At 47.3% G+C, this 115,343-nt stretch carries 107 protein-coding genes, 2 pseudogenes and 1 other annotated feature (2 of these 110 running past the window's edge); of the genes and pseudogenes, 103 read left to right on the top strand and 6 right to left on the bottom strand.

Features of this window, described 5'->3' with window-relative positions; genetic code table 11:
* The 68 genes and pseudogenes from flhA to pduL form a co-directional block, all read left to right on the top strand.
* A protein-coding gene (gene flhA, locus AC1TPC_RS03780) for a flagellar biosynthesis protein FlhA (RefSeq protein WP_482065531.1) crosses the window boundary here: on the top strand, positions 1 to 203 show its final stretch. 1,828 nt of this gene lie to the left of the window's left edge; only the last 203 of its 2,031 coding nucleotides appear in the window; the start codon falls outside the window, past its left edge; its stop codon occupies positions 201 to 203.
* Entirely contained in the window at positions 200 to 1,402 is a 1,203-nt protein-coding gene (gene flhF / locus AC1TPC_RS03775) for a flagellar biosynthesis GTPase FlhF (protein WP_482065530.1), read from the top strand. The genes flhA and flhF overlap by 4 nt, the downstream gene beginning before the upstream one ends.
* Positions 1,399 to 2,268, top strand: coding sequence for a MinD/ParA family protein (locus tag AC1TPC_RS03770; protein WP_482065529.1), 870 nt, complete (start codon positions 1,399 to 1,401; stop codon positions 2,266 to 2,268). Before flhF ends, AC1TPC_RS03770 begins: the two co-directional genes overlap by 4 nt.
* A 26-nt stretch (positions 2,269 to 2,294) precedes the next feature.
* Positions 2,295 to 3,659 carry a protein-glutamate methylesterase/protein-glutamine glutaminase gene (locus AC1TPC_RS03765; protein WP_482065528.1) on the top strand — a complete coding sequence of 455 codons (1,365 nt, stop codon included), beginning with the start codon at positions 2,295 to 2,297 and terminating at the stop codon, positions 3,657 to 3,659.
* Between the two features lie 44 nt (positions 3,660 to 3,703).
* Positions 3,704 to 5,788 carry a chemotaxis protein CheA gene (locus tag AC1TPC_RS03760; protein WP_482065527.1) on the top strand — a complete coding sequence of 695 codons (2,085 nt, stop codon included), beginning with the start codon at positions 3,704 to 3,706 and terminating at the stop codon, positions 5,786 to 5,788.
* A gap of 13 nt (positions 5,789 to 5,801) precedes the next feature.
* The gene (locus AC1TPC_RS03755) at positions 5,802 to 6,263 is read left to right on the top strand and encodes a chemotaxis protein CheW (protein WP_482065526.1); all 462 of its coding nucleotides are present in this window, start codon (positions 5,802 to 5,804) and stop codon (positions 6,261 to 6,263) included.
* Positions 6,264 to 6,266: 3 nt separating this feature from the next.
* Entirely contained in the window at positions 6,267 to 6,887 is a 621-nt protein-coding gene (locus tag AC1TPC_RS03750) for a chemotaxis protein CheC (protein WP_482065525.1), read from the top strand.
* The gene (locus AC1TPC_RS03745; RefSeq protein ID WP_482065524.1) at positions 6,884 to 7,378 is read left to right on the top strand and encodes a chemotaxis protein CheD; all 495 of its coding nucleotides are present in this window, start codon (positions 6,884 to 6,886) and stop codon (positions 7,376 to 7,378) included. The genes AC1TPC_RS03750 and AC1TPC_RS03745 overlap by 4 nt, the downstream gene beginning before the upstream one ends.
* A gap of 1 nt (position 7,379) precedes the next feature.
* A complete protein-coding gene (locus tag AC1TPC_RS03740) occupies positions 7,380 to 7,817 on the top strand; it encodes a hypothetical protein (RefSeq protein ID WP_482065523.1) in 438 nt (145 codons plus the stop codon).
* A 4-nt stretch (positions 7,818 to 7,821) separates the two neighbouring features.
* Positions 7,822 to 8,607, top strand: a complete 786-nt coding sequence (locus AC1TPC_RS03735) for a FliA/WhiG family RNA polymerase sigma factor (protein ID WP_482065522.1) — start codon at positions 7,822 to 7,824, stop codon at positions 8,605 to 8,607.
* Positions 8,608 to 8,622: 15 nt separating this feature from the next.
* On the top strand, positions 8,623 to 10,029 hold the full coding sequence (locus AC1TPC_RS03730; protein WP_482065521.1) for a DUF342 domain-containing protein: 1,407 nt from the start codon (positions 8,623 to 8,625) through the stop codon (positions 10,027 to 10,029).
* A 43-nt stretch (positions 10,030 to 10,072) separates the two neighbouring features.
* A complete protein-coding gene (locus AC1TPC_RS03725) occupies positions 10,073 to 10,402 on the top strand; it encodes a hypothetical protein (RefSeq protein WP_482065520.1) in 330 nt (109 codons plus the stop codon).
* Positions 10,403 to 10,438: 36 nt separating this feature from the next.
* On the top strand, positions 10,439 to 11,002 hold the full coding sequence (locus AC1TPC_RS03720; RefSeq protein ID WP_482065519.1) for a DUF6115 domain-containing protein: 564 nt from the start codon (positions 10,439 to 10,441) through the stop codon (positions 11,000 to 11,002).
* Positions 10,995 to 11,591: a hypothetical protein gene (locus AC1TPC_RS03715; protein ID WP_482065518.1), complete on the top strand. Its 597-nt coding sequence runs from the start codon at positions 10,995 to 10,997 to the stop codon at positions 11,589 to 11,591. The genes AC1TPC_RS03720 and AC1TPC_RS03715 overlap by 8 nt, the downstream gene beginning before the upstream one ends.
* 179 nt (positions 11,592 to 11,770) lie before the next feature.
* A complete protein-coding gene (rpsB, locus tag AC1TPC_RS03710) occupies positions 11,771 to 12,469 on the top strand; it encodes a 30S ribosomal protein S2 (RefSeq protein WP_053375748.1) in 699 nt (232 codons plus the stop codon).
* Between the two features lie 144 nt (positions 12,470 to 12,613).
* Positions 12,614 to 13,264: a translation elongation factor Ts gene (gene tsf / locus AC1TPC_RS03705; protein ID WP_054028956.1), complete on the top strand. Its 651-nt coding sequence runs from the start codon at positions 12,614 to 12,616 to the stop codon at positions 13,262 to 13,264.
* Between the two features lie 103 nt (positions 13,265 to 13,367).
* The gene (pyrH, locus tag AC1TPC_RS03700) at positions 13,368 to 14,096 is read left to right on the top strand and encodes a UMP kinase (RefSeq protein WP_482065517.1); all 729 of its coding nucleotides are present in this window, start codon (positions 13,368 to 13,370) and stop codon (positions 14,094 to 14,096) included.
* A complete protein-coding gene (gene frr / locus AC1TPC_RS03695) occupies positions 14,096 to 14,650 on the top strand; it encodes a ribosome recycling factor (protein WP_482065516.1) in 555 nt (184 codons plus the stop codon). The genes pyrH and frr overlap by 1 nt, the downstream gene beginning before the upstream one ends.
* 61 nt (positions 14,651 to 14,711) lie before the next feature.
* Positions 14,712 to 15,476: an isoprenyl transferase gene (locus AC1TPC_RS03690; RefSeq protein WP_482065515.1), complete on the top strand. Its 765-nt coding sequence runs from the start codon at positions 14,712 to 14,714 to the stop codon at positions 15,474 to 15,476.
* A 27-nt stretch (positions 15,477 to 15,503) separates the two neighbouring features.
* Positions 15,504 to 16,298, top strand: coding sequence for a phosphatidate cytidylyltransferase (locus AC1TPC_RS03685; protein ID WP_482065514.1), 795 nt, complete (start codon positions 15,504 to 15,506; stop codon positions 16,296 to 16,298).
* A gap of 18 nt (positions 16,299 to 16,316) precedes the next feature.
* Positions 16,317 to 17,456, top strand: coding sequence for a 1-deoxy-D-xylulose-5-phosphate reductoisomerase (locus AC1TPC_RS03680; RefSeq protein ID WP_482065513.1), 1,140 nt, complete (start codon positions 16,317 to 16,319; stop codon positions 17,454 to 17,456).
* 88 nt (positions 17,457 to 17,544) lie between these two features.
* Complete coding sequence (gene rseP / locus AC1TPC_RS03675; RefSeq protein WP_482065512.1) at positions 17,545 to 18,819, top strand: RIP metalloprotease RseP; 1,275 nt, start codon at positions 17,545 to 17,547, stop codon at positions 18,817 to 18,819.
* A 4-nt stretch (positions 18,820 to 18,823) separates the two neighbouring features.
* The gene (gene proS, locus AC1TPC_RS03670; protein ID WP_482065511.1) at positions 18,824 to 20,272 is read left to right on the top strand and encodes a proline--tRNA ligase; all 1,449 of its coding nucleotides are present in this window, start codon (positions 18,824 to 18,826) and stop codon (positions 20,270 to 20,272) included.
* A gap of 42 nt (positions 20,273 to 20,314) precedes the next feature.
* Positions 20,315 to 24,622 carry a PolC-type DNA polymerase III gene (locus AC1TPC_RS03665; RefSeq protein WP_482065510.1) on the top strand — a complete coding sequence of 1,436 codons (4,308 nt, stop codon included), beginning with the start codon at positions 20,315 to 20,317 and terminating at the stop codon, positions 24,620 to 24,622.
* A 169-nt stretch (positions 24,623 to 24,791) separates the two neighbouring features.
* Positions 24,792 to 25,253 carry a ribosome maturation factor RimP gene (gene rimP / locus AC1TPC_RS03660; protein WP_482065509.1) on the top strand — a complete coding sequence of 154 codons (462 nt, stop codon included), beginning with the start codon at positions 24,792 to 24,794 and terminating at the stop codon, positions 25,251 to 25,253.
* 38 nt (positions 25,254 to 25,291) lie between these two features.
* A complete protein-coding gene (gene nusA / locus AC1TPC_RS03655) occupies positions 25,292 to 26,389 on the top strand; it encodes a transcription termination factor NusA (RefSeq protein WP_053375757.1) in 1,098 nt (365 codons plus the stop codon).
* 41 nt (positions 26,390 to 26,430) lie between these two features.
* Complete coding sequence (gene rnpM / locus AC1TPC_RS03650; RefSeq protein WP_482065508.1) at positions 26,431 to 26,745, top strand: RNase P modulator RnpM; 315 nt, start codon at positions 26,431 to 26,433, stop codon at positions 26,743 to 26,745.
* The gene (locus AC1TPC_RS03645; RefSeq protein ID WP_482065507.1) at positions 26,732 to 27,064 is read left to right on the top strand and encodes a L7Ae/L30e/S12e/Gadd45 family ribosomal protein; all 333 of its coding nucleotides are present in this window, start codon (positions 26,732 to 26,734) and stop codon (positions 27,062 to 27,064) included. Before rnpM ends, AC1TPC_RS03645 begins: the two co-directional genes overlap by 14 nt.
* 61 nt (positions 27,065 to 27,125) lie before the next feature.
* Complete coding sequence (gene infB / locus AC1TPC_RS03640) at positions 27,126 to 29,669, top strand: translation initiation factor IF-2 (protein WP_482065659.1); 2,544 nt, start codon at positions 27,126 to 27,128, stop codon at positions 29,667 to 29,669.
* Between the two features lie 7 nt (positions 29,670 to 29,676).
* Positions 29,677 to 30,033 (top strand): 30S ribosome-binding factor RbfA, encoded by a 357-nt coding sequence (gene rbfA, locus AC1TPC_RS03635; protein WP_482065506.1) that lies wholly within the window; start codon positions 29,677 to 29,679, stop codon positions 30,031 to 30,033.
* Complete coding sequence (locus AC1TPC_RS03630) at positions 30,030 to 31,019, top strand: DHH family phosphoesterase (RefSeq protein WP_482065505.1); 990 nt, start codon at positions 30,030 to 30,032, stop codon at positions 31,017 to 31,019. Before rbfA ends, AC1TPC_RS03630 begins: the two co-directional genes overlap by 4 nt.
* A 3-nt stretch (positions 31,020 to 31,022) precedes the next feature.
* The gene (truB, locus tag AC1TPC_RS03625) at positions 31,023 to 31,937 is read left to right on the top strand and encodes a tRNA pseudouridine(55) synthase TruB (protein ID WP_482065504.1); all 915 of its coding nucleotides are present in this window, start codon (positions 31,023 to 31,025) and stop codon (positions 31,935 to 31,937) included.
* Positions 31,938 to 31,981: 44 nt separating this feature from the next.
* A complete protein-coding gene (locus AC1TPC_RS03620; RefSeq protein WP_482065503.1) occupies positions 31,982 to 32,929 on the top strand; it encodes a bifunctional riboflavin kinase/FAD synthetase in 948 nt (315 codons plus the stop codon).
* A gap of 211 nt (positions 32,930 to 33,140) precedes the next feature.
* A complete protein-coding gene (gene rpsO, locus AC1TPC_RS03615; protein ID WP_053375765.1) occupies positions 33,141 to 33,410 on the top strand; it encodes a 30S ribosomal protein S15 in 270 nt (89 codons plus the stop codon).
* Between the two features lie 151 nt (positions 33,411 to 33,561).
* Entirely contained in the window at positions 33,562 to 35,661 is a 2,100-nt protein-coding gene (pnp, locus tag AC1TPC_RS03610) for a polyribonucleotide nucleotidyltransferase (protein ID WP_482065502.1), read from the top strand.
* 221 nt (positions 35,662 to 35,882) lie between these two features.
* Positions 35,883 to 36,881 (top strand): polysaccharide deacetylase family protein, encoded by a 999-nt coding sequence (locus tag AC1TPC_RS03605; RefSeq protein WP_482065501.1) that lies wholly within the window; start codon positions 35,883 to 35,885, stop codon positions 36,879 to 36,881.
* A 125-nt stretch (positions 36,882 to 37,006) separates the two neighbouring features.
* On the top strand, positions 37,007 to 38,275 hold the full coding sequence (locus AC1TPC_RS03600) for a M16 family metallopeptidase (RefSeq protein ID WP_482065500.1): 1,269 nt from the start codon (positions 37,007 to 37,009) through the stop codon (positions 38,273 to 38,275).
* Complete coding sequence (gene dut / locus AC1TPC_RS03595; protein WP_482065499.1) at positions 38,256 to 38,699, top strand: dUTP diphosphatase; 444 nt, start codon at positions 38,256 to 38,258, stop codon at positions 38,697 to 38,699. Before AC1TPC_RS03600 ends, dut begins: the two co-directional genes overlap by 20 nt.
* Before the next feature lie 130 nt (positions 38,700 to 38,829).
* Positions 38,830 to 39,729 carry a dipicolinate synthase subunit DpsA gene (gene dpsA / locus AC1TPC_RS03590; RefSeq protein ID WP_482065498.1) on the top strand — a complete coding sequence of 300 codons (900 nt, stop codon included), beginning with the start codon at positions 38,830 to 38,832 and terminating at the stop codon, positions 39,727 to 39,729.
* On the top strand, positions 39,726 to 40,313 hold the full coding sequence (locus AC1TPC_RS03585; protein WP_482065497.1) for a dipicolinate synthase subunit B: 588 nt from the start codon (positions 39,726 to 39,728) through the stop codon (positions 40,311 to 40,313). The genes dpsA and AC1TPC_RS03585 overlap by 4 nt, the downstream gene beginning before the upstream one ends.
* Positions 40,314 to 40,344: 31 nt before the next feature.
* On the top strand, positions 40,345 to 41,391 hold the full coding sequence (locus AC1TPC_RS03580) for an aspartate-semialdehyde dehydrogenase (RefSeq protein WP_482065496.1): 1,047 nt from the start codon (positions 40,345 to 40,347) through the stop codon (positions 41,389 to 41,391).
* A gap of 47 nt (positions 41,392 to 41,438) precedes the next feature.
* Positions 41,439 to 42,653, top strand: a complete 1,215-nt coding sequence (gene dapG / locus AC1TPC_RS03575) for an aspartate kinase (protein WP_482065495.1) — start codon at positions 41,439 to 41,441, stop codon at positions 42,651 to 42,653.
* Between the two features lie 27 nt (positions 42,654 to 42,680).
* Positions 42,681 to 43,556 (top strand): 4-hydroxy-tetrahydrodipicolinate synthase, encoded by an 876-nt coding sequence (gene dapA, locus AC1TPC_RS03570; RefSeq protein WP_482065494.1) that lies wholly within the window; start codon positions 42,681 to 42,683, stop codon positions 43,554 to 43,556.
* A 441-nt stretch (positions 43,557 to 43,997) separates the two neighbouring features.
* On the top strand, positions 43,998 to 45,677 hold the full coding sequence (locus tag AC1TPC_RS03565) for a ribonuclease J (protein WP_482065493.1): 1,680 nt from the start codon (positions 43,998 to 44,000) through the stop codon (positions 45,675 to 45,677).
* A gap of 190 nt (positions 45,678 to 45,867) precedes the next feature.
* The gene (locus AC1TPC_RS03560; RefSeq protein WP_482065492.1) at positions 45,868 to 46,617 is read left to right on the top strand and encodes a ClpP family protease; all 750 of its coding nucleotides are present in this window, start codon (positions 45,868 to 45,870) and stop codon (positions 46,615 to 46,617) included.
* Complete coding sequence (locus AC1TPC_RS03555) at positions 46,617 to 46,829, top strand: YlzJ-like family protein (protein ID WP_482065491.1); 213 nt, start codon at positions 46,617 to 46,619, stop codon at positions 46,827 to 46,829. The genes AC1TPC_RS03560 and AC1TPC_RS03555 overlap by 1 nt, the downstream gene beginning before the upstream one ends.
* A gap of 80 nt (positions 46,830 to 46,909) precedes the next feature.
* A complete protein-coding gene (locus AC1TPC_RS03550; RefSeq protein WP_482065490.1) occupies positions 46,910 to 49,573 on the top strand; it encodes an FtsK/SpoIIIE family DNA translocase in 2,664 nt (887 codons plus the stop codon).
* A 118-nt stretch (positions 49,574 to 49,691) separates the two neighbouring features.
* Positions 49,692 to 50,480 carry a spore cortex-lytic enzyme gene (gene sleB, locus AC1TPC_RS03545; protein WP_482065489.1) on the top strand — a complete coding sequence of 263 codons (789 nt, stop codon included), beginning with the start codon at positions 49,692 to 49,694 and terminating at the stop codon, positions 50,478 to 50,480.
* Between the two features lie 147 nt (positions 50,481 to 50,627).
* Positions 50,628 to 51,902, top strand: coding sequence for an EF-P 5-aminopentanol modification-associated protein YfmF (gene yfmF, locus AC1TPC_RS03540; RefSeq protein WP_482065488.1), 1,275 nt, complete (start codon positions 50,628 to 50,630; stop codon positions 51,900 to 51,902).
* A gap of 3 nt (positions 51,903 to 51,905) precedes the next feature.
* Positions 51,906 to 53,192 (top strand): EF-P 5-aminopentanol modification-associated protein YfmH, encoded by a 1,287-nt coding sequence (gene yfmH, locus AC1TPC_RS03535; protein WP_482065487.1) that lies wholly within the window; start codon positions 51,906 to 51,908, stop codon positions 53,190 to 53,192.
* On the top strand, positions 53,189 to 53,935 hold the full coding sequence (gene ymfI / locus AC1TPC_RS03530; RefSeq protein ID WP_482065486.1) for an elongation factor P 5-aminopentanone reductase: 747 nt from the start codon (positions 53,189 to 53,191) through the stop codon (positions 53,933 to 53,935). Before yfmH ends, ymfI begins: the two co-directional genes overlap by 4 nt.
* Positions 53,936 to 54,046: 111 nt before the next feature.
* Entirely contained in the window at positions 54,047 to 54,298 is a 252-nt protein-coding gene (locus AC1TPC_RS03525) for a DUF3243 domain-containing protein (protein ID WP_169083022.1), read from the top strand.
* A gap of 190 nt (positions 54,299 to 54,488) precedes the next feature.
* A complete protein-coding gene (locus tag AC1TPC_RS03520; protein ID WP_138751528.1) occupies positions 54,489 to 55,256 on the top strand; it encodes a DUF3388 domain-containing protein in 768 nt (255 codons plus the stop codon).
* Between the two features lie 18 nt (positions 55,257 to 55,274).
* A complete protein-coding gene (locus tag AC1TPC_RS03515) occupies positions 55,275 to 56,192 on the top strand; it encodes a helix-turn-helix domain-containing protein (protein ID WP_482065485.1) in 918 nt (305 codons plus the stop codon).
* Positions 56,193 to 56,222: 30 nt separating this feature from the next.
* Positions 56,223 to 56,717 carry a YajQ family cyclic di-GMP-binding protein gene (locus tag AC1TPC_RS03510; protein ID WP_053375785.1) on the top strand — a complete coding sequence of 165 codons (495 nt, stop codon included), beginning with the start codon at positions 56,223 to 56,225 and terminating at the stop codon, positions 56,715 to 56,717.
* A gap of 157 nt (positions 56,718 to 56,874) precedes the next feature.
* Positions 56,875 to 57,018: a hypothetical protein gene (locus AC1TPC_RS03505; protein WP_482065484.1), complete on the top strand. Its 144-nt coding sequence runs from the start codon at positions 56,875 to 56,877 to the stop codon at positions 57,016 to 57,018.
* The gene (gene pgsA / locus AC1TPC_RS03500; protein WP_482065483.1) at positions 57,015 to 57,590 is read left to right on the top strand and encodes a CDP-diacylglycerol--glycerol-3-phosphate 3-phosphatidyltransferase; all 576 of its coding nucleotides are present in this window, start codon (positions 57,015 to 57,017) and stop codon (positions 57,588 to 57,590) included. The genes AC1TPC_RS03505 and pgsA overlap by 4 nt, the downstream gene beginning before the upstream one ends.
* 98 nt (positions 57,591 to 57,688) lie before the next feature.
* Positions 57,689 to 58,939: a competence/damage-inducible protein A gene (locus AC1TPC_RS03495; protein WP_482065482.1), complete on the top strand. Its 1,251-nt coding sequence runs from the start codon at positions 57,689 to 57,691 to the stop codon at positions 58,937 to 58,939.
* A gap of 259 nt (positions 58,940 to 59,198) precedes the next feature.
* Complete coding sequence (recA, locus tag AC1TPC_RS03490; RefSeq protein ID WP_482065481.1) at positions 59,199 to 60,248, top strand: recombinase RecA; 1,050 nt, start codon at positions 59,199 to 59,201, stop codon at positions 60,246 to 60,248.
* Between the two features lie 143 nt (positions 60,249 to 60,391).
* Positions 60,392 to 60,640: a RecX family transcriptional regulator gene (locus AC1TPC_RS03485; protein WP_482065480.1), complete on the top strand. Its 249-nt coding sequence runs from the start codon at positions 60,392 to 60,394 to the stop codon at positions 60,638 to 60,640.
* Positions 60,612 to 60,743, top strand: a pseudogene (locus tag AC1TPC_RS03480) (regulatory protein RecX); the annotation flags it as partial. The gene AC1TPC_RS03485 and the pseudogene AC1TPC_RS03480, both read left to right, overlap by 29 nt.
* A 181-nt stretch (positions 60,744 to 60,924) precedes the next feature.
* Entirely contained in the window at positions 60,925 to 62,466 is a 1,542-nt protein-coding gene (gene rny, locus AC1TPC_RS03475; protein WP_482065479.1) for a ribonuclease Y, read from the top strand.
* A gap of 89 nt (positions 62,467 to 62,555) precedes the next feature.
* Complete coding sequence (locus AC1TPC_RS03470) at positions 62,556 to 63,350, top strand: TIGR00282 family metallophosphoesterase (RefSeq protein ID WP_482065478.1); 795 nt, start codon at positions 62,556 to 62,558, stop codon at positions 63,348 to 63,350.
* A 137-nt stretch (positions 63,351 to 63,487) separates the two neighbouring features.
* On the top strand, positions 63,488 to 63,748 hold the full coding sequence (locus tag AC1TPC_RS03465) for a stage V sporulation protein S (RefSeq protein WP_006036664.1): 261 nt from the start codon (positions 63,488 to 63,490) through the stop codon (positions 63,746 to 63,748).
* A gap of 115 nt (positions 63,749 to 63,863) precedes the next feature.
* Positions 63,864 to 64,805, top strand: coding sequence for a dipeptidase (locus AC1TPC_RS03460; RefSeq protein ID WP_482065477.1), 942 nt, complete (start codon positions 63,864 to 63,866; stop codon positions 64,803 to 64,805).
* A 182-nt stretch (positions 64,806 to 64,987) separates the two neighbouring features.
* Entirely contained in the window at positions 64,988 to 66,745 is a 1,758-nt protein-coding gene (locus AC1TPC_RS03455) for a 2-oxoacid:acceptor oxidoreductase subunit alpha (protein ID WP_482065476.1), read from the top strand.
* A complete protein-coding gene (locus tag AC1TPC_RS03450; protein WP_482065475.1) occupies positions 66,723 to 67,589 on the top strand; it encodes a 2-oxoacid:ferredoxin oxidoreductase subunit beta in 867 nt (288 codons plus the stop codon). Before AC1TPC_RS03455 ends, AC1TPC_RS03450 begins: the two co-directional genes overlap by 23 nt.
* Positions 67,590 to 67,682: 93 nt before the next feature.
* Entirely contained in the window at positions 67,683 to 68,255 is a 573-nt protein-coding gene (pduL, locus tag AC1TPC_RS03445; protein WP_482065658.1) for a phosphate propanoyltransferase, read from the top strand.
* An 84-nt stretch (positions 68,256 to 68,339) separates the two neighbouring features.
* Here pduL and AC1TPC_RS03440 read toward each other — a convergent pair whose 3' ends face one another.
* Complete coding sequence (locus AC1TPC_RS03440) at positions 68,340 to 69,833, bottom strand: DHA2 family efflux MFS transporter permease subunit (RefSeq protein WP_482065474.1); 1,494 nt, start codon at positions 69,831 to 69,833, stop codon at positions 68,340 to 68,342.
* Positions 69,834 to 70,020: 187 nt separating this feature from the next.
* Here AC1TPC_RS03440 and AC1TPC_RS03435 point away from each other — a divergent pair, with 187 nt between their 5' ends.
* From AC1TPC_RS03435 to AC1TPC_RS03415, 5 genes and pseudogenes are all read left to right on the top strand, one after another.
* Positions 70,021 to 70,623 (top strand): TetR/AcrR family transcriptional regulator, encoded by a 603-nt coding sequence (locus AC1TPC_RS03435; protein ID WP_482065473.1) that lies wholly within the window; start codon positions 70,021 to 70,023, stop codon positions 70,621 to 70,623.
* A gap of 492 nt (positions 70,624 to 71,115) precedes the next feature.
* Positions 71,116 to 71,262, top strand: a pseudogene (locus AC1TPC_RS03430) (transposase); the annotation flags it as partial.
* A gap of 200 nt (positions 71,263 to 71,462) precedes the next feature.
* Complete coding sequence (locus AC1TPC_RS03425) at positions 71,463 to 71,948, top strand: N-acetyltransferase family protein (protein WP_482065472.1); 486 nt, start codon at positions 71,463 to 71,465, stop codon at positions 71,946 to 71,948.
* A 218-nt stretch (positions 71,949 to 72,166) separates the two neighbouring features.
* Positions 72,167 to 73,756, top strand: a complete 1,590-nt coding sequence (gene miaB, locus AC1TPC_RS03420) for a tRNA (N6-isopentenyl adenosine(37)-C2)-methylthiotransferase MiaB (protein ID WP_482065471.1) — start codon at positions 72,167 to 72,169, stop codon at positions 73,754 to 73,756.
* Between the two features lie 23 nt (positions 73,757 to 73,779).
* Positions 73,780 to 74,274, top strand: coding sequence for a YlbF/YmcA family competence regulator (locus AC1TPC_RS03415; RefSeq protein WP_482065470.1), 495 nt, complete (start codon positions 73,780 to 73,782; stop codon positions 74,272 to 74,274).
* Positions 74,275 to 74,495: 221 nt separating this feature from the next.
* Here the strand turns inward: AC1TPC_RS03415 and AC1TPC_RS03410 are convergent, their stop codons facing one another.
* Entirely contained in the window at positions 74,496 to 75,107 is a 612-nt protein-coding gene (locus AC1TPC_RS03410; RefSeq protein ID WP_482065469.1) for a biotin transporter BioY, read from the bottom strand.
* 123 nt (positions 75,108 to 75,230) lie between these two features.
* Here AC1TPC_RS03410 and AC1TPC_RS03405 point away from each other — a divergent pair, with 123 nt between their 5' ends.
* Complete coding sequence (locus AC1TPC_RS03405; RefSeq protein ID WP_482065468.1) at positions 75,231 to 76,088, top strand: ABC transporter ATP-binding protein; 858 nt, start codon at positions 75,231 to 75,233, stop codon at positions 76,086 to 76,088.
* Positions 76,078 to 77,931, top strand: coding sequence for an ATP-binding cassette domain-containing protein (locus AC1TPC_RS03400; RefSeq protein WP_482065467.1), 1,854 nt, complete (start codon positions 76,078 to 76,080; stop codon positions 77,929 to 77,931). Before AC1TPC_RS03405 ends, AC1TPC_RS03400 begins: the two co-directional genes overlap by 11 nt.
* Here AC1TPC_RS03400 and AC1TPC_RS03395 read toward each other — a convergent pair.
* Both AC1TPC_RS03395 and AC1TPC_RS03390 read right to left on the bottom strand, forming a co-directional pair.
* A complete protein-coding gene (locus tag AC1TPC_RS03395) occupies positions 77,905 to 78,507 on the bottom strand; it encodes an HAD family hydrolase (protein ID WP_482065466.1) in 603 nt (200 codons plus the stop codon). The genes AC1TPC_RS03400 and AC1TPC_RS03395 overlap by 27 nt on opposite strands.
* On the bottom strand, positions 78,504 to 79,718 hold the full coding sequence (locus tag AC1TPC_RS03390) for an MFS transporter (protein ID WP_482065465.1): 1,215 nt from the start codon (positions 79,716 to 79,718) through the stop codon (positions 78,504 to 78,506). Before AC1TPC_RS03390 ends, AC1TPC_RS03395 begins: the two co-directional genes overlap by 4 nt.
* 389 nt (positions 79,719 to 80,107) lie before the next feature.
* On the opposite strand from AC1TPC_RS03390, the gene AC1TPC_RS03385 reads away from it, so the two are divergent.
* The 10 genes from AC1TPC_RS03385 to AC1TPC_RS03340 all read left to right on the top strand — a co-directional run bounded on the left by AC1TPC_RS03385 (position 80,108) and on the right by AC1TPC_RS03340 (position 94,195).
* The gene (locus AC1TPC_RS03385; RefSeq protein WP_482065657.1) at positions 80,108 to 80,953 is read left to right on the top strand and encodes a collagen-like protein; all 846 of its coding nucleotides are present in this window, start codon (positions 80,108 to 80,110) and stop codon (positions 80,951 to 80,953) included.
* 174 nt (positions 80,954 to 81,127) lie between these two features.
* The gene (gene lepB / locus AC1TPC_RS03380; RefSeq protein WP_482065464.1) at positions 81,128 to 81,670 is read left to right on the top strand and encodes a signal peptidase I; all 543 of its coding nucleotides are present in this window, start codon (positions 81,128 to 81,130) and stop codon (positions 81,668 to 81,670) included.
* 19 nt (positions 81,671 to 81,689) lie between these two features.
* Entirely contained in the window at positions 81,690 to 82,601 is a 912-nt protein-coding gene (locus tag AC1TPC_RS03375; protein ID WP_482065463.1) for a DUF4184 family protein, read from the top strand.
* Positions 82,602 to 82,781: 180 nt separating this feature from the next.
* Positions 82,782 to 84,260, top strand: a complete 1,479-nt coding sequence (locus AC1TPC_RS03370) for a sensor histidine kinase (protein ID WP_482065462.1) — start codon at positions 82,782 to 82,784, stop codon at positions 84,258 to 84,260.
* Positions 84,238 to 84,927: a response regulator transcription factor gene (locus AC1TPC_RS03365; protein WP_482065461.1), complete on the top strand. Its 690-nt coding sequence runs from the start codon at positions 84,238 to 84,240 to the stop codon at positions 84,925 to 84,927. The genes AC1TPC_RS03370 and AC1TPC_RS03365 overlap by 23 nt, the downstream gene beginning before the upstream one ends.
* Before the next feature lie 33 nt (positions 84,928 to 84,960).
* Positions 84,961 to 87,984, top strand: coding sequence for an efflux RND transporter permease subunit (locus tag AC1TPC_RS03360; RefSeq protein WP_482065460.1), 3,024 nt, complete (start codon positions 84,961 to 84,963; stop codon positions 87,982 to 87,984).
* Positions 87,985 to 88,311: 327 nt separating this feature from the next.
* Positions 88,312 to 88,503 (top strand): hypothetical protein, encoded by a 192-nt coding sequence (locus AC1TPC_RS03355; protein ID WP_482065459.1) that lies wholly within the window; start codon positions 88,312 to 88,314, stop codon positions 88,501 to 88,503.
* Positions 88,504 to 88,665: 162 nt separating this feature from the next.
* Positions 88,666 to 90,618, top strand: a complete 1,953-nt coding sequence (locus tag AC1TPC_RS03350) for a putative thiazole-containing bacteriocin maturation protein (RefSeq protein WP_482065458.1) — start codon at positions 88,666 to 88,668, stop codon at positions 90,616 to 90,618.
* Positions 90,615 to 92,558, top strand: coding sequence for a TOMM precursor leader peptide-binding protein (locus AC1TPC_RS03345; RefSeq protein WP_482065457.1), 1,944 nt, complete (start codon positions 90,615 to 90,617; stop codon positions 92,556 to 92,558). Before AC1TPC_RS03350 ends, AC1TPC_RS03345 begins: the two co-directional genes overlap by 4 nt.
* Before the next feature lie 56 nt (positions 92,559 to 92,614).
* Positions 92,615 to 94,195: a SagB family peptide dehydrogenase gene (locus tag AC1TPC_RS03340; RefSeq protein ID WP_482065456.1), complete on the top strand. Its 1,581-nt coding sequence runs from the start codon at positions 92,615 to 92,617 to the stop codon at positions 94,193 to 94,195.
* Positions 94,196 to 94,286: 91 nt separating this feature from the next.
* Here the strand turns inward: AC1TPC_RS03340 and AC1TPC_RS03335 are convergent, their stop codons facing one another.
* The gene (locus AC1TPC_RS03335) at positions 94,287 to 94,844 is read right to left on the bottom strand and encodes a hypothetical protein (protein WP_482065455.1); all 558 of its coding nucleotides are present in this window, start codon (positions 94,842 to 94,844) and stop codon (positions 94,287 to 94,289) included.
* Between the two features lie 159 nt (positions 94,845 to 95,003).
* On the opposite strand from AC1TPC_RS03335, the gene AC1TPC_RS03330 reads away from it, so the two are divergent.
* The 12 genes from AC1TPC_RS03330 to AC1TPC_RS03275 all read left to right on the top strand — a co-directional run bounded on the left by AC1TPC_RS03330 (position 95,004) and on the right by AC1TPC_RS03275 (position 107,681).
* On the top strand, positions 95,004 to 95,342 hold the full coding sequence (locus AC1TPC_RS03330) for a DUF3889 domain-containing protein (protein ID WP_482065454.1): 339 nt from the start codon (positions 95,004 to 95,006) through the stop codon (positions 95,340 to 95,342).
* 82 nt (positions 95,343 to 95,424) lie between these two features.
* Positions 95,425 to 95,736, top strand: a complete 312-nt coding sequence (locus tag AC1TPC_RS03325) for a YbjQ family protein (RefSeq protein ID WP_482065453.1) — start codon at positions 95,425 to 95,427, stop codon at positions 95,734 to 95,736.
* A 166-nt stretch (positions 95,737 to 95,902) separates the two neighbouring features.
* Positions 95,903 to 97,096 carry an AraC family transcriptional regulator gene (locus tag AC1TPC_RS03320; RefSeq protein ID WP_482065452.1) on the top strand — a complete coding sequence of 398 codons (1,194 nt, stop codon included), beginning with the start codon at positions 95,903 to 95,905 and terminating at the stop codon, positions 97,094 to 97,096.
* Positions 97,097 to 97,260: 164 nt separating this feature from the next.
* Entirely contained in the window at positions 97,261 to 97,881 is a 621-nt protein-coding gene (locus AC1TPC_RS03315) for an ABC transporter permease (RefSeq protein WP_482065451.1), read from the top strand.
* A gap of 17 nt (positions 97,882 to 97,898) precedes the next feature.
* Positions 97,899 to 98,543: an ABC transporter permease gene (locus AC1TPC_RS03310; RefSeq protein WP_482065450.1), complete on the top strand. Its 645-nt coding sequence runs from the start codon at positions 97,899 to 97,901 to the stop codon at positions 98,541 to 98,543.
* Between the two features lie 20 nt (positions 98,544 to 98,563).
* Positions 98,564 to 99,490 (top strand): ABC transporter substrate-binding protein, encoded by a 927-nt coding sequence (locus tag AC1TPC_RS03305; RefSeq protein ID WP_482065449.1) that lies wholly within the window; start codon positions 98,564 to 98,566, stop codon positions 99,488 to 99,490.
* Between the two features lie 30 nt (positions 99,491 to 99,520).
* A complete protein-coding gene (locus tag AC1TPC_RS03300) occupies positions 99,521 to 100,510 on the top strand; it encodes an ABC transporter ATP-binding protein (protein ID WP_482065448.1) in 990 nt (329 codons plus the stop codon).
* Between the two features lie 47 nt (positions 100,511 to 100,557).
* Positions 100,558 to 102,078, top strand: coding sequence for a histidine ammonia-lyase (gene hutH / locus AC1TPC_RS03295; protein WP_482065447.1), 1,521 nt, complete (start codon positions 100,558 to 100,560; stop codon positions 102,076 to 102,078).
* A 32-nt stretch (positions 102,079 to 102,110) separates the two neighbouring features.
* Positions 102,111 to 103,772 (top strand): urocanate hydratase, encoded by a 1,662-nt coding sequence (hutU, locus tag AC1TPC_RS03290; protein WP_482065446.1) that lies wholly within the window; start codon positions 102,111 to 102,113, stop codon positions 103,770 to 103,772.
* A gap of 13 nt (positions 103,773 to 103,785) precedes the next feature.
* Positions 103,786 to 105,045 carry an imidazolonepropionase gene (gene hutI / locus AC1TPC_RS03285; RefSeq protein WP_482065445.1) on the top strand — a complete coding sequence of 420 codons (1,260 nt, stop codon included), beginning with the start codon at positions 103,786 to 103,788 and terminating at the stop codon, positions 105,043 to 105,045.
* 49 nt (positions 105,046 to 105,094) lie between these two features.
* Positions 105,095 to 106,351 carry an allantoate amidohydrolase gene (locus AC1TPC_RS03280; RefSeq protein ID WP_482065444.1) on the top strand — a complete coding sequence of 419 codons (1,257 nt, stop codon included), beginning with the start codon at positions 105,095 to 105,097 and terminating at the stop codon, positions 106,349 to 106,351.
* A gap of 10 nt (positions 106,352 to 106,361) precedes the next feature.
* The gene (locus AC1TPC_RS03275) at positions 106,362 to 107,681 is read left to right on the top strand and encodes an amidohydrolase family protein (RefSeq protein WP_482065443.1); all 1,320 of its coding nucleotides are present in this window, start codon (positions 106,362 to 106,364) and stop codon (positions 107,679 to 107,681) included.
* A 49-nt stretch (positions 107,682 to 107,730) separates the two neighbouring features.
* On the opposite strand, the gene AC1TPC_RS03270 is transcribed toward AC1TPC_RS03275, so the two are convergent.
* Entirely contained in the window at positions 107,731 to 108,384 is a 654-nt protein-coding gene (locus AC1TPC_RS03270) for a HutD/Ves family protein (protein WP_482065442.1), read from the bottom strand.
* A gap of 217 nt (positions 108,385 to 108,601) precedes the next feature.
* Between AC1TPC_RS03270 and AC1TPC_RS03265 the strand changes: the two genes are divergently transcribed.
* The 6 genes from AC1TPC_RS03265 to AC1TPC_RS03240 form a co-directional block, all read left to right on the top strand.
* Positions 108,602 to 108,922 carry a rhodanese-like domain-containing protein gene (locus AC1TPC_RS03265; RefSeq protein ID WP_482065441.1) on the top strand — a complete coding sequence of 107 codons (321 nt, stop codon included), beginning with the start codon at positions 108,602 to 108,604 and terminating at the stop codon, positions 108,920 to 108,922.
* Positions 108,923 to 109,134: 212 nt separating this feature from the next.
* Positions 109,135 to 109,356 (top strand): hypothetical protein, encoded by a 222-nt coding sequence (locus AC1TPC_RS03260; protein ID WP_482065440.1) that lies wholly within the window; start codon positions 109,135 to 109,137, stop codon positions 109,354 to 109,356.
* Positions 109,357 to 109,539: 183 nt separating this feature from the next.
* Entirely contained in the window at positions 109,540 to 110,286 is a 747-nt protein-coding gene (map, locus tag AC1TPC_RS03255; protein ID WP_482065656.1) for a type I methionyl aminopeptidase, read from the top strand.
* A 174-nt stretch (positions 110,287 to 110,460) separates the two neighbouring features.
* Positions 110,461 to 110,865 carry a hypothetical protein gene (locus AC1TPC_RS03250; protein ID WP_482065439.1) on the top strand — a complete coding sequence of 135 codons (405 nt, stop codon included), beginning with the start codon at positions 110,461 to 110,463 and terminating at the stop codon, positions 110,863 to 110,865.
* 113 nt (positions 110,866 to 110,978) lie between these two features.
* Positions 110,979 to 111,212 (top strand) — a binding site (T-box leader).
* Between the two features lie 50 nt (positions 111,213 to 111,262).
* Complete coding sequence (locus AC1TPC_RS03245) at positions 111,263 to 113,137, top strand: arginine--tRNA ligase (RefSeq protein ID WP_482065438.1); 1,875 nt, start codon at positions 111,263 to 111,265, stop codon at positions 113,135 to 113,137.
* A 72-nt stretch (positions 113,138 to 113,209) separates the two neighbouring features.
* Positions 113,210 to 115,343, top strand: partial view of a heavy metal translocating P-type ATPase gene (locus tag AC1TPC_RS03240; protein ID WP_482065437.1) — the 5' portion only. The gene runs 161 nt beyond the window's last position; 2,134 of the gene's 2,295 nt are visible here — the first part of the coding sequence; it begins with the start codon at positions 113,210 to 113,212; the stop codon falls past the right edge of the window.

Raw genomic sequence — 115,343 nt, 5'->3', positions numbered from 1 at the left:
CGCAGCAGATCTACCAGAAGCTAAACGAGCATGTCAACCGACAAATTCAGTCAGGTCAACAGCCTGTCATTCTCGCATCGCCTACTATCCGTATGTATTTAAGACAAATTGTGGAGAGAACGATGCAAGATTTGCCGGTGCTTTCTTACAGTGAGCTTGAACCTAACATAGAAGTTCAAAGCGTCGGGGTGGTGAACCTATGAGAGTAAAACGTTATGTCGTCAATGCATTGCCCGAAGCTGTATCCATGATTCGCAGCGAGCTTGGGAAAGATGCCGTTATTTTGAATACGAAGGAAATTAAAGTTGGCGGGTTTATGGGAATGTTCCGCAAGAAGAAGATGGAGGTTATAGCCGCTATCGAGTCGAATCAAGCGAATATCCCTTCACCCCAGCAGCGAACAGCTAATCCTCAAGTAGATGCGGCGGTTGAACAGATCTTGCAAACGGTTCAGCGTACGGCTACTGCTGTCATGGAACCGCCTGCTGCGGTCACTGTGAAAGAATCAGATAATAGAAAAGAACGTGAACAGTACATTATTGACGAAATACGCGACCTACGAGAATACATGGTCAAGCTATCGAAGCAGCAAAGCAGCCATCGTGGGATGTCCGAGCATTTAATCCAGCTTAAGGAGCATTTGATCGATCAGGAAATGGACCCGTTATGGATCGAGCGGTTGCTGCAGTTAATGGTAGAGAAACAGCTTGAGGAAAATAGCGAATACAGCAAAGAGCTGGTTTGGGAGCATGCGGCAGCGCAGATTGAAGAGTGGCTGCAGCCTTACAGCGGAAGTGGAATCAGCAGTCAAGCACGAGTCGTACATTTTGTAGGACCGACCGGTGTTGGCAAGACGACCACGATTGCGAAGCTGGCTGCGGAGCAAACGATAAAAAAGGGCCGCAAGGTTGGATTTATTACTTCTGATACGTACCGGATTGCGGCTGTTGATCAGCTTAGAACGTATGCCACCATACTGAACATACCGCTTGAGGTTGTATTCTCGCAAATGGATCTCACTCGTGCTTTCAAGCAGCTTGCCGAGCAGGAACTGATCTATATGGATACAGCCGGACGGAATTTTCGCAGCGAGCTGCATGTCTCGGAAGTAAATAGCTTGCTTCAAACCTCTGAGCCTAGCGAAACGGTACTCGTGCTTAGTCTGACCGGCAAAACTCGCGATATGGCAGCTGTTGCGGATCATTTCAGCAAATATGGCGTTCGAAAAGTGTTGTTTACTAAATTAGATGAAACGTCGGTGTTTGGAGCGATCTTCAATCTGATTATGAACTTTGAATTGCTGCCTACATATATGGCAAGCGGACAGACCGTACCAGATGATATTGAGTTGTTTCAAATTGATGTTTACATTAAGAAGCTCCTCGGGAGCAATGGCCCATGATGGATCAAGCAGAAGCATTGCGTAATTTAGTTAAACAGCAGGAACTTCAAGACGAAGGCCGAACGACCCGTGTTGTGACAGTCACCAGCGGGAAGGGAGGCGTTGGGAAATCGAATTTCAGCTTAAACTTTGCCTTATCGCTTCAGCGGCTTGGCAAAAAAGTGCTCGTATTCGATGCTGATATCGGCATGGCTAACATCGATGTGCTTATGGGCATTACATCAACCTACAATTTATATCATTTGCTTAAGCAGGAGAAGACGATTTGGGAAATCGTCCAGGAAGGTCCCGAGGGGCTGAACTTTATCGCTGGCGGCTCAGGCTTTCGCGACCTGATGGATTTATCGGATGAGCAGCTCGATCGCTTCGAGGTGGAAATAAGCAAGCTTCATGGAAAGTATGACGTTATCTTATTTGATACGGGTGCCGGGCTTTCCAAGGAAACGGTAAAGTTTATAACCGCAGCTCAAGAAACTATCGTGGTCACAACGCCAGAGCCAACGTCAATTACTGATGCTTATGCTTTGATTAAGATGGTTAAAGCGATGAATGTGAACGTTCATTTCAAATTAATCGTCAATCGCGCCGTGGATCCCCGCGAAGGAAAGCAAACGGCTGATAAGATCACCATGGTAGCACAACGGTTTCTTCAATCAGATCTGCCGCATTTAGGCATTTTGCCGGATGACCCTAACGTCTCTAAAGCGGTAAAGCGCCAGGTACCATTTACGGTCGCTTACCCGGGAAGCGAAGCATCGGTAGCCATTGATCGGATAGCGAAGCATTTTCTCGAAATACCACAGAGCTCTACAGAAAGCGGCGGAGTCAAAGGATTTTTGCAAAAAATGTTCAGACTCTCAAGATAATCCTTTGGAAGTGAGGAGGAAATAGAATGGCTCCTTATCGCATACTTGTTGTTGACGATTCCGGTTTTATGCGAAAAATTATTAGTGATCTAATCATCCAGGACCCGCAATTTACGATCGTAGCTACTGCCCAAAATGGTCAAGAAGCAATTGAGGCGGTTCGTGAATGGAAGCCGGATGCTATTACCTTAGATTTGGAAATGCCTCTAATGAACGGAATTGAAGCGCTGCAAATCATCATGAGGGACAATCCAACACCAGTCATTATGCTCTCGGGAATTAGTGAAGACAATACGAGAGAAACGATCAAGGCTTTGCAATTTGGTGCTTTCGACTTTATTAGAAAGCCATCAAGCGCCATATCGAATGACATTCATCAGGTTGGTGATTTTTTACTTGAAAAATTGCGGATTGCCGTTCAAACGAAGCGCTATCAGCCGATTATTGCCATTAGTGAGAAGCAAGAAGTAATTGAGGATAATCTTGTTCTACGAGAGCAAGTAATAGAGTCAAAAAGGATTAAGCCTTCACAACAAGAGGAGCCGCAAGCATCACCGCCGCCTACTCCAATCAAGGATCGGAGCAAACCGATTTTTCCGAAAATGGAGCACAAGAAGCAGCAGTTGGAGCAAGCGGCACCCCCTTTACATACAAAACTAAAAAGCTCGAAGCCTGAGGTTGCGGCGCCTAGCAAAATCAAACCGACGATTGCAGCGCGCAAAACCGTACTTAAAGAAACACAGGTTGTTGCTAAGCCGCTTCAAATAGAGACACCCTCTATTAGAAAGGAAAGGGCTGGAAGCCCGGTCGCAGCAATCAAACATATAGTAGCTATCGGTACTTCAACAGGAGGCCCGAGAGCGCTCCATGAGGTTATAACATCATTGCCAAGAGATTTCCCAGCACCAGTGCTTATCGTCCAGCATATGCCTCCAAAATTTACGAAGTCGCTAGCTCAGCGACTGGATAGCTTTAGTGAACTGCAAGTGGTTGAAGCAGAGCAGGGTGAGAGAGTATCTGTAGGAGTCGTTTATATTGCGCCTGGCGGTTACCATATGGAGCTTGCCAAGGATGCTTCCGGTTATTCGATCTTACTGACAGAGCAGCCGCCTCGCAACGGCCATCGTCCATCCGTCGATGTATTGTTTGAATCGTTTGCTTCGTTTCGAGAGCTGAAGCGGCACGCTGTCATCATGACGGGCATGGGTAGCGATGGCGCGAAGGGCATGAAGCTGCTTCAAAGCAGCGGTATCGAAACAACGATCGCGGAAGCAGAAGAAACCTGCGTCGTGTACGGGATGCCGAGATCTGCTATTGAGGCTGGCTGTGTAAATAAAGTATTGCCGCTGCAGCTCATTGCCTCGCAACTTGTGCAGGCAGTACTGAAATAAATAGGCTAGAATCGCTTAAACATTCTAATAGGAGGTGCTAGTAAATGGATATGAATGCCTATTTATCGATGTTTATCGATGAATCTAATGATCACCTGCAGTCGCTGAATGAAAATTTGCTTCGGCTTGAAAGCGAGCCAGAGGAGCTTAGTATCGTTCAAAATATTTTTCGTTCAGCTCATACGCTGAAAGGGATGTCAGCGACTATGGGCTTTGAGGATTTGGCGGCGTTAACGCATGAAATGGAAAACGTGCTGGATCTTGTTCGCAATAACAAGCTGAAGATGGACAGCTTTATTTTTGACACCTTATTTAAAGGATTAGACGCTCTTGAAGCTATGGTTCAGGATATTGTAGGCGGAGGTACAGGTAAAGCTGACGTCACCTCAATCGTTGTATCCTTGCAAACGATTCTAAAGAGCGATTATAGCGCTAGCAGCTCATCTGCAGCACCAACAGTTGCTGCAAACGCAGCAGGTGCTTCATCTTCAAGCGTATCAGGGGCGATTCTGCTTGATGAGTTCCAATCCTCCATTTTGCTTCAATCGATCGAGTCCGGGCTTAGCGTTTATCACATTCAGATCGCGATCCGAGATAATTGTTTGTTGAAAGCAGTACGCGCCTATATGGTATTTGATTTGCTGGAACGCAGCGGTGAGGTTATTAAATCCGATCCTCCTGCCCAAGATATCGAGCAGGATAAATTCGATTTCTCCTTCACCGTGTTTACGATTTCTCAGTTGACGCAGGAAGACCTTCAATCGCAGCTTATAAACATATCCGAAATTGAAACGGCAACCGTAACGTTGCTCGATGCTGAGTCGTTAGCTGTACTCAGTCAATCAAACGCTGCTGCGGCAGTAGAAGTTGCCGATGCTGCTCTGGCTGCACCGATCGTCACGGAACAACCAGCACGAGAAGGAGCTGGAAAAAGCCAAGCGCCTGCAGCGAAGGCTGCGACTGCAGCACCTGCAAATGTAGCAAGAACGATACGGGTTGACATTGAGAGATTGGATACGCTAATGAACCTATTTAGCGAATTGCTCATTGACCGGGTAAGACTTGAACAGCTATCCAGTGAAATTAAGCGCAATGATTTGACGGAGACGGTCGAGCATATGGCACGTGTCAGCTCAGACTTGCAAAGTATCGTGCTGAAGCTGCGGATGGTTCCGGTAGATTCGGTATTCAACCGTTTCCCGCGTATGATTAGAGATTTAGCTAAATCGCTAGACAAAAAAATCGATCTAGTCATTACCGGAGCAGACACAGAGCTTGATCGTACCGTTATTGATGAGATTGGCGATCCGCTGGTACACTTGCTGCGCAACTCGGTTGACCATGGGATTGAGACCGTTGAAGAGCGAATTGCTGCCGGCAAGCCGGAAACGGGAACGATTTTCTTGCGTGCCTTCCATAGCGGAAATCATGTATTCATCGAGGTAGAAGAGGATGGCCGTGGCATCCACCACGAGCGAGTCCTAAAAACAGCCATTAAAAATGGCGTAGTTACAGAAGAGCAAGCAAAGCTGCTTTCACCTGACGAAATTAATATGCTCATATTTGCAGCCGGCTTTAGCACTGCTGACAAGATCTCGGATATTTCGGGAAGAGGCGTCGGCCTTGACGTCGTGCGATCCAAAATTACATCATTAGGCGGAAACGTAACGATTGACTCCGCATTTGGCAGAGGCACTAAGTTTTCCGTTCAACTGCCGCTTACTCTTTCTATTATTTCGGCGATGCTTATTAAGCTGGGCTCTGAGAAATATGCAATTCCATTAACGTCTATCGTAGAAACCGGCATCATCAGCAAGGAAAATATTTTACATGTTCACGGCAACAAAATGATTGAGTTTAGAAACACCATCATTCCGCTCGTATCGCTTAGCAATGTGCTTGATTCCCCGGATTTTGATGAGAATCAAGAGCAGGAAACTGAAATTGTTGTTGTACGCAAAGGCGAGAAATGGGCTGCTGTTATGGTTGACGAATTTATCGGCCAAAGCGAAATCGTCCTAAAATCGTTAGGCAAATATTTAACCAATATCGAAGCGATCTCTGGCGCAACGATACTGGGCGATGGCTATGTCGCATTGATTATTGATCCGAATGCACTAATCAAATAAGGGGGTTTTTACGATGGGAGAAGAATTAAAGGTTATCGTGTTCGCTCTTGGCAACGAAGAGTACGGAATTGAAGTGGATAAGGTACGCACGATCGAAAGATTATCTCCGATTACACGCGTCCCAAAAACAGCTGCGTTTATTAAAGGGGTTATTAATTTGCGGGGTGTGGTCGTTCCAGTGATCGACCTTCGAGGCCGCTTTAACCTTTCAGAGACGACAGCAAGCGAAAATTCCAGAATCATTGTTGTAGCTGTGGCTGACATTGAGGTTGGTTTTATCGTTGATTCTGCGAATGATGTGATTGATATTGATACCGATTCGATCGATTTGCCGCCGGAGATTGTTGGAGGCATTAAAGCTAAATACTTAAGAGGCATTGCAAAGCTTGGTGAAGGTCGACTTCTCATCATGCTGAATTTGTCTGAGGTGTTGAACAAGAGCGAGATCATTCAGCTAGAGCAGCTAGAGGTATAACGAGTGAGCCTATTCAACCGATTGGAAGCATTTGAGCTTGATGTATTAAAAGAAGTCGGCAATATAGGAGCAGGAAACGCTGCGACTGCACTATCACGCTTGTTGGACAAACCTGTAGATATGGCTGTGCCAAAAGTAAGCTTACTGCCCTTTGAAGAGATTGCGGAGCGTGTTGGCGGTTCCGAGCAAATCGTTATTGCCGTCTTTCTTAGGGTGGAAGGCGAAGCGCCTGGCAATATGTTTTTCATTATTGAGGAAGTAGCTGCTAAGCGAATTTTACGGCAGCTGCTGGCGATGAATATAGAAGAGCAAGAGAGCTATTCAGAGATGGAGCTGTCAGCGCTTTGCGAGATCGGCAACATTTTGGCAGGCTCATACTTGTCTTCGCTAGCTGACTTTACTCATTTATCGATGGCACCATCCGTCCCAGCTATAGCTGTAGATATGGCAGGAGCCGTTCTGAGCTATGGACTCATGCAATACGGAGAGATGGGAGACTCGGCCCTACTTATTGAAACGACATTTTTGGAAGATTGTCAATCGCTTGAAGGACATTTTTTCCTGATACCTGACCCAGAGTCGTTTGAAAAAATATTTAGGGCTTTGGGAGTCGTTATTGAATGATACAACAAAACTTGGTCAAAGTAGGCATGGCTGATTTAAATATTGCAACAGATGGAGCGATACTCAAAACGACCGGCTTAGGATCTTGTGTTGGGCTCACGCTGTACGACCCTATCCGAAAAATAGCCGGTATGGCACATGTCATGCTGCCGTCTTCAGAGATTGCCCGCGAGACCAAAATGAACCTGGCTAAATATGCAGATACAGCTATCCCCGAGCTGCTTGAGAGGATGATCGCAGCCGGTGCTTACGTTGAGAGAATGAAAGCAAAGATGGCAGGCGGAGCACAAATGTTTGCCATGTCCAGTCATACCGATTCATTAAGAATTGGTCCCCGAAACGTAGATTCCTGTACGGAAATGCTGCTAAAGTTTAAGATCCCGATTATTTCAAAGGATACTGGCGGCAGCTTTGGACGCACGATAGAGTTTGACAGTGGAAGTGGAATGTTATCGATAAGAAGCGTGCAGTTTGGTACAAAGGAGATTTGATATGCTAGGAACATGGCGATGGAATGTCGTATTTGGAATTTTCGGCACCGTGCTTACGGTAGCTTTCTCAATCGGAAATAATCCGATTTCAGTAATGCTGCTTAGAAGTATGTATGCTTTCATCGCTTTTTTTGTTCTTGCGTATGGAGTACGTGCAATATTAGCATACATTCTTCAGCCTCCTACTCTAGTAGGCGAGCAGATCGAAGACGATGAGAGCAAGGGCAGCCAACTAGACATGCATACGCCTGATGAGTCAGCAGATATTAACCAATTGTTAAAATCACAGCTGCAGGATGGTGCGGCGAAATCCTCTGCGAATGAACAATCTAATGAAGCAACTGGATTTCGGCCGTTAAATCCTCCTCAATTGTTATCTACAAAAAATACACAGCCTGAAGAATTGGTTAAAGCCATTCGTCACCTGACAGGAGAGTGAGTCGATGATTGAGCAGAAAACCCCTCATCTGACAAACTTGCAGATGTGGCAAGCCTGGAGAGAACAAGGCGATTTGGAAGCAAAGAAGAAGCTGATCGAGCAATATTTACCTCTTGTTGATTATGTCACGAACCGAATGGCAATTGGACTGCCAAAAAACGTTATCAAGGATGATCTTGCAAGCAATGGTGTTATGGGACTGATTGATGCCATTGAAAAATTCGATTATTGCCGCGGCTTGCAATTCGAAACCTATGCATCTTGGCGTATTCGCGGTGCTATTATAGATGGATTGCGGCAGGGAGATTGGGTTCCTCGTTCCGTAAGGGAGAAAGCGAAGCGAGTGGAAGAGGCCTATCAGCATTTGGAACAGCAATATTTGCGTACCGTCACAGATGCTGAGATTAGCCGCTACCTGGAAGTGTCGGAGAAAGAATTTACGAATATGCTTCAAGATATTGCCGTAACTACAATATGCTCGTTGGAAGATCCGATTCGGGAAGAGGAATCGGAGACGAGAATGTCATTGCTAGTCGATGATAAGGCTAAAAATCCGGATCATAAAGTACATGAGTTTTATTTGAAGGAATCGTTGGTTAAAGGGATTGAACGTCTTACCGAAAAGGAACGTACGGTCGTTTCATTGTTTTACTACGAGGAACTATCATTAAGTGAAATTGCTGAAGTAATGTCATTATCACCTTCGAGAATATCCCAGCTCCACTCAAAAGCCATTTTGCGCTTGAGGGGAGTGTTGGCTAAGCATAAAGATCAACTCATGCAGCATTAGGAAGGAGGGAAAAAGGTGGAAAATTTACAATTAGAATCATACCTAAGCATACAGACATCAACCGATCAGATGTCTGCCTTCTTGTCGTTTACAAGGATAACGGATGAGTTCGGATGCAGCGGTGAAGACCTGGAGCGTTTCGTTCGCAGCAAAGGGGTCGTTTATGGCTTGCGAGTTGAAATTCTAGATCAAATTGCAAAAAACCCACTCGCATTCTATAAGGATCAAACATTGATTGCACAAGGCGATTCGCCTTTACCGGGCAAGGATGGCTTCATTCAACTTGTTTATGATATGGAAAAAAGAAACAGCGTTCCAGCGGAGCTTAAGGATGGGAAGGTCGACTTCAAAGAAGTCGTTCAGCTAAAAAATGTTAAGCGTGGTCAATTGATTGCAGAGCGCTTTGATCCATATCCAGGTCCATCCGGCAAAACGGTCAAAGGGGAAGAAATTCCTTCAAAGCTTGGCAAGCATGTCAGATTTAAAGTCGGCAAAAATGTCGTCCTTAATGATGATCAAACAGCTATGTATTCAGCCATTGACGGTCTTATTTCGCTTACGGATAAAGATAAGATCAATGTGTTCCCTGTATATGAAGTGAATGGCGACGTTGATTACAGCATCGGAAATATTGATTTCGTAGGAACTGTCGTCATTAGAGGAAATGTGCTTAGCGGCTTTAGAGTGAAGGCATCTGGCGATATTCGAGTAATCGGCGGCGTCGAAGGGGCAGAAATCGAATCAGAGGGCTCCGTAGAAATAACAGGCGGAATTTTAGGAAGCAATAAAGGCTTCGTTAAGGCTGGACAAAATGTACGCCTCTCATTTATTCAAGAAGGCAATGTCATCGCCGGCGAAGAAGTGCTTGTCTCTCAGAGCATTATGCACTCGCAAGTAAAGGCAGGAAAGAATGTCATTTGCTCCGGTGCTAAAGGTTTAATCGTTGGAGGTCTCGTTCAGGCGGGCGAACTAGTTAGTGCGCGAACGATAGGCAATTCCATGTCAACCGCTACAACCATCGAGGTAGGCGTCAAGCCCGAGTATCGCGTAGAGATGCTTGAGCTTAGAAGCAGGCTTAAGCAAAATATGGAAAATCTAGACAAAACAGAAAAAGCGCTGACTATATTGGATCAACTGGCTGCAACAGGTCATCTGTCTCCGGAGAAGATGGCACTTCGCATTAAGTTGACATCAACGAAACGTCAAACACTTCTTGAGAATGATCAAACGAAGCTTCGGATTCTTGAGATTGAAAAATCGCTTGAGGATACTGACCGTTCGAGAATCGACGTCAGCAATATCGTTTTTGGCGGTACAAAAATTGTAATCGGCCGCTACACCAGATTCGTTAAGGATTCTTCGCAGCGCGTATCTTTCCGGTATTCGGAGGGGGATATCGTGTTAGTTCCTTTTACAAGGTAACTAAGTACAAAGTACAAATGTATGACGCAAGGGGTGAGCGATAATGACGTTCAAATCTCTAGATTTGCAAATGTCTGTTCCACGCACGCAAGAATTCAGCGGCATGCATGGACAAGCTATTCATAAACCTGTAGCGGATCAGAATATGCTGGCAGCTCAAACATCGAAAGAAACAGTGCTTGCAAGAGGCAAAAATACGGCAATAGAGCATACGAGCGGTCTAAACGTTCGCAGTGACAATGAGGGTCATCAGGATCAAGGCAATCAGCAAGCAAAGCGTAAGCGATCAGAAAAAACCGACGATGCGGAAAGCATGCAAGAGCAGTCTCCTGCTCATCCATATAAAGGGCATAAATTAGATATTAAGCTTTAAAATAAAGGCAAACATTAGAAAGGCAGGCTATGAACGATGCAGCCATACTTGCAATATATTGTATTACTCGGAGCGGTTGTCATTGTTGGCGCCTTTGTAATGCCTAGGAAGAAGCAGGAGCCTTCCCTTCCTTCACAAACGATGCAAAACATGGAAACCGCGTTGGAGCAGTTCATGGAGAACATGGAGAAGGATAATGAAGAGCTTGTTGATTTGGTTAGAAGAGCACAGCAGGAGTCTAAGGTTGATGCGGAGCGTAAGGAGCATAGGATTGAAGAACTAGAGAAAAAGTGCGAGCAGCTTGGAGCTCAGCTGCAAAACACGCCTTCTAGTTCTTCAGCAATAACGCTTCAGACTGCTCCTACCCAGCCTATTTCGAATGATGCAGCTATAAAGGAAGGTTTGATAAATAAGCGTCCAGAACCACCAGTAGAGACCGCTCCTCAAACGAATACTATTCATTCCAGATATTCGGAGCTGTTTGTTTTATATCAACAAGGAAAATCGATTGAAATGATCTCCAAAAAGCTTGGCATGAATAAAGGCGAGGTACAGCTCATTATTCAGCTCGCCAAGCAGGAGGAAGGCGCGCATGCTTAAAAACCGTGTATTTCTGATCGGTCTCGGAGCAGGAATCATTTTAGGCGCTTTATTATTCCAGTTGATGCTCTCTGGTGAACAAAGCAGGCAAAAGCTAGGCCAAATCGGTGCTGAATCAAGCGAGAAGGTCTACACACAAGTAGAGGTAGACGCTTTGTTAAAGGCTGAGCGTGACTCGTTCAACCTTGACCAAGAAGCGAAGACGGGAATCAAGGAGCAGGCGGAGCCGCCTGTGACTAATACGGAGCCAGCAAAGGAGAAGCCGCCAGCGGAGAAGCCTGCTGCGTCTGAAGCTGCTCCTACGTCTGCCGTAAAACCGGTGGAGAAGCAAGCCGCAGAAAATCATGTCATACGGATCGAAGTGGGATTTGGATTAACTAAAACAGCAGAGCTGCTTGCTGAGAATCGTATTATAGATGACAAAGCAGCATTTGTTAGTCAGATGAAAAAGTCAAAGAAACTGGTTCGCGCCGGTTATTTTTTGTTCCAAGAAAAGATGACGGTTGCTAATGCAATCGCCGTCGTTACGGGCGAACCGTTATCGAGAAAAGAAGCAGATGCGATCACATCCAGCAATAAAGCTGGCTAATCTATCTTTACTGAATCGATTGTTGCACGTGATATGTATTTATGGTATATTAATTCACGGTGTTAAAAACGCACGCAGGTCAATTTTGCCAAACGGTGCTTCCGCCCGGCGGAAGTTTTGGTGAAAGATGCGACTAGCGGAGGAGCACTAAAAAAACCATTACAGGAGGTGTTGAAGAAATGGCGGTTATTTCCATGAAACAGCTACTAGAAGCTGGGGTACACTTCGGTCATCAGACTCGTCGTTGGAACCCGAAGATGGATCGTTATATCTTCACAGAAAGAAACGGGATTTACATTATCGATTTGCAAAAAACGGTTAAGAAAGTTGACGAAGCATACAACTTTGTTAAATCGATTGCTGCAGACGGCGGCACTATGCTGTTCGTAGGTACAAAAAAACAAGCTCAAGATTCCGTGAAAGAAGAAGCAGAACGTTGCGGCAACTTCTACATCAACCAACGTTGGCTCGGCGGTACTCTTACTAACTTCCAAACGATTCAAAAGCGTATCGATCGCTTGAAACAGCTTGAGAAGTGGGAAGAGGACGGCACTTTCGAAGTTCTTCCGAAGAAAGAAGTTATCATTCTTCGCAAAGAGAAAGACCGTTTGGAAAAATTCCTTGGCGGTATCAAAGGAATGAAAGGTTTGCCAAGCGCGTTGTTCATCATTGACCCACGCAAAGAGCGTATTGCTGTTGCAGAAGCTCGCAAACTTGGTATCCCAATCGTTGGTATCGTTGATACGAACTGTGATCCAGACGAAATCGACTACGTAATTCCAGGTAACGATGATGCAATTCGTGCCGTTAAATTGTTGACGTCGAAAATGGCTGATGCAATCGTTGAAGCTAACCAAGGCGAACAAACAACGGCTTAATTTAGAGGCTTTAGTTAGTCAACAAAGGGTGGTCAGATGGTGATAAACCTCTCACTGCCCTTTTTTCGAATGTAAATCATTAAAACAAATATTAATTATTTGCGAAGCTACATAGACTTCGTGAAACCTATAGGAGGGCTTACAATGGCAGTTAGTGCTAGCGCGGTAAAAGAACTACGGGAAAGAACTGGAGCTGGAATGCTTGATTGCAAGAAAGCTTTGGACGAAACAAACAATGACGTTGAAAAAGCAATTGCAGTACTTCGTGAAAAAGGTTTGGCGGCTGCAGCTAATAAAGCAGGACGTATTGCAACTGAAGGAGTAGTTGAATCGTACATTCACGCAGGCGGCCGTATCGGCGTTATCGTTGAAGTTAACTGCGAAACAGACTTCGTTGCAAAAACAGATCAATTCCGTGAGTTTGCAAGAGACGTTGCTATGCAAATCGCAGCAGCTAACCCTAAATTTGTTAGCCGCGAAGAGGTTTCTTCCGAAGAGCTTGAAAAAGAGCGCGAAATTTTGAAAGCTCAAGCACTTAACGAAGGCAAACCGGAAAAAATCGTTGAGAAAATGGTTGAAGGCCGTATCTCGAAGTACTACGAAGAGTTCTGTCTTCTTGAGCAATCGTTCATTAAAGACCCTGACAAAACGATCTCTACTTTGCTTAACGAGAAAATTAGCAAAATCGGTGAAAACATTTCCATCCGTCGCTTCGTTCGTTATGAGCTTGGTGAAGGTCTAGAGAAAAAAGTTGACAACTTCGTTGAAGAAGTAATGGCACAAGTTAAACATTAATCCGAACGCACAGGCGGGGCGGGGCGTCCGCCCCGCCTGCTTGTATGATTAGAACATATTTGAGGGACCTCATCAAATGAGGTGCATGATGGAGGTATTAACGTTGAAGCAGCCTGTGTATAAACGTATCGTTCTGAAAGTTAGCGGTGAATCATTGTCTGGACAGGAAGGTTATGGCATTGAAGCAACAGTCATATCTTCGATAGCTGATCAGGTAAAAGAAGTTGTTGCACTTGGCATAGAGGTTGCAATTGTCGTCGGCGGCGGCAACATTTGGCGCGGTATTGCCGGTTCTGCAAAGGGGATCGACCGTGCAACAGCCGATTACATGGGTATGCTTGCTACATTGATGAATTCACTCGCACTTCAAGATGCATTGGAGCAAATCGATGTGCCAACTCGCGTTCAAACATCAATCGCGATGCAGCAAATCGCTGAGCCGTACATCAGACGTCGTGCCATTCGTCATTTGGAGAAAGGCCGTGTCGTCATTTTTGCAGCTGGAACTGGAAATCCGTTCTTCTCAACTGATACGACAGCAGCACTGCGTGCAGCTGAGATCGAAGCAGAAGTGATACTAATGGCGAAAAATAAAGTGGATGGCGTCTATTCCGCTGATCCATTTAAGGATAATACGGCAGAAAAATTTGAGGAGCTTACTTACCTCGATATGTTAAACCGCAATTTAGGTGTAATGGATTCAACAGCAGCCTCACTTTGCATGGACAATAATATTCCGCTTATCGTATTTGCAATTACGGAGAAAGGGAATATTAAACGCGTCGTCCTGGGTGAGAAAATCGGAACGATAGTGAGAGGAAGTGCAAAATAATGCCACAAGAGCTGAAGAAAAACGCAGAAGAACGTATGGAAAAAGCGATCTCCGCGCTTAAGCGCGATTTGTCGTCGCTGCGCGCCGGCAAAGCGAATACAGCTTTGCTGGATCGTATTCAAGTGGAATATTACGGAGCAATGACGCCAGTTAATCAACTAGCCAACATTAACACGCCTGACTCACGCACGCTGTTCATTCAGCCGTGGGACAAATCGTCTATGTCGGCCATTGAGAAAGCAATTATGAAATCCGACCTTGGTTTAACGCCTTCGAACGATGGCGTATCGATTCGCATTTCGATTCCGCCCCTTACGGAGGAGCGTCGTGCAGAGCTTGTAAAAACATCTAAAAAGTTAGGTGAAGAAGCGAAGGTAGCTATTCGCAATATTCGCCGTGATGCTAACGATGGTGTGAAGAAGCTTGAGAAAACGACGATTTCCGAAGACGAATCGCACGGACATCAAGAGGATATTCAGAAAGCGACTGACAAATTTATTGCTGAAGTAGATAAAGTGCTGGTTGCCAAAGAAAAAGAAATTATGGAAGTATAATAATCTCTGGGCCCCTCCGATAGGTGGGGTTTGGTTTTGATTTCGGTTGGGAGGAAGTAAGATGATCGAGCGACTTTGGGCCAAACTAGGCAAATCGTCCTTACAGCCGACTGATTCTGTGTCCTTAGAAAATGTGCCTGAGCATGTTGCGATTATAATGGATGGGAACGGTCGCTGGGCTAAAGATCGTGGATTGCCACGAATGGCAGGTCATCATTCCGGCATGAAAGCGGTCAAACGAATCACAATTGCAGCAGACCGGTTAGGCGTCAAATATTTGACGTTATACGCGTTTTCAACGGAAAACTGGAAGAGACCGAAAGCTGAAGTGGATTTTCTCATGAAGCTGCCCCAGCAATTTCTTGAAATTGAATTAGAAGAGCTGATTGCCAACAATGTTCAGGTTCGTATGATGGGCCATAAAGAGGATTTGCCATCATTTACAATAAGCGCAGTTGAAGAAGCCATTGTGAAGACTGCAAACAATACTGGACTTGTTTTAAATTTTGCTCTGAATTACGGAAGCCGCAAGGAGATGCTTGAAGCCATAAAAAGCATCGCGTCAGATGTTCAGCAAGGAGATTTGTCCTTAGATGACATTGATGAAACCGTGATGGCAGATCGATTGCTTACGAGCGGATTGCCCGATCCAGATTTACTCATACGCACTAGCGGAGAGCTGCGTCTAAGCAATTTTATGATGTGGCAGCTAGCTTACAGTGAGTTGTGGTTTACGGATGTGTACTGGCCGGAATTTACGGAAGCGCATTTTCAAGAGGCGATTTTGGAATACCAGCGCCGTGCACGTCGATATGGTGGATTGTAGCTTCAAGCGACGGAGTGTGACTTTTCATTGAGACAACGAATTATTACCGGAGTTGTAGCAGGTGCTGGCTTCATCGGTTTAGCAATAGTAGGCGGATGGTTATATACAAGTCTACTCGTATTACTTGCAATTATCGGCTTTACTGAATATGTGCGCATGAATGGTGTAGCATGGTCGCATCCGTCCTCCTTGCTTGGATATGCGGGTGTGCTACTGTTCGTGCTTCCTTGGTCTTATTGGGGGATAACGATCCCATCGCCGCTAGCCATCCTATGGGTGCTTGCCTTCCTTCTGCTGTCTATAACTGTAATTACAAAAAATAAAACAACAATTGACGGCGCCGCACTTATGTTGCTTGGCGCTTTATATGTAGGATATGGCTTTTCAGCTATGGTCCAGTCACGTCAAATTGAGCAGAATGGTTTAATATGGACGTTTTTGGCCTTTGGCTGCATTTGGGCATCGGATATTGGCGCATATTTTATGGGACGAGCTTTCGGGAAAACAAAGCTCTGGCCATCGATAAGTCCAAATAAAACGATTGAAGGCGCCCTTGGAGGCGTTTTATTTTCCTTAATTGTGTCTGCGGTATTCGCTCTAGCGTTTCCAGATTTTATTGAATTGCCAAAAGCGCTGCTCATCGGCGTAGTGGCTGCTGTAGCTGGTCAATTCGGAGATCTGATACAATCGGCGTATAAGCGTGTTAGAGACATTAAGGATACAGGCACATTATTGCCGGGACATGGCGGTGTGCTTGACCGATGCGACAGCTGGCTTATCGTATTTCCGCTGTTAGTGCTGACCGAGCTGCTGCCCGTATAAGTCAGGAGGATTTTTGGCATGAAAAAAATAAGTATATTAGGTTCGACAGGTTCAATCGGAACACAGACGCTAGACATTATAGCTCATGATCCTGATCGTTATAAGGTTGTCGGTTTATCGGCGGGTGCGAATGTCGATTTGATTATAGAACAGGCAAAGCAATTTAAGCCATCAATCGTAAGTTTAGCCTCAAAGGCTGATGCGGATGCCGCACGACCTCATTTACCGGCAGGTACGAAGGTTGTACATGGCGAGGAGGGTCTCGTGGAGGTTGCGGCTGGTGTGGACGCTGACATCGTTGTAACGGCAATTATGGGCAGCAGAGGCTTGCCTGCAACACTCGCGGCAATTGACGCGGGCAAAACGATTGGCTTGGCGAACAAAGAAACACTCGTTACAGCAGGACATATCGTTATGGAGCGCGCGAGACAGCGCGGTGTATCGATATTTCCGATTGATAGCGAGCATTCTGCCATATTCCAATGCTTGAACGGGGAAGATCGTAAATCGATCAAGCAAATTACGCTAACAGCCTCTGGAGGCTCATTCCGCGATCGTACCCGGGAGCAGCTTGAAGGCGTGACGGTTGCTGAGGCGCTTAATCATCCGAACTGGTCCATGGGCGCCAAAATTACGATCGATTCCGCAACGATGGTTAATAAAGGGCTTGAGGTTATTGAGGCAAAATGGCTCTTCGACGTTACATACGATCAAATAGATGTCATTATTCATCCGGAGAGCATCATTCATTCTTATGTGGAGTTTTCCGATCATAGTGTAATCGCGCAGCTCGGAATGCCGGATATGCGTGTACCGATTCAATATGCATTATCCTATCCAGAGCGGAACGCGACACCAACGAATAGACTTAATTTAGCTCAAATCGGCAAGCTGAACTTCCGAGAGATGGATTACGACAGGTACCCATGCCTCAGGCTGGCCTTTGAATGCGGCCGTCTCGGCCAATCTGCTCCTTCCGTGTTCAATGCAGCTAATGAGGTCGCAGTGGCACGTTTTCTGAAAGGTGAAATTACGTTTCTTGACATTGAACGGATATTGGAGACGGTAGTTGGACGTCATGAGGCATCGGATATCAATGACCTGCAAATGATCGCTGAAGTGGACGCTTGGGCGCGCCAGCTGGCAGAAACCGTATAATATCGGTCAAATTCCGGTTCTCTTGTATCGGACGGGAGAATAATGATAATCTATGTACAGGCCGTAACGAACAGGAGGCTTCAGCTATATGCACATGATTCAAGTCGTCTTTTTGACTATACTCGTCTTTTTCGTTATCGTAACGATCCACGAATGGGGTCATTACTATTTCGCTAAACGTGCGGGAATATTGGTTCGAGAATTTGCAATTGGCTTCGGGCCCAAGCTCTTTTCGGTAAAACGCGGCGAAACTAGATATACGCTTAGGCTAGTGCCGGCGGGTGGATTTGTTCGAATGGCAGGCGAGGATCCTGAAATTGTCGACGTTCAACCCGGCCAAACGATAGCGGTTCGTCTGAAGGACGATAAAATTACACGATTGTATTTGGATCGTCTTGACGAGAGAAGCGGCGTTATTCGCGGCGAAATCGTCAAAATCGATTTGGAGAGAAGCCTATCCGTAACATTGGATGTCGAAGGCGAGAACGAGACCTTCTCGGTGCATCCTCAAGCATTGATGGTTGCCAAAGGGAAGGACACCCAAATTGCGCCGCTTGACAGACAATTTAACAGCAAGACGGTAGGGCAGCGTGCGCTTGCTATATTTGCAGGGCCGCTAATGAATTTTGTGCTCGCATTCGTATTGTTTGCGACGTACATCCAGATGGTCGGCATTCCAGTTGAATCGCCGGATAAGCTGCTTGTCAGTGAAATTTCCGAAGGTATGCCGGCAGATAAGGTCGACCTTAGAAAAGGCGACGTTATCGATGCGGTTAACGGAATCAAAATCGGTGCTGATTTCGATAAGATGATTGCCATAATCGGCAAATCACCGAATGTGCCAGTCAAAATGGACATCATTCGGGAAGGCAAGGCGCAGCAGATTGTCATTACGCCTGAGCCTAATGATGCAGGAGTAGGCAAGGTAGGCATTAGCGCGGCACTGCCGACTCGTCCTGCTTCGTTCTCGGAGACGTTTACAGGTGCAGGCAATCTGATGAAAAAAATGACGATAAGCATTTTTGAAGGGTTCAAGAAGCTTATTTTCGGAGAGTTCAAGCTTGATGATCTTGGAGGGCCGGTGCGTACCGCTGAGGTAACAAGCCAAATTGCCAAGCAAGGCATCGCACAGCTAACTTCGTGGACAGCACTGCTCAGCTTGTATTTAGGTATTTTCAATTTGCTTCCAATTCCAGCGCTGGACGGCAGCCGACTCATTTTCCTTGGAATTGAAGCGATTCGAAGAAAGCCAATTGATCCAAACCGTGAGAGCATGGTGCATTTTGTAGGCTTCGCGTTCATTATGCTGCTGATGCTTGTTGTAACCTATAATGATATTTTACGATTGGTTAGAGGGGAATAGTCTCATGTCTAAGGATAAACAGTTTGTTACAGAAATTACACCGCAAAGCGAAGATTTCTCCAGATGGTATATAGATGTTATTAAGAAAGCTGAGCTTATGGATTACTCTCCGGTGCGTGGCTGTATCGTGTTCCGCCCGGAGGGCTATGAGCTTTGGGAAAATATTCAACGCGACCTCGATCGCCGCTTTAAGGAAACGGGCCACCGCAATGCTTATTTTCCGCTATTTATTCCGGAGAGCTTTTTCCAAAAGGAAAAAGAGCATGTCGAAGGCTTTAATCCGGAGCTGCCATGGGTAACAGAGGCCGCTGGCGAGAAGCTGGAAGAGCGGCTCGCTATCCGTCCAACATCGGAAACGATGTTCGGCCATATGTATTCAAAGTGGATTCAATCGTATCGTGATCTTCCTTTGCTCATTAACCAATGGGCTAACGTAGTTCGATGGGAGAAGCGGACGATGCCTTTCCTTCGCACAAGCGAATTTTTGTGGCAGGAAGGCCATACCGCTCATGAGACGGAAGAGGAAGCTCGTCAAGAGACGATGCAAATGCTCGATGTGTATACACAATTTGTCGAGGAGTTTCTCGCAATCCCGGTTATTAAAGGGGAGAAAACGCCGTCCGAGCGCTTTGCAGGTGCTGTAGATACTTACTCTATTGAAGCGATGATGAAGGACGGGAAGGCTGTTCAAGCCGGAACTTCCCATTACCTCGGCACAAAGTTTGCCGTTGCATTCGATATCAAATTTCTTGATCGTGAAAATACATTGCAATTCGCGCACACGACATCATGGGGTGTTAGCACAAGGCTGATTGGCGCACTAATTATGGTTCATGGCGATGATCGCGGTCTAGCTCTGCCGCCGAAGGTAGCGCCAACCCAAGTGATCATGATTCCGATCGGTCCAGCGAAAATGCGCGAGCAGGTTGTCGGCCGTGTAGACGAGCTGTATGATGAGCTTAAGAAAGCAGGCGTTCGTGTACGTGTAGACGACCGCTCAGACGTCAGCCCAGGCTGGAAATTCAATGAGTACGAAATGCGCGGCGTTCCGCTTCGTCTGGAGCTTGGACCGCGTGATATGGAAAACGGACAAGTTGTACTCGTTTCTCGCATTACAGGTGAGAAACGTGTCGTTCAACAAGCGAATCTCGTTGCGGAAGTGGAAGCGATGCTCGAGGAAACGCATCATGAAATGTTCAATCGCGCGAAGCAGTTCCGTATCGATAACTCGCGTTCGGTTGATACCTTGGATGAAATGAAGAGCTTCCTCGAAGAGCAGCGCGGCTTCGTAGAAGCTGGCTGGTGCGGATCTGCTGCTTGTGAGAAGCAGGTTAAGGAAGAAACAGGGGCAACAAGCCGCAACATCCCATTTGAACCATCTACGCAGAAGAGCACATGTCTCGTATGCGGCGATGAGTCTAAACATATTGTTGTATTTGCACGTGCTTATTAAGAACTGAAGAAGCTCGGTTCGGATCTTAAGGAGTGGAGTTTTATGAGCCAAACCGCTGACAAGCGGCAGCGCTTCGAAATGCTTTTACAGCAGACGGAGCTGCCGCAGGAACTTATACAAACTTATTTTCAAGATGGTTATATCGATCAAGTTATCGTCAGCAACAGCAATCGGGAATGGACGTTTTGCATCCGCAAAACGTCCATGGTGCCTTTACAGGCCTATAATGGACTTTGCCAAGCGGCTCGTATGAAATTCGAGCATATCGCTGCGGTATCCTTTATATTCGTTTATGACCCTGTGGTCGAGACAGAATCGATTGTTTTGCAGTACTGGGGTTTATTTATGGAGTGGGCTCAGCGCGAGATCGCATCCGTTAACGGTTGGCTTCAAAAAGCCAGCATTTCGGTTGAAGGTGATGTGCTTACGCTGTCATTGCTCGATAATACGGGGCTGGAGCTTGCTCGCAAGAAACGTTTGGACGAAGAAATTATCCGATTTTATAATCAATATTTTCAGCGTGCATGCAAAGTGAAGATGATCATGAGCGAATCAAGGCAAGAGATTTTGGACGAATACGCCCTTCGGATCGTACAGGAAGAGCGCGAGTACGTGCAGGAGCTGATGGCTAACTCGCAGTCTGAATCCGAGCTTGTGGATGATGCTGAGATTAGGCTCGCAGTTGGTTATGATATCCGTGAAGAGCCTGTGCCATTGATGAATATCATCGAGGAAGAAAAGAAAATTACGGTGCAAGGCGCCGTATTTGGCCTCGATGTGAAGGAGCTTCGCAACGGAAGCACGCTCTTTACCTTTAATGTGACGGATTTCTCGGATTCCATTGCGATGAAGATGTTCGCCAAGACGAAGGACGATGTCAAAATTTTAAGCCAGCTTGCCAACGGCAAATGGGTTAAAGCGCGCGGGCGGATCGAATATGACCGCTTTATGCAGGAGCCTGAGCTCGTGATGATGCCAAATGATTTGCATGAGGTTAAATCACCTCCGGATCGCATGGACAAAGCTGAAGAGAAGCGCGTTGAGTTCCATCTCCACACGACGATGAGCGCCATGGATGCGGTAACGCCGGTCGACGTATATATCAAAACGGCAGCCAAATGGGGACATAAGGCGATAGCGGTAACCGACCACAGCAATGTGCAATGTTACCCTGACGCGAACAAAGCAGCCAAGAAGCATGGCATCAAGGTGCTGTTCGGCTTAGAAGCCAATGTCGTTAACGATGCCGTTCCAATGGTGCTGCAGTCAAGGCCGGAGCCTCTTGCGACTGCAACTTATATTGTATTCGATATAGAGACGACAGGCTTGTCGGTTATCAACAACAAAATCATCGAGCTTGCAGGGGTTAAAATGCGTGACGGGAAAGAAATCGATCGTTTCTCGACGCTCATTGACCCGCATGAGAAGATTCCTTATCATATTCAGCAGTTGACTAATATCAATGATGATATGGTAAAAGGGCAGCCCGAAATTGAGCCGAAACTCCGTGAGTTTATTGAATTTATAGGCGATGATATTCTCGTTGCGCATAATGCGCGGTTCGATATCGGCTTCATTCAAGCCAACTGCAAAGCATTTGGCATGCCAGAGGTTAAAAATCCAGTGCTCGATACGCTTGAGTTGGCACGCTTTATTTTCCCGACGCTCAAAAATCATCGTTTAAATACTTTGGCGGATAAATACAAGGTCAGCCTAGAGAACCATCACCGTGCGGTAGATGACTCCCTTGCGCTTGGCGGCGTACTGTACGGCTTGATTGCGGATGCAACTGAACGAAATATAACGAATCTGCATCAGTTAAACGATTATGTAGGCATCGATTTATCCAATTCACGGCCTTTTCATAGCAATATCTACGCTTTAAATGCGGTAGGCAAGAAAAACTTGTTCAAGCTTATTTCATTATCGCATACCAAGCATTTTAAACGCGTAGCCACGATTCCAAAAAGCAAGCTCGTGGAGCTTTGCGAAGGATTGCTCGTTATATCCGGCTGCGAGAAGGGCGAGTTTTTCGAGACGGTATTGAACAAGTCGTACGAAGAAGCGCTGGAGGTTGCCCGTTTCTATGATGTCCTTGAAATTCAACCGATCGATTTTTACATGCACCTGGTTGAGAAGGGGCTAGTCGGCAGCCGGGCCGAAATTGAACAAGCGCATCGTCGCATCTGTCAAATCGGTGATGAGCTCGCCAAGCCGGTAATCGCAACAGGAAACGTTCATTATTTGAATCCGCGGGACAAAATGTACCGGGATATTACAATTAACGGCATTACGGGCTTTAGTCCCCTGAAGAGCATTCGCAAGCCTGACGCTCATTTCCGCACGACGGAAGAGATGCTGGAGGAATTTGCTTTTCTCGGAGAAGCAAGAGCGAAGGAAGTTGTCATAACGAATACGGCTGAGCTTGCTGATCGTTTTGAGCCTTATGACATGTTCCCGACAGGCTTGTTCGCGCCTAATATCGATGGAGCGGATGAAGAAATACGAAGCACCTGCTATGACACAGCAAAATCGATGTATGGCGAAGACTTGCCGCAGGTCGTTATCGACCGTTTGGAGAAAGAACTTATTCCGATTATTAAATTTAAATTTTCCGCCAACTATCTGATATCGGAGAAGCTCGTTAAAAAATCGAACGAAGACGGTTATTTGGTCGGTTCGAGGGGATCGGTTGGATCTTCGGTCGTAGCTACGTTCCTCGGCATCTCCGAGGTTAATCCGCTGCCAGCCCATTACTTGTGCAAAAATCCGGATTGCCGCCATAGCGAATGGTTTTTGGACGGAAGCATTCCGAGCGGCTTCGATTTGCCGGACAAGCAATGCCCGAAATGCGAGAAGCCGATGAAGGGCGAAGGACAGGACATCCCGTTTGAAACGTTCCTCGGCTTTAAAGGCGATAAAGTTCCCGATATCGATCTTAACTTTTCGGGTGATTATCAGCCTATCGCCCATAACTATACGAAGGTATTGTTTGGCGATAAGAGTGTGTTCCGTGCCGGAACAATCGGTACGGTAGCCGAAAAAACAGCCTATGGCTTTGCTAAGAAATTTGAAGAAGAGCATAGCAAGAAGTGGCGCGGCGCGGAGCTCGCAAGACTTGCCAGCGGGTGTACCGGCGTGAAGAGGAGTACGGGACAGCATCCCGGCGGTATTGTCGTCGTTCCCGATTATATTGAAGTAGAGGACATTACGCCTGTTCAATTCCCGGCTGATGATGTCAACGCGGAATGGATGACGACCCACTTCGACTATCATGCTTTTGATGAAAACCTGCTTAAGCTCGATATTCTAGGTCATGATGATCCGACCATGATGCGGATGCTGCAGGATTTGACTGGCGTTGATCCAACGAGCATTCCGATGAACGATCCCAAAGTGATGAGCATGTTCAACTCGACGAATGCGCTGGGCATTCCTGGTGAAAAGATACGCTCTTCGGTAGCGACATATGGCGTTCCCGAGATGGGAACCAAATTCGTACGGCAAATGCTTCAGGAAACGCAGCCTTCTTCCTTTGCGGATTTGCTGCAAATATCCGGCTTGTCACATGGTACGGGCGTTTGGCTCGGAAATGCGCAGGAGCTGATCAAGAACGGCACCTGCAACATCAAGACCGTTATTGGCTGCCGGGATGACATCATGCTTTTCTTGATTTACAAAGCGGGGATGGATGCGGGCTTAGCGTTCAAAATTACGGAGAGCGTGCGTAAAGGCAAAGGGCTCACGCCGGAGTGGATCGATGAGATGAAGCGGTGCAAGGTGCCTCAGTGGTATATTGATTCTTGCCTTCGCATCGAGTACATGTTCCCGAAAGCACATGCTGCTGCGTATGTCATTTCCGCTGTTCGAACAGCTTATTTCAAGCTTTATTATCCGATTGATTACTATGCGACTTACTTTACCGTCCGCGCGGATGACTTTGATTTAGAGCTGCTGTGCCAAGGATACGATGCGATTCTGCGGAAGCTGATCGAAATTGAAGCCAAAGGCTTCAACGCGCTGCCTAAAGAGAAAAACATGGTGTCTCAGCTGGAAATGTCGCTTGAAATGACGGCGCGCGGCTTCTCCTTTAAGCCAATTGATCTGTACCGCTCCGACGCGACGAAGTTTCTGGTTGACGGCGATTCGCTTATCCCGCCATTTGCTGCAATTGCAGGTATCGGCGATAATGCGGCTCGCAACATTGCAGCTTCGAGAGACGATGGCGAGTATCTGTCGATCGAGGATTTCCAGATGAAATCGAAGGCTACAAAGACGATTGTAGAGGTTCTCGGCAACATGGGATGCTTCCGTGGATTGCCTGAATCCAACCAGCTATCCCTCTTTTAGAATGAGGCCTGTTAGAAAAGATTTCTTGTCACTATAGTGCGGTTATGTTATAATTTTTCTGGCAATGATGATGATAAAGACTTTGATGCAGAAGAGTGGGGAAACCCACTCTTTACGTTTTGTAAATGGCAAAATGGCATAGTGCGTATAAACAGGAGGTCAACTGAATTTGAGTATTTCCAAAATCAAAGCTGCCGTCCAGGAAATGGTCATGCCATACCTCAGCAGTAATGGATTTGAACTGGTTGATATTGAGTATGTCAAAGAGGGAAGCAACTATTTCCTTCGTATATTCGTGGATAAAGAAGGCGGCATCGATATCGACGATTGCGGCCGTATCAGCGAATTTATGAGCGAGCAGCTGGATAAGAACGATCCGGTTACTGACGCTTATTTTCTAGAGGTATCTTCCCCGGGAGCAGAAAGACCGCTTAAGAAGGAAGAGGATGTACGTAAAGCAATCGGTAAACACGTTTACATAACGACATATGAACCGATTAGCGGCGCTAAAGAATTTGAAGGGCTGCTACTTTCATTTGACGGGGAAAACGCGGTTGTCCGTACAGGCAAGAAGGAGTATACCATTCCTTATGTCAAGGTAGCCGGCGCTAGACTCGCTATCGTGTTCTAATATTCGTTTTCTATATTGAAAGGGGGAAATCCAGTCCAATGAGCATGGATTTTATTGAAGCGTTACAGGAAATAGAAAGAGATAAGGGAATTACCAAAGATGTCCTATTGGAAGCCATTGAGGCAGCGCTTATCTCCAGCTACAAAAGAAATTTCAATACCGCGCAAAATGTGCGTGTCGATATTAATCGCCACACTGGCGTTATTAAAGTATATGCCCGCAAAACAGTTGTCGATGAGGTGCTGGATCCGCGTCTGGAAATTACAGTAGAGGCTTCCAGGGAAATCAATCCTCATTACCAGCTGGATGATATTGCGGATATTGAAGTAACGCCGCGTGACTTCGGCCGCATCGCCGCGCAAACAGCGAAGCAGGTTGTAACGCAGCGCATCCGCGAAGCTGAGCGCGGACTGATCTATAACGCTTTTATCGACAAAGAGGAAGATATCGTAAACGGTATCGTTCAGCGTCAAGATGTTCGCAACCTATTCGTAGACCTAGGCAAGGTAGAAGCTGTATTGCCGCTTACTGAGCTGATGCCTACCGATAAGTTCAAGCATGGCGACCGCGTGAAGTCTTATATTACGAAAGTCGAAAATACGACCAAGGGTCCGCAAATTATTTTGTCCCGTACCCATCCTGGTCTATTAAAACGACTGTTCGAGCTTGAAGTGCCTGAAATCTATGACGGAGTCGTGGAAATTCGTTCGGTTGCGCGCGAAGCCGGCTTCCGTTCGAAAATTGCTGTACATTCCCGCAATTCTGAGGTTGATCCGGTCGGATCATGTGTTGGACAAAAGGGACTGCGCGTTCAGACGATCGTAAACGAGCTTAAAGGTGAGAAAATCGATATCGTTCGTTGGTCTGAAAGCGTGGATGAATATGTTGCGAATGCGCTCAGCCCGTCTAAGGTGCTTGAGGTTATCGTATTCGAACAAGAGAAGATGGCTAGAGTTATCGTTCCAGACTACCAGTTGTCGCTAGCGATCGGCATCAAAGGCCAGAATGCTAGGCTTGCCGCTAAGCTTACTGGCTGGAAGATTGACATTAAGAGCGAGACTCAAGCGGAGCAGGAGTATGGCCGTCCGAAATCTTTGACGACGATCATGCACCAGGATTCGGTATCCATCGATTAATTCGTTAAGCGTCAATTCAGCTGGCAGAGGAGAGGTGTACAATGAGACCGAGAAAAGTACCGCTTCGCAAATGCGTCGCTTGTCAGGAGATGATGCCGAAGAAGGAACTCATTCGGATTGTGCGGACACCGGCCGAAGAGGTGCAAATTGACCTGACAGGCAAAAAAGCGGGCCGCGGCGCGTATTTATGCGGTAAAGTAAGCTGCTTTAAATTGGCAAAGAAATCCAAGGCACTTGATCGAGCGTTGAAGCAGCATGCTGGAGATCATATTTATGATCAGCTCGAGCAGGATTTTGTAGCGGTAGAGGAGCAGTTTATCGCCGGCAAGGAGCTGATAAGCGATGAAGCAGAATAAGAGCTTATCACAGCTGGGCATGGCTATGCGAGCTGGCAAGCTGATTACAGGCGATGAGATCGTACTCAAAGCTGTGAGAAATAATAAAGTGCATCTTGTTATCGTTGCTGGAGATGCTTCAGAGAATACGAAGAAAAAATTTCGTGACAAATGCAACACCTACGGAATACAACTCGCCGAAGCATTCGACCGTGAGCAACTAGGAAAGGCGATTGGTAAGCCAGAACGGGTTGTACTAGCGGTAACCGATGCGCAATTCGGAAAAATGATTGCGAGTCATCTGAGCCATAATACGGAGGTGGATCATATTGGACAATAAACAAGACAGCAAGGACAATAAAGATAAGCTGCGCGTTTACGAGTATGCCAAGTCACTTAATATGAGCAGCAAAGAAATCATTACGATTCTTAAACGACTTGATTTACCGGTCAATAACCATATGAGTGTCATGGAAAATGAAATGGTAAACAAGGTCGAAGGCTTTTTCCGAAATATTAAGCAAAATGCAGCTGCTAAGCGGGCACAGGAAACGACAAGCGTGTCTGTATCCTCCGCTCAATCGTCAGCAAACCGGCCGCAGTCGCAGCAGCCGCAAGAACGAAAGCTTGCCGTTCAAGAAAACAAAAATACGAATCAAGACAGACAGGGGCCTATGAATTCTATTAATACGAAAACACAAACCAACCAAACCGAACAACGACCAGCAGGGCAGCAATCAACGAATCGTCCTGCGCAACAATCCAGCAACAACCGTCCTTCCCAAGGAAGCGCAAGCTCAAGCCGTCCGAGCCAAGGACAAGGCGGCCAAGGAAATCGCCCTAGCCAAGGCGCGGGTTCAAGCCGTCCAAGTCAAGGGCAAGGCGGTCAAAGCAACCGTCCGGCATCATCAGGACAAAATCGTCCAGCTCAAGGCGGACAAGGAAATTCAGCAAGCCGCCCAAGTACTTCTGCAAGCAGCAGCCGTCCGGCACCATCTGGACAAAGCCGTTTCGATTCCAAGCCTGCGCAAGGGCAAGCGCGCGGGAACGACAATAAAAATGCAAGACCAGGCCAAAAGCGTTTTGAAGACGGCAAGCCTGGCGGCGGCTATAGAGGAAACAACAACAACCGCGGTCAAAAAGGCCGTGGCGGCAAGTTCCAACAACAACCGCCTCGTGAGAAAATCGACAATACGCCTAAAAAGATTATCGTTCGCGGTACGATGACTGTTGGCGAATTAGCTAAATTGCTTCATAAGGATGCATCAGAAGTTATCAAAAAGCTGATTTTCCTAGGTGTTATGGCTACAATCAACCAAGAAATCGATATGGATGCTATCCATTTGATCGCTACGGATTATGGTGTAGAGGTTGAAGTGAAAATTCCTGTAGAGGAAGATTCCTTCGAAACGGTTGAAGAATCAGACGAAGACGATGATTTGATAACGCGTCCACCGGTTGTTACGATCATGGGTCACGTTGACCACGGTAAAACAACTTTGCTTGATGCGATTCGCAAAACGAACGTAACAGGCGGAGAAGCCGGCGGTATCACGCAGCACATCGGTGCTTACCAAGTTGAAATCAACCATAAAAAAATTACGTTCCTAGATACACCGGGTCACGAAGCGTTTACGCTTATGCGTGCTCGTGGTGCTCAGGTAACGGATATTACGATTATCGTAGTCGCAGCCGACGACGGCATTATGCCGCAAACGATAGAAGCGATTAACCATGCGAAGGCTGCTGGCGTTCCGATTATCGTTGCAGTTAACAAAATCGATAAGCCTGAAGCTAATGTTGACAAAATCAAGCAAGAAATGACTGAATATGAACTCGTTCCGGAAGAGTGGGGCGGCGATACGATTTTCGTCGAAGTTTCCGCTAAGCAAAGAATCGGTCTTGAAGGTCTTCTTGAAATGATCTTGCTCGTAGCAGAGGTAAATGATTACAAAGCGAATCCTAACAAACGCGCTCGCGCTACCGTTATTGAAGCCGAGCTTGATAAAGGCAAAGGTCCGGTTGCACGTATTCTCGTACAGCACGGTACGCTGAAAATCGGCGATGCTTTCGTTGCAGGCAACTGCTTCGGCCGTATCAGAGCAATGGTTAATGACAAAGGCCGCCGTTTAAAAGAAGCAGGTCCTTCTACGCCAGTTGAAATTACTGGTTTAACGGAAGTTCCGCAAGCCGGCGATCCGTTCATGGTATTCGAGGATGAGCGCAAGGCCCGTGCAATCGCTGACCGTCGTTCCATTAAACAGCGTCAATCGGATATGGGTGCCAATACGCGCGTAACGCTTGATGATCTGTATAACCATATCAAAGATGGTGAAATTAAAGATCTGAACGTTATTATCAAATCCGACGTTCAAGGCTCTTCAGAAGCACTTAAAGGATCGCTCGCGAAAATCGACATCGAAGGCGTACGCGTTAAAATCATCCATAGCGGTGTAGGCGCGATTACGGAATCCGATATCATTTTGGCATCGGCATCCAACGCGATCGTAATCGGCTTTAACGTTCGTCCAGATCCGCAAGCTGAAGCAACCATTGCACAAGAGAAGGTTGACGTGCGTATGCACCGCGTCATCTACAATGTCATCGATGAGATTGAGCAAGCGATGAAGGGCATGCTGGATCCGATCTTCAAAGAGGTTGTTATCGGTCATGCCGAGGTTCGTAACGTATTTAAAGTTACGAAGGTTGGCGCAATTGCAGGCTGCATGATCACTTCCGGTAAAATCATTCGTAACGCAGAAGCTCGTCTTATCCGTGGCGGCATCGTTGTCTTCACAGGTAAGATTGAGTCCCTTAAGCGCTTCAAGGATGATGCGAAAGAAGTTGCACAAGGCTACGAGTGCGGTATTACACTTGACCGTTACAACGATGTTCGTGAAGGAGATACGATCGAAGCGTTTGTCATGGAATCGGTAGAGAGGTGATTATAGCATGGCAAAAATCCGCGTAGGACGGGTAGGCGAGCAGATTAAAAAAGAGCTCAGCCAAATTATACAAACAGAGCTTAAAGATCCTAGAATAGGTTTCATCACCGTAACCGGCGTTGAAACGTCGAGCGATCTGTCACAAGCTAAGGTGTATCTAAGCGTGCTTGGAAGTGAAGAACAGAAGGAAGCTACGCTTAAGGCTCTTGGAAGCGGAACGGGCTTTATCCGTACGGAGCTAGGCAAGCGTATGCGACTTCGTCACACGCCAGTGCTGCTGTTCAAGTTCGATAGCAGTATCGAATACGGCAGCCGCATTGAATCTTTGCTTGAGAACATCAACAGCGGGAATGCAAGTCAATGATGGCACAAGACAGCTATTTGAAGCAGTTGGATGCTGCGTTGGCATTCATCAAGGATTCCGATCACTTTCTGGTCGTGTCGCATGTACAGCCTGACGGTGATGCAATAAGCTCTACTGTTGTCGTCGGCTGGCTGCTTCAGGAGCTTGGTAAATCGGCTATTTTGATCAATGAAAGCGAATTGCCGTCGAGACTTAGCTATTTGCATCAATTTGATTCGATTGTAAACTATAAGCTGGCTGTACCACAGCAAAAGTTCGATGCCATTATTTCGGTCGATTGCGCTGATTTCAAACGAATCGGGGAGGTTGCGAGCAGCTTTGCGCCAGACGCAAAGCTGCTCAATATCGACCACCATCCGACCAACAACGGATTTGGTTCTGTAAATGTCATTCGTGCTGAAGCTGCTGCAACAGTCGAGATCTTGTATGATCTAATCGAAAGAGCAGAAATTTCGTTTGATCTGAATTGCGCAACAGCTATCTATACCGGTCTTTTGACCGATACAGGTGGCTTTCGTTATTCCAATACAAGTCCGCGTGTCATGGAAATTGCCTCGCATTTGCTTGCATTAGGCGTGTCAGGCAACGAGCTTGCAGATCATTTGCTTGAAAAAATGACGATGGCTAAGCTTAAGCTTCTCCAAATCGCGTTAAACCGGCTCACTTTTTCAGATAATTTGGAAATTGGCTGGGTCTTTATTGGAAAAGACGATTTGCAAATGACAGGCGCGGTACCCGAGGATATTGAAGGTATCGTAAATTATGCTCTTAATGTTGACGGGGTTGAGGTCGGCATATTATTTAAAGAAGCAGACGACGGGTCAGTTAAAGCAAGTCTGCGTTCGGCGGGCAAAGCCAATGTAGCTGCAATCGCGCAAGATTTTGGCGGCGGCGGTCATGTAAGGGCAGCCGGCTGTCGGCTTGAGGGTTCATTATCAGAGTCGATTAACGAGCTGGTGGAAGCAGTCAGAAAGGCGTTGGTTTAATCGATGGACGGCATTTTGGCAGTTTGGAAGCCTGAAGGCTGGACTTCTCACGACGTGGTTGCAAAGGTTCGCCGCATTCTAAAGATGAAGCGGATTGGACATGCAGGTACGCTCGATCCTATGGTGACAGGTGTATTGCCTTTATGTTTAGGGCGTGCTACTAGAGTGGTTGAATATGTTCAAGAGCGACCTAAGTCTTATGAAGCCGTATTGCAGCTTGGTATTGCGACGGATACGGAAGACCTAACCGGTACGGTCATTGAGCAGCAATCATCTGTAGCTGTTACAGAAGAAGAGATTCGTGAAGCATTAAGTCGTTTTACAGGCGAAATTGAACAGGTTCCGCCTATGTATTCCGCTGTAAAAGTGGATGGCAAACGGCTTTATGAGCTGGCAAGAGAAGGTAAAACGGTTGAGCGTAAATCGAGAAAAGTAACGATTCATCAAATGGATCTCATTGACGCGCAGCTTGAGCTCGATCAGCCTAAAATTACGTTTTCTGTCGTTTGTTCAAAAGGTACATACATTCGTACTTTATGCGTGGATATTGGCAAAGCGCTCGGCGTTCCAGCGACGATGGCCCACTTGACGAGAACGATGTCAGGCGGCATTACGAAAGAAAGCTGCTTGACGTTAGAGCAAATCGAGGAGCTGGAGAATGCGGGCGAATTAAGTGAGCATTTAATTGCTGCTGACGAAGCTATTACACATTTGGAGAGCGCGATTGTTCCTGAGGCAATAGGCAAGCTTGCGCTTTTGGGACAGAAGATTAATCTTTCCCATGCGTGTAATCGAGATGCAACCTATATAGATGAACAGCTTATTCGTCTTTATAACGATAATAACTCGTTTCTTGGCATTTTTCAGATCGATCTGGGTGCTGCTGTTTTCAGACCAGTCAAGGTGTTTTCAGCTTAAATTATCGATGTAGAAAGTTAACAGGAAATGCAGGTGCTTCAGCGTTGGAAATTATTCCATTAAGTTTTCCTTTAAACGGTTTGTCCACGTTATCGCTGGACAAACCGCTTTCCATAGCAATCGGTCATTTTGATGGTGTTCATCGCGGACACCAAAACGTCATTCGTCAAGCGGTGCTTGAGGCGAAAGAGGCCGAAATGCTGTCAGCGGTTTTGACCTTCGATCCCCATCCGAAGGAAGTGCTCGGACAAGGTAATCAATATTATCGTTGTCTTACGCCTCTTGAGCATAAGACCGCTTTATTTGCAGAGCTCGGAGTCGATCTCGTATTCATTATGCGATTTGATCCCGAATTCGCATCTGTTACTCCTGAACGCTTCGTGAATGAGGTATTGCGAACACTTCGCGCCAAGCAGGTAGTTGTTGGCTTCGATTTTAATTTCGGCCATAAGGGCTTAGGCAATACGGAAGCTTTGAAGCAGCTAGGGCAACCCGATATTGCTGTTCATGTCATTGAGCCATTATTCGAGAATGGAATTAAAGTTAGCAGCACCTATATACGTGAAGCGCTCGAGCAGGGGAATACGGAATTGGCTGAGCATTTGCTAGGTCGGCCTTATGAAGTTAAAGGCATCATCGTGCATGGGGATAAGAGAGGCCGCACAATCGGCTTCCCGACGGCTAATCTTCATATCACCGCTCCATATATTGCGCCTAGATTAGGCGTCTATGCGATAACGGCTTGGCTTGGAGAGAAAGCTTACCCTGGCGTCTTGAATTATGGCTTAAAGCCAACCTTTAACCAGAAAGAGCCGCAGCCTGTAATGGAAGCTCACTTGTTTGATTTCAATGGCGATATTTACGGGGAACAATTGCGTCTGCAATTTCTTTCGTTTATTCGCTCGGAGAAAAAATTCAATTCCATCGATGAGCTGGTCAACCAAATCGGTGCGGATGCGCTTCAAGCTAAAGCAATACTCGGATGCAACTAATGCGGACGGTTGTTTTGAGCTGTAGCTGCGCGTTGTGCAGCAACGAGGAGATACACCTCGACAAGCATCTATTTTATATGTTATACTATACAACGTTGTGAGTAGACATACATTTCGTATGTCATTCTCTAAACTTAACCTTAGCTTGGGTGTCCGATCTCACCGACGGCAGCGAGGCTAATGGCGATTATCAAGAAGGAGGTGAATTAGGATGGCAATTACACAAGTACGTAAAAACGAACTGATTGAGACGCATAAGACACATGCGACTGATACCGGTTCTCCGGAGGTTCAAGTGGCTATCCTGACTGAAAACATCGTTAACTTGACTCAACATTTGCGGGAGCACAAGAAAGATCATCATTCCCGTCGTGGTTTGCTCAAGATGGTAGGTCAGCGCCGTAAGCTGCTTGCATACCTTAAGAACAATGATGTTAGACGTTACAGCGCATTGATCGAAAAACTCGGCCTTCGCCGTTAAAACATGCGTAATGAGAAGCAACCTGGTTGTCCAGCCGTCCGGGAATACCGGATGTGCGGATTCGGGTTGCTTTTTGTAATAGGAGAACACTGGGGAAAAACCTGTATAATACAGTGAAATAGACTATAAAATAACTTTTAGGAGGGATTAGATGGTACAACGAATTGAGATGATGGTAGGCGGAAGACCGCTATCCATTGAAACAGGCCGCCTTGCTAAGCAAGCGAATGCTGCAGTAACCGTGCAATATGGCGATACTGTTGTATTGTGTACGGTAACAGCATCCGCAGGTCCGAAGGACTTGGATTTCTTCCCGCTTACGGTTAACTATGAAGAGCGTTTGTATGCCGTTGGTAAAATTCCAGGCGGATTCATTAAACGTGAAGGCCGTCCAAGCGAGAAGGCGATTTTGTCCAGCCGTCTTACGGACAGGCCTATTCGTCCGTTGTTCCCGGAAGGGTTCCGGAACGACGTTCAAGTGATGAACATCGTAATGAGTGTGGATCAAGATTGCCCTCCAGAAATTGCGGCTATGATCGGTACATCTGCTGCTCTATCGATTTCCGACGTTCCATTTGACGGCCCAATCGGCGGCGTGAGCGTTGGCCGGGTAAATGGTCAATTCGTCATTAATCCAACAGTTGAGCAAGAGCAGCTAACAGATCTGTTTGTTGTTGTAGCAGGCACGAAGGATGCTATCATGATGGTTGAAGCCGAAGCGAATGAGGTATCGGAAGACGTTATGCTTGAGGCAATCATGCTTGGACATGATGAAATCAAGAACATCGTTACCAAGATCGAAGAGCTGCAAGCCATTGCCGGCAAGCCGAAAATGGAAGTTAAGCTACATACCGTTAATGAACAAGTAAATGCTGATGTTCGCGCTTATGCTTCAGCGGATCTCGTAGAAGCGATTAAAGTAGAAGAGAAGCATGCTCGTCAGGATGCAATTGACGCTGTTAACAGCGCAGCGGTTGCACATTTTGAAGAGCAATATATCGATACACCAGGGTTGCTTTCCGATGTGAAGGAAGTTCTTTACGATATCGTCAAGGAAGAAGTTCGCCGCCTTATTTCTCATGACAAGGTTCGTCCTGACGGTCGTTCGCTTGAAGAAATTCGTCCGATTGATTGTGACGTAGCGCTTCTGCCGCGTACGCATGGTTCGGGCTTGTTCACTCGTGGACAAACGCAAGCGCTAAGCATTTGTACGCTTGGAGCGATGGGTGACGTTCAAATTTTGGACGGCATTTCACCTGAGGAAACAAAACGCTTTATGCATCATTACAATTTCCCGCCATTCAGCGTTGGTGAGGCTCGTCCTCTTCGTCCGCCAGGTCGCCGCGAAATTGGTCATGGTGCACTTGGTGAGCGCGCGCTTTCCAAAGTTATTCCGTCTGAAGCAGATTTCCCATATACAATTCGTCTTGTTTCTGAAGTGTTGGAATCAAACGGTTCATCGTCACAAGCCAGTATTTGCGCAAGCACGCTCGCTATGATGGATGCAGGCGTACCGATCAAAGCTCCTGTAGCTGGTATCGCAATGGGTCTCATCAAGGACGGCGACCATTTCGCAATCCTGTCTGATATTCAAGGTATGGAAGATCATCTTGGAGATATGGACTTTAAGGTTGCTGGTACAGCTGAAGGCGTTACTGCCATTCAAATGGACATCAAAATTGCCGGCATCAACCGCGCGATTTTGCAGCAAGCTCTTGAACAAGCGCGTCAAGGACGGGTTTTCATCCTAGGAAAAATGCTTGAAAGCCTGCCGACTACTCGGACAAGCTTATCGAAATATGCGCCGAAAATTTTGACGCTTCGCATTAACCCGGACAAAATCCGCGACGTTATTGGCGCAGGCGGTAAAATTATTAACAAAATCATCGAGGAAACAGGCGTTAAAATCGATATCGAGCAAGACGGAATGGTATTCATCGCTTCCTCTAACGAAGAGATGAACCAGAAGGCAAAATCGATTATCGAAGGCATTGTGAAGGAAGTTGTTGTTGGCGAAATTTACGTGGGTACAGTTAAACGCGTAGAGAAATTCGGAGCTTTCGTTGAGATCTTGCCGAACAAGGATGGACTTGTCCATATTTCGCAGCTGTCGACTGAGCGTGTTGCCAAAACCGAGGATGTCGTGAACATTGGCGACCAAATCAAAGTTAAAGTAACCGAGATTGACCAACAAGGCCGAATCAACTTGTCAGCTAAAATTCTGATGACGCCGGAAGTTTCATCGCAGTAAGTTTCACTTAGGCAACAATAGAAGATACAGGCAACAATAGAAGATACTGAAGAAAAGAGCCAGATTTGATCTGTCTCTTTTTGTTTTTCTATTCGTACAGATATCGCTGTCAATGTCTTCCTTCTGCATAATCTTGTCCCTCTTTTCATAAACATGGATTAACATGCTTCATTAAGGTCAAGCTTAGGAGGCATGTGATGCTGTTTATAGGAGTGGGAAATATGAAGGTGAGAAAAGCTGCCACGATTGCAGCGAGTATGCTCATGTTGATCGTTTTTGTGAGTATAAATAGTGACGTGTCTCAATATCTTGCCTCATTGAAATATGGCGATGCCATGGCTGCATCAACGGTGCTCGTATCTTCCACAGAGGACCGGCAAAGGCTGCTGACGATTATATCGGAAGAAGCAAATAAGCGTAGAATCGCGCCAGTCGATGCGAGGATTGACCGCGTATGGAAAGCCATCCCTGGATATAATGGGTTGGAGGTCGATATAGAGAAAACGCTGGACGCTGCATTGCTCGCACCTTCCGCAAATGCGATACCTTATGTCTACAAGGAAGTAGAGCCTAAGATTAAGCTAAACGATCTTGGACCTCACCCGATCTATAGAGGCAATTCGAAAAAAAAGATGGTATCATTCATGATAAATGTAGCTTGGGGCAACGAATACATAGATTCCATATTAAATACACTTAAACGAGAAAATGTGAAAGCAACCTTTTTTCTGGACGGCAGCTGGCTTAATAAAAATGCGGAGATAGCAAATCGAATTCAATCCGAAGGACATGAGATGTCCAATCATGCGTATACACATCCGGATATGAGTGCGTTAAGCAGGCAGGATCAATATAATCAAATTTCAAAAACCGAGGCGCTTCTGAAGTCAAAACTAAAAGTCAATAACAAATGGTTTGCTCCACCGTCAGGCTCCTTTAATCAAGCTACCGTTCAAATTGCTGAGGAGCAGGGGTTGAAAACAGTGCTTTGGACAATCGATACGGTTGATTGGCAAAAACCTCCGGCTGATTCGATCGTTCGTAAAATATCGTCGAAGCTGGAGCCTGGCGCTTTAATATTGATGCACCCTACTGCATCCTCGCGTGATGCCCTTGCAGGCATGATTGCATCTGCCAAGGCGAAGGGCTACGCAATCGGTACAGTTAGCGAGACGCTTTCATCCAAGCGTATGCCGCCTGCTGTTGAGGGAGCTGGCTGATTCTGCTATAGTAAAAACATTCATGTTCAAACACACATGCATACGAAGTCGGTTTAGTTCGGCCATCCATATAAAAAACGAGTACGTGGCTTGCTTTGCCGCTCTGAACATAAGGAGGACTATTAATGAATAAATACACCCTTAGCAATGGATTACGTGTTGTAGTTGAATACATTCCGACCGTAAGATCCGTATCGTTTGGGATTTGGGTCAAAACAGGCTCGCGCAACGAGACGCCTGAAAATAACGGCATTTCGCATTTCATCGAGCACATGCTCTTCAAAGGAACAGAAAAACGTACGTCGAAGGATATTGCAGATTTATTTGATGGCATTGGCGGCAATGTCAATGCGTTTACATCAAAGGAATATACTTGTTATTTCGCCAAGGTGCTTGATGAGCATTTGCCGCTTGCGGTTGATGCGCTATCGGATATGTTCTTCAACTCTCAGCTTGATCCAGAAGAGCTGGCGAAGGAAAAGAATGTCATACTCGAAGAGATTTCGATGTACGAGGATACGCCGGATGACAAGGTGCATGATGAAGCATCACGTGCCGCATTCGGTGATCATCCGTTGGCCTATTCGATTTTGGGGCTTGAGGAGCGCTTGACTGCGATGACTTCGGATACGCTTCGAGGGTATATGAATGACACCTACACGCTTGAGAATACCGTTATCAGCGTAGCTGGCAATGTTGAAGAGCAAGGATTGCTCGCTTTGCTCGAAAAATATTTTGGCGGCTTTACGAACAGCAAGCCTGCATCTGCTATCGTTGCTCCGCCTGCATTCCACGGTGAATATTTGTTTTATAAGAAGAAAACCGAACAAAATCATCTCTGTATCTCGTTTCCTGGATGTTCCATCACCGACTCTCATTTGTATGCGATGATTTTGCTTAATAATGCGCTGGGCGGTGGAATGAGCTCTAGACTTTTCCAAGAAATCAGAGAGAAGCGCGGTCTTGCTTATTCCGTCTATTCCTACCACACCTCCTATGCAGATACTGGCTTGTTCACGCTTTATGCAGGAACGGCACCGAAGCAAACCAAAGAAGTGCTTGATTTGACGATGGAGCAGCTTAACGAGCTATCGGTCAAAGGGCTTGGCGAGGATGAGCTGCATCGCGGAAAAGAGCAGTTGAAGGGAAGCCTGATCTTAAGCTTAGAGAGCACAAGCAGCAGGATGAACCGTTTAGGCAAAAACGAGCTGATGCTGGGCAAGCATTATACGCTCGATGAGCTATTAAAGCGTATTGATTCTGTAGATATGTCGCATGTAGTTGAAGTGACGAAGCGTATGCTGTCCGTACCTTTCTCCGTTGCGATGGTTGGTTCAAACGACAAAGCAGCCGTGCAATTGGGGAGGAATCAATTTGTACCAAGTACAGTTTAAACGATTAGAAGGCAATGAAGATATTGCGATTCCGCGTAAAATGTCCGAATGGGCAGCTGGCTTTGATCTGCAGGCAGCTGTAAGCGAGCCTGTCGTATTAGCGCCAGGGAAGCGTCAGCTTATCCCGACCGGATTTGCTATGGCCATGCCTGGTGAACTGGAAGCGCAAATTAGACCCCGGAGCGGTCTCGCATACAAGCATGGCATTACTTGCTTGAATTCGCCCGGAACGATTGATGCGGACTACCGCGGTGAGGTAAAGGTGCTTCTAATCAATTTAGGGCAAGAGCCATTTACTATTACAAGAGGCGAGCGAATCGCTCAAATGTTGTTCCAGCTAGTGCCCGCGGTTACAATTGTTGAAGCAGAAGAACTGCCTGACACGGTGCGAGGCGCAGGCGGGTTCGGCCATACAGGAGTATAACGAAATAACTGCATAACGTTATTAAAGTAAAAGATCGGGTCATTTGCCCGATCTTTTTTTCTTTTTCACCCCGCTCTGGGCGCAAGCATAAGATGATCTTGAGCTAGTAGCAAGAAAGGAGTGAAGCTTAATGCTAACAGGCGTTCGAGTGCTGTTGCTAGGCGGTGATGCAAGACAGCTTGAAGTCATACGCAAGCTGACAGAGCTTGATGCTATCGTCACTGTTTCCGGCTTTGACGGACTGCATTCGTCATTGGACGGTGCCGTGCAAGCGGAGTTCGAGGAACAGCTGTTCGAAGGAGTCGATGCGCTGCTGCTGCCTGCGGTAGGCACCGATGATCAAGGAATGATCCATGCCGTTTTCAGCGATCGACAAATGCAGTTGACCGATAGCCATTTGGCAAAGCTGCCAAAGCACTGTACGGTGTATACGGGGATGGCCAAACCCTATTTGCGCCAGCTATGCGAGCAGCATACACTATCGCTCATTGAGCTCTTTGACCGTGATGATGTCGCTATATACAACTCGATACCGACTGCGGAAGGCGCTCTGATGATGGCGATTCAGAATACGGATATTACGATTCATGGTTCGTCCTCCATGGTGCTCGGATTCGGTAGAACGGGCTTCACAATGGCGCGCACACTTCAAGGCTTAGGGTCGAAAGTGAAGGTTGGCGTACGGCGTTCGGAGCAATTCGCAAGGGCTTCAGAAATGGGGTTTGAGCCTTTCTACATCAGTGGTTTGCTGCATCATGTAAGCAATATTGACTTGCTTTTTAATACAATTCCGACTATGATAGTCACAGCGCAAATTATCGCAAATTTACCTTCGCGGGCCGTAATAATCGACCTCGCATCGAAGCCTGGCGGCACTGATTTCCGCTTTGCAGAGAAGCGGGGAATTAAAGCGATGCTCGCACCCGGACTACCCGGTATCGTCGCACCCAAAACAGCTGGACGTATCATGGCGGATTGCTTAACACAGTTGATTTTGGATGATACGATTAAGCGGGGGAATGGGATATGAATTGGTCTGGAATTACAGTAGGATATGCTTTATCTGGTTCACACTGCACGTTTGCTGAGGTTATGCCAGAAATTAAGCGGTTCGTCGATGCGGGTGCCAATGTGGTGCCGATCGTTTCTAATACGCTTATGACGACGGATACTCGATTCGGAAAATCCGAGGATTGGCAAGCACAGCTTAAGGCTATTACGGGAAATGAGCTAATTTCGACGATTGTGGAGGCTGAGCCGCTTGGGCCATCTAAGCTGCTTGACGTTCTTGTCATAGCGCCATGCACAGGCAACACAACGAGTCGATTGGCAAATGCGATAACAGACAGCGCGGTGCTTATGGCTGCCAAGGCGCAGATGCGCAATGGTCGTCCGCTAGTACTCGCTATTTCAACAAATGATGGACTTGGTTTAAATGCTGCTAACATAGCGAAGCTGCTAGTGGCTAAACATATTTATTTCGTGCCGTTCGGCCAAGATAACCCTGTGCAAAAGCCTAACTCGCTGGTTGCAAGAATGGATTTGGTCTTGGAAGCATGCGAAGCTGCCCTTCAGGGGAAACAGCTGCAGCCTCTGCTTGTCGAACGCCATTAATGACAGACGGAAAGAGGGGAGTCGACAGCAGATGTCGAATCAGAAATTGTTCAATGTTGCAGTAGTTGGCGCAACAGGCGCAGTAGGGGAACAAATACTAAAATTACTTGATTCTAGAAACTTCCCGATCAAAGAGCTTAAGCTCTTATCATCTGCTCGTTCAGCAGGCACAAAAATGACATTCAAAGGCCAAGAGCTGACGGTTGAGGAAGCAGCGCCGGATAGCTTCAAAGGCATCGAAATTGCGCTATTTAGTGCAGGCGGCGACGTTACAAAGGCGCTGGCACCGCATGCGGTTGAGCACGGGGCGATTTGTATCGATAATACGAACGCTTATCGAATGGATGAGAACACGCCGCTCGTAGTTCCAGAAGTGAACATCGAGAAGGTTAGCGAGCATAAGGGCATAATCGCTAATCCGAATTGTTCGACTATTCAGATGGTTGCAGCGCTAAAACCGCTGCAAGACCGTTATGGCATTTCCCGCATCATCGTTTCCACTTATCAAGCAGTATCTGGTGCAGGAAGCCGTGCAATAGATGAAATGCTGCGTCAAACGCAAGCAGCGCTGAACGGCGAAGCTGTAAGTCCAGCTATTCTTCCGGTTGGTGCATTGCCAGTCAAGCATCAAATCGCGTTTAATGCGATTCCGCAAATCGACAAATTCCAAGAGAATGGCTATACGCTCGAGGAAATGAAAATGGTTCGCGAAACGAAAAAAATTATGGGTGACGAATCCATTCAGGTTACAGCTACTTGCGTACGTATTCCTGTCGTTTACGGTCACTCGGAATCCCTATATGTTGAGCTTAAAAACGACTACGATTTGGAAGAGGTTAAGCAGCTGTTAGCAGACGCGCCAGGCATTACGCTCGTTGATGATCCTGCTAATCAGCAGTACCCTCTTGCGACTGAAGCAGCCGGCAAGCCGGATGTATTTGTCGGTCGCTTGAGACGTGATCTTGGCTCTGAACGCGGACTTAATATGTGGATCGTCTCAGACAACCTACTCAAAGGCGCAGCATGGAATGCTGTTCAAATCGCTGAATATATCGCTAACGGTTCATTTATTAAGTAAGGGTATTCGGCTGCTTCTTCCCGGGATCGATCACGGAGGATAAACTTATGCGCATCCTGATTCAAAAATTCGGGGGCACCTCTCTTTCAAATGATCACGCCAGGGAACACGTTATCCATCACATTAGCAGAGAACGCAGTAATGGCTTCGCTATTGTCGTTGTTGTTTCGGCTATGGGTCGCAAGGGTGATCCTTATGCTACGGATACGCTGCTGCAGCTTATTCGTGACAATGGCGACAGACTGCCGGCGCGCGAGCGGGATATGCTGTTAGGCTGCGGGGAAATTATATCCGCAGCCGCTTTATGCAGCTTACTCATTACACGCGGCATTCCTTCCGTCGTTTTAACCGGCGGACAGGCGGGCATGATTACTGACGAACAATATGGGCATGCCCGAATTAAAGAGATTCGTCCAGATAAGGTACTCAGTCACTTGCATGAAGGTACTGTCGTCATTGTAACAGGCTTTCAAGGAAGCACGGCGCAGGGCGACACGACAACGCTCGGCCGCGGTGGAAGCGATACTTCTGCAACTGCACTCGGTGCAGCGCTGCGTGCCGAAATGGTTGATATCTATACAGACGTGAATGGAATATTGACGGCAGATCCGCGCATTGTCGAGGAGGCAAAGCCGCTCCCTGTCGTAAGCTATGCTGAAATATGCAATATGGCAAGGCAAGGAGCAAAGGTGATTCATCCGCGCGCGGTTGAGATAGCGCAGCAAGCTCGCATACCGCTCCGAGTGAGATCCACCTTTTCCAATGAGACGGGGACGCTTGTAACCGATTCGGCCGAGCTGAAGGCAGATCTGTCTGTTAAGGATCGTCATGTAACAGGAATTGCCCATGTTTCCGGCATTACACAAATTTCGGTCAAGGCGATTGATGGCCGGAATGATGTGCAGCTTCAAGTATTTCAATCGATGGCTAAACATCACATTAGCGTCGATTTTATTAATGTTACGCCTAGCGGTGCAATTTATACTGTATTTGATCATGATGCCAAGCGTGCTGTTGATGTGTTGAAAGAGAGTGGATTCGCTCCTTCAGCGATTAAGGGCTGTGCGAAGGTATCCGTAATTGGCGGAGGGATGAATGGAGAGCCTGGCGTTATGGCGCGTATCGTGGAAGCGCTGACGGAACGAGGAATTACCATCATGCAATCGGCTGATTCCAATACAACGATTTGGGTGCTCGTACGTGAAGCGGATATGGCGGAAGCGCTTCGTTCTCTCCACGCGAAGTTCGAGCTTCATCGATAGAGAGCAATACTTTTGGGAGGAATTCAGATGGAATTTGGCAGATTAATTACAGCAATGGTAACCCCATTCGATGCGGATGGTCATATTGATTGGCATACGACAGGCCGATTGATTGATTATTTAATTGAGGAGCAGCAAAGCGATAGTCTTGTCGTTTCTGGCACTACTGGCGAATCGCCTACGCTGTCCGATGAAGAGAAGCTGGAGTTGTTCCGATTTGCGGTCAAGCATGCGAATGGTCGTTGCAAGATTATTGCTGGTACAGGGAGCAACAACACAGCCCATTCCATCCATTTGACGAAAGAGGCAGAAGCTGCGGGTGTTGACGCCGTATTGCTTGTTGCTCCTTACTACAACCGTCCTAACCAAGAGGGACTTTATCAACATTTCAAGGCAATTGCGGAAGCAACCGCTCTGCCCATTATTTTGTATAACGTAGAAGGTCGCACAGGGGTGAACATATCCGCCGAAACGACGCTTCGCTTAGCGCAAATCGACAATATTATCGCTACCAAGGATTGCGCATCAACAGATCAATTGACTCAAATTATTAGCGGCGCGCCTGCTGATTTCAAAGTGTATACTGGTGATGACAGTGCAACCCTGCCTGCCTTGGCTATTGGCGGATACGGTATTATTAGCGTTGCAAGCCACATTGTCGGAAAAGAGATGAAAGCGTTGATTCAAGCTTACACCAGCGGCAACGTTCAAGAGGCTGCACGCATTAATGGACGTTTGCATCCTATTTTCAAAGGTCTATTCGCTTGTCCTCATCCTGTTCCAAATCCCGTTGCAGTAAAATATGCGCTCGGGTTAAAAGCATTTTCGGTAGGCGGAGTAAGGCTGCCGCTTGTTTCAGTGAGCGAGGCAGAAGCCGCATTCTTACGCAATTTGCTTGGATAAATAGACGTTATCGTTGATTGCAGCCGGTGCATCCAGCATCGGTTTTATTTTTTTGGGAAGCATATTGGAAAATAGCTTTATCGGGTTTCACTTGTATTCCAGCTTTTTCTTCATGTATAATGATTTCAAGTGACTGGGTGCGGCAAATATTTGGAAATGAACTTAACGTCAGAGCGGCATCTGACGATAACAGGGCATAGGTGAAAAAAGCTTTGGCATTTCAACACCAAATGGGACTGTACGGAGCTATTCTGCTTTTCCATATTCAGACCATACTTACGAAGCCTTTTTCGCTTCGCAATAATTTAATATTTCGAAGCCTTTATGCTTCGAAAAATTCACAAAAACGAAGATCACGAAGTCTTTGCGCTTCGCAAAAATTTATGAAAATGATTACGAAGCAATAGTTGCTTCGCAAAATTTTAAGGAGGAAAGATACACTTGTCTAAGAAGAACAACCAGGATAAACTGCTCATTTTTGCACTAGGCGGAGTTGGCGAAATCGGAAAAAATATGTACGTCATCCAGTATAACAATGACATAGTTGTTGTTGACTCGGGTTTGAAGTTTCCAGAAGAGGACATGCTCGGTATAGATATCGTTATTCCGGATATTTCATACTTAACGGAAAATCGCGATAAGGTTCGCGGAATTATTATTACCCATGGACATGAGGATCACATCGGCGGATTGCCATATGTGTTGAAAAGCTTAAACGTGCCTTTATATGCAACTAAACTAACACTCGGTCTTATTGAAGGTAAACTGAAGGAAGCTGGATTGCTAGGAGAAACGAAACGTATTCTCATCAATGCAGACAGCGAAATTCAGCTCGGCACCATTCGTGCTTCCTTCTTCAGAACGAACCACAGTATTCCTGATTCCGTAGGTGTCAGCCTGGATACTCCAGAAGGAACTGTCGTTCATACGGGTGACTTTAAATTCGATCATACACCGGTTAACGAGCAATTCGCTGATTTGCAGCGTATCGCCGAAATCGGAAAACGCGGCGTTTTGGCGTTATTGTCGGATAGTACAAATGCAGAACGTCCTGGATATACGCCGTCTGAAGCTCAGGTAGGCGACAATCTTGAAGATATTTTCCGGAAGTCGTCTCAGCGCGTAGTTGTCGCAACCTTCGCATCGAACGTACACCGGATTCAACAAATCATTAATGCTGCAATCGCTACAAAACGCAAAATTGCTGTTGTAGGCCGCAGTATGGTGAACGTAGTTGGCATCGCTTCCGATCTTGGTTACTTGAACATTCCGGAAGGCATGATCATCGAACCGGAGGAAGTTAACAAATTGGCTGCGGATCGCGTTGTCATTTTGTGTACAGGCAGTCAAGGCGAGCCGATGTCGGCACTTACTCGTATGGCGCGCTCCACGCACCGCAAGGTTGATATTTTGCCTGGCGATACCGTTATCATCGCTGCAACGCCAATTCCAGGCAATGAGAGATATGTAGGACGTACCGTAGATGAATTATTCCGCTTAGGCGCAAACGTTATTTACGGAAACGGTTCGGTATCGGGCGTTCACGTATCCGGTCACGGAAGCCAAGAAGAATTGAAGCTTATGCTTAACTTGATTAAGCCAAAATATTTTATTCCCATTCACGGTGAATACCGGATGCTTCGCCAGCATGCGAAGCTTGGTGAAGCGATCGGTATCGAACGCGAAAATATTTTCGTCATCGATAACGGCGACACTGTAGAGTTCCAGAATGGCGCAGGCCGTAAAGGCTCTAAAGTACAAGCCGGCAACGTATTGATCGATGGTTTGGGTGTTGGCGATGTTGGTAATATCGTACTTCGCGACCGCAAGCTGTTATCGCAAGATGGCATATTGGTCGTTGTTGTTACACTAAGCAAGCAGGATGGCACGATCTTGTCAGGTCCGGACATTATTTCTCGCGGATTCGTTTATGTTCGTGAATCCGAAGGTCTTTTGGATGAAGCAAATCGTATCGTTACATCAACGCTAACTCGCCTCATGAACGATAAAGTGAATGAGTGGGCTTCACTCAAAACGAATGTGAAGGATGCGCTTGGCCGCTTTTTGTACGAGCAAACTCGCCGTCGACCAATGATTTTGCCAATCATTATGGAAGTATAATGAAATAAATGAATGAAATAAATGAAATAAATGAATAAAGGAAGAGAATCGCTTGTCCATTCCGCAGTTGCCGCGGCGGACGCAAGTGATTCTTTTTTTTGCTTCATAGCGGTTCTTGACTGTATTTGTATAAATTCGGCGCCAGACCTCATACTATGACAAGCAATAATTCATTAGAGGGGGATTGTACATGAGCTCGCAATTTCAAATGGATTTATCAACAGAGCAGCAGGAACCAAATACGGATGAAAAAAGAAAAGGGAATGCAGTTGTCGACACGATCCAGCAGCTTGGCCAGACAGCAGTACCGGCGCTAACCGAGTCGAACATATTTTGCATGACCATCATTGGGCAGGTGGAGGGGCATCTTGTGCTGCCGCCGCAAAATAAAACGACCAAGTACGAGCATCTTATTCCGCAATTAGTAGCTGCTGAACAAAACCATAAAATTGAAGGCGTGTTTATCGTTTTGAATACGGTAGGCGGCGACGTGGAAGCGGGACTCGCGATAGCCGAAATGATCTCTTCCTTATCCAAGCCAACAGTAACGTTGGTACTCGGGGGAGGACACTCCATCGGCGTTCCGATTGCAGTAGCTGGCGATATGTCATTTATTGCAGAAACGGCGACGATGACGATCCATCCCATACGGTTGAACGGATTAGTTATCGGCGTTCCGCAAACGTTCGAATATTTGGATAAAATGCAGGAGCGTGTCGTCCGTTTTGTCACATCGCACTCCAATGTATCAGAGCACATTTTCAAAGAGCTGATGTTCAAAACAGGTGAGCTTACTCGGGATATTGGAACGACGGTTATTGGATCTGACGCAGTGAAGCATGGCTTAATTGATGCGGTTGGAGGCCTTGGAGAAGCGCTTAAGGAGCTAAATCGACGCATAGAGGCTTCTAAGCTTGGACGGGTAGAGGTGAACAGCTAATGACGATTTATACGAATATGCCGCTCGAATTAGTGCTGGAAGGACTTCATGACGAAGTGGAAAAGGTACAGGAGGTTTGGGCAAACGGGGTTAAGATGCAGGTTATGCCGGTTGCACCCGGAATGGGAAAAATCGTCCGTCTTATAGAATGCGGTCTGGACGATTATTTGAATCCGAATTTGATGCCAGGTACCATTGTCCATTACCATTAACAGCAAACGGATGTTCGTACGAATGTCTCATAGGAACATTTGCCCACCTATGGTATAATCTTTTACCAGAGGTGACGGATTTGGCAAAGAAAAAGAGACGAAAAAAAACAATTGGCACAAACTTAAAATACGAAGTATACGGCATATTGCTTATTACCATCTCCATCATTGCATTATCCGGTGAAGCGGCTGTCGGGCGCTCGTTATCCAAGCTATTTGGGCTTGTGCTCGGCAAGTTTTATTTTGTGCTTGCTTTAATTGGCATCGTTATTGGACTAACTGTCATGATTAAACGAGCTTGGCCAAAAGGCTGGACGAATAGACGTACGGGCTTATTTATTTTGGTGCTTGCTTTTACGCTGATGAGCTCGATTTCTGAAATCGAGCAAAAGCTCCCAACGACTGATCTAACTGGCACGATGATATTCAGGCAGCTTAGCAGCGATTTGCAGATATCCTTAATTAGTGTTCCAGCAGCTAATGATTTACCCATAAGAGATAAGGAAATAAGCGGCGGTTACATCGGTGCCATTCAATATTCGTTATTTTTCTCTTTGTTTGGCTACTACGGCGCAAAGCTGATCATGTTCGTCATGTTCGCCATTTCCATCATGCTGATGACAGGGAAGTCGTATGTGGAATTAGGCAGACTGATAAGCTCGCGGACTACTCGGATGTTCAAATTGCTAGGGGCAAAATGGGCGAAACGAGCAGCTAGGCGTGCATCTGCTGCAGCTGCCGCGAATGTAAACCAAGTGGATGCTGATGATGATGACATAATGGATGACGATCATGAAGGCTATGTCGTATCGCCTCCCAAAAAGAAAAGATCCTTGTTTTTCTCATGGAGACAAGAGAGGGATGCCGAGGAACAAAGCCAGGAGGAAGACGAGCAGAATGAGTGGGTATTCGAGCCGGGCAGCACTGAAGCGCGTACAAATGGCAAGCCTGCTTGGCAAAATGATCTCGAGCCGCCATGGGAGAAATCTGGCGAAGACTTACATTCAGACCCATTACATACCCAATCTGTTCAAGATCATGCTGTTCCTTGGGAATCTTCCGGGACTGGCATAATCATCGATCATGACCTGCCTGTACCGCCTAACGAGGAAGAATGGAACGAATCATGGCCTGTTCAAGCTCAATCCGATGTGTCTGATGTTTCCGATGAGAACGAGCTTGAGGATGATCCAGAGCTTCTTAATCCAGAATCGCTACCTAGCGACGACTCCGAGGCTTCGGAAGCATTGGTGATAGATGAAAGCGCAGCGCAGCCTTTGCCAAGACGTCCGATCGCCGAAGAAGAGGCTAGTACGTTGAAGCCGTATCTGCTGCCGCCGTTTTCGCTGCTTAACAAGCCTAATTTACTTGGGAAAAGCGCAGATGCTTCCGATATGTACGACTCGCGTCGCAAGCTGGAGGCAACGCTCGAAAGCTTTGGCGTTCGCGCGAAAGTGCTCGATGTCGTAAGAGGTCCCGCGGTAACGCGCTATGAGGTTCAGCCGGCTACTGGCGTTAAAGTGAGTCGAATTGTTGGACTCACGGATGATATCGCCCTTGCATTAGCAGCAAAGGATATCCGAATGGAAGCCCCGATTCCGGGAAAATCAGCGATCGGCATAGAAGTGCCGAATATGGAAGTATCCGTCGTTACGATGCGAGAGGTAATGGAGACAGCTACCTTCCAAAATGCCTCGTCAAAATTGTCTATCGCATTCGGCCGCGATATTTCCGGACAGACGATTGTGGGCAACTTAGCGAAAATGCCCCATCTGCTCGTAGCAGGTGCTACAGGTTCCGGTAAATCGGTTTGTATAAACGGTATTATTACAAGCATTTTGTACAAGGCTGCGCCTGATGAAGTTAAGTTTCTTATGATTGACCCGAAGATGGTTGAACTAAATGTATACAATGGCATTCCGCATTTGCTTGCTCCCGTAGTGACGAATCCTAAGCGGGCATCGCTCGCTCTAAAGAAGATCGTTGTCGAGATGGAAAGCCGCTACGAGCTGTTCTCCAAGTCTGCTACACGCAACATTGAAGGCTACAACACGCTGATGGCTGATAATCCGGCCGCCGTTCTCCCTTATATCGTCGTCATTGTGGACGAGCTTGCGGATCTCATGATGGTAGCCGCCAATGATGTGGAGGATTCAATCGCAAGGCTTGCCCAAATGGCACGTGCTGCGGGCATTCATCTCATTATTGCGACGCAGCGGCCGTCAGTGGATGTTATTACAGGCGTCATCAAAGCAAATATTCCGTCACGCATTGCGTTCGGCGTCTCTTCACAGGTCGATTCACGAACGATTCTCGACATGGTAGGGGCTGAGAAGCTGCTCGGCCGCGGGGACATGCTCTTCTTGCCAGTAGGTATGTCCAAGCCGATAAGGGTGCAAGGTGCTTTTCTGTCGGATCAGGAAGTGGAGACGCTCGTTAATTACGCGCGCGGCCAAGCTGAAGCGGAATATAAAGAAGATCTTGTACCTGAAGTCGAGGAAGAGTCGGCAGAGGGCAATGTGGCTGTTGATGAGCTTTACGATCAAGCGGTGCAAATTATTTTGGAAGCGAAGCAAGCTTCTGTTTCCTTGCTGCAGCGTCGCATGCGGGTCGGCTACACAAGAGCTGCAAGGCTTATCGACCAAATGGAGGCACGCTCTATAGTAGGACCATATGAAGGAAGCAAGCCTAGGGAAGTTCTGATTACGATGGACGAATTCCAAGCCGGCAGAGTCAGCTCATAATTTACGGCTGACTGAAGGTACAGGAGAAAATGCATAGAAGAGGGATGAATTTCTCATACTAAAGTTAGGTAACGCTACCTTAAGCGAACTAACTTGCAAGAGAAAGGCAGATCCCAACATGAGAAATCGTTTAATTTTGGTGACCTCGATTATCGTGCTGCTGCTGTTCGGCACCTTTTCTTTCATGCGCGATGTGCATAACGAAGCAAAGGAAACATTCAGCAACGCTACCTTAACGGTAGGCTCCTCTGGTCAGGACGTCTATGAATTGCAAGGACGGCTCAAGCATCTCGGTTATTTCAAAGGTGCAGTAGACGGAAAGTTTGGAGCAGCTACTAAAAACGCAGTAACATGGTTCCAGTGGAAGTTTGGACTCAAGTCGGATGGGGTTGTCGGAGCAAAAACAAAGCTAAAGCTTTGGGAAGCCTCAAAAACCTGGAAGCCGACAGCCAGCACTGGCGGATCTAGCGGATCCGGTGGATCTGGCGGCAAAGAAAACGCCAGCTCGACGGGTGACATAACGACAATCGGACAGTCCAATCGACTTGGCTTGACGGACAATGATTTGCAGATGATGGCGAATGCCGTTTACGGTGAAGCACGAGGCGAATCCTATGAGGGGCAAGTAGCCGTTGCAGCTGTTATTATTAACCGTCTGAAATCACAAAGCTTCCCAAACACGATCTATGGCGTCATCTTCCAGCCTGGCGCTTTCACGGCGGTTGCTGACGGACAAATTTGGCTTCAGCCAAATGCTAGGGCGAGGGATGCGGTTGAGGATGCGATTAATGGCTGGGACCCAACCGGCGGCTGCATCTACTATTTCAATCCGCATACTGCAACCTCCAAATGGATTTGGACTCGGACGCAGATCAAGACGATTGGAAAGCATATTTTCTGTATGTAACTATACGCTTATTACGAAAGGAAGCAGCCGTTACTGCCTAGCGCAGCAGTGGTTGCTTCTTCCATTTCCTATAGGTTAGAATGGTATAGTGATTTGTCAATTGGAATAGATTTACTCTATAACGCGCCGTTGAAAGGAGCAAACCGAGTGACCCAATTCGAAAGAGGGCAGCTGCAGCGAATTCGACTGCATGTGTTGCCTACAAAACGATTTAAAACGTTTGCCATTTCCTTATTTGCTGGACTTACACTTGATGAAGCAACGGTAACGCCGGTTGCCCTCATTCCGTTCGTACTAAGAAGAGGCACGGCTAATTTGCCTGAAACGATTGCTTTCCGCGAGAAGCTTGACGATTTATATGGAGCAGGCTTCGGTTTTGACGTATATAAAAGAGGCGATGCTCAAATCGTTCAATTCCGCATGGATGTGATCAACGATGAATTCGTTTCAGCGAACAACTCGCTCTTGGCAGAATCGCTGAAATTTTTAGGGGATGTGCTTACCGATCCGCTCATAGATAATAACGGCTTCCATCCAAAATATGTGGACGCAGAAAAAACGACGCTTAGAAAACGGCTAGAGGCAATCGTAAACGATAAAATACGATATGCGGCGGAGCGCTGCTTGGAAGAAATGTGCGCTGACGAGCCTTATCGTCTGCATCCGCTTGGCAAACGATCAGAAATAGATCCGATAACGCCTGCATCGTTGTATGAGCATTATGAGCAATGGCTGAATAACGCTGCGCTTGACTTGTATGTTGTTGGGGATACGTCGCTCGAAGAAGTAACTCGTCTCGTCAACAAAACATTCAAATTGAAGGATGGCACGCCTTCTGCTTATGCGGTGCCAAACGTCCAGCATGCGGTCAAAGAAGTGAAGAAGGTTACGGAACGCATGGAGGTAAGCCAAGGCAAGCTGAACTTGGGACTTCGCACCGGTGTAGGCTACAGCGATGACGCTTATCCGGCAGCTTTAATGTACAACGGCATTTTGGGAGGATACCCGCATTCGAAGCTTTTCTTGAACGTGCGAGAGAAGGAAAGCCTGGCGTATTATGCTGCATCAAGGCTTGATGGCCATAAAGGGCTTTGCACAATTCAATCAGGCATCGAATTCGCTAATTACGACCGTGCTGTCGCCATTATTCAGGAGCAGCTTGAAAGCATGAGGCAAGGCCAGCTTTCAGAGCTTGAGATGAGCCAGACGAAAGCGATGATTTCGAATCATCTCCGCGAGCTTCAGGATTCCGCCTATGAGATGATCGCCTACGACTTCAACAGCGTGCTGACCGGGAAAGAGCGAAGTGCAGAGCAGCTGCTTGAGCAGGTTCAGGCAGTTACCGCTGAGGATATCGTGAAGGTTGCGGAGCGCGTGCAGCTCGATACGATTTACTTTTTGCGTGATCGAAAGGAGGCATAACCTATGCAAACCCTTAGCTATCCAAACGTACAGGAAACGTTGTATCGCGAAGTGCTTGATAACGGACTTGAGGTTATCGTGCTGCCGAAGGAAGGCTTTAATAAAACATATGCGACATTCTCGACAAAGTATGGTTCAGTCGACAACCGCTTTTCGGTTGGCAATCAGCCTCCTGTGAAAGTACCTGACGGTATCGCGCATTTTCTTGAGCATAAAATGTTCGAGGAGCCAACGGGAGACATATTTGCTGTATTTGCATCGCAAGGAGCTTCAGCGAACGCGTTCACGAGCTTCGACAGAACGGTATATTTGTTCTCTGCTACGGAGCAGATAAACGCTAATTTAGAGACGTTAATCAACTTCGTTCAAAATCCTTATTTTACAGATGCCAACGTAGAGAAGGAAAAAGGAATTATCGAGCAGGAAATCAATATGTATCGTGACAATGCCGATTGGAGAGTTTATTTCGGGTTGATTGATGCGCTGTATCATGAGCATCCGGTTCATATCGATATCGCCGGAACGGTGGAGTCCATCAGGCAAATCGATAAGGAAACCCTTTACCGCTGCTACGAAACCTTTTATCATCCCTCCAATATGATATTGTTTGTCGTTGGCGGAGTGAAGGCGGAGGAAGTATTCCAGCTTGTGCGCGATAATCAGAATAGCAAATCTTTTGAGCCGCAGGGGCCGATCGAGCGATTTTTTGAGAAAGAGCCTGAAGCTGTCAAGATCCCACGCAAGGTGACGGAGCTTCCTGTTTCGCTGCCAAAATGCATGCTCGGAATCAAAGAAAAGCATACGGGGCTAACCGGCGAAGCGCTTCTGCGTCAAGAAGTGACGACCAAGCTGATGCTGGAAGCTCTAATTGGACCGAGCTCTACGCTCTATCAGCAGCTTTATGAGAATGATCTGATCTCGGACTCCTTCGGACACGAGTATAATTCAAGCACGGGCTACGCCTTCTCGGTTATCGGGGGTGACACGCCAAATCCGGATGAGCTGATTAAGCAAATTCGTTCAGCAGTTGAGGGTATTTTGGCAAAAGGCATTGAACCTACTGCGTTCGAGAGAGCCAAGCGCAAAAAAATCGGCGGATATTTACGCATGCTAAACTCCCCAGAAGCCATCGCCGGTGAATTTACGAGATATCGATTCCGTGACAGCGATATGTTCGATGTGCTTGATTTCTATGAAAAATGCACGCTTAACGATGTTAATGAGCGGCTTCGTGAGCATTTTGACTTCAATCAATCATCGGTATCGATTGTGGAACAGCCATCAAAATGAAGACGCTTCAGGAAATGACGGTGCTGATTACTGGGGGAGGCCGCGGCATCGGCGCAGCTATTGCCAAACGATTTGCAGCTGAGCGAGTCAATATCGTCATACATTATTTGCATTCTCATGAGACGGCTAACGAGACGGCACGAACTTGTATGGCGCTTGGCGCAAACGTATTAACGATCTCAGCGGATCTGCGTTCCAAGGAGCAGCTTGAGCGGATGCGGGAGAAGCTGGAGAGCCACAATATGCTTCCGGATATATTAGTCAACAACGGAGGCATTTCGCATTATGGCATGCTGATGGATGTGACCGAGGAAGATTGGGATGATGTGATGGCCGTCAACCTGAAGGGCATGTTTCTATGCTCGCAGTTGTTTATGCCGAATATGATTGCCCAGCGTTATGGCCGCATCATTAACGTTTCCTCCATTTGGGGGATGTCTGGAGCATCCTGCGAAGTGCTTTATTCAACAACAAAGGGCGGTATGAACGCGTTTACGAAGGCGCTGGCCAAGGAGCTGGCGCCGACGGGCATTACCGTTAATGCGGTTGCACCGGGAGCGGTTGATACCGAAATGATGGATAGCTTCAATGCGGAGGAGAAGGCTGCGATGCAGCAGGAAATTCCAGTCGGGCGATTTGGCTCTACGGAAGAAATTGCTTCGCTCGTGTATTTTCTGGCGCTGCCTGAATCATCGTATATTACGGGACAAGTAATTAGCCCAAACGGCGGCTGGCACACATAAGTTGAAGCTGTTCTTTTTTGGCGGACAAGCCCTTTTGCATAATTAGACGTGCTTTTACGCATGATAAGACTGTTGATGATTCTTTTCTATACCATTAGGAGGCGAAGAAACATGTCGACAGTCCTTTCTAACTTTGCAACATGGAAGCATTTTTTGGCAGACCGTGTATCACAAGCGAAAAAAATTGGGATGACGGAAGAAACGATCGTGTCCTTAGCTTATGAGATCGGCACTTTTCTTGAAGAAAAGGTTGATCCGAAAAATGAGGAAGAACGCGTATTGAAAGAGCTTTGGGATGCAGGCGATGAGTCTGAGCGCAAGACGCTAGCCTGCTTGATGGTCAAGCTCGTCCAAAAATCGTAGCCCATTTTTTTGCGATGGCGGCATTTCGTCAACAGAAGTAGCAGCAGAAGAGCCTCCCTTTAGGAGGCTTTTCTGCAATGTTTCTTTTTGGGTTGCAGGATTGTGACGAAAATTGTAGAATTATGTTTTATGACGGGCAGTTCAATCATTTACATACTTCTATACGATTAGGTTTAGGACGGTGAAAGCTTTGGAGTCGAAGCAGTGGTACATGGAATACAAAATACATAAGAACCGCCCAGGCTTGCTTGGAGATATCGCTTCATTGCTAGGTATGCTTGAGGTTAATATTATGACGATCAACGGCGTTGAGGATCGAACAAGGGGCATGCTGCTTCAGACCGATGATGACGAGAAAATCGAGCTTCTTGGCAAAATGCTTCAAAAGGTTGATAATATTACTGTAAACAAGCTGAGAACGCCTACAATTGTTGATATTTTAGCAGTCCGTCATGGACGCTATATCGAACGTGATTCCGATGACCGCAAAACGTTCCGTTTTACGCGCGATGAGCTCGGTATTTTAGTGGACTTTTTGGGCGAAGTGTTTAAACGTGATGGAAATCAGGTTATAGGTTTAAGAGGTATGCCGCGGGTAGGCAAGACGGAGTCCATCATTGCAGGCAGCGTATGCTCGAATAAGCGCTGGACCTTTGTTTCCTCTACTTTGCTTCGGCAAACGGTCAGAAGCCAGCTGTCTGAGGACGAGATGCAGCCTAACAATATTTTTATAATTGATGGAATCGTAAGCACGATTCGCTCGAATGAGAAGCATTACGGATTGCTGCAGGAGATTATGGCTATGCCTTCAACGAAAGTAATCGAACATCCAGATATATTCATTAAAGAATCCAATTTTGATTACAGCCATTTTGACATTATTGTAGAATTGCGCAATACGCCAGATGAGGAAATATCTTATGAATCTTTCACAGCTAACTATACAGACGATTTCTAATCGGAAGGAGGCCGTCTCATGTCTGATTTAGGTGAACTACTTCGCAAGGCGAGAGACCAGCGCGGCTTAACGCTTGATGATATTCAAGAAACGACAAAAATCAGAAAACGGTACTTGGAAGCGATTGAGAGTGGAGATCATACGGTTTTGCCAGGTCCTTTCTATGTACGGGCATTTGTGAAAAATTACTCAGAAGCAGTTGGACTCGATCCAGATGAAGTGCTTCGCTTGTATCAGCATGAGGTGCCTGCTGCACCGGTAGAGCAAATTTCCGAGCCGATCGTCGTTAGGGCACCGCGCAGAGTCAAATCTCAATCGTCAGAGAGACTTGGCAAAATCGGTTTTAGCGTCATGATGTGGTCCTTTCTTATTTTGATCGTTGTCGTCATTTGGGTCTATGCAATCAATAAAGATTCTAGCGATCCGAAACAGGCAGATAACAGCACAGACATTACCGAGGTGTCCCAGCCGCCTGCTGAGGATACGGATAATAATAATTCAACTGGGAACGAGAACGTGCCAAGTACACCACCCGTCTCTCCGACTCCGACTGTTGCGCCTACAACGGTTACGTTCGGCAGCAAGGTGGGCAAGGCTGATCAATATGATATTGGTCCAGCGGGTACAGCCCATAAGGTTGAAGTTAAAGTGGTTGGCGGCAGAAGCTGGCTTGAGGTTCGCTCAGGCAGCAGAACTGGAGAGAAGCTTTACTCTACAAATGCAGAGGACGGCACAATCGAAACTTATGAACTCGCAGGTCCAATTTACATCAATGTAGGCAGAGCGGATCTGACCGAAATAACCGTGGACGGCGTTCCTGTGCCTGATGGCGACAGGGCAACATTAAAAAAACTGCTGCTTAATCCAGTTGGCGCTACCGACAATGCAACACCAACAGATGAAGCGGTACCAACGGACCAGGCTAAAACGGAATAATTGATTCCTGTACCAAAGGAGAGGTATGAAATGGCTTCAGAAAATGCTTTTGATATTGTATCCAAGGTGGATATGCAAGAATTAGCGAATGCGATAAAGCAAGCAGAGCGTGAGATTGAAACGCGCTTTGACTTTAAAGGCAGCAAGAGCTCCATCGCTCTCGAGAAGGAAGAGCTTGTTGTCGCTTCCGAGGATGACTATAAGCTAAAGAACGTGCTTGACATCCTATTGTCCAAAATGGTAAAACGCGGCGTTCCGATCAAAAACTTGGATTATGGCAAAATCGAAGGCGCATCGGGCAATACCGTCCGTCAACGCATAAAGCTAAGACAAGGAATTGAGCAGGATGTCTCGAAAAAAATCAATATTTTGATTCGCGATTCGAAGCTGAAGGTGAAAAGCTTGATTCAAGGCGATCAGATTAGAGTATCAGGCAAAAGCCTCGATGACTTGCAAGCCGTGATGAAGCTGCTTAGAGAAGCTGATCTGCCAGTAGAGCTTCAATTCACTAATTATCGCTCTTAAAACAAAAGCTTCGTTTCATCGCATTTTGAGAAACGGGGCTTTTCGTTTTGATGCTGAAGTCGCTAACAATTGAGGCTTTAGCCGCTTTTGACACGTGAATTGGCATGTATTATACTTGGTTAGGTAGCTTTACGGAAGGATCTGGGGGAATACATAGATGAGAGAGAGAACAATTGCTAAGGCTCAAGGCTGCTTATTATATGGTATGCAGCTGGAAATGAAAGCCGATTTCATTCACGAACAAGGGGTTCGCGTAATGCACACCTATGAGTTAGATCGATCTAAGGAGGGAATTGCGTGAATCTGGCGAATCGCATTACACTAGCCAGAATATTTTTGGTGCCGGTTATTATGTTTTTTCTGCTTATTAAAGTGGATTTGGGGTCGTTCAGCATCTCAGACTTCTCCATTACATACAATCAAATCATAGCGGCACTCATTTTTATTGTGGCGGCAAGCACAGACGGATTAGACGGCTACATTGCGCGCAAGAACAAAATCGTTACGAACCTAGGCAAGTTGCTTGATCCATTGGCAGATAAGCTGCTTGTAGCAGCGGTACTGATTTCACTCGTTGAGATGGACAAGCTGAACGCATTGATTGCGATCGTGATCATCAGTCGGGAATTTGCGGTAACTGGTCTCCGTCAGATCGCGCTTCTAGAAGGCTCTGTTATGGCTGCCAGCACATGGGGCAAATGGAAGACGGCGATTCAAATTACGATGATTATCGCGCTCTTGATCAACAACTTCCCATTTAATTTCATTGATTTTCCGTTTGATGTCATCGCAAGCTGGGTGGCTGCCGCTATTACGGTATACTCGGGAATCGATTATTTTTTGAAAAACAAGCATTTGATTCCGGTAGAATAATGTCAAAGCATCTTTCCGCAAGTCGGGGAGATGCTTTTGCTTATATGCATGCATAAATTCAAACCTAGAACATTTGAACGAAGAGGAGAACGCTAACCATGAAAGCAGAAATCATTGCGGTCGGCACGGAGCTGCTGCTAGGCCAAATCGTAAATACGAATGCACAGTTTTTGTCTCAAAAGCTTGCAGGGCTAGGTGTTGATGTTTACTTTCAGACGGTAGTCGGCGACAATGCCCAGCGGCTGAGGCAAGCCATCGAAATCGGAAGAAGCAGAGCCGACCTGCTTGTCTTTACAGGGGGGCTTGGCCCGACGCAGGATGATCTTACGAAGGACGTGCTAGCCGAATATTTAAACCGCAAGCTGCTCATTCACGAGCCTTCCATGGCCCAAATCGAGCAGTTGTTCAGCTCCCGAGGCATTCATATGGTAGAGAGCAATCGCAGGCAGGCACTCATGATTGAAGGCGGCGAGCCGCTTGAGAATACGACAGGCCTTGCTGTGGGCAATGGCTTATCCGTTGACGGCACGCTTTATTTGCTTCTGCCAGGCCCGCCGCGGGAAATGAAGCCGATGATGGATGGCGCTGGCGAGGTGTGGCTGCGTTCCGTGCTTGGGTTAGCAGATCCGCTTTATTCGCGCCTGCTGAAATTCGCTGGGATCGGTGAATCCAATCTCGAAGCGAAGCTGCTTGATTTGATTGATGGTCAGGTTGATCCAACCATAGCCCCTTACGCAAAGGAAGGCGAGGTAGCTATCCGAGTATCAACCAAAGCGAGCACGTCAATCGAAGCGGATCAAAAAATAGATGAAACCGTCGAGAAGATTAAGGAACGTGTAGGCGAGTATTTGTACGCACAGAAGGACATCCCGATCGAAGAAGAGGTTGTACACCTTCTTAGAGCCTCAAGGCGCAAGCTGGCGAGCGCGGAAAGCTGCAGCGGGGGTTTGTTCGCGGAACTTATTACAAACGTTCCTGGGAGCAGTGGGGAGTATGTAGGAGGGGTTGTTACCTACACCAATATAATGAAGCATCACCTGCTCAGCATTCCGATGACACAGCTTGAGGGAGAAGGTGCGCCAGGTGCGATTAGCGATTCGACTGCGGCATTGATGGCGGAGAGAGTCAGAGAGCTGTCGGACGCTGATTTTGGCGTGTCGCTGACAGGTGTTGCGGGACCTGCAGAATCCGAGGGCAAGCCGGTAGGACTTGTCTATGTAGGCTTAGCGGAACGCGGCAGGCCGACGATCGTTCATACTTTAAACCTTAGCGGCGGAAGAGGCATGATCAGGCTGCGGGCTGTAAAGGCAGCGTTATATCGACTGTGGTTGGCGCTGCAGACGCGTTAAAAACGGAAGCGGGCCAGCTCGTCAACCCATCGCCATGCTGTCCCTTTTGATGGATAAATAAAGTTTGTCAATTGTCGATAAGACAGTTATAATGAAGAATAGTTATCGGAAGAACCGTGGCGAAGAATACTTTGCTGCGGTTTTTTTATGCCCAAATTAGGCGTCAAGCAAAAATGCGAATGTATGTTCGAAAAAATGCTTGTCAACCTGATGGAAAAAAGGTATCATAACATTATAAATAAAGAAGGATGTGAGTTTCTTGTCGGATCGTCGCGCTGCACTAGAAATGGCTTTGCGTCAAATTGAGAAACAATTTGGTAAAGGCTCCATCATGAAATTAGGAGAATCCACACACATGCAGGTAGAGACCGTTCCTAGCGGTTCGCTTGCTCTTGATATTGCATTAGGAATAGGCGGCTTGCCGCGTGGACGTGTTATTGAAATATACGGACCGGAATCTTCCGGTAAAACGACAGTTGCACTTCATGCGATTGCAGAGGTTCAACGTATTGGCGGACAAGCTGCCTTTATCGATGCAGAGCATGCTCTTGATCCGCTCTATGCAAGCAAGCTTGGCGTTAACATTGACGAGCTGTTGCTTTCACAGCCTGATACGGGTGAGCAAGCATTGGAAATCGCGGAAGCGCTCGTACGCAGCGGCGCCGTTGATATCGTCGTTATTGACTCCGTAGCTGCACTCGTGCCGAAAGCGGAAATTGAAGGCGATATGGGGGATTCCCACGTTGGTCTTCAAGCGCGTCTGATGTCTCAGGCTTTGCGGAAGCTTTCCGGAGCAATCAGCAAATCGAAGACGATTGCGATTTTCATCAACCAATTGCGTGAGAAGGTCGGCGTTATGTTCGGTAACCCTGAGACAACGCCAGGCGGTCGCGCCTTGAAATTCTACTCCAGCGTACGTCTTGATGTCCGTCGTATTGAAACGTTGAAACAAGGTAACGACATGGTCGGTAACCGTACTCGTATCAAGGTTGTTAAGAACAAAGTAGCTCCTCCGTTCAAACAAGCTGAGATCGACATCATGTACGGCGAAGGCATTTCCAGAGAAGGCACGCTTGTTGATCTTGGCGTAGAGATGGATATCGTACAGAAGAGCGGCGCATGGTTCTCTTACAATGGCGAGCGTCTTGGCCAAGGCCGCGAGAATGCGAAGCAGTACTTGAAGGATCATAAGGATATCGCTGAAGTGATCGAGAAGCAGATTCGCGATGCAAGCAACCTGTCGGCTGCAGCAACTCAGGCTAATTTCAAAGCTGAAGAAGACGACGAAGAATTCGAAGATCTAGAATAAATCGACCTGAAATCATACATGCTGATGCTTCGCCGTCCCGATAGGGACGGCGAAGCTGTGTTTAGAGAGGATTTTAAATCGCAAGCTTTTTTGAAGCTGATCATATTCAATATGCCCTAGACCGTTTAGAAAGGGAGCATATTGTGGATGATGAACAATATGCACGACAATTTGCGACAAGCCAGCTCAAAAACAGCTTGAGAGGGCTTCGATTCATTCAGCAGGAGCTGAAGCGAGGCGTGTCGAAAGAAGCTGCAGCAGATGCAACGGGATCGTTAGACCGCGATGTAAAATTAGCATCGGCCAAAAAAAGCTGCGGAGAAGGATTGGCGATTCGTAAAAGGCAAGCCATTAGACCGAAAACGCATGCTAATGGGCTATTTAATGCGTAGAGGCTTCCCTTCAGAAATCGTGAAGGTAGCCATAAAGTGGATTGATCTAAATGGGGAAGTTGAAGCATTCGAGGAAGATGATGGGCTTTTGCTTGACAATTGATTTTACGAAAAGATAAAATGAGTTTGTATTCCTTCATTATTGAATCAATTTTCCTTCCAAAAGTTGATTCAAAACGATTATTTTCGTCAAATTAGTAAATGTTGAAACGGTTTGAAGCCGGTTGAAAACCTAATATCATCCCAAGCAGTGCCTTGGTGTATGCAACAAGGAGGTGAACAAGATGCATGAGATCATTTGGATCTTGATCTGTCTCTTTGTTGGCGCAATATTCTTTGGGATTGGTTATTTTATTCGAAAGTCGATTGCCGAGGCCAAAATTTCAAGCGCTGAGCAAGCTGCGATCCAAATCGTAGAAAATGCGAAGAAGGAAGCGGAAGCTCAGAAGAAAGAAACCGTGCTAGAGGCAAAAGACGAAGTCCACAAACTTCGTTCCGAAGCCGAGAGAGACATTCGTGAACGTCGCAACGAGGCTCAACGTCAGGAAAGACGTTTGCTCCAAAAAGAGGAGTCGCTGGATAAAAAGTTAGAAGCGCTAGAACGCAAAGAAGAAACTGTAGCCAACAAAGAAAAACGGATCGAAGAAACGCAAGAGGAGATCGATTCCATTTACAAGCAGCAGCTTAGTGAATTGGAACGTATATCGAGTCTCACAACGGAAGATGCGAAATCGATCATTTTATCCAATGTTGAACAGGAAGTACGACATGAGACAGCACAGATGATCAAAGAGATCGAGCAGCAAGCGAAAGAAGAGGCAGATAAGAAAGCCCGTAATATTATATCACTTGCGATTCAACGCTGTGCGGCAGATCATGTGGCTGAAACGACGGTATCCGTTGTTACATTGCCTAATGAAGAGATGAAAGGCCGCATTATTGGGCGTGAAGGCCGAAATATCCGTGCTTTGGAAACATTGACTGGTATCGATCTTATCATCGACGATACACCGGAAGCGGTCATTTTGTCTGGTTTCGACCCGATAAGACGCGAAATTGCCCGTACTTCTTTGGAAAAGCTTGTAGCTGACGGTCGTATCCATCCTGCCCGCATTGAAGAAATGGTTGAAAAATCTCGTAAAGAAGTGGACGAGCGTATCCGTGAATACGGTGAGCAAGCTACTTTCGAGGTTGGAGTTCATGGCTTGCACCCGGATTTAATCAAGATTCTTGGTCGATTGAAGTACCGGACAAGTTATGGTCAAAACGTATTGAAGCACTCCATGGAGGTTGCTTACTTGACTGGCTTGATGGCAGCAGAGCTTGGCGAAGATATTACGCTGGCAAAGCGTGCAGGATTGCTGCATGATATCGGTAAAGCGCTAGACCACGAAGTGGAAGGCTCACACGTTGAGATCGGCGTTGAGCTTGCTAAGAAATACAAGGAGCATCCTGTCGTTATTAACAGTATTGCCTCCCATCACGGTGATACGGAAGCTACTTCCGTTATCGCGATGCTCGTAGGAGCGGCTGATGCCTTATCGGCTGCACGTCCGGGAGCTCGCCGTGAAACGCTTGAAACGTACATTAAACGACTGGAGAAGCTTGAAGATATTTCAGAATCGTTTGATGGCGTAGAGAAATCGTATGCGATTCAAGCTGGCCGCGAAGTGCGCGTCATGGTGCAGCCAGAGAAAATCGACGATACGGAAGCATTCCGCCTCGCACGTGATATTACGAAAAAAATCGAGAGCGAGCTCGATTATCCGGGACATATTAAAGTTACGGTCATTCGAGAAACACGCGCGGTTGAATATGCGAAGTAATCAATAAAAAAATATTAGCTTTACGGAAAAGTGGCTGCTAGTTAGCCACTTTTCTGTTTGCAGGCGCATAAAAAAGGAAGTGTACCCACATGAATGTATTATTTATTGGCGATATCGTAGGCAACGTAGGGAGAAGCGCATTGAAACGCGTGCTGCCGGCGCTAAAGAGCAAATACAATCCTCATATTATTATTGCAAATGGCGAGAATGCGGCCGCTGGCCGCGGGATAACGGCAACAATTGCGAAGGAATTTTTCGAGTGGGGCATCCATGGCATAACGATGGGCAACCATACGTGGGATAATAAAGATATTTTTGAATGGATAGACGATGAGCCCCGCCTTGTTCGCCCGGCGAACTATGCGGAAGGGGCCCCTGGACAAGGCATGGCCTTCATTAAAGCCGGAGGAAAGCAGCTGGCAATCATTAATTTGCAGGGACGTACGTTTTTGCCGCCGATTGATTGTCCTTTCCGCAAAGCAGATGAACTAATCGAAGAAGCTAGAGAGCAAACGAATAACATCCTCGTCGATTTTCACGCGGAAGCGACGTCGGAGAAAATCGCGATGGGCTGGCATCTTGATGGGAGAGTCTCGATCGTACTGGGAACTCATACGCATGTTCAGACGAATGACGATACGATTTTGCCTGGGGGAACGGCTTACATAACTGATGTTGGAATGGTTGGACCTAAGGAGGGCGTGCTAGGCATGGAGCGCACTGCTGTTTTGCACAAATTTATTACGCAGCTGCCGGTTCGTTTTGTTGTGGATGAGGGCAGTTGGCATTTGCATGCCATATCCGTTCAGATTGATGATGCAACGGGTCAAGCACGGAAAATCGAAAAAATACGCCTTACGGAAGATGAATGGCTTCTGTTGTAACGCTTTGAATCTTTGAAAAGTTCCGACAATTCAGAACAGTTTGTTAATTACAAGAATAAAAGCAGGAATTTTTTAATCTCCCTCGAATACTATTTAAAAGTGGAATCCATCCAACAGTCCAAGGGGAGGTTCTTTTTATGGATGTATTAAAAGTTTCAGCAAAGTCCAATCCAAATTCCGTTGCAGGTGCGCTAGCTGGCGTTCTTCGTGAACGTGGTGGTGCGGAACTGCAAGCCATTGGAGCTGGTGCGTTAAATCAAGCGATCAAGGCCGTTGCTATTGCTCGCGGATTTGTCGCTCCCAGCGGGGTGGATCTAATTTGCATTCCAGCTTTTACTGACATCGTTATCGACGGGGAGGACCGAACAGCAATCAAATTGATTGTTGAACCTCGGTAGCAAGTCCAGGCGGCGTTAACAATTAAGCCAATTGGATGAAAATGAAACGTTTTCGCCTGTTTACGTCGTAGACAGGTTTTTTTGCTGCAATTCTAACGAATAGGTAGGTGCGACTATGAGAGTGGTCGATTTTCATTGCGATGTCCTTTGCAAGCTGCTGATTGACGAGAAATTGACGTTTCAAGGAAGCAAGCCTGGAAGTTTGGATGTTACATACGAGCGTCTGAAGGCGGCTGGAACGATTTTGCAAACATTCGCGATCTATATTCCTCAATCGATAAATGGACGGTTAGAGCCGATTTTGGAAAGCGTAGACCGCTTTCACCAATTGGTGCTGACTTGCAAGGATATGATGTGGGTGAGAACGGCTGAGGAGCTGGACTCTTGTATACAGAATGGGAAAATAGGAGCGCTATTGTCGCTTGAAGGAGTCGATGGGCTTCAAGGCCAGATGTCGCTGCTCCGAATCATGCATCAATTAGGCATACGTGCTGCGGGACTGACCTGGAATCATGCAAACTGGGCTGCAGACGGAGCAATGGAGCCGCGCGGCGGAGGCTTGACCGCAAAAGGAAGATTGTTTGTAGAAGAATGCGATAAATTGGATATACTGTTAGATGTATCCCATTTGTCCGAACGGGCTTTTTGGGAGGTGGCCGAGCTATCGCAAAGACCCGTGCTCGCCTCCCATTCTAATGCTAGAGCGATCTGCGATCATCCTCGAAATTTGACCGATGCTCAGATTGAGAAATTGATTGCAAAGGATGGACTCATTGGCGTCACATTTGTGCCTTGGTTCGTATCGGATGCGGAAGTCGTAGCCATCGATGATTTGCTTCGTCATATTGAGCATATTTGCGAGCTCGGCGGCGAGTCCCACATTATGCTTGGCTCAGATTTTGACGGCATCGATAAGTATATGAAGGGATTGACGCATCCCGGCGAGCTGATTGCACTTCAAGAAGCGCTGCTCAAGCGATATTCAGCAAGCCAAACCGAGCAATTTATGTCGGGAAATGCTTTGCGTTTTTTGAGAAAAATGCTTCCCGCTCGCTAAATGACATTCGATCTGCTTGCGGTATGGATTCAATCGAAACAAACTATGCTTTTGTTAAGCGTTTACATCTTGATTTTTATGCGTATGAGCTTTAAAATTGTTGTGACTGTTATGACTTATACTATATAATTGCTTAATAATATTATGATTTGCACGTTCTAGAAAAAGAGGAGTTGGGCATTTTGATCAGTCAATTGTCTTGGAAGATCGGGGGACAACAGGGGGAAGGGGTCGAAAGTACGGACCGGATCTTTTCTACGGCTCTTAACCGCTTGGGCTATTATTTATATGGATACAGGCACTTTTCTTCCAGAATCAAAGGTGGACACACCAATAATAAAATTCGTATAAGCACGAAGCCGATTCGTGCTATTTCTGATGACTTGGACATTCTAGTCGCGTTCGACCAGGAAAGCATCGATCTGAATGCGAAGGAGCTGCGTCCAGGCGGCGTTATCGTTGCGGATGCAAAGTTTAATCCAAGCGTACCAGAGGGCATAGATGCAAGACTGTTTGCCGTTCCGATTACGGCTATGGCTGAGGAGCTTGGCACATCATTGATGAAGAACATGGTTGCCTCCGGCGCATCATGGGCACTGCTTGGACTGCCGCTTGAAGTATTCAATAAAGCGGTTGAAGAGGAGTTCGGACGCAAAGGCGCAGCTATCGTCGAGAAAAACATTGAAGCGGTTAAACGCGGCGCCGAGTTTGTGCTTGAGCAAGCGGGCGGACCGCTCGATGCGTTTAAGCTGGATGCGGCTGACGGCCAGCAGAAGCTGTTCATGATCGGCAATGAAGCGATCGGTCTTGGCTCTATCGCGGCAGGCTGCCGCTTGATGGCTGCTTACCCGATTACGCCAGCATCCGAAATCATGGAGTATTTGATCAAAAAGCTGCCTAAATTCGGAGGTACGGTTGTACAAACCGAGGATGAAATCGCAGCGGTAACGATGTCAATTGGCGCAAACTATGCAGGCGTGCGTACGATGACTGCATCTGCTGGACCTGGTCTAGCGCTTATGATGGAGGCAATCGGCCTTGCCGGCATGACGGAAACGCCGCTCGTAATCGTGAATACGCAGCGCGGAGGCCCGTCTACGGGACTGCCGACCAAGCAAGAGCAATCGGACTTGAACGCAATGGTATACGGCACGCACGGCGAGATTCCAAAAATCGTCATCGCACCAGCCTCGATCGAGGATTGCTTCTACGATACAATCGAATCCTTTAACCTTGCAGAGCAATATCAGGTTCCTGTTATTTTAATGACGGATCTGCAGCTGTCGCTGGGCAAACAATCCTGCGATCAGCTGGATTATAGCAAAATTGAAATCAAACGCGGCAAGCTGGTCGAAAATGTACCAGCGCTTGAAGGCCATGATTTATTTAAACGATATGAGCTTACGGAGGACGGCGTATCTCCACGCGTTCTGCCAGGCGAGAAGGGCGGCCTGCATCACGTAACGGGCGTTGAGCATGATGAGACGGGCCGCCCGTCGGAGAATGCCTTGAACCGCCAGAATATGATGGATAAACGCCTCGGCAAGCTTGACAATATGCTCATTCGGGACGCGATACGCGTAGACGCTCCTCATGAAACGCCGGAGCTTCTCATTATTGGAATGGGCTCTACTGGCGGCACGATTGATGAAGCTAGAAGCTTGCTTGCTAAGGAAGGCATATCGACTAACCATATTACGATACGCCAGATTCATCCGTTCCCGACGAAGCCTCTGCTTCCTTACTTGCAAAATGCAAAAAAAGTGATCGTCATCGAGAACAATGCTACCGGACAGCTTGCTTCCCAAATCAAAATGAATGCAGGTTTCGCAGAAAAAATCGAAAACTTGCTTAAATATGACGGCAATCCGTTCCTGCCCTCCGACGTTCACAAAGCATGTAAGGAGTTGAGTTTAGATGGCAACGTTCAAAGAGTTTAGAAATAATGTAAAGCCTAACTGGTGTCCTGGCTGTGGAGACTTCTCCATTCAAGCAGCTATTCAGCGCGCAGCAGCTAACGTTGGTCTAGAGCCTGAGAATTTGGCTGTTATTTCCGGTATCGGATGCTCGGGTCGTATCTCCGGATACATCAATGCTTACGGCTTCCATGGTATTCATGGCCGCGTGCTTCCAATCGCACAAGGCGTTAAGCTGGCTAACCGCGAGCTTACGGTAATTGCCTCCGGCGGTGACGGAGACGGCTTTGCCATTGGCATGGGCCACACGGTTCACGCCATTCGGCGCAACCTGAACGTCACTTATATCGTTATGGACAACCAAATTTATGGTTTAACGAAAGGTCAGACCTCGCCGCGCAGCGCCGAGGGCTTCAAAACAAAATCGACGCCGGAAGGCTCGATCGAGTCGACGCTTTCGCCGCTCGAAATCGCGCTGTCCGCAGGCGCTACGTTTGTTGCCCAATCGTTCTCCAGCGATTTGAAGCAATTAACGAAGCTGATTGAAGAGGGAATTAACCATGAGGGCTTCTCGCTAATCAACGTATTTAGCCCATGCGTAACCTTCAACAAAATAAATACGTACGACTGGTTTAAAGAAAATATCGTTAACCTGGAGCAATTCCCGGACTACGATCCTTCCAACCGCGTGCTTGCGATGAACAAGATCATGGAAACAAACGGGATGCTTACCGGTCTTATTTATCAGAACAAAACACGCAAATCCTACGAGGATCTCGTAACAGGCTTCAAGCAAGAGGGCCTTGCAAAGCAGAATATCAAGATTTCCTCCGAGGAATTCGACAAGCTTGTTGCCGAATTTAAATAAATGGTATGATTAGCATACGGCCTAGCGGTTGTATGCTTTTTCATTCGAGAGATTGGAAAGTCGATTATTTCATAGCAGGAGAGTGACAACATGATACATAAGGAAGTTCCAATAGGCGTATCTGCAAGACACATTCACTTATCAGAAGAGCATGTCGAGCTTCTGTTCGGAGAAGGATACGAATTAACAGAAATGAAGCCCTTGTCCCAGCCTGGACAATATGCTGCCAATGAAACGGTAGCTGTTATTGGTCCAAAGGGGACGTTTGCTAAAGTAAGAATTCTTGGCCCGACACGGAAGCAGACACAGCTAGAGGTGTCCCGCACAGACGCATTTGCGCTTGGCGTCAATCCTCCTGTAAGGGAGTCAGGCGATACAAAGGGTTCGGCAGGCATTAAGCTCCAAGGTCCGGCTGGAGAGGTTGAGATCGAAGAGGGCGTAATCGTCGCTGCTCGTCATATTCACTTCCATACAGACGATGCAGATCGGTTAGGCATAGCGGACAAGCAGCTGCTGAAGGTTCGTTTTGAAGGTGAGCGCGGAGTTGTATTTGAAAATGTAGTCGCACGCGTATCGGAGCAATTTGCGCTTGATATGCATATCGATACCGATGAAGCTAATGCGGCGGGCGTGAAAAATGGAGATAAAGCAGTAATCATAGATTAATCTACTAATAGAAGACAGCTTCCGAGTCGTCAGTGACGATCAGGAAGCTGTCTTCTTTTGTTATATGCTTATAAGTATTTTTGTTTAATGGCCCATCATCATCGATACTTCAGGCTTCTCATCAGGGTCAGCACCGAGCTCTTGTTTCGGTCTGCGAAGCAATAAAGCTGCGATAGCGCCGATGATTGCAATCGATCCTAGAATGAAAAATGTATCGCCATAAGCAGAGTACACGACGTTTGGTCCTGGGTTAGTCGTGCCGTAATGCTCCATTCGGCTTGCGAGAATGGTCGATAAGCCAGCGACTGCGAAGGAGGTCATCACTTGCTGTGCAGCTGCGGTTAAAGAGGTGACGCGGCTTACAAGCTCTCTCGGAGCGGACTGCATAATATGGGTGTTAAGAGGCATCATCGATAAGCCCATGCCTGCTCCTAGCATCGCGAGTGGGATCATAATGGTAAGTAAAGTCGTATCTACAGAGATTTGGCTTAAAATAAAGCCTGCTATCGTAACAAGCGATAAGCCTGCAATTACGACGGGACGAGCGCCAAAACGGTCAAACAGCTTGCCGCCGATCGGCATGAAGATACCAGCTGCTAAAGCTTGCGGCAGCAGGATAAGACCAGTGTCGAAAGCAGAGTAGCCTTTGGCGATTTGCAAAAAGATCGGTACGAGGAACAGTGTTCCAAATAATGCGATTTGTACGATCCATTGCAAAATGATGCCGCGTGTAAAATTGCCGGATTTGAAAACGCGAAGCTCAAGCAACGGCTCTTTGCGGTTAAGCTCCACGAATATGAAAATAATAAGCGCAATACCGCCTACGATCATACCCATCAGCGCTTCTGGCGAGGTCCAGCCGCTGCCTGCGCCGCCTTCGCCGCCGCCAGCAGAGCTTACGCCATATACGAGCATGGCAAATGCTAATGGAGCGAATATCATGCCTAAGAAATCAAGGGAAGGAACTCGTTTCCGTTCAACGTTAGGCAAGGTGCGAAGCCCTGCGATAACAGCGATGACACCAATCGGAAGATTGATAATAAAGATCCAGTGCCAAGATACGTAATCAACGAGCCAGCCGGCTACGACAGGCCCAAGGGCAGGGGCTAGAAGCATCGGAATACCGATCATGCCCATAACAGCGCCCTGCTTGCCGGGAGGGCTGAGTCTAAAGGTGAAAGCCATAGCGATTGGTGCAACCATACCGCCGCCCAGACCTTGGATAACCCGGAATACAATAAGCTGCTCCGCTGTTGTCGCTAAAGCGCATAGACCCGAGCTGAGTGTAAACATGATGATCGAGAATAAGAAGATCTGTTTGGCTCCAAAACGGTCGGACATCCATCCGGCAAGCGGAATAACGGCGGCTTGTGCAAGCATGTAGCCCGTTATCGTCCATTGAACGACAGTCATCGAGCTTTTGAAATCTTCCATTAAACCAGGCATGGCGACATTCATTGCTGTACCGTCCAAAATAACCATAAACATACCGACTATGATGGCGATGAGCGGAGCTAGAATATTGCGAATCGACATCGGATCGCCAGCGGGTGTTGCTTTTTTTGAAGCTGAAGCCATTTCAGTTCCTCCTATCCATATTTAGGGTCTATTCTTCCTATTATTGACCTGTACAGCATGGAGGGCTACAATAAAAAGATGACCGCATCTATGTGCGGACAATTGTCCGCACTACTGAATAATAAAGACGATTGAGGCAATTGTCAATCGTTTCATTTGTTGACGCGAAAAAAAGGAGATTGGAACGATGACTGCACCAGAAAACAGCAGAACGAAACAAGAGCTCAGCAAAGCGATTTTGCATACGGCTAATCACTTGTTTACGGAGCATGGGGTAGAATCGGTCAGCATGCACCAAATCGCCAAATCGGTGGGCATTGGTCAAGGCACCCTTTATCGGCGGTACTCAAATAAGGGCGATTTGTGTATGGATATGATGAAAGAAAACTTTGAAATTTTCATCAGCGAGATCGAACAATATTTGACAGAGGGAGCGCAGCTGCCCGTACACGAGAGATTGAGCGGGGTTATGCGCAAAATGATTGCTTTCGTCGACAAGGAGTTTAAATGGCTTGGTGTCGTGCATTCTTTTAATAAGATCGAAGATCAAAAAGGCGATTTTTTTCAATCACGGCCTTATCGATATTTGCATCATGTACTTAGCAGCTTGATCAGTGAAGCTGTCGAGAAAGAACAAATGCAGCCCATTGATCCCGCCTACTCGGCTCATTCTTTTATATCCATTCAATCGCCGCACACTTATAAACAGCTGCGATGTGTAATGGGATATACATGCGAGGAAATCCAGGATCGTTTTTGCTCAACATTTATTGATCCTTTATTTCGTTAGCAGAAGCATGCTTTGCAATGATAAGAAGAGAACAAGAAGGGGCTGTCCCAAAAGTGTTCGCACGGAATAGGAACATCCCAATACTGTTCGTTTACTTATTCCTAACTATGATTTTTTAACCAGCTAGTTGAGAGCTCTGGAGCTCCTGTCATTCGCTCCTTAACCTTACTTTCCACAAGCTTTTTCGCTTATTTCAGCGCTCATTGTTCTAACCCGTAAGTTTGAAATAAAAGGCTATCTCAAATCATTTCAGTTTTGTGGAATGAACAGGAAAAACTCCATCTATTTTCCTAATAAAAACTAAGTTCGTTCATTTAGCTGGAAAAACTCCCGTTAATTGGAGCACTTTCACCGAAATAGGGTCATAAGCGAGATATTAACGGGAGAAAATCCATCTAAATCTGATTTTTGCCAAAAAACACTTGAAATAACGGGAGTTTTTCCCGTTCATGCTGACCCAAGAGGGCTCAGCCCCATGAATGATTGAACCCGAGACTGCAGAAGAACCGGGGATTCCGCCGATTCCTGCATCGTGGCTTGCCATAGGTATGCCTGGAGGTGGGGAGACTTTCGCTTGCCCACAATCTCATGAAGCAAGCAGCCATAGACCAGAATAGAAAACTAGCGGTACAGAAATAGCACCCTGTACCGCTATTTTTTTATGTTTTCCAACATTTCTGTTCAAAGCGAGCTATATCTCCACAGCCCCTTTTTTTTTCGCAGTTTTCGTAAATATTGCTGATTATTAATATAAATTAGTTAAGAACAAGATTTTTGAGACAAACCGCTTATTTCACGTTATAATCAGCAAAAATCCCATATATTGGAGGTTTCTGTGCGTGGAAATTACAATTCGTAAAATGCGACTAAACGATATTCAACAAGTTCAAAATGTGGCTAAAACAAGCTGGAATGCGACCTACGATGGGATAATACCTGTTGAAGCCCAAGAAAGTTTCCTAAAATCTGCTTACAATGATGAAATGATGTTTAGACGCTTAGAACGCTCGCTTCTTTACGTTGCCGAACATAACGGGAAGATAGTTGGATTCGCTAATTTTTCATTTGTAAGAGAAGATGGGAAAGTAGAATTAGCGGCTATTTATCTTTATCCTGAACATCAAGGAAAAGGGATTGGTTCAGCACTGCTGCAAGAAGGAATTAATAATTCCCAGGGAGCAAAAGAAGTCTGCATTAATGTTAAAAAGGGTAATGAAATTGGCAGAAAGTTCTACGAAGCAAAGAAGTTTGAGATTGTCAAAGAGTTTGATGACGACTTTGACGGGCATATTCTAAAGACAGTTCGAATGGTGTTAAAGCTATAAGGCAAGTCCTCATGACTTGCTAGCGTCAATTCGGTTGGAAACGGTTTGGGTACAATTATGTAAAAAACGATAGAGCAAGCGTATGAGGTGAGAGGTTTTTTACAAAGGGATATGATGGATTAGGCGGGGGCGTTGTGGTATAATTTCATATTGATGTTTAAATAGAATTGAAAAGATAATGTTTTAGCGGCATTGAAAATAAAGGATGTGAGAACACAATGACGAAAGCGAACTCAACGGACTTAAAATCCGTCAAGGGTGAGAAGGACTACTCCAAATATTTTGATTTCTCAGATGCGAAGGTGCTGAGTGAAGAGGACGGGAAAACGACTTTGCGCATAAAGGGGCGCAACATTCAAATTAACTCGACTCCAAATCACAAGGATGAGAAGAAGCGCGGCAAAGAGGATATCGAGGTTCATTACGATTTTGCAATTCCGGATGATCTGCGAACGATCGGCGTGGGCAAGTATTATTTGATCCAAACGTACGGCTGCCAAATGAACGAGCATGACACCGAGGTCATGAAGGGTATGTTCGAGGAGATGGGTTATACAGCAACGGAGGACCGGAAGCTTGCGGACGTGATTTTGCTCAACACATGCGCGATTCGTGAAAATGCGGAGGACAAGGTGTTCGGCGAGCTGGGACATCTGAAGACGCTGAAGACGGAGAAGCCGGATTTGCTGCTCGGCGTTTGCGGCTGCATGTCGCAAGAGGAGTCGGTTGTTGGACGGATTTTGCAAAAGCATTCTTTTGTAGATATGATTTTTGGTACGCACAATATTCATAGACTTCCCTATTTGCTGCAAAATGCCTATTTCAGCAAAGAGCTTGTCGTCGAGGTATGGTCCAAGGAAGGCGATATTATCGAGAATATGCCTAAGAAGCGCGAGGGAATGCGTGCTTGGGTCAATATCATGTACGGCTGCGATAAGTTCTGCACCTATTGCATCGTGCCTTATACGAGAGGCAAGGAGCGCAGCAGACGTCCGGAGGACGTTATTGCCGAGGTTCGCGACCTGGCTAGAAAAGGCTTCAAGGAAGTTACGCTGCTTGGCCAGAATGTAAATGCATACGGGAAGGACTTCGAGGACATCAGCTATCGCTTTGGCGATCTGATGCAGGACATGTCCAAAATCGATATTCCGCGCATTCGCTTCATGACGAGCCATCCGCGTGATTTTGATGACCATTTGATCGAGGTGCTTGGAACGGGCGGCAATTTGGCAGAGCATATTCATTTGCCTGTACAGTCCGGAAGCACGGAAATATTGAAACGAATGAGCCGTAAGTATACGCGTGAGATGTATTTGGAGCTGGTTCAAAAAATTAAGGCAGCTATTCCAAACGCGATGCTTACTTCAGATATTATCGTCGGTTTCCCTGGCGAAACGGATGAGCAATTCGAGGACACGATGACGCTTGTGAAGGAAGTAGGCTTTGATTCCGCCTATACCTTCCTCTACTCTCCGCGCGAGGGAACTCCTGCCGCTGGCATGGAGGACAATGTGCCGCTAGAGGTAAAGAAGGCGCGTTTACAGCGCTTGAACGCACAGCTGGCTGCTAATGCGAGAGAGAAGAACGAGCTGCTTCGCGGAGAAATCGTTGAGGTTCTGATTGAAGGCGAGAGCAAAAACAACGAGAACGTCCTCTCTGGACGGACGCGTACGAATAAGCTCGTTCATCTGGAAGGACCGAAGGAATGGATCGGCCAGTTCATTATGGCGAAGGTAACCGAGGCTCAAACCTGGTATATCAAAGCTGAACCGATTGAACAATTAACACAAGAAGAAGCCGTTAGCTAACGGAAAAATAGGAGAGATGACAAATGGCGGAGCAGCATACAGCAGAAAATCAAGCAGCGCAATGTGATCATGATCATGAGCACGGAGAGGGCTGCGGAATTCCGAGCTTCCATACGCGCGACCTGATCGTTCGCGAAGATATTTCGAAAAAAGCGAAGGAGCTTGCCGATCTGATTTTTACATCGGAGGAGGTTCAGCACTATCGCCGCGCAGAACAGCAAATTAACGGCAATGAGCGTGTACAGCAGCTTATTACCAAAATCAAAAAGAAGCAAAAGGAAGTTGTAGCATTCGAAACGACTTTCAAAAACGCGGATATGGTTAAAAAAATCGAAGGCGAAATGGAAACGCTGCAGGATGAGCTTGACGGCATTCCGATCGTCTCTGAATTTCAACAAAGCCAATCCGACATCAACTATTTGCTGCAGCTAGTCGTATCCATCGTACGCGACACGGTATCTGAGAAGATCAACGTGGAGGATGCTTCGGAGTCGGCACCAGAGGAATGCAGCGATTAATAGCTGGACTTGATTGAAACAAGCCGTATTTCATGCCGCTCATTCGAGCAAAGCGTGGAATACGGCTTTTTTTGGGCAATGAGGCAGATTCACCGTGGGAGGCTCGTTTATGGAATTGAAGCGGGAGGGAGCAGCTATGAACGAACAACAAAACGGCTTATCCCTTATTGATTGCGGATCAATAAAGGGATAAGCCGTTTTGTTTGTTGATTTAGCGATTATTATCCTCGAAAAGTAGCTTCATTCGCTTTGGTTTTTCCGATTGACGAGCGAATGTAGACGATGTAAGGTGTTAGGGAAACAGCTAAAATGGTGCCTACAAGCGATTTAAGCGCATCGCCGATGATGAATGGATAAAATCCGATTGTCATCGCTTTTTGGAAAGTAAAGTCAAGGGAATGCATGAGCCAAGGAATGCCTGGAATATATGCACAAAGTGAGCTGAATAGCTCGAAAATAATGAAAAAAGCGATAAAAGCAATGGCTTTATTCGACTTGAAGCTGCTTTTTAGGAAAGTGCCTACCGCAAGGCTGACTAAAAGCGCACAGAACGGGAATGCGAATATAAATCCAGCTGTATGACCGGTCAGAGTCGAAATTCCGCCTTGGCCGCTGAATAAGGGCAATCCAATTGCTGCAAGCAGAATAACGATGAAAATACTTAGAAAAGCGTTGCGCGGCGTCAGGAAAAGGCCTGCAAGCACTACGCCTAATGTTTGCAGCGTAATGGGGACAAATGAGCCTCCGAGCTTAATCGTCAATGAGCTCATGACAATAAACAAGGCTGCAAATAAGGCGATGAATACAAGTGAGCGGATGTTATTGGACTGCATGTTGGTGAACGACTCCTTTATCTGCTTGTCATTATATTGTTAACCATATATATTAATATAAGGTTAACAATTCGAATTGTAGCATAGCCAATGGTTTTGGGGAAGAGGTTGGGTGAAATTTTTTTGAAGCCTATAAATCAGTCACAGATTGAAATGAAGCAGGTTACGGTCACGCCGCCTGTCATGCTGGAAGGACAGAAGCAGGAGCCTATTATTAGAGATATTTCGCTAACGATAAATAAAGGGGAATGGATTTCGCTGCTAGGGCGAAATGGAAGCGGGAAGAGCACGCTTTCGAAAGCGGCTGCCGGTTTCCGTATCGCTGGCGCTGCGGGACAAATCGTCAGGAGCATACAGACAGCGGCACAGGGCAAGCCGGTTCCGATCGTCATGCAGCAGCCCGAAGCAGCGATGATCGGGGCAACGCCTTGGGAAGATGTCCTTCTCTTGCTGGAGCAAAATGAGCTGCCTGCTCACACTATTCCTTATGAAGCCGAACGAGCGCTGCAAAGGGCAGGGCTGGGCGAGCGAATGCATCAGCCTATCGAGACGTTATCTGGCGGCCAGAAGCAGCTTGTGGCGATTGCTGGCTGCTTGGCTATGCAATCTCCTTTGCTCGTACTCGATGAGGTGACGGCTATGCTGGACCCTGAGGCGTCGAGTGCCGTACTCGAGCAGGTAAGGGAACTGCACCGTAACGGCGTAACGATCATATGGATTACACAAAAGCTGGAGGAGCTGTATGATGGTGACCGAGTCATTGCGATGAATGACGGTGCCATCGTATTCGACGGTCAGGCTGGTGCTTGGTTTGCAAGAACGAGTGCGAGCGCGAAAGACAGCATTTGCGAGCAGCTCGGCTTTGAGGCTCCATATGCAGCGCAGGTTGCCTGGGAGCTTGAGGAGCAGGGTTATCTGCTGCGGCCATTTCCGTTTACGGCTGCTATGCTGGCAGAGGCGGTGAGTCGATATGAGCGCTGATTGGAAGCTAAGCGGAGTAACCGTCGTTGCGGATGGAGAACCTGACAAACTACTGCTTAACGATGTCAATATGACTTTCGAGGCAGGCAAGATTACACTGCTGATCGGGCAGAACGGTGCAGGTAAATCTACACTGCTTGAGACAATGGCAGGAATTCGCTCAATTCAGAACGGCAATATCGAGCTGGGCGGCGATTGTTTATGGCTGAAGGACAGCCGCCGAAAACGGCTTAATCAGGACGTGGCGCTTAAGCTTGGCATTGCGATGCAAAGCTCTGAGTCGCAGTGGTTTGCCGCGACCGTTCGAGAGGAGCTGCTTTACTCGCTTAAGCCGTACAAGTTAGCCGCTGCTGATGCAGAGCAAAGAATGCAGCAGGCGCTGGCTGAAACGGGTCTTGCGCAGGAGCTGCTGACGCGCGATCCATGGACGCTCAGCGGCGGGCAGCAGCGACGGCTGTCACTAGCCTGCTTGCTGGCGTGTGAGCCGGATTGGCTGCTGCTGGATGAGCCGACAGCGGGGCTTGACGCTGTCGGTATACGCCGCTTGTGCGCGGTGCTTGAGGCGCACAGGGCGGCGGGGCGCGGAGCGGTCGTAGCAACGCACGACCTCGACGCGCTGCTGACGCTGGCGGACGCGGTCGCCGTGGTTAGCGGCGGCACGGTCCGCGCAGCGGCTCCTGCGGCGGCGATCGCGCATGCCGCAGCGGCGCCGCAGGCGCTTCGCGCGCTGGCTGCGCTGCGCGCGGCGGCGGCTTTGCCGCCGGAGGCGGCGCCGGCGCCGCGTGACGGGGCGCCGTGGCCTGCGCCGCGCGAGGTTGCGGCAGCGCTGGCAGCGGAGCTGGAGCGGCGAGCGGCCGCAGCCACAGCCGCAACAGCAGTAATCGCTCCTGCCGCATCCGTCGGCACGGCTGCAATCGCTCCCGCAGCAGCTGCAGCTCATCAATCGATGCGTAGCTCACAACTAACTGCTAATCAAATAAATAAGAATGCGCCTTCAGTACAATTAAAAGTTAATAACCATAACTTAGATGCTGATGAGCGCAATGAAGATGCTGGACATCCACTTAATAGAGCGCATGTGGGAGCGACAAAGGAAAGCTCTACGCTCCTTCGTTCCGATCGTTTTGATCCACGTGCTCTCGTGCTCGTCTATTTATTTCTTGCAGCAAGCGTGCTTGCACAAAAATCGTTTTTGGAGCTGTCGCTAGCTGCGATTGTAACCTTGTCTCTATTGACGCCTTTTCGAGCGCTAATCAGGCCGTGGAATCGGGTAATACGAGCTTATGTCATTATGATTGTCATCTTTTGTGTAATAGGGGGAATAGGCTTTAGCCCGCTCGACTTCGACTGGAGCAAGGTATGGCCAATTGCTTTAAGGTTCGGCAAGCTGCTTCTGATTATGCTGCTGGGGATGCCGCTGCTTAAGCTGATGTCGCCCTACAGGCTGCAGCGGGCGATCGAACAGTCTCTAGGCTGGCTCAGCAGGCTGCGAGTGCCGATTCATTCGTTTGCGCTAGTCGTCACGCTTATCTTTCGGTTTATCCCGCTGCTATCAGGGGAGTGGGAGCGGTTTGCGAAGCTCGCTCATGCGAGAGGGAAGGCTGCTGCGCCGCTGAAGAAGGTGCCGTTTAAAATGATTCTTTCGGTGCTTATTCCTTATATGCGCTCTATTCTTCGACTTGCTGAGCAAATGTCGGATGCGCTGGAGGCGCGCGGCTTCGGCTATTCGAAGCGAAAGCCTACCTACGGCTTCCGCCTTCAGCTCGGCCGAGCTGACGCTTGGCTGCTAAGTATTGCTGCGGCAAGCGGCCTGTTGCTATTCCTGCTCGCTTTCTTGCTCTAGGAGCGGGAGGACGAGCGGAATCCATTCTCCATCCTCATCGGCAAGCAGCGTTCGCCAGCCAAGCGACGCTGCTTGTTTTATATTTTTGGCCTGATCATCAACGAACAAAACCATGCTTCCAGTGGGGAAATAGGCGGCTGTCTTAGCGTAAATATCCGGATGTGGCTTTTTGACTGCTGACAAGCTTGAAATCGTAATGCTCTTCAAATAAGGCTTGAGCGGCTTAACGATCGGTTCAACCCATTCAGGAAGATGATTGCTCAGCAAATGAACATCGGCGATCTCGCTCCATTCGGCTACTCTTGCAAGTGCAGGCAGTGGCTGCAAGCTGGTATCGATAAAACCTCTAGCTCTCTCAGTTCCAAGCAATGGCGTATAATCACTGAGCCATAGCCAGAACTGCTCCTCCGTTATATCTCCTGTCCATAGGCGTTCGCTGATTTGCTTCTTATAAGCTGCATAGAGTTCTTCTTCAGACACGATGGCTTCAGCTGCGAGCAGCTTCCAGAAGAGAGGAGACAGATTTGTCGCAAGCACGCCGCCAATATCAAGCACGAGCTGTGGCTTTATTGTCATCCGCTTACCTCGTCCGAGCGTTTGCCCGCTATGCTTAGCCGAGACGACTTGCGCTCCGTCATCGCCCACATCACAACTAGAATGAATGCAACAGCGCCAAGCAGCGAGCCAAACAGGAAGCCTCCGTTAAGGCTCCAGCTTTCATTCAACCAGCCAGCTAGAAAGGGTCCTGAGAACATCCCCACGGCATATAAGGCTTGATACAAGCCCATAGCGGTCGCCCGCCCGGGAAGCTCAACGTCGCGAATGGCAAGACCAAGCAGCAAAGGCATATGCAGTCCCTGCGCAAAACCATTTATCGCCTGTGTCGCGACGAGTACGCCGAATGAATCCGCAAAAACCATAGCCGCCGTACATATCGCACTCAAAATAAAGCCGGTTCCAATCGTGCCCCAGTAACCAAATTTGGGTGTAAACCATCTCGCGGTTACGAGTGAAGCGAAGGCATGAGGGAGCATAAAAGCAAAAACAAGAAGCGTTAGCTTAAGTCCGTCGGCACCCATTTCTTCTGCTTTGAGCGGCGTAAAGCCAAACATCGTAATGAACAGGACACCATGAGCAAGTATGGAGAGCAAAGATACCTGAAGCAGCGTTTTTGTTCGTACGACTTTTTTGATCATGGCAAAAGACATGCCCGGTTGGTCACGCTGCTCTAAACGAGGCTCCTTCAGCATGAATGCTAGCAGCAATCCGATAATAGCAATGGCAGCTCCAACCGTAAACGGGGCGTTCGAGTTAAAGCCATCATTGAGCCAGCCGCTAAACAGCATGCCGATCATTTGACCGGACACGGTCATGACGCTAATATTGCCCATTGCACGGCCAGTCTGGCCTGCACCAAAGTAGCTGGCGTACAGCACAGTGAATGCAACCCATGTGGACGCGCATACGCCAGCCATAAGCCTGCCCGCAAGCGGCCATAGCCAAAGTCCTGGAATAAGAAACAGCAAGCAGCTTATAGCAGCGGTTAGCATGCCAAGCAGGATGAATGGCTTGCGTTTTCCGAAGCGATCCGACAAGATGCCAAGCGGAAAGCGGACAAACATTTGTACGAAGCCATAGCTTCCAAGCACGATGCCGATAAAAGGCAAGGATAATCCGCGATCGCTTAAGTAAGGCGATAAGGTTGGCACATAGACGTACATAGAAGTCCAGTAAAGAATCGTTATAGTCGTAAAAAGCAATCTTTGCGCAGCCGTTATTTGGTTCATTGCAGTGGAACATCCCCTTTCTGCTTCACTTTATCGCATGGCAGCTTCCGTTGTCACTTCCTAATTTTCAAGCACAGCGAAATCAAAAACCGCAAGCAGATCAGGAATATAGGTATAGAAACAAAAGGGTATACGAATAAAAAAGGACCCTCACAATGATCATTGTGAGGGTCATATTGTGAAACTATTATTGGGTTGTCCCTTCTATTATATGAACTCTCTTAACCAATGGTGACCGAAAATACGAGCAATATTAACCCCCGGCAGATGAATCTACCTTATATTCATACCTATTTTTGCAAAAGATAGATAGCAGTCTATGAGTCTGAAGACAAATGTCCATACCATTAATAGATAAATTGAGTAGTATAACTCAAATATATATGGAGGTGTTTGTATTGGGTTGTCTTGAACGAAAACGCAAAAAGGTCTGTAAAAAAATAATCTGCCCTACGAAGAGAAAGAAACACTCGAAAAGAAAAAGATGTTGTAAAAAAATTATCATTAGAAAAAGAATAGTACGTGTAATTAGGCCTCGTAATGTAGAACGTGTCGAAAGTGTAGGTTCGGCAGGTAGTGTTGGCTCTGCAGGCGCAGCAGGTGCAGTTGGATCAGCAGGTGCAGTAGGATCAGCAGGCTCAGTAGGCTCAGCAGGTACAGTAGGAGAAGTAGGATCAGCCGGCAGTGTTGGATCGGCAGGCGCAGTAGGGACAGCAGGAGAAGTCGGCGCTGCAGGTGCAGTAGGGACAGCCGGCAGTGTGGGTGCTGTCGGAGGTACCGGAGCCACAGGAGCGACTGGCGCAACAGGAGCCGCAGGCGGACTATCCCAGTATGGATATATTTACAATGTAGGACCTCAAGTGGTCGCATTAAATGCTGATGTTCTATTTGATTCGAATGGTGTCTTAACACCTGGAATTACGCATTTTCCCGGAACTGCTGGTATTGTTGTTACAGAAGGGGGAGACTATGAGGTTACTTTTTCAGCATCGGGTGTAGAACCGAGCCAATTCGGATTATTTGTAAATGGCGCGCTGTTTCCCGTTCCAGGAACCGTATATGGCTCGGGTGCGGGCACTCAGCAAAACGAAGGTCAGGTTATCCTTACGCTAGTAGCTGGAGATACACTTACACTGCGAAATAGTCTTTCTGCTGCAGCGGTGACTCTTCAGACCTCGGCCGGTGGAACACAGACAAACGTAAACGCATCAGTTGTAATAAAGAAACTAAATTAGGTTCTAATCATCTGACAGCTAAACATGACAGTCCAGAATTTTTTCGCTTTCTGGACTGTCATTTTTCATTCATAGGACTCCATCTGGGAACTTTCACCAGTGAATGGCGTATTAAGCAGGGAACGTTTTTACGATATAGCCTGCAGCAGCCATTAATTGAAGAGGTGAATGTGAATGAGAACAGAAAGACGTCAAACTAAAAAATGGGTTAAAGAGCTGAGGGAGTGGACCGTCTCGCTAACGATTGCGATTGTCGTAGCCATGCTGTTTCAGACGTATGTTTATGCGCAATCGGAGGTCCAAAATGTGTCCATGCAAAATACGCTAGTAGCGGGACAACGGTTAATTGAAGACAAGTGGTCATATCGCTTCCACGAGCCGAAGCACGGTGATATTGTCATTATTAACGGTCCTGAGAGCGAGCTTCGCCTAATCAAACGCGTTGTTGGCTTGCCAGGCGATGTGATTGATATTCAAAACGGAGCGGTTTACATAAACGGAGAGATAATCAAAGAGCAGTATGTCAAAGGTCAAACATTTGCGGGCAGTGTAGCCGTCCCATTTCAAGTAGAAGAGGGTCAGCTGTTCGTGATGGGCGATAACCGCGAGCATAGTATGGACAGCAGGGAGCTCGGACCGATAGCACGGTCAAGCATTGAAGGAAAAGCGATATTCCGCATTTGGCCGTTTCCGAAGTTTGGTACATTAAATGAATAGAAGGAGCTGCGGTTAAAAGATGCCTTTCACATTATCTCATCCGCTCTTTGCGGCGCCGCTAAAGAAAGCTATTCCTTCTTTAAGCCTGACTGGTTTAATACTGGGTAGTATGGCTCCGGATATAGAATACTTTATTGCCATGCAGCCGTTTCGTTCCATCGGCCATTCCATATCCGGCTTCCTTCTGTTGGTACTCCCTATTTGCATAGCGTTTGCATTTGCCTTTCACCGCATCATTAAGCCATCTATACCTGAGCTGCTGCCGGACATTGGAGGAATCAGAGCTTTTGCTGCATCCTTGAATCGCCCATGGCAATTGGCGACAGCCGCTGAGTGGCTATTCTTTTGTTTATCTCTGTTCATTGGTTTTTATTCGCATGTATTTTTAGATCATTTCACGCATAGCGGCGGTTTTTTTGTAATGAGACTGCCTTTTCTGCAAAGCATGATCTTAGGGGATCATGTCTATCATATCCTCCAGCTTTCGTTGTCCGTTATTGGCGCATTGGTTCCGGGATTATATTTTTTTTATCGGTATTTAAATTGGTATAAGAATCGTGCGAGGAATAAAAAATATATTAAGCAGCAAAGCGCCTATTTGCAATGGGGGCTTCTCGTTTTTGTTGCATTAGCTGTGCTAATAGGCAAACTCCTATTTTCAGGCAGCTTCTTCTCCATCAGCATTTGGGTAGTAGCGCCGATAACCTCCGCATGTGTAGGGCTATTTGTAACTTCAGCACTGCAAATTGCGGCTCAGAATCGCCGGACTGCACTTGGAATCTTATTTTCTCTCTTACTGATCGGCATTATTTTTTGCTATAAGCTTTTGTTTGACCAGGAGGAGTTTTCATTAAAAGTTTGGGTTATTTATCACTGGATGCTTGCAGCAGTCCTCATGCTTAGCACATTTCTTATCTCAAAAAGAAACTAAACTGTACAATTTAATCTTATAAATATTTTATTGCATTAAATAATAATGACATTAATAGAATCGAAGCCTATATAACTAAACGTAATAATTTCGTAAGAATTGGTTCCAAGTTCGTTTAGAAATAGCCTTTATGATTAACCATAGACTCAACAATAAAGTTTAAGCGAGGCGTGAACGGAATTGTCGATCCGAGTGAAGCTGTACATGTCTTACTTAGCCATGGTATTTGTACCGCTTATATTAATGCTTCTATTTTTGCTATTCGTTTTTTATGCACGCGGGGAAGAGGATGTCAGTCAATATTTTGAAAAAGAGCGATCGGAGCCTTATCAGCAAGCACTCGTCTATGGCGAATTGTCTTATGTGTTGAAAAATGACTCGGGACAGCTGGAGAATGAGAAATACTTGATTGATATCCAACAAAGGCTGGGAGAGCTGTGGGCAGGACTTCTCATTTCCAAGAATGGACAGATCATATCGATTGCTCCCTTCCTCGATCAGCTCGAGCCGAAAGAAAATTGGCAGAAACTGCTGAACCTTCCGCCAGAGTCGGTGAACTTTCATTCATTCCGATTTGAGACTAACGTGCTGCATTTTGATTATCCGGATGGAAGCGAAGGCAAGGTGGTGCTTTTTAGGCGAAATGACATTGTTCCCATTTACTGGAGACCCGCGAGCAATGTATTCACCTTGGCTATAATTGGGTTAACAAGTCTGCTCCTTACATATTTTGTTTCCAGAAGCATCATACGACCGATTAAGAAGCTGGAGGCAGCGGCGCTGCAGATTAAGGATGGCGATTTGTCTCACAAGGTCGTGGCGACGACGAGAGGGGAAATTGGACAGCTGAGCATCGCATTCGAGGAAATGAGGGTGAGACTGCAGCAGTCCATCGAACAAAGCTTGCAATATGAGGAAAATCGAAAGATGCTGCTATCGCATATTTCCCATGACTTAAAAACGCCAATATCAGCGATTAAAGGTTACGTTGAAGGGATTATGGATGGAATTGCAAATACGGATGAGAAGCGCAAGCGTTATATGGAAACGATCTATCGGAAAGCAACTGACATGGATCAATTAATCGATGAGCTGTTCCTGTTTTCCAAGCTTGATCTTCAAACGGTCGCATTCGATTTCAAAGTCATCGATATTCGTCGTTATTTGGAGCATTTTTTGGAAGAGCAGCGCTTTGATCTGGACAAGTCAGGCGTTAAACTGCGTTTTCTGGAGGATGCTGCGAATTCGATTTTTATCGCTACAGATCCTGATAAGCTAAGCCGAGTGCTCACTAATGTTTTGAATAACTGTGTCAAATATATGGGTCAGCAATCCGAACTCGCAAACAAGGAGATCAAAGTCAGAGTGAAGGAGCAAGGGCATTATGCTCTGGTGGAAATCGAAGACACAGGCCCTGGGATTGATGATGAGGATTTGCCGTATATTTTCGATCGATTCTATCGTGCAGAGCAATCGCGCAACTCGGAAACAGGAGGAAGCGGCCTCGGCCTTGCGATTGTCAAACAAATTATTGAAGGGCATGGCGGTGTCGTATGGGCAGAGAATGTAGAGCATGGCGGAGCTAAATTCTGTCTAAATCTTCCGAAGTCGACAGCCGTCAAAACGGTGGGTGAGCATGAAGAACATACTAATCATTGAAGACGAGAAGGCCATTGCCGAGCTGGAACGTGATTATTTGGAAAGCTATGGTTTCTCCGTACACATCGAAGGGAGAGGCGATATCGGGCTGGAAAAAGCATTAGAAGGAAAGTTTGACCTCATCATATTGGATGTGATGCTGCCCAAAATAGACGGCTTCGAAATTTGCCGGCAAATTAGGCAATCCGTCAACATTCCTGTTCTAATGGTGACAGCCAAGAAGGAAGACATCGATAAAATTAGAGGTCTTGGCCTTGGCGCTGATGATTATATGACCAAACCATTTAGTCCAAGCGAGCTTGTTGCTCGCGTGAAAGCGCATTTGGCTCGATATGAGCGCCTTACCGGGGATAAAGGCGAGCGAGGCGACCATATTCGCATTCGCGGATTATTTATTGATAAGCCTTCCCGCAGAGTTATGATTCATGAACAGGAAGCTATGCTGACGTCAAAGGAGTATGAGCTGCTGCTGCTGCTCGCTTCGCATCCGAATCGTGTATTCGAGAAGGAAGAGCTGTTTGAGCGGATTTGGGGGTTAGATTCCAATGGCGACGCAGCTACGGTAACGGTCCATATTCGGAGGCTGCGCGAGAAGATAGAGCATGACCCATCGAAGCCTCAATATATTGAAACGATCTGGGGAGTGGGCTATCGCTTTAAAGTATAGCAAGCAAAGATAGAAGACGAGGAGTGGAACCCATTGAAAAGTATTATCAAATTTTCGCTTAACAACAAATTTGCTTTATGGATTTTGACGCTGCTCGTTTTGTTTGCCGGGCTTTACTCCGGCATGAATATGAAGATGGAGACTTTGCCGGACATTACAGTGCCTATCGTTAGCGTAACGACGGTTTTGGCTGGCGCTGCTCCTGAAGAAATTATGGAGAAAGTGACGAAGCCAATCGAACAGCGTACGCGCAATTTGAAGGGTGTTAACGTGGTTAGCTCTACATCCTATGAGAATGCTTCATCGGTTGTAATCGAATATACGTATGAGACGGATATGGATGAAGCGGCTGCAGAAGTGAAAAATGTGCTTGCAGAGATATCGCTTCCAGAGGGTGCACAGGACCCATCGGTATCCAGGATCAGTCTGAATGCCTTCCCGGTTTTGTCGCTAAGCTTATCAGACGACAGCATGAATTTGGAACAGCTTACAAAGGAAGTGCAAAATAATATTTTGCCTCGTTTGCAAGGCATTGATGGTGTTGCCAGCATTCAAATGTCGGGCCAAAACGTAATGGAAGGCGAGCTGGCATTCAAAGCGGATAAACTTAAGCAAATCGGATTAACCGAAGATATGGTGAAAGGCATGATTCAAGCCTCGGCGATATCGGTGCCGCTTGGCATATATGAATTTGGCGATTCGGAGAAAGCGATCGTTGTTGACGGAAATGTTTCCAGCGAGGATGATCTGAAAAAATTAATCATCATGCCGGGCGTCAAGCTTAGCGATATTGCGGATATTAGCATTGTCGGCAAAGCGGAATCGATCTCCAGAACGAACGGCAAGGATGCAATCGGGTTAAACGTAGTGAAATCGGCTGATGCCAATACGGTCGACGTCGTAAACAACGTTAAAGAAGAAATTAAAGAACTGGAAAGTAAAAATGCTGGCTTATCCTTTGTAACGACGCTTGATCAAGGCAAGCCGATCGAGGATTCCGTTCATACGATGATAAGCAAGGCGATGATAGGGGCATTATTCGCGGTTATCATCATTATGATATTCTTGCGTGACATTCGTTCTACGATTATTGCTGTCGTATCCATTCCGCTGTCTATCCTTATCGCGCTGCTAATCTTGGGCCAAATGGATATTACGCTGAACATTATGACGCTTGGGGCAATGACCGTAGCAATCGGACGCGTTATTGACGACTCGATTGTCGTTATCGAGAACGTTTACCGCCGAATGGCGCTCTCAACTGAAAAGCTTAAGGGCAAGGAATTAATTCTCGATGCAACGAAGGAAATGTTCATCCCGATCTTGGCATCAACGATCGTAACGATCGCCGTATTCCTACCGCTCGGACTTGTATCCGGCATGATTGGCGAAATGTTCCTTCCGTTCGCTTTAACCATCGTCTTTGCACTTTTAGCATCGCTTGTAGTTGCAATTACCGTCGTTCCTATGCTGGCTCATATGATGTTCCGCAAGGGCCTAAAGCCAGGGAAGGCGCATCATGATAAACCCGGACGTATGGCTGAATGGTATAAAGGCGTGCTGCGGTGGTCGTTGAACCACAAGCTTATCGCTTTTGGATTGGCCGTACTTCTCCTAGTCGGCAGCTTGTTCCTCGTTCCTGTTATCGGGACTAGCTTCATATCAGGCGACGAACAGAAAATGATGGTCATTTCTTACAACCCGGCACCTGGCGAAACTCGCGAGCAGGTTGAGGAGATGGCGCTTGAGGCGGAGAAAAAATTACTGGATCGCGAAGGCGTTGCAGTCGTGCAGTATGCTGTTGGCGGACAAAATCCATTTAGCCCAGGAGCATCCAAGCAAGCGTTGTTCAACTTGAGCTATGATGAAGCTTTTGCTGAATTTACAAATGAGAAAGAAAAAATTGTACCGCTTCTGCAGGAGCTTGGCGGAAAAGGCGAGTGGAAGCAGCAGGACTTTACTGGCGGCGGACTTGGAGGATCGGGCATTTCGATGCTTGTGTTTGGACCGGATATGAAGTCGCTTCAGCCCGTTGTCGATGATTTAATGGCGAAGCTTGCAGACCACAAGGACCTGAAAAATATTGATTCCAGCCTGTCTGCAACGTATGAGCAATATCGTCTCGTCGCTAATCAAGAGAAGCTAAGCCAAAATGGCCTTACTGCAGGTCAAATTGCGATGGCGCTTAGTCCCATTCGCGAACGTCCCGTTCTGACGACGATTGAGAAGGATGGCGAGCAATTTAATGTTTATGTGAAGGTTGAAAGCAAAACCTATACGAGCAAAGCGGATCTTGAGAATGTGAAGTTAACCTCACAGCTTGGTACAGAAGTGGCGCTTAAGGATGTGGTCAAGATCGAGGAAGGCGAATCGCCAAATACGATCACAAGACGCGATGACCGCATTTTTGCCGAGATAAAAGCAGATGTAACAGCTTCTGATGTTGGTAAAGTATCCGCTGAAATTCAGAAGCTGATTGATGATACTGATCTGCTAGCCGGCGTTGACATTGATATGGGCGGCGTGACGGAGCAAATCAATGAATCGTTTACGCAGCTTGGTCTTGCGATGCTTGCCGCAATCGCGGTTGTATATCTTGTTCTCGTTATTACGTTCGGCGGAGCCTTAACGCCATTCGCCATTTTGTTCTCCTTGCCATTTACGATTATCGGCGCATTAGTAGGCCTGCTCATTGCTGGAGAAACACTTAGCGTGACGGCTATGATCGGAGCGCTGATGCTGATCGGTATTGTCGTAACGAATGCGATCGTACTTGTCGATCGAGTGATTCAGAAGGAGAAGGAAGGCCTATCCGTACGCGATGCATTGATTGAAGCAGCGGGTACTCGCCTTCGTCCGATCTTAATGACGGCGATTGCGACGGTTGGCGCATTGCTTCCGCTTGCTTTAGGTTTTGAATCCGGCGGTTTGATCTCCAAAGGGATGGCTGTTACTGTCATCGGCGGCTTAACGAGCTCCACGCTGCTTACGCTTATTATCGTCCCTATCGTATATGAGTTCTTAAACCGCAAGAAGAAAACGCGTATTGTAGAGTAAGCTAAACAAAGCCTTTCATAAGTAGGAGGCTGCCTTCAAGGTCAATGACTTTGGAGGCAGCCTCTTTGCATGCGTATGAGTAAGTTAATTATTTTGGCAACTAGGCGGTTGCAGCAGTAACACTAGCGGAGGTAATTTCATACGTATATGTCATGAACGAACAACGGCATAAGGCCAGTTTGAGCTGCTTTCACTTCAGTCGTTCATTCTAGTCTAAACCGTTGAAAAAATGATGAACATATACGGAGGCTGCTGAGATGAATGAATTTAAGAATGATCTTCAAAATTTGAATATTGACCCTTACAAATCGAGTGGTATGACGCCAAATGCCGGTCAAGGTCAAGTGGATCCTAACAATGCACGGCTTTGTATCGGTTTTTGCATTGGCTTTTGTATCGGTTTTTGTTCCTGTGGAAACTGCGCAAGTTGCAGCAACTGTTTCAGATGCGGAGGCTGTGCCCGCTGCGGAGGCTGCGCTCGTTGTTCTGGTTGTGCACGCTGCCGCTAATGCATTTTAAATAAGTGGAAGATTCAAGACACCTCTGTAAGCGATTTAGCTGACAGGGGTGTTTTTTCTAGTTAAGAACTGGCATGACGGACAAATAGCCATACATACCTTTAAAGAGGAAAAGGTTGAAAGTTTTTTTATTGGCATTATTCACGATAAGGAGGAATGGCATTTGGATCCTTCTATGCGTCTTAAAGTGAGAGGGGATACTTTTTTTCTCCCGAGCTCTGACGGAAGCGTCTATTTTCGGAACAATATTGGCTCGTTTCGGATGGAGGGCAGTACGATCGGCCAATGGATTGAGAAATTAATGCCGGTCTTTAACGGCGAGAACACGATGAATGATTTGACTGACGGATTGCCGGAGCAATACAAGAAGCATGTATACGAAATCGCGGAAGTGCTGTATGCGAACGGTTATGTTCGGGATGTAAGCCAGGATCAATCGCATACGCTGCATGAGGCTGTGCTTAAGAAATATGCTTCTCAAATTGAATTTTTGGACAGCTTTGAAGGCTCGGGCGCTTACCGGTTTCAGCTTTTTCGACAGTCAAAAGTACTTGCCGTCGGGTTTGGCTCTTTTTTTGTTTCATTAATGAAGTCCTTGTTAGAGTCTGGAATTCCTCATATTCACATGCTGATTACGAAACCTGGATCGACGAATCGAAAGCGAATATTGGAGCTCGTAGAGCATGCCCGTCGTGAGGACCAAGAGATCAAGTTGGACGAGATTTCTTTGCAAAGTGAGGGCAAGATCGATTGGCGGTCGGTGGTGCAGCCGTTCGATGCCGTATTGTTCGTGTCGGATGAGGATGGCGAGCCGGAATTGACAGCGCTGCAAAAGATTTGCAGGCAGGAGAGGAAGGTGCTGCTTCCTGCTATGATGCTGAAGCAAGCTGGTCTAGCCGGACCGCTGATCCATCCGGACTCGGATGGGGACTGGGATTCTGCTCGGCGAAGGGTCCATCATCCCGCTATTCATAAAGATCCACAGCATCACACATCCTCGTCTACCGCAGAAGCGATGCTAGCTAATGTCATCGTCTTTGAATGGCTGAAAACAGCTACGGAAGTTGCGGTGTCCGCACTCAAAAATAAATTGTTTCTGCTTGATTTGGAGACTTTGGAGGGAGGCTGGCATCCGTTTCTCCCTCATCCGCTTGCGGGTAGCCGTCCTTCTATCAAACGAATAGAAGATTTGGATTTATTGCTGGAAAGGGAGCAAGAAGAGAAGGATTCAACGGCCTTGATCACTTGCTTCAGCCAGTTAACGACTAGTGAAACAGGTGTTTTTCACCGCTGGGAGGAAGGGGAATTACGGCAGCTTCCGCTGTCTCAATGCCTTGTTCAGGCGGTAGATCCGATGTCAACAGGGCCGGCGGAGCTGCTTCCGGAGATGATATGCAATGGCATTAATCATGAGGAAGCGCGGAGGGAGGCTGGGCTTGCCGGAATCGAATCTTATTTATCGAGAATGTCTGAATTGCTTATCCATGCCAAGCAGGGGGATGACAGCAGCTCTGACAAGCGTCTGGCGCTTGAATTTTTAGGCGTCGGAGCGGGGGAGTCGATCGCGGAGGGTATTTGCCGAGGCCTGCAAAAATGTTTGACAGCAGCGTTTAAACAGAAGCTTATAGAGCATGATCCTTCTGCCGTTTTAGCATGTATTGGTCAAATAGATGATGTACGCAGCCGGTATTATCAAAGTGCGTTAACGACGATGGCAGATGCGCCGACGCTTGCTTTTGGAGAGGATGTTCTAGGATTCCCTGTCGTGTGGGTCGGAACAAAAGGCAGCTGGTATGGCGCGGTTGACTACAATCGCACTGGGGCGCTGCGCAGAGCATTGCAGCGCGCGCTGCTGGATACCCAAAACCAAGCGGCTATCGATACGGCGGATGCGGTCAACTGGCCTTCTGTGAGTGTCAAAGACGAAGCGACGGAGAATGTAACGATACCGGCAATCGATTCAACAAGACACCGAGAAATATTGCTATCCGCTCTTGGACGATTAAATCAGAGCAGCAAGCGTCTGCTTGTTTTTGACTTAACGGTCGAGTCATTCTTGAAGGAGGATCTGGCTGGCGCATTCGGCGTGTCGCTTGGAGAGGAGGGCGGAAAATGAGCGCTATCTTGGCAATTATAGGGGAGGGTCAGCTAGCAGATTTCGTGTGCAGTGAATTATCTGAAGACCATCAGATTTTGAGGCAAAACGATTTTTCGACTGAAGTACCGGAGATGGCTAAGCTGGCGCTTGTTCTGCATGATGGTTATAATCCTTCAGATCATTTGTTCGCGGAGGAGCTGTTCCAGCGCTCTGGAATGCCTTGGCTTCGCGGATTTGTATCGTTTGGAGAAGGCGTGATCGGGCCGATGGTAGTACCGGGAAAGGCGGGATGCTCCCAGTGTGCAGAACTTCGGCGCCTCATGGCTGGCAATGACCGGAAGGAAATGTGGGAAATCCAGCAGCAGCACTTCATGCATGGAGGGACTTCGCCCGACGTATGGTCTTCGCGTTTAGGTCTTTTGCATATGGCGCAAATTATTGCATCGGAAGCTCGAAGAGTTGTTGCGGATGGTCCTGCTCTAACGGAAAATCGATTAATGTTTATTCATCTGCAAGCCTTGAATAGCTCGTCTCATTTCTTTTTGCCAGACCCTCTTTGTCCGTTATGCGGCCTGATCCCGGAGGATTCTGCGATAGCATCCCGAATTACCCTTCAGGCTAGCTTGAAAATCAGTGAAAACAGCTACCGCAGTCGATCGATGACGGAGCTGAAAGGGGTTTTGGCGAAGGATTATCTGGATGCTCGGACGGGCTTTTTGAACGGAAAAATGATCGATCTCCAGTCGCCTTTTGCCGATTCGAGCATCAATTTGCCATTGTTCTCGGGTGATGAAGGCTGTGCTGGCCGCACACATTCTTTTGCCGACAGCGAAATGACTGCTATTTTAGAAGGTTTGGAGAGATATTGCGGCATGTCGCCGCGCGGGAAGCAAACGACCGTTCATGACAGCTACCGCAACTTGAAGGACCAGGCGCTCGATCCCGTTCTGGTTGGCATTCACGAGAAGGTTAATTATGATAGCCCGGGCTTTCCATTTCGACCGTTTGATCCGAGCAGGCCAATCGATTGGGTATGGGGCTATTCGTTTTTGCAGGAGCGGCCTATTCTCGTGCCAGAGCTGCTTGCCTATTATAGCTCAGGATGCGGACATGGCTTTGTTTATGAAACCTCAAATGGATGCGCGCTAGGCGGCAGCCTGGAGGAAGCTATATTTTACGGAATAATGGAAGTAGTCGAACGCGATTCGTTCCTAATGACCTGGTACGCGCAGCTGCAGCTAGATCCTCTTGATCTTATTTCTGCTTGCGATCTTGAATTGGATTTAATGGTCGAGCGTTTGCGAGAGGTTGTCGGCTACGATGTTTACGCATTCAATTCGACGCTCGAGCATGGCATTCCAAGCATTTGGGTGCTCGCCAAAAACAAGGCTGATAAAGGTGTCAACCTGATATGCGCGGCTGGCGCCCATCCTGATCCGGTGCGTGCGGTAAAAGGCGCGATCCATGAAATTTCGGGCATGCTGCTGTCGTTGAATGAGAAGCTGGAAGAGAACCGGGAGCAATATGAGCAAATGCTCGATGATCCGCTGCTCGTTCGTCAAATGGACGATCATTCGATGCTGTACAGCTTGAAGGAAGCCGAGGATCGTTTTCATTTTTTACTCCAAAATGATCGTGCGCGCCTTACTTTCGAAGAAGCGTTTAAGCCAAAAGAGAAGCATGCGGATTTGACTGATGATTTAAAGGATATCCTTCAAGCATTCCGCGAGCTCAGTCTGGACGTGATCGTGGTGGATCAGACGACGCCGGAAACGCTTCGAAATGGGCTTCATTGCGTAAAGGTATTGATTCCGGGCATGCTGCCAATGACGTTCGGGCATCATCTTGTTCGCTTGACGGGCTTGGAGCGGGTACTAAGAATACCTGCGGAGCTAGGGTATGTCGAGAAGCCGCTTAAGCCAGAACAGCTTAATCCGCATCCGCATCCATTTCCGTAAGCCGCGACTGCATTTTCAAATCGTATGCCCCAAGCAAGCCTTTAGGAGGAGAAGGAATGAGTCTGAAGGCATTTTTTCACCAATTGCAATTCGACCCGGATATGGCCAAATCAAAGGATGGGGAGACCGATTGGGAAGACGCGCCGCTCCCCTATAAGCTTTATAGGGGCTTGCCTGCTTACCCTCTTTCTGCCGAGGTTCCGCTGACGCTTGCGGGAGAGCGGGATTGTGCTAAGCCAAATCTTCGGGAGCTCGGTCATTTTCTTTGGTACACATTCGGTCTTGCGCAACTGAGCCAATCTGTTTATGGACCGGATGCAGGGGATGAATGGGGAACCTCTCTACAGCTTTGCAGGCGATTCGTTCCTTCAGGCGGTGGGCTATATCCCAGCGAGCTTTACCTTTATCTGAAGCTGGAGGACCTGTCTCACGGCATTTACCATTATGATGCGGCGCATCACCGGTTGATTCTGCTGCGTGAAGGGCAGCATGACAATTATTTAAGCAAGGCGCTGGGGAATCGCTGTGACTTGCCTGCTTGCTTCGGCGTCGCTTTCGTAACGACTATGTTTTGGAAAAATTATTTTAAGTACGATAATTTTTCATATCGCTTGCAGGGTCTGGATGCCGGATTATTGATTGGACAACTGCTGGAAGTGTCAAAAAGGTTTGGCTTTGAGACGGGTGTGTACTTCCAGTTTTTGGACCGTGCTGTCAATCATCTATTAGGATTATCCGAGCGGGAAGAGAGCGCGTATGCGGTCATTCCGCTGTCAGCAGAGCCGGAAATGCAATGGTTCTTACCTGTGCAAGAAGGCGCGGAACACATATCCGCAGACGAATTGTGCAGGGAGCTTGCGGTGACTCGGCATGAGCACTATATGCGATCGAGAAGAGTATCGGAATATCCGATGCTAATCCAAGTGAATGAAGCTTCCATGCTGGAATATTCACATTCGTTTCGGCAAATTGGGAGGGAGAAGGAGAATTCGATTAAAGGAGGATCACATAGGCTGCCTCAAGTAAAAAGGCTGACATATGATCTGGCGTCCGTATTGCGAGAACGTTATTCGCCGGAAATTGAATTCGTATTGCAGCCGGTTGGTCAATGTAGTCTTGCAGCTCTGTTGCAAGAAGTGATGTCATCGTTTAAGTATCGAAATGATCTGGACGGCAAGCAGGAGAAGCCGGAGTCTCGCGTTTCTCTATATGGGTGCTTCTACGGCGTTGAAGGTATTAGTAATGGCGCCTATCGCTATGATGTTTCTGCACATGCCTTGGAACCGGTTCGTGACGGCGATCTCCGGTCCTGGCTGCAGAACGGAATGTCATTGGATAATGTGAATTTGCATCAAGTCCCGTTATGCTTTCATGTCGCAGGGGATATGAACGATCTCCAGGTGCAACTGGGTTGCCGAGGCTATCGCATCCTGCAGATGGAGGCAGGGATGCTCGTCCATCGCTTGCTGCTGGCAGCTTCCGCAGTCCAAATGGGGGGGCGACCGCTGCTCGGTTTTGATGCCCAAATAAGCAATGATCTTTATAATATGGCTTCTCGCGGGCATACAAGTCTCATTCAAATTCCGGTCGGTCATTGTCGAGTCCGTTCGCGGCTTGAGGGGAGTTTGGCTCACTAGCGGTTTATTCCAAAAAGGACAGAGGGAATGTCATCGACATCTCCTCTGTCCTTTTTGGTTTATTCATTTGATAAAACAGAGGACTGAGCACCTATCTTGGCTGGTCTTTCTCTTTCTCTTTCTCAGTCGAGTAACATACGACGGGATAACACGCATGATGCGCATGAAGCGCATGGTGCGGGTGAACCCATGGATGAAACCATTCGTGATGATAATCGATTGAGGTGTATTCCCAGCCTTCATGAGGATGATGGTGATCCATTGAATCATGCATCGCAGGATGGAAGTCATGCATCGGATGATAATCATGCATAGGATGATAGTCATGCATATCGTGATAATCATGCATATGATGGAAATCGTGCATATCATGATAATCATGCATATGATGGAAATCGTGCATATCATGATAATCATGCATATGATGGAAATCGTGCATTGGATAGTAGCCGTGCATGTGGTGTTGATCGTACATATGATGGAAATCATGCATGTGGCTTAGATCTACACAGCAATGGCAATGGGATTTTTGAGTCATCTCACTCTCGAGAGGTTTATTTATTTCGGGTTGAAGGGAATTCATTTGCATGTGCTGGTAATAATCCGGCATTCCAGCCGTTTGTTGCACATAAGGCTGATTAGGTATCATGGTGTGCCTCCTTTTTATCATACCTTACAATATGCCTAAATCGAAAAAAGGGCACATATCCCTATAAATTGGGCGTGAACATGAGACATAAGTGAATAGGACGAAACGAAGAAGGTGACGCTAGTACGGATACTATGAAAAAGACAGGTGCTTGAAGAAATGCTGCGTCATATCGTCATGAAGGCCGTATTTGTTCTGCTGAGCCTCTCTCACTCTGAGGTCATGACAGCAGGGGAGTCTGCCTTGCATGCAGAGCCTTCCTATGCCAAGTGGGGAAAAATGGCTATGGAGGAGACATCGAAAGCGTACCTTAACGCTTCCATAATTGATTATAAATATGTAGGCAGAACTAAACTGTCAGAGGAGCAGGCAGAGGAGAGCTTTGTGCTGTGGCTTCGGAAGGATGCACGGGAATTTGGTGTGCGGGTCAGAATTACGATCCAAACGAGTACGGATCAGGTATTGAACCTAACGATGAAGGAGCTTGATTCAAAATAATTGAAACATCTGATAAAGCTGCTCCGTATTAGAAGCAAAACGATATGATACGCTTCTTGATGAAGCGGGAGGAGCTTAAGCGATGCTAATTTCAACTACGCCAACAATCGAAGGACGTCCCATACAGGATTATGTGGGAGTCGTAACAGGTGAAGCCATAATGGGTGCCAATGTCGTACGCGACTTTTTTGCATCGATAACGGACATTGTAGGAGGACGCTCGGGCGCATACGAGAGCAAGCTGAAAGAAGCCCGCGACGTAGCGATTGATGAGATGAAAAACCAAGCTTCAAGGCTGGGAGCAAATGCAATCGTCGCTATCGATATTGATTATGAGGTGGTACGCGAGGGCATGCTTATGGTAGCTGTCAGCGGAACTGCGGTACGTCTATAATCAGAAAATCAAGTAGGGAAAAAGCGATAATAATTCGATCGTTATAAGCGGTGCTTATGCGATTGAGTTATATCGTTTTTTTTTTGTAATGGAGATAATCTACAATTGACGAAACGAGGCAGATAAGGTTAGAATTGCGGTACTTTTATAAAGAAAGGGAGTCTTTATGATGCAGGCAACGACGGAGGCAGCGTTCTCACAGCTTCTCATTTCCGGAACAATTGTACATGAAGGCAGCTTTAAAGAAGTTCAGCAAAGACTCGGCATAGAAATTACGCCTCATTTGACGATTGTGATTTCGATGGATCGTTACCCGGAGCTTGCTATAGATAAATCGATAACGTGGAAAATGGAAATTGGACAGCAGCTGGTCAAGGCTATTTATCAGACGATAACAGAGCCTTTTCTTTGGGCTTGGGTGGAAGAAGGGATATTAGCGGTGCTGCTGGAGCTTCCATCGGATAGTCCGCAAAGTCCTTCATTAAAAAAGAGCTTATTATCGATCGTTCAAAAAATTCAAGGGTTGGTTGATCAACAGGGTTTTTCTGTATCCGCGGGAATCGGCTCCTATTATGACAGCCCCTATATGCTGTATCGGTCTTTCGAGGAAGCGAAGGAATCGCTTGTTGATCGTTTTTTTCAAGGGAATCGCGTTATTTATTTCTATGAAAAGGATAAAAAAATCGCCAAGCAGGCGGAGCAGGCGATTTCCCAAGAAGAAAAAACAGAGCTGCTTGCGCGTGTCCGAATTGGCGATATCGAAGGCTCTATCAATTATTTGAAAATATTGCTCGCTAGAATAGCGCTAATCTATAAACTGCACATCGATATGTTCAAATCTGCAGCCATTGAGCTTAGCATGTCCTTATCGAGCATGGTTCTCGTAAAAGGGGGAGATGTCTCGGTTATTTTATCCGAAAACGCAAAGATGATTCAAAGCTTATACAGCACGGTCCGATATAACAATTTTGTAAACAAGCTATGTGATTATTGGAGAATGCTTGCGGAGCAAATTGTAAAAGCAAATAAATTGAACGTATCCCCAATTACACGCAAAGCGATGAAGCGAATCATCGAGAACCATCAGAACAAAATGACACTGGAAGACATAGCACAATGTTGCTATGTGAGCACTTACCATTTAGCCCATTTGTTTAAGAAGGAAGTAGGTCTAGGCGTCATTGATTTTTTGAATAAAATCCGCATTGAGAAAGCGCTATATTACTTGGAAGCGACGGATATGTCCGTTAAACAGATTGCGGGTCAGGTCGGTTTTCAGGATTCCAACTATTTTACGCGTACGTTTAAAAAAATAATGAGCTGCACCCCCTCCGAATATCGCACAGCAAGATTGTGCTAGTGGTGAGCAACTTTGTCCATTGATTGTAAGCGTTTTCAATTCTATAATTAAGACGTGAAGTAATCTTACATCAGGTTATGCTTGTTCGGGAAACGGGGGGTTTGTGTCATGAAACATAACATTAGTTGGCTTATGTTGTTCAGACCTAGAGAGGAGAGACTAGGATGAATTATCTGTTTGAACATCTTGATAAGGTAACGGGGCTGTTAATCGAACATATTTATCTCGTATCTCTTTCGCTAGTCATTTCTATCCTTGTTGCTGCGATGATTGCTGCGGTGATCTCCCGCTTTAAGAGAGTGCAGTCTCCCGTATTGGGGGTTCTTGGCATCATCTATACGATTCCAAGCATCGCGTTATTCGCGCTGTTGATCCCTTTCCTTGGCCTAGGAGTGAAGCCGGCGGCAATCGCTTTGATCGCCTATTCCCAAATGGCGCTGGTCCGAAATATGGTGGTCGCGATTAAAGGGATAGAGCCTTCTATTGTAGAAGCGGCTCGCGGGATGGGGATGGGCAAGTGGCGGATGATTTACAAGATCATCGTTCCGCTGGCGCTGCCCGTTGTAGTAGCGGGAATCCGCATCGCGGCAGTTTCCATGATCGGCATTGCGACGATTGCCGCTTTCATCAATGCAGGCGGGCTTGGAAAACTGATATTTGAAGGCATTTATCAGGATCATTCCGGCAAAATCATCGCAGGCACCGTAGCGGTACTCGTACTTGTTATTGCGACAGACTTGGTGTTCCGATTCATTGAAAGAAGAGTGAGTCTTAACACAAGGTGAAAGGAGGCAACTGAGAAATGAACGTTTTCAAAGAAGCTATTGATTATCTGATGAGCAAGCCGGACCTTTTTTGGGAAGCTTTGAAAATCCATCTTTTGCTGAGTATGATCGCATTGGCGATAAGTATTTTCATCAGCGTACCGCTTGGGATCTACTTATCTAAACGGAATAAGCTGTCCATGGTTGTACTGAATGTGTTCTATCTCGGGAAGATCATTCCTAGCTTGGCCGTACTGGCGCTTACGATGCCTTATGTGGGGGTCGGATTCACGCCTTCGTTAATTGCATTGACGATTCTTGCATTCCCTACCATTCTAATCAATACGGTGGTTGCCTTTAAGGAAGTCGATAAAAACATCATTGAAGCTGCGCAAGGGATGGGAATGAATAAGCTTCGGATTATCCGGAAAATTGAGTTTCCGCTCGCCTTGCCGGTCGTTATTACAGGGATACGCACAGCCTCCGTTGAGGTTATAGCGGGAGCTGCGCTAGCTGCTTTTATAGGCGGCGGTGGTCTTGGTGATTTCATCATAAATGGAATCGCGTTGGCCAAGCCATCGATGCTGCTGGTGGGCGCTGTACCGATTTGTCTGCTTGCTATTGCAGGCGATTCGATATTTGGACGGATTGAAAAATTAACGAGCCCAAAAATGGGCCAATAATCAGAGGAGCGTGAAGGGGTATGAAAAATATGTTTAAGAAGCTGATGTTGTCTGGTACGGTATTATGTTTGGCTGTTAGTTTGGCAGCTTGTAGTCAATCAAGCAATGAAGCTGGCGGATCAGCGGATAAGCCCACGATCAAGATCGGATCAAAAAACTTCACGGAGCAATACATCCTCGGAGAGCTGTATGCGCAGGCGCTGGATGCAGCTGGCTATAAAATAGAGCGGAAGCTCAACCTTGGCGGAACGCAAGTGGCTTTTACAGCACTTCAAAGCGGTGAAATCGATTTGTACCCGGAGTATACAGGAACGGCGCTTCAGGACGTCCTGAAAGAGTCAGCACCTAATGATGAAAAGGCAGTCTATAAGGCGGTTAAAAAAGGCTACAAAGAAAAATTTGATATTGAGACATTGGATCAAACGCCATTCAATAACACCTACGTGATCGTAACTACCGCTGATATTGCAAATAAATTTGGCTTAAAGACACTTTCTGATCTGTCGGCCAAAGCTCCTGAGCTTAATTTTGCGCTTATTCCTGAATTTGCCGATCGGGGAGATGGGCTGCCAGGCTTGCAACAAACGTATGGCGGCTTCGAATTCAAATCGGCCAAATTGTTTGATATCGGCTTGAAATACAAGGCGTTAACGGATAATCAAGTTGATGTGACGATTGGCTTCGGAACAGATGGTCAAATTGCCGGCTTTAATCTCGTTTCGCTAGAGGATGACAAGAAGCTTTGGCCTCCATACCATGCCATTCCGCAAGTTCGCGGCGAAGTGCTGAGAAACAACCCGGAGATTGGCGATATTCTCAACAAGATCAATGCATTGCTGACGGATGAAGTGATGGCATCTCTGAACTGGGAAGTGGACGGCGAAACCAAAAAAGAGCCAGAAGATGTAGCGGAAGCATTCCTTAAAGAAAATGGATTTCTTAAATAACAGGAATGCAAGCTGGAGGAGGTGACCAAAATGAGCGGAATTGAATTTCAACATGTGATCAAGTATTATCCCGGCACGGAAAAGCCTGCTGTCAACGATGTTAGCTTAACAGTAAATAGCGGTGAGTTTATCGTACTGCTCGGTACTTCGGGATGCGGGAAAACGACGCTGTTAAAGATGGTCAATCGACTTTACGAGCAAACGGAGGGCAGTATTTTGGTTGACGGTATCGATACGAAGAATGTGCCCGTCAATGATCTAAGAAGGCGGATAGGCTATGTAATCCAGCAAAGCGGATTGTTTCCCCATATGACGGTGGAACAGAACATTGCCGTCGTACCTGAGATGCTGGGTTGGGACAAGGCTAGAATTAGCGCAAGAACCGACGAGCTTCTGGAGCTCGTTCATCTTGATCCCAAGCTGTATCGGAAAAGATACCCGCGTCAGCTATCCGGCGGTCAACAGCAGCGGATCGGGCTAGCCAGGGCACTTGCGGCAGACCCGCCGTTTATGCTGATGGATGAACCATTCGGAGCAATTGACGCCATTACGCGAACCAAGCTGCAGGATGAATTGATTAATATTCAAAAGAAGCTGCACAAAACGATTATGTTCGTTACGCATGATGTGGAAGAGGCGCTTCGGCTAGCAGATAAAATTATTATTATGAAAGATGGAGAGGTCGTTCAATTCGACGCTCCTCTCCAACTCATCCTTCATCCTAAGAACGAGTTTGTTCAGCACTTGATGGGTGGGGACGATATGATTCGTAAAATCAGTCTCATTAAAGTGAGCGCCGCGATGGAGCGGGTCGTCGCATCCCATGTGAATCCTGCCCTTCCAACGATTTCGGAGTCCAGCGACCTCAAATCGGTGCTTGATATTCTACTGCGTACAGGTGCGGAAGTCGTGCAGGTCGTTGGTGTTGTTGGGCAAGAAAATCGTGTTATCGGCAAAGTAGCCCTTTCACATATTCAAAATCTGTTGTCTCCTGTATATCAAAAGACGGCGGATGTTTAAGCCTCAAGCAGCAGATGGAAAAGCTTGTTCTACGGAGGTGATTTGTTTTGAGCAGCATCGTAATAAACGGCAGAACTATACGAATTGAGGATGTCGCTGCAGTCGCAAGAAAAGGACTTAAGGTCGAGCTAGCCGAGGAAGTTAAAGCGAAAATCAATAAATGCCGCAGCCACGTAGAACGATTTGTAGAAGAGCAGCGCCCCATTTATGGTATTACAACGGGACTGGGTGAACTATGCAAAGTTAGACTAACGCCGGACGAAGCGGCAAGGCTTTCCAAAAACGTCATCATGAGTCATGCATGCGGGGTAGGCGAGCCATTAAAGGCTGATCAAGTGCGCGCGATTATGTTTGCGGCGGTCGTCAATTTCTCGCAAGGCTACTCGGGCATCCGTTTGGAAACGGTTGAGACGCTTGTTCAGATGTTGAATAAGGGCGTAACGCCCTGGGTGCCTTCGCAGGGCTCGGTAGGTTATCTCACCCATATGGCCCATATTTCGCTTGTCGCGATTGGCCTGGGGGAGGCTTATTATAATGGCCGGCAGCTTACTGGAGCGGAAGCGATGAAGGAAGCTGGAATTAGGGCGCTAGAGTTGAAAGAGAAGGAAGGGCTCAGCCTAGTTAACGGAACGGTATGCATGAGCGGTATTAGCGCCTTGGCGATCTTTGACTGCTTGCAGCTTGCAAAATGGGCGGATATCGCTGGTGCGATGAGCTTTGAAGCGCTAAAGGGCACCTATTATGCGTTTGATGAGCGAATTCATCGCGTACGCCCATTTCAGGGACAATGGCAGGTTGCTGACAATCTTCGAAGGCTTATTGCGAGCAGCGAAATTAGCGAGCAGTCCAAGGACCGCAGAATTCAGGATGCGCTCAGCATAAGGTCCATTCCTCAGGTGCACGGCGCATGCCGCGATAAAATCATGCATGCCGTTGAAATTGCTGAGCTTGAGCTTAACTCTGCGACGGACAATCCGCTCATCTTCGACGACGGCGATGGCGGCATTTCCATCTCGGCATGCAATGCGCATGGAGAGCCTTTGGCGTTGACGATGGATATGACGGCAATCGCGGTTGCGGAGCTTGCTAACATCTCAGAGCGCCGAATTGACCGGCTGGTTAATCCGCATACGAGCGAGCTGCCAGCATTTTTGGTGGAAAAAGGCGGTTTAAACAGCGGTTTCATGATTACTCAGTATGTAGCTGCCTCGTTAGTTGCTGAAAATAAAGTGCTGTCCCATCCTATATCCGTCGACTCTATTCCTACATCGGCGTTTCAGGAGGATCATGTCAGCATGGGCACGCCAGCAGCGCTGAAAGCCGTTCAAGTTATTCGCAACGCCTTCAAAGTGCTCGCAATCGAGCTGTTGACTGCCGCGCAGGCGCTAGAATTTCATAAACCGCTCAAATATGGGGCTGGAACGGAAATCGCCTATGAGCTCATTCGCAATCATGTGCCCAAATGGTCGGAGGACCGCGTATTTTACCCGGATCTGCAAAAGATGTTCGCTCTTGTTGAGAATGATGAATCTATTCGAATCATAGAAGAGAATGTAGGTCTTCTTTAACTTATACATTTTGCAAAATGGAGGCGTTACGGATGAGCTTATCGCAACATTCGATTATAAAAGCTCCACGTGGAGTGGAGTTAAATACAAAAGGCTGGGTGCAGGAAGCTGTTCTGCGCATGCTGATGAACAATCTCGACCCGGAAGTGGCAGAGCATCCGCAAAAGCTTGTCGTATACGGCGGAATAGGTAAAGCCGCGCGGAACTGGGAAGCCTTCGACAGCATTGTCGCTACGCTGAAGGAGCTTGAGGATGATCAAACTCTGCTTGTGCAATCTGGAAAGCCGGTAGCGGTATTCCGCACGCACAAGGATTCGCCAAGAGTGCTGCTCGCGAATTCCAATATCGTACCCGCTTGGGCGAATTGGGATAAGTTCCACGAGCTGGATCAAAAAGGGCTGATGATGTATGGCCAAATGACGGCAGGCAGCTGGATCTATATTGGCAGCCAAGGGATCGTTCAAGGAACTTATGAATCGTTTGCCGAATGCGCAAGGCAGCATTTTGGCGGCAGCTTGAAAGGAACGATTACCGTTACGGCAGGCATGGGCGGTATGGGCGGGGCTCAGCCGCTGGCTGTCACGATGAATGATGGGGTCGTGATCGGTATTGATGTTGATCGTACGAGAATCGAGAAACGGATTGAGACTCGTTATTTAGATACTTGCGTCGAGTCATTGGATGAAGCGATCACATTAGCTGAGGAAGCCAAGTCCGAAGGGCGAGCGCTGTCCATTGGCCTTGTCGGCAATGCAGCAGAACTATTGCCGCAAATGATCGGCCGCGGTTTCATTCCTGACGTCTTGACGGATCAAACGTCTGCCCATGATCCTTTGAACGGCTATTTGCCGATTGGCATGTCGATGCAAGAGGGCGAGGTGCTGCGCGAGCAGGATCCGAAGGCCTATGTGAAGCGTTCCAAAGCAAGCATGGCGATTCATGTAGAAGCGATGCTGGCTTTGCAGAAGCTGGGTTCTGTTGTATTTGATTATGGAAATAACATTCGTCAGGTTGCGTTTGACGAAGGCGTTGCCAATGCTTTTGATTTTCCCGGGTTCGTGCCGGCTTATATTCGCCCGCAATTTTGCGAAGGGAAAGGCCCATTCCGCTGGGTTGCCTTATCAGGCGATCCGGAGGATATTTACAAAACGGATGAAGTTATTTTGAAGGAATTTGCTTATAACGAGCATTTATGCAAATGGATCAAAATGGCTAGAGAACGTATTGAATTCCAAGGTCTGCCTGCACGTATTTGCTGGCTGGGATATGGCGAGAGAGCAAGATTCGGAAAAATAATCAATGATATGGTCGCTTCAGGCGAGCTGTCAGCTCCGATTGTAATCGGTCGCGATCATCTTGACGCTGGCTCGGTCGCATCTCCTAACCGGGAAACGGAAGCGATGAAGGATGGAAGCGATGCTGTTGCCGATTGGCCGATTTTGAATGCATTGGTGAATACAGCAGCAGGAGCAAGCTGGGTATCGGTTCATCATGGCGGCGGTGTTGGAATGGGCTATTCCCTTCACGCAGGTATGGTTGTGGTGGCTGACGGTACTGAGGATGCGGCGAGACGGCTTGAACGCGTATTGACGAGCGACCCTGGCATGGGCGTTGTCCGCCATGCGGATGCGGGCTATGAGCTGGCGATATCAACGGCGAAGAACAAAGGCGTGCAAATGCCAATGCTGACATAAGGCGGGATCGATTATGAATCCAATCGTTTATATCAAAAACGCGAATCAAATCGTTACGGTCAGCGGAGCGAGCGCAAGTCCTAAATCCGGCAAGCAAATGGAAGACTTGGGCTTGATTGAGCATGGCGGTATCGTAATCGAAAGGGATCAGATCGTATTTGTTGGTTCCGATGAGGAAGCACAGGCCTATGTAGATAACCTCACGCAGGAGCCGCTCGTTATTGATGCATCCGGCAAGCTGGTTACGCCGGGACTCATTGATTCCCATACCCATCTCGTCTTCGCGGGAAGCCGCGAGAAGGAGCTGGAAATGCGGCTGCAGGGTGCCACTTATATTGAAATTTTGGAAGCGGGCGGTGGCATCCTGTATTCCACAACGCAAACGCGTCAAGCCTCGGAGGAGCAGTTGTATGAAGAGTCTAGAAAAAGGCTTGACCGTTTTCTCCAATACGGCGTAACGACGCTGGAAGCGAAGAGCGGCTACGGCTTAACGACTGCCGATGAGCTGAAGCAGCTTCGGGTAGCGCGCAAGTTGAATGAATCGCATGAAATTGATATCGTTTCTACGTTTATGGGGGCTCATGCAGTCCCCCTTGAGTATAAGAGCGATCCAGAGGAATATGTAAGGATCGTTATTGAGGAGATGCTGCCTGCTGTAGCAGAGGAAAACTTAGCCGTCTTTTGCGATGTTTTCTGCGAGCAGGGCGTGTTTACAGTCGAGCAGTCGGAACGCATATTAGAGGCTGGGAAGAAGTATGGTCTTATTCCAAAAATCCATGCCGATGAGATCGTAACCTTTGGCGGTGCGGAGCTTGCCGCGAAAGTCGGCGCGATTTCAGCGGATCATTTGCTTAAGGCGTCGGATGAAGGCATTGCAAAAATGGCGGAAGCTGGCGTCATTGCCGTTCTGCTGCCGGGCACTGCATTTTTTCTGATGGAGGAGCCCGCTGAAGCGCGGAAATTGATCGAAGCTGGTGTCCCGGTTGCGCTCTCCACAGATCGGAATCCCGGTTCATGTCCAACAGAATCGCTTCCGCTTATTATGAATTTCGCTTGCTTGAATATGAAGATGACGCCTGCTGAGGTTTTGTCGGCATGTACCATTAACGCAGCACATGCGATTGGCCGTGCTGATGAGATTGGCAGCATCGAGGCAGGTAAGAAAGCTGATCTCGTACTTTTTGACGCGCCGAACTATTTGTTTATTCAATACAACTTTGGAGTCAATCTAGTCGACACGGTTATTAAAAATGGCAGAGTTGTTGTAGGTTGAAAACAACACGGCCGATAGGACTAGCATTCGCGAAGGAGAACGGCAATTTATGAAAAATTTACGAATTCAGCCTGATCGTTTGGAGAAGCAAATTCACGAATTAGGGGAAATCGGACAAAACGTACGCGGAGGCTTGGATCGAACGACGTTTACACCCGCGGAGCTTCAGGCGCGGAGCTGGCTGATTAAAGAGCTTCAGGAGCTTGGCCTTGAGGTGAGGCTTGATGCCGCTGCGAATATTTGGGCAAGACGGCCGGGCAGCGAGCCGAATTTGCCTGTCATTGCTTTTGGATCGCATATCGATACTGTACCGAATGGCGGCAAATACGATGGGGCGCTTGGCGTCTTAATGGCACTAGAAGTTATGCGTGTATTGAAGGAAGAGGGCGTTCAAACGCGCCATCCGCTGGAGCTCATTTCTTTCAGCGCGGAGGAACCGAACCCGTTCGGCTTGTCAACGTTCGGAAGCCGGACGGTAGCGGGGAAATTAAAGCGGCCAGACCTCGATGGCATTTATGACGATAAAGGCCTCTCGATTATAGAAGCATTAAATAAAGCGGGAGGGAACTCGGAGCAATTCGAATCTGCGAAGCGAGAGCCGAATGAGCTTGCTGCCTTTCTTGAGGTGCATATCGAACAGGGCAAGCGTCTTCTTGAGCGAAATATCCCTGTCGGCATCGTAACGGCGATCACAGGCATTTATCGTGAAGAGGTTATCGTTCACGGTCAAGCGAATCATGCCGGAACAACCTTGATGAATGATCGGAAAGACGCCTTAATGCTGGCCTCGGAGCTGATGCTCGCTTTCGAAGCCGTATGCCGCAATCATCCAGCCGATGAAGTCGTTGGAACGATTGGACGAATCGTCAATTATCCGAATGCGGCGAATATCATTCCTGAGAAAGTCGTGTTTAATTTGGAAGCTCGAGGGAAATCCACCGAGGAAATTCAGCAGGTTATTTCGTCATGGAACGTTGCAGTCGAAGAAATTGTACGCAGAAGAATAGGCAAGGTTGAGCGGCGGGTTGTACTCGATCAAGCGCCAGCAACGATGGATCAAACGGTTATTGATGTTTGCAAGGAGCAGTCCGAAGCATTAGCGCTCGAAACGCTCTACTTAGGCAGCATGGCAGGACATGATGCGGTGCATATGTCGGCTTTGACCCGGGCAGGGATGCTGTTTGTCCCGAGCATTGACGGGAAGAGCCATTGTCCGGAGGAAGAGAGCCTCATGACGGATATCGAGAAAGTCGCTAATGTTTTGCTTCACGCCATTTTGTCCTTGGATAAAAGATTAGAGGAGTAGGGGGATGAACATGCAGCAATTATTTATTGCAGATTATGTATATACGCAGGATGCTTTTGAGCCGAAGCAAGCCATCCTAGTGGAAGATGGCATCATCAAGGAGATCGGTCCCGAAGACCGGCTGAGCTCGCGTTATCCGGCTGCTGAAAGGATTTTGTGGTCCGGCAAAGCCATCGTCCCAGGTACGGTCAATTCGCATAACCACTCCTTCCAAAGCTTGCTGCGTGGTATCGCCATTGACCGGCCTTTTCTCGATTGGAGAGACGAGGCCCTCTATAAATATACGCCGCTTCTGGATGAAGAGGCTATCTATACCGGGGCGCTGCTTGCCTTCGGGGAAATGCTGCGTTATGGCGTAACCACAGTGAGTGATTTCTTCTATGTCCACAACGGTGGAACGGCACATGATGAGGCAGTTATTCGTGCAGCTAACGACCTTGGCATTCGGCTCGTCTTTGCCCGTACGATGTACGATTGGACCGGTGCGCCAATCTCTTATCGGGAGACGGTCGATGATGCGGTCAAGCGCACCCGCGACCTTGCCATCAAATATCAAGGCAATCGGATGGTAACGGTGCATCCTGCGCCTCACAGCCCTCATGCGGCTTCACCGGAGATGATTAAGGCAGGGCACAGGCTCGCGCAGGAGCTGGACACTCCGTTTCATATTCATGTAGCGGAAGAGATGTTTGAGGTTGAGGAAACGCTGCGGGATTACGGCTTGCGTCCGGTTCATTATTTGGATTCGCTCGGCGTGCTGGATGAGAGAATGATCGCCATCCATCTCGTCTGGCTGGATGATTCCGAGATCGAGCTCCTCGGCAAACGCAGCTGTTCCCTCGCCTACTGTCCGTCAAGCAATATGTTTCTTGCCGACGGCGTTACTCGCATTCCCGATTTGCTGAAATCAGGCGTGAAAATAACGCTGGGAACTGACGGCGCATGTAGCAACAACCGAATCAGCGTATTTGAAGAGATGCGGATGTGCTCCATGCTGCAAAAGGTGACAAGGCTGGATGGAACCTGCATTACTGCGGGCCAAGTATACGAGATGGGAACGAAGCGCGCCGGCGAGATTTTGCGCATGCCGATCGGCGTGTTGGAACAAGGCGCTTACGCTGATTTTGTGGCCTTGGATATCGATGACTTGTCGCTTGCACCGAAGAACGAGCTATTTGCGAATATGGTTTATGCGATGCAGCCGGGTGCTATTTCCTATGTCGTCGTGGGCGGCAAATTGATCGTAGATAATGGGAAGCTTACTACCGTTCCCGAACGAAACATCGTTCATCGTGTGGATTCATTATTTGATAAATGGTCAACCGTTTAACTGCCAAAAACCCTTCCGATCCCAAGTAAAGGATCAGAAGGGTTTTTCTTTATATGACGCTGGCTATTGATGAAGCAAATATAGTCGCTTTTATAATAGCGGTATTTTTTTCAGCTTCGTTTGTGAAATGAGCTTGAATCTGCCGCTTTGGATCGATATTTGAAATAAGCAGCATATCGCCTGACTGAAGCTGTTCAGATATACCGCCATCTATACGGAAAGTAATGGCGCCGTTAGCGCAATAAATCGCTTCGAACACTTGGTTGAAATCGTTAGTAGATAAATAGGGGCCAAGAATGACCGTTTGAGCAGATTCATCCATGTGCAGCGCTTGAAGCTCGCCTTTGTAGCCTTCAGTCAGCATCAGATTGAAATCTTCTACTTTCCCAAAGCTTTGGGTTGTCCACTCTCCGCTGTAGCTATCCTGTTCATAGGGCTTCAATACAGTCTGATGATGCCCTTCATGCTGAAGAGTCATTTCTCCCGCTGTGACCATCGTTAGTCGCCAAATGCCGGGAAGGGGGGTGAAGGTGGATTGCTCGACTTCGACTGTTGCCGTACTAATTCTCCATCCAAAATTCCGCTTCGAATAATCTGCATCTTGAGGGTATATGGCAACCTCCGTTGTCGTACCGCCCGACCATCTTGCTGTGTGCTGCTGAGCTTTCCTGCATAATTGAAATGAAAGAGAAATAATGACCATCGCCTTCCGTTCTTAAATGAATTTGCATGTATGTAATTATAACATATGAAGTGCTGTTTGATGCGTGTTGAGAGGGGCTGTGAACAGTCTTTATCATCTGCAAGAAAGGCTGGTTTGCTATATTCTATAAGCAGTGAACGTGTGCCAAGATGGACATGAACTTGCCTTCGCGATACAATGCTTATAGACAAATAAATATTAAGCATGGCTTGAAGGGATGAATAATATGTATCCGGAAATGACGGCAGCTGAGCTGGATGACCAGCTAAAGGCAGGCAAAACCTTAAATCTCGTTGATGTCCGCGAACCGGATGAATGGCAAGCTGGCCATATTAAAGAAGCACGCAGCATTCCTTTATCGGAGCTTCAGGAGCGGTTGAATGAGCTTCAGCAGGGCGAGCAAGAAATCGTTCTGATTTGCCGGAGCGGCGGCCGCAGCGGCAAAGCCTGCGACTTCTTGCACGCACAAGGCTATAAAGTAGTAAACGTAACAGGCGGCATGCTGCAATGGCCAGGCGAGGTAGCGCTGGGCGAATAATGGATCCATTTTTGATAAAGCTGTTTCTTCAAAAAAAGTCCTCCCAAGGACTTTTTTTGTTTGTATGCTAGGTTGTGGAATAGTTGCTCAGCTCAACGGGCAAAATCATATCTGATTATCTGGATAGCTGCTGTGAAAAATAACAGATTGCTATTCTTTTCATATCATGCTTAGCCACAGGTTGAAACACAAAATAGAAAGGATGAATGAGAATGATTCTTCAAGAGCATACAGCTGAAGAAATTAGCGAGTTGATGTCGATATTAAAAAATTCGTTGTCAATGGAGCTGAGAGTGAGCAATGAAGAAGTGCAGAACACAATAACAATGATGGAAAAGCATGGATTTAAATATAAGGTCTCATGGTCGTCAATGGAATTGGAAGATCATACGGTGATCGATTTTTGGAAGAAAGAACTGATCAAGAATCCTTAACGTTTCCGCTAAGCTGGTTCTATTCCGTTAACGAATAAACCATTCGAACATATACTGAAGCATACATACTTCAGGAGCTAACTTGGAGCGCAAGCTGGGGTATTCTTATTTTAAAACCGATTATACATTTTAGAGAAAACTTCAGGCTGCGGCGTAATTGAAGTGAAGGATTAGGTGATTGAAATGATTGTTGTCAAGACGCAGGAAGAAATGATGAAAATGAAAAAAGCGGGTGAAGTATTGGCAGCCTGCCACCGGGAGCTGCGCTCTTTCATCCGTGCTGGCATTACCACTTTAGAAATCGATCAATTTGTTGAAGCTTTTTTGGAAAAGCATGGCGCGACGCCGGAGCAAAAAGGGTATAATGGATATCCGTTCGCGACTTGCGCTTCAATTAACGATGTCATTTGCCATGGCTTTCCTAGTCAAACCGTACTGGTGGAAGGCGATATCGTAACGGTTGATATGGTTGTTAAATTGGATGGATGGCTCGCCGATTCGGCTTGGTCCTATACGGTTGGGAATGTGTCGGCAGAGGCGCAAAGGCTGCTCGATGTCACCAAGGAGTCGCTCTATAAAGGCATTGAACAGGCTGTAGTTGGAAACCGGATCGGTGACATATCGCATGCAATTCAAGTCTATGCTGAAGCGCAAGGGTTCTCGGTCGTCCGAGACTTTATTGGTCATGGCATCGGCCAGGATATGCATGAAGAGCCTCAAGTGCCCCATTATGGACCTCCGCATAGAGGCACGCGCTTAAAGGCGGGCATGGTGCTGACCATTGAGCCCATGTTGAATACGGGAAAATACCACAGTAAAATTGATGCAGACGGATGGACGGCAAGAACGGTCGATGGCGGTCTGTCGGCTCAATATGAGCATACGCTGGCGATCACCGATGATGGTCCGATCATTTTGACTGAACAATAGCAGTCCTTGATTTTCAAGCATGAAATACAAAGGCTTCCGTCATTCGGCGGAGGCTTTTTTTTGCGGACATGTAACATTTTTTACGAATGGAGCGTCTTATTTATGTGAAAGAAAAATTCCATTATATTCTTTCTTTTAGAGAATGACTAACAGATCTGGGAGCAGGAACAAAAAATGAAAACGAGAAACGGGTACATCTTATTGTCTGTTATGGCTTTATTGCTAATTATTTTTGTCTTTAATTGGCTTAGAACGAATACGAACAATTTTAACATGTTCATGCCTTTTGCCGTCACGTTGAATAACGATTCTGACTATGACATCGTTTCGGTTGAGATGGGAATGGTCTCAGGCTCGTCGGAGCATAAGTATACGAAGACAATAAAAGCTGGCGACAGCGTTCGAATTAAACCGCAGATGCAATTAACGGGCGAAGGCGCTGTCTACTTAAAATACACGGATTCTAGAGGGATTACGAGAGAAAATATCGCTTGTGGATATACGGAATCGTTAACCGGAAGAGCTGAGCTGACAATCGATAATGACCGATTTGTTCTAAATGAGCAAGATTGCTGGTAATGGGTGCTTCACTTTTTTGATAACCAGCAGCTATAGCCATGTCAGTAGTTATTCCAGCTTGACATAGCAAAGACGATCCTGTATAAATATTTCTAAGCAATCAATTGGAAATCACAACATTAGTGAATGGGACAGTAATCTATGACGGATAGTTGCAGCGAGCCGGGTCAGTGGAAGCCGGTACGGATGTCTTAGATGAAGCGGACCCAGGAAATGGTTTGCCGAACCGAAGTAAACAGCAGTAGGCAAATCCGGTCATGGACCGTTACGAAAACGAGGGGTCAAGCAGCTTGCAGGCTTGGCACTTAGAGTGGTACCACGGGATCTTTACGGCTCTCGTCTCTTATTTTAGAGACGGGGGCCTTTTTGTATTTTTTATGCGAATGGAGGAATGGGAATGATTAATGAACAAATCATTGCGGCGATTGAGGTTATTATGCAGCGAATGTTATCGGAGGCCGGGCTGCAGCGGCCTGTAAATCTGAGGATAGCGGTGGAGCATCCCGTTAATCTGGAGCATGGCGAATACAGCAGCAATATTGCGATGCAGCTTGCAAAGCTAATGAAGCGCGCTCCTTCCCAGATTGCGGGTGAATTCAAGGAGCAGCTGCTGTTCGAGCCGAGCTTGTCCTCATCAATCGCTTGTATCGAGGTTGCTCCGCCAGGCTTTCTCAACTTTTATGTTAATTGGTCCTGGTGGGCTCAAGCTTCAGACCAGCCGGCAGCACGGATCAAAGAAGCGAGAAACAAAGTGCTGATCGAGCATACGTCAATCAATCCGAATAAATCAGCTCATATCGGACATTTGCGCAATTCCTGCATCGGCGATACGTTGGCGAGAATGCTCAAACGGTCAGGACATCAAGTAGAGGTGCATAACTATATTGATGATCTAGGCAATCAGCTGGCTGATACGGTGGTTGGCGTTTTGCAGACGACGACCGAGCAGCCTTATGAGCGCTTTGGAGATTTTTGCTGGGAGACATATTCCAAGATCAATAAGGCGTACAAAGAGCAGCCTGCATTGCTCGAGGAGCGTACAAAGGTGCTTGCTCAATTAGAGGAGGGGCGCTCCAATGTAGCATGGATGGGCTTGCTCATTGCCGAACGAATCGTACGCGAGCATGTGGAGGAAATGAAGAAGTTCGGCATCTCCTATGATGTTCTCGTTTGGGAGAGCAGCATCGTGCGTGAAGGCTTCTGGGAGCGAACGTTTGAGCTGCTGAAGCACACAGACATCTTCCGTCAGGAGAAGGACGGGAAGCTAGCGGGCTGCTGGGTGCTTAAACAGCCGGAGCAAGAAGGCGATATCAAGGAGCAAACAGAATTCCATGCGGAAAAGGTGCTCGTACGCTCGAATGGCATTTTGACCTACACAGCTAAGGACATTGCCTATCACCTATGGAAGTTTGGCTTGCTCGATAACGATTTTCGCTACAAAAAGTTCTCCGATCGCCTTTGGTCCACCCACGCCAGCGGAGTGAAGAAAAAAATAGGCCGCGCCGATATGGTCATTAATGTCATCGATCAGAGGCAGGAATATCCGCAAGCGATGGTCAAGCAAGCGCTGCTTGCTTTAGGCTACCAGAAGCAGGCAGAGCAGCTTAGACATGTCAGCTATGGCGTTGTATCATTAAGTCCTCAAACGGCAAGAGGTCTAGGCATTGATACCTCGGACGGGAAGCAAGCTTATGCGATGTCGGGCAGGCAAGGAATCGGCGTCAAAATCGCGGATTTCTTGGCACATATGGAACAAATCATCGATTCGAACCGATCACGCAAGGCCGGATTATCGAGCATCGCGATTGCAGCAGCGTCGATCCGCTACTATTTGCTGCGTTTCCACTTACAGACGGAGGTCGTATTTGATCTTGAACAAGCGACTGAGGTAACCGGGAATACAGGCGTTTATTTAATGTATTCCTATGCGCGCGCAAGCAGCATATTGAAGAAATCGGGTGTTTCGGGTATCCCAGTCCCTAGCGATACTTTGGCATCCGGCGAGCTTGGATTACAGGAACGCAGTCTGCTTAAACAGCTAGCCTATTGGCCGGAAACGCTGCAAACATCTGTCATGGAGCTCGCGCCAAACCATTTGTGCAACTACGTATATGAGCTCTCTGCTTTATTCAATCATTTCTATGCCACTTGCCCGATTCTAAAGTCAGAGGGGGAGGCGAGGAGCCTGCGCCTATGGCTCACGGAGCGTTATAAGCAAACGATGCAGGATGCGTTTGAAATACTAGGTTTGCCAGCACCAAACAGCATGTAGCCGCATGTTCCATTCATGCAATTCGATTGCCCATCATATAGTTTAACGGGAGAGGTACAGGCATGAGCGGCGATGAATGGAAGGCAGGTGCTGAGGTTGGAGCATGACATTCAGAATCAAGAAATAGAACGTGATGTCACGATAGATTTTGCGGTGCAGGGGATGAGCTGTTCTGCTTGCGCGGCAAGGATTGAGAAGGCTGTCGGCAAAATGGATGGCGTGCAAATGGCGGCAGTCAGCTTCCCGCTTCGAACGGCATGGGTACAGTTTAAGCCCGGGGTGCTCGGGGCCGCCCAGATTGCTGAGCGCGTAAAACAATTGGGATTTGCAGCGCTCTTAAATGAGACGGCAAAGGAAGGACTTCATAAGGAGCATAAGATCCTAAAGCTAAGACTTGTCGTCTCTTTAATCCTCACGCTGCCGCTGCTAACGGGCATGGCACAGCATATTCCGCTGCTGGAGCCCTTGCTGCCTCATATGCCGGCATGGCTAATGCTCCCATGGCTGCAGCTCGCGCTTGCTACGATCATACAGTTCGTGATCGGTTTGCCGTTTTATATTGGCGCTTATCATGCTGTTCGCGAGCGAAGCGCAAATATGGATGTTCTCGTTGTCATCGGCACGACCGTCGCATATCTATACAGCCATTATGCCGTTTTTCAGAGCGGCTTGCTTCGTCCGCTTGCAGAGTCGGCTGCCCATTCGCCTCCGCTCTATTTTGAAACGTCGGCTGTCGTCATTACGGCTGTGCTGCTCGGCAAATATATTGAAGTTTCAGCCTCGCTTCGAGCGCAGCACGGCTCGGAAGGCTATGGCAAGCTGCAAAGCCAGACGGCTGCGGTTGAACGGGCAGGGGAAGTCGTACGCATTCAGACGGAGTTTGTACGGGCAGGCGACATTGTTATCGTTCAAGCAGGCGAGGTCGTGCCTGTTGACGGTATTGTGAGCGGCGGTCAGTCAGCGATGGATGAATCGCTCCTCACTGGAGAAAGCTTGCCGATCGCCAAGCGTGAAGGAGATTCGGTGTGGGCAGGCACCCGCAACGAAAGCGCGCAGCTTCGCATCCGTACGAAGGCTGCGGGACATGATACGATGCTGAACCGCATTCAGGAGCTTGTCCGGCAAGCGCAGCGCTCTAAATCCGCGATTCAGCGCAATGTCGATGCGGCTGCGAGCTGGTTTGTTCCGGTTATGCTCATCTTTGCGCTCGCTACGGTCGTGATGTGGGGAGCATTCCTTGAGCCGGGGAATTGGAGCAAAGCATTCGTATGTGGCATTGCGGTCTTGTTGGCAGCTTGTCCATGCGCGCTTGGTTTAGCTGCGCCGATCTCGCTTGTCATTGCGTCGGGCAGGCTGGCCAAGCAAGGCATCATTTCGAAGGAAGCAGGTGCGCTTGAGCGGTTGGCGAGAATCCAAACGATTATTTTTGACAAGACAGGTACATTGACCGAAGGCAAGCCGCAGGTTAGCGCAGTGCTGGCGATACAGGGAAGCCGCGCTTCACTGCTCCGAATGGCAGCCGCTGCCGAAGCGGAAGCAGCTCACCCATTGGCAATCGCTATAATTCGAGAAGCAACGAAGCTGGGACTCGTTATTCCTGAAGCCAGCCAATTTGCGTTTACGCCAGGCGGTGGTGTTGAAGCGACTGTTGAGGATCAGCGCTTCGCGGTCGGCAATGCCAAATTTGCGTCCGAACGTGCTTGGAGCGTAAGCGGTGCTGCAGCAGCTTTCGCGCAGCAGCGTGAGGAGGCGGGCGAAACGGTGCTGTATGCCGCGTTGGAAGGGCGATGTGTGGGTGTCATGGCGTTTAGCGATACGGTTAAAGCAAATGCAAGAGCTACTATAAAAGAGCTCAAGTCGCTAGGTGTAGCATCGCTGCTCGCTACCGGTGATCACGAGGCTCCCGCGCTTGCTGCGGCCAAAGCTGCAGGCATTACAGTCGTACATGCTTCCATGCTGCCAGAGAGCAAGGTTGAGCTGGTGGAGCAGCTCAAGCGGCGAGGAAAGCGGGTAGCCATGGCGGGCGATGGCTGGAATGATGCGCCGGCATTGGCCGCTGCTGATGTCGGGCTTGCGATGGGGGAAGGAACGGACGCGGCGCTAAGCGCTGGGCATATGACGCTGTTGTTCTCAAGGCTGCAAGCCATCCCTGAGGCGATCAGAATCAGCCGCTTAACGATTCGAAATGTTAGGCAGAACTTAACCT

The organism is Paenibacillus sp. Y280 (assembly GCF_056786335.1).
This window is presented reverse-complemented; position numbering and strand designations above follow the sequence as displayed.

Coding starts and splice junctions, on each gene's coding strand:
- AC1TPC_RS03745 (WP_482065524.1), top strand. CDS start 6,884: ATGATACAACAAAACTTGGTCAAAGTAGGCATGGCTGATTTAAATATT.
- tsf (WP_054028956.1), top strand. CDS start 12,614: ATGGCAGTTAGTGCTAGCGCGGTAAAAGAACTACGGGAAAGAACTGGA.
- truB (WP_482065504.1), top strand. CDS start 31,023: ATGGACGGCATTTTGGCAGTTTGGAAGCCTGAAGGCTGGACTTCTCAC.
- AC1TPC_RS03325 (WP_482065453.1), top strand. CDS start 95,425: ATGCTAATTTCAACTACGCCAACAATCGAAGGACGTCCCATACAGGAT.
- AC1TPC_RS03450 (WP_482065475.1), top strand. CDS start 66,723: ATGGCAACGTTCAAAGAGTTTAGAAATAATGTAAAGCCTAACTGGTGT.
- AC1TPC_RS03735 (WP_482065522.1), top strand. CDS start 7,822: ATGATTGAGCAGAAAACCCCTCATCTGACAAACTTGCAGATGTGGCAA.
- AC1TPC_RS03270 (WP_482065442.1), bottom strand. CDS start 108,384: ATGGTCATTATTTCTCTTTCATTTCAATTATGCAGGAAAGCTCAGCAG.
- yfmH (WP_482065487.1), top strand. CDS start 51,906: ATGCAAACCCTTAGCTATCCAAACGTACAGGAAACGTTGTATCGCGAA.
- AC1TPC_RS03555 (WP_482065491.1), top strand. CDS start 46,617: ATGACGATTTATACGAATATGCCGCTCGAATTAGTGCTGGAAGGACTT.
- AC1TPC_RS03245 (WP_482065438.1), top strand. CDS start 111,263: ATGATTAATGAACAAATCATTGCGGCGATTGAGGTTATTATGCAGCGA.
- AC1TPC_RS03665 (WP_482065510.1), top strand. CDS start 20,315: ATGAGCCAAACCGCTGACAAGCGGCAGCGCTTCGAAATGCTTTTACAG.
- AC1TPC_RS03340 (WP_482065456.1), top strand. CDS start 92,615: ATGAGTCTGAAGGCATTTTTTCACCAATTGCAATTCGACCCGGATATG.
- rpsO (WP_053375765.1), top strand. CDS start 33,141: ATGGCAATTACACAAGTACGTAAAAACGAACTGATTGAGACGCATAAG.
- AC1TPC_RS03315 (WP_482065451.1), top strand. CDS start 97,261: ATGAATTATCTGTTTGAACATCTTGATAAGGTAACGGGGCTGTTAATC.
- AC1TPC_RS03410 (WP_482065469.1), bottom strand. CDS start 75,107: ATGCAGTCCAATAACATCCGCTCACTTGTATTCATCGCCTTATTTGCA.
- rseP (WP_482065512.1), top strand. CDS start 17,545: ATGCACATGATTCAAGTCGTCTTTTTGACTATACTCGTCTTTTTCGTT.
- infB (WP_482065659.1), top strand. CDS start 27,126: ATGAGCAGCAAAGAAATCATTACGATTCTTAAACGACTTGATTTACCG.
- AC1TPC_RS03470 (WP_482065478.1), top strand. CDS start 62,556: ATGAATGTATTATTTATTGGCGATATCGTAGGCAACGTAGGGAGAAGC.
- AC1TPC_RS03495 (WP_482065482.1), top strand. CDS start 57,689: ATGAAAGCAGAAATCATTGCGGTCGGCACGGAGCTGCTGCTAGGCCAA.
- AC1TPC_RS03460 (WP_482065477.1), top strand. CDS start 63,864: ATGAGAGTGGTCGATTTTCATTGCGATGTCCTTTGCAAGCTGCTGATT.
- AC1TPC_RS03440 (WP_482065474.1), bottom strand. CDS start 69,833: ATGGCTTCAGCTTCAAAAAAAGCAACACCCGCTGGCGATCCGATGTCG.
- AC1TPC_RS03680 (WP_482065513.1), top strand. CDS start 16,317: ATGAAAAAAATAAGTATATTAGGTTCGACAGGTTCAATCGGAACACAG.
- rpsB (WP_053375748.1), top strand. CDS start 11,771: ATGGCGGTTATTTCCATGAAACAGCTACTAGAAGCTGGGGTACACTTC.
- AC1TPC_RS03515 (WP_482065485.1), top strand. CDS start 55,275: ATGTCTGATTTAGGTGAACTACTTCGCAAGGCGAGAGACCAGCGCGGC.
- AC1TPC_RS03770 (WP_482065529.1), top strand. CDS start 1,399: ATGATGGATCAAGCAGAAGCATTGCGTAATTTAGTTAAACAGCAGGAA.
- AC1TPC_RS03310 (WP_482065450.1), top strand. CDS start 97,899: ATGAACGTTTTCAAAGAAGCTATTGATTATCTGATGAGCAAGCCGGAC.
- AC1TPC_RS03765 (WP_482065528.1), top strand. CDS start 2,295: ATGGCTCCTTATCGCATACTTGTTGTTGACGATTCCGGTTTTATGCGA.
- dapA (WP_482065494.1), top strand. CDS start 42,681: ATGGAATTTGGCAGATTAATTACAGCAATGGTAACCCCATTCGATGCG.
- map (WP_482065656.1), top strand. CDS start 109,540: ATGATTGTTGTCAAGACGCAGGAAGAAATGATGAAAATGAAAAAAGCG.
- AC1TPC_RS03265 (WP_482065441.1), top strand. CDS start 108,602: ATGAATAATATGTATCCGGAAATGACGGCAGCTGAGCTGGATGACCAG.
- AC1TPC_RS03760 (WP_482065527.1), top strand. CDS start 3,704: ATGGATATGAATGCCTATTTATCGATGTTTATCGATGAATCTAATGAT.
- AC1TPC_RS03320 (WP_482065452.1), top strand. CDS start 95,903: ATGATGCAGGCAACGACGGAGGCAGCGTTCTCACAGCTTCTCATTTCC.
- sleB (WP_482065489.1), top strand. CDS start 49,692: ATGAGAAATCGTTTAATTTTGGTGACCTCGATTATCGTGCTGCTGCTG.
- AC1TPC_RS03630 (WP_482065505.1), top strand. CDS start 30,030: ATGATGGCACAAGACAGCTATTTGAAGCAGTTGGATGCTGCGTTGGCA.
- AC1TPC_RS03330 (WP_482065454.1), top strand. CDS start 95,004: ATGCTGCGTCATATCGTCATGAAGGCCGTATTTGTTCTGCTGAGCCTC.
- AC1TPC_RS03300 (WP_482065448.1), top strand. CDS start 99,521: ATGAGCGGAATTGAATTTCAACATGTGATCAAGTATTATCCCGGCACG.
- AC1TPC_RS03305 (WP_482065449.1), top strand. CDS start 98,564: ATGAAAAATATGTTTAAGAAGCTGATGTTGTCTGGTACGGTATTATGT.
- AC1TPC_RS03390 (WP_482065465.1), bottom strand. CDS start 79,718: ATGAACCAAATAACGGCTGCGCAAAGATTGCTTTTTACGACTATAACG.
- dapG (WP_482065495.1), top strand. CDS start 41,439: ATGCGCATCCTGATTCAAAAATTCGGGGGCACCTCTCTTTCAAATGAT.
- flhF (WP_482065530.1), top strand. CDS start 200: ATGAGAGTAAAACGTTATGTCGTCAATGCATTGCCCGAAGCTGTATCC.
- AC1TPC_RS03260 (WP_482065440.1), top strand. CDS start 109,135: ATGATTCTTCAAGAGCATACAGCTGAAGAAATTAGCGAGTTGATGTCG.
- AC1TPC_RS03395 (WP_482065466.1), bottom strand. CDS start 78,507: ATGACAATAAAGCCACAGCTCGTGCTTGATATTGGCGGCGTGCTTGCG.
- AC1TPC_RS03560 (WP_482065492.1), top strand. CDS start 45,868: ATGAGCTCGCAATTTCAAATGGATTTATCAACAGAGCAGCAGGAACCA.
- rnpM (WP_482065508.1), top strand. CDS start 26,431: ATGAGACCGAGAAAAGTACCGCTTCGCAAATGCGTCGCTTGTCAGGAG.
- AC1TPC_RS03280 (WP_482065444.1), top strand. CDS start 105,095: ATGAAAAATTTACGAATTCAGCCTGATCGTTTGGAGAAGCAAATTCAC.
- AC1TPC_RS03415 (WP_482065470.1), top strand. CDS start 73,780: ATGGCGGAGCAGCATACAGCAGAAAATCAAGCAGCGCAATGTGATCAT.
- AC1TPC_RS03375 (WP_482065463.1), top strand. CDS start 81,690: ATGCCTTTCACATTATCTCATCCGCTCTTTGCGGCGCCGCTAAAGAAA.
- ymfI (WP_482065486.1), top strand. CDS start 53,189: ATGAAGACGCTTCAGGAAATGACGGTGCTGATTACTGGGGGAGGCCGC.
- AC1TPC_RS03605 (WP_482065501.1), top strand. CDS start 35,883: ATGAAGGTGAGAAAAGCTGCCACGATTGCAGCGAGTATGCTCATGTTG.
- AC1TPC_RS03715 (WP_482065518.1), top strand. CDS start 10,995: ATGCTTAAAAACCGTGTATTTCTGATCGGTCTCGGAGCAGGAATCATT.
- pnp (WP_482065502.1), top strand. CDS start 33,562: ATGGTACAACGAATTGAGATGATGGTAGGCGGAAGACCGCTATCCATT.
- hutI (WP_482065445.1), top strand. CDS start 103,786: ATGAATCCAATCGTTTATATCAAAAACGCGAATCAAATCGTTACGGTC.
- miaB (WP_482065471.1), top strand. CDS start 72,167: ATGACGAAAGCGAACTCAACGGACTTAAAATCCGTCAAGGGTGAGAAG.
- AC1TPC_RS03345 (WP_482065457.1), top strand. CDS start 90,615: ATGAGCGCTATCTTGGCAATTATAGGGGAGGGTCAGCTAGCAGATTTC.
- AC1TPC_RS03690 (WP_482065515.1), top strand. CDS start 14,712: ATGATCGAGCGACTTTGGGCCAAACTAGGCAAATCGTCCTTACAGCCG.
- lepB (WP_482065464.1), top strand. CDS start 81,128: ATGAGAACAGAAAGACGTCAAACTAAAAAATGGGTTAAAGAGCTGAGG.
- rny (WP_482065479.1), top strand. CDS start 60,925: ATGCATGAGATCATTTGGATCTTGATCTGTCTCTTTGTTGGCGCAATA.
- AC1TPC_RS03580 (WP_482065496.1), top strand. CDS start 40,345: ATGTCGAATCAGAAATTGTTCAATGTTGCAGTAGTTGGCGCAACAGGC.
- AC1TPC_RS03525 (WP_169083022.1), top strand. CDS start 54,047: ATGTCGACAGTCCTTTCTAACTTTGCAACATGGAAGCATTTTTTGGCA.
- AC1TPC_RS03720 (WP_482065519.1), top strand. CDS start 10,439: ATGCAGCCATACTTGCAATATATTGTATTACTCGGAGCGGTTGTCATT.
- hutU (WP_482065446.1), top strand. CDS start 102,111: ATGAGCTTATCGCAACATTCGATTATAAAAGCTCCACGTGGAGTGGAG.
- AC1TPC_RS03725 (WP_482065520.1), top strand. CDS start 10,073: ATGACGTTCAAATCTCTAGATTTGCAAATGTCTGTTCCACGCACGCAA.
- AC1TPC_RS03600 (WP_482065500.1), top strand. CDS start 37,007: ATGAATAAATACACCCTTAGCAATGGATTACGTGTTGTAGTTGAATAC.
- AC1TPC_RS03465 (WP_006036664.1), top strand. CDS start 63,488: ATGGATGTATTAAAAGTTTCAGCAAAGTCCAATCCAAATTCCGTTGCA.
- AC1TPC_RS03275 (WP_482065443.1), top strand. CDS start 106,362: ATGCAGCAATTATTTATTGCAGATTATGTATATACGCAGGATGCTTTT.
- AC1TPC_RS03435 (WP_482065473.1), top strand. CDS start 70,021: ATGACTGCACCAGAAAACAGCAGAACGAAACAAGAGCTCAGCAAAGCG.
- AC1TPC_RS03400 (WP_482065467.1), top strand. CDS start 76,078: ATGAGCGCTGATTGGAAGCTAAGCGGAGTAACCGTCGTTGCGGATGGA.
- AC1TPC_RS03365 (WP_482065461.1), top strand. CDS start 84,238: ATGAAGAACATACTAATCATTGAAGACGAGAAGGCCATTGCCGAGCTG.
- frr (WP_482065516.1), top strand. CDS start 14,096: ATGCCACAAGAGCTGAAGAAAAACGCAGAAGAACGTATGGAAAAAGCG.
- AC1TPC_RS03250 (WP_482065439.1), top strand. CDS start 110,461: ATGAAAACGAGAAACGGGTACATCTTATTGTCTGTTATGGCTTTATTG.
- AC1TPC_RS03740 (WP_482065523.1), top strand. CDS start 7,380: ATGCTAGGAACATGGCGATGGAATGTCGTATTTGGAATTTTCGGCACC.
- AC1TPC_RS03335 (WP_482065455.1), bottom strand. CDS start 94,844: ATGATACCTAATCAGCCTTATGTGCAACAAACGGCTGGAATGCCGGAT.
- AC1TPC_RS03510 (WP_053375785.1), top strand. CDS start 56,223: ATGGCTTCAGAAAATGCTTTTGATATTGTATCCAAGGTGGATATGCAA.
- rbfA (WP_482065506.1), top strand. CDS start 29,677: ATGGCAAAAATCCGCGTAGGACGGGTAGGCGAGCAGATTAAAAAAGAG.
- AC1TPC_RS03355 (WP_482065459.1), top strand. CDS start 88,312: ATGCCGGTCAAGGTCAAGTGGATCCTAACAATGCACGGCTTTGTATCG.
- dpsA (WP_482065498.1), top strand. CDS start 38,830: ATGCTAACAGGCGTTCGAGTGCTGTTGCTAGGCGGTGATGCAAGACAG.
- AC1TPC_RS03645 (WP_482065507.1), top strand. CDS start 26,732: ATGAAGCAGAATAAGAGCTTATCACAGCTGGGCATGGCTATGCGAGCT.
- nusA (WP_053375757.1), top strand. CDS start 25,292: ATGAGCATGGATTTTATTGAAGCGTTACAGGAAATAGAAAGAGATAAG.
- AC1TPC_RS03505 (WP_482065484.1), top strand. CDS start 56,875: ATGAGAGAGAGAACAATTGCTAAGGCTCAAGGCTGCTTATTATATGGT.
- AC1TPC_RS03585 (WP_482065497.1), top strand. CDS start 39,726: ATGAATTGGTCTGGAATTACAGTAGGATATGCTTTATCTGGTTCACAC.
- AC1TPC_RS03755 (WP_482065526.1), top strand. CDS start 5,802: ATGGGAGAAGAATTAAAGGTTATCGTGTTCGCTCTTGGCAACGAAGAG.
- proS (WP_482065511.1), top strand. CDS start 18,824: ATGTCTAAGGATAAACAGTTTGTTACAGAAATTACACCGCAAAGCGAA.